This is a genomic window from Herbaspirillum sp. GW821-FHT09A12 (genome assembly GCF_059418325.1).
Map to the genome: position 1 here is coordinate 458,027 of NZ_JBWKPR010000002.1, position 112,753 is coordinate 570,779.

A 112,753-nucleotide genomic window follows, 5' to 3' on the forward strand; every position below is an offset into this window, starting at 1 on the left:
GCGCTGCATGTCGGCTATAACCTGTTCCTCGTCAGGAGCTACCAGGTTGGAGAGCTCGGTCAAACCTATCCGATTTCGCGCGGTTCATCTCCCATCCTGATCACTGTCGCCGCATCGGTTTTCGCCGGGGAGCGGGTAGGGATAGCGGCGCTGCTGGGCATTGTCCTGGTGTCGGGCGGCATTGTTTCCCTGGCCTTCAAGGGGCGCAGGCTTGCGGTCCCGAGCCTGCCATATGCGCTGGGAACCGGATGCTTCATTGCCGCCTACAGCGTGATAGACGGCATCGGCGCGCGCCTGTCCGGCGCCCCGATGGCCTACACGGTATGGATGTGCGCGCTGTGGGGCATCATGATGCCGCCGGTCTACATCGCCCTGCGCGGCGCGGACAGTTTGTTGACCATCCGGCCCGGATTCGGCATGGCCTTCATCGGTGGCCTGGTCTCCCTCCTGGCCTATGGAATCGTCATCTACGCCATGTCCGGCGCGCCCATGGGCGCGGTATCGGCATTGCGCGAAACCAGCGTGCTGTTTGCGGCGCTGATCGGTTATTTTTTCCTGGGCGAGGCGCTGACTGTGCGCAAGATGCTGGCATGCACGGTGATTGCCATCGGCACGCTCGTCATCGGTTGATATCGGTTGATGGTCGCCGCGATCGCCCGGCCGCTGGTCTATTAATTTTTTTATTTCATCATCACATGGAGATTCGCCAATGGATACCGTCTCGCAAGCGCCGCTGATCCTGATCACGGGGGGAGGCCGCGGCATAGGCGCGGCCACTGCGCGGCTTGCCGCCGCACAAGGTTACGATGTGGCGATCAGCTTCGTCGCCAACGAAGCGGCCGCGCTCGCGGTGGCTGCCGATGTCGAGGCCGCCGGGCGCCGGGCCTTGGCCATGCGCGCCGACAGCGCCGATCCGGAGCAGGTCGCCCGGCTATTCGCCGCCATCGACAGCAAGTTCGGCCGGATCGATGTGCTGGTCAACAATGCCTCGATACTGGCGCGGCAGTCCCGCCTGGAGGATCTCGGGTTCGAGCGGATGCAGCGCATCTTCGCGGTCAACGCGCTCGGCCCCATCCTCTGCGCACAGCAGGCGGCCAAGCGCATGTCCCATCGTCACAACGGGCGGGGCGGTGTGGTGATCAACATCTCGTCGGCATCGGCCCGGCTCGGCAGCCCCAACGAATATGTCGACTACGCCGCCTCCAAGGGCGCCGTTGAGACATTCACGACCGGTTTCGCCAAGGAAGTCGCGCGGGAGGGGATACGCGTGAACTGCATCCGCCCCGGGCATATCTACACCGAGATGCACGCCAGCGGCGGCGAGCCGGGACGGGTGGATCGCGTCAAGGACTCGATCCCGATGGGACGGGGCGGCCAGCCGGAAGAGGTCGCGCGGGCGATCCTGTGGCTGGCAAGCGCCGAGGCTTCCTTCATCACCGGCACATTCCTCGATGTCACCGGCGGCAAGTGAATAAGTGAATAACAGGGGGGGCGCCAACGATGCCTTTGCGCTGTTTTCGCCTGAGCATATGCGCCCGCCTCCTTAGGCAAGATGGTAAAAAAGTTATCCGGAAATATTCGGATACATCCCCAGTCCCTTCGCGGTACATTGCCTGATCTCATCACTTGCAATCTACCAAGACAGGCCGCGCCCACGGCGGCGCATGCGATTGTGCGCCTGTCGCCATTCTTATGACTCAGTTATCCGGACGGTTTAACGCCTTGGCGCCGGCAGGCACGGTCGCCTTCCTGAATGCGGCCGATGCGTGTCGCGGCAGAGGCGAGGAAATCATTTCGCTGGCTGCGGCCGAACCCTACACACGCACGGCCGACGCCGTCAACCAGGCGGCAATCGACGTCATCACGCGCCGCGCCACCCGTTATGCGGGCGCAGAAGGTACGCGGGCATTGAAGCAGGCGCTGCGCGACAAATTCTTGCGCGAGAACGGGCTCGATTTCAGCGAAGAGCAGATCATCGTCGCCAACGGCAGCAAGCCGCTGATGACCGCGGCCTTCTTGGCGCTGATTGAGCCGGGCGACGAAGTGGTGGTGCCGGCCCCGTATTACAACGCCCACATCGAACTGGCCAAGTTGGCCGGTGCGGTGGCAGTGACGCCGCAGGCCCGCGCCGAGGAGGGCTTCGTGCTGCAGGCCGAGGCCTTGCGCCAGGCCATCACGCCGAACACGCGTGCGGTGTTCTTCAGCAATCCGAACAACCCGGCCGGAACCGTGTACGGCGAAGCCGAATGGCAGGCGCTGGGATCGGTATTGGAAGCGCATCCCGATATCTGGATCATCATCGACGAGATCTTCGAGAACCTGGCCTACGCGCCGTCGCGCAAGGTTTCGCTGCAACTGGCGGTGCCGTCGCTGGCGCCGCGCACGATCATCGTCAACGGTTTTTCCAAGGGCTATTCGATGAACGGCTGGCGGCTTGGTTTCGCGGCCGGGCCGAGCCTGGCGATCCGCGCCATGTCCGCCGTGAGCACGCACATCAGCGGCCCGCCCAGCCCCATTGCGCAAGCCGGCGCAGTCGCCGCGCTGATCGGTGGCGGGCGCGCCAGCGCCGGGGAAATCGCCGAACTGCGTGTCCTGCGCGACGAATCGGTCGCCGCCATCAACGCCATTCCCGATTTGCATGCGCATACCCCCGAAGCCACCTTCCTGCTGTTTCCGTCCTGTGCCGCGGCGCTGGGCAAGACCAGCGCCGGCGGCGCGCACCTGCACGATGACAACGCTTACGCCTCGGCCCTGCTGGCGGAGGCAGGCGTGGCGGTGGTGCCGGGCAGCGACTTCGGCTATCCCGGACACTTCCGGCTTTCCTTTGCGCCGGGGGCCGAACTCGTCAGGCAAGCCATTGCCAGGATCGCTGCATTCCATGCCACGCTGGCCACGCCGGCGTGATGTCGTGATGGCGCAAGCCGGCTCTCTTCTCCATCTGCACAGGAACCTCGCCACATGATTGACCGTATCTCCCTGCGCATCCCCATGCGCGCCGCACTGTTACTGGCCTTCGCGGCTCTGGTCTGTTCCGCGCCGGCCCGCGCCGACCAGCTTGACAAGATCAAGGCGGCCGGCCGCATCACCTGCGGCACCATCGGCGTGGTGCCCGCATTCAGCTTCCAGGATCCCAAGACCCGGCAAACCGTGGGCTACGATATCGACGTCTGCCGCGCCGTGGCCGAGCAGCTCGGCGTGACGGCCGACTTCAAGCTGGTCTCGGGGCCGGCGCGCATCCCGGAGCTGAACCAGGGCAGTTTCGACATCATCGTTTCCACGCTGGGCTGGTCGGAAGACCGTGCCCGCCAGGTCGACTACAGCTACGCCTACGTCGTCAACAAGATGGTGGTCGGCGTGCGCAAGGACAAGGGCATCGACAAGCTGGCCGAGCTGAAGGGCAAGCGTATCGCCACGCAGTCCGGATCAACCTCGGGCCAGGCCTTGCAGAAGGTGGTACCGGAGGTCGAGCTGCTCAATTTCGAGGACGTGCCGCAATCCTTCCTGGCGGTCAACCAGAACAAGGCCGTGGGCATCGCCATCACCGAATCGATGCTGCGCAAGCTGAGCGCGGCGACGGTCGGCAAGCCGGGCGAGATCAAGATCCTGTCGGACGAGCCGGTGCTGATCGAGTACAACGGCATCGGCGTGCGCAAGGGCGAGACGCGACTGCTCAACGCCGTCAATCAGGCCTTGCTGCAGATCGAGAAGAGCGGCCGGCTGCAGCAAATCTTCGACCGCTGGCTGGGCAAGGACAGCGAGTTCCATCTGCAGCGCAGCTTCAAGGTGGAGCCGATTCCGGTCGAGAAGGCCGGGCGTCCACCGCAGTTGGGTTGACACGGCCGGAGCGATTAGCCTGATGCAAGACCTGCTTGAACTGCTGGCCCCTTATGGGCGCATGATTCTCGGCGGCGCCGGCGTTACGCTGGCGCTGACGGCGAGCTTCATCGTGGCCGGCAGTCTATTGGCGTTGTTGCTGACGGGGCTGCGCCTGCTGCCGTCGGCGCCGTGCCGGCTGGCGGTAGACCTGTTCGTGATGGTTCACCGCAACGTGCCGATGGTGGTGCAACTGCTGTTCTGGTATTTCGGCGCGCCCGAGCTGCTGCCGGCGGCCGTGGCCGACTGGATCAACGGCCGTTCCAGCGAGTTCTTCTTCGCCGCCGCCGCGCTGAGTGCGTGCTTCGGCGCCTATCTCAGCGAAGACTTGCGCGCCGGCGTGCGTTCGGTAGCGCGCGGCCAGCTGGAGGCGGCGCAGGCGCTGGGCCTCGGTTCGCTGGACCGTTTCCGTTTCGTGATCGCCCCGCAGGCGCTGCGCGCCGCCTGGCCGGCGATCTCCAGCCAGGCGGTGCTGTTCTTCAAGGCCACCAGCCTGGCGGCCGCCATTGGCGTCTCGGACCTGGCCAAGGTCGGCCAATACATCAATAACAACAGCTTCCGCACTTTCGAAGTGTTCGGCGCCATCAGCGTCATCTACATCGTGCTGTCGTGGCTGCTGATCCGTTTGTTCGCTTGGCTGGGCGCGCATCTGAACCGGGTGGCGCCGGCATGATCGAGATCGTGCGCGAGCATTGGTTGCTGCTGCTGGTCGGCCAGTATCCGCAAGGGCCGCTGGGCGGGCTGGCGATGACTTTCCTGATGGCGGCGCTGGCCATCGCGCTGACCGTCCCGGCGTCGCTGCTGTTCGCGCTGGCGCTGGTCAGCCGGCGCGCCTGGCTACGCGCTTGGGCGGGCAGGGCCAGCGACCTGATCCGGGGCATTCCGCTGTTGATGTTCGTTTTCTGGATCTACTTCGGGCTGCCGCTGCTGATCAAGCGCCCGGTCAACGGTTTCGCCGTCATGACCGCGGCCCTGGTGATCTACCAGGGCGCCTACGTGGCAGAGATCCTGCGCGGCGGCATCGAGGCCATCCCGCGCGGCCAGCGCGAAGCCGCCCATACCCTGGGGCTGGGCTACTGGACGCTGATGTTCAGCGTGATCTTGCCGCAGGCGGTGTCCATGATGGCGCCCAGCCTGATCCTGAAGGTCAGCTCGATCGTCAAGGACACCTCGGTGGCCTACATCATCAGTACGCCGGAACTGACGTTCGCCGCCGGCCAGCTCAACAGTTTGCTGATCGTCCAGCCGCTGCAGGTGTTCGCCATCCTGGCGCTGGCGTATTTCCTCCTGTGCGCGGCGCTCAATGCGCTGGCCGGCCTGGCCGAGCGCCAGGTGGCGGCATCGGGTATTCGCCAGGCGCAGTCCGCACTTCATTTTTGACTTGATACTTTATTTCACCATGATCAAACCCGCCTTCGCCAACGCCCATATCGTCCGCTCCGACCAGGAGGCTGTCGCGGTTGCCATCGAATTTGCGCGGCAAGCCGACATCGCCGCATCGGAGCGCGATGCCAACCGCCTGTTGCCATGGGATCTGCTGGGCGACTTCTCGGCGCGGGGCCTGGCCAGCCTTACCGTGCCGCGCGACCATGGCGGGCCGGATATCGCGGTGCCGACACTGCTGCAGGTCTTCATCGAACTGGCCGACGCCGATCCGGCGCTGGCGCAGATTCCGCAGAACCATTTCGCGATCCTGGAACGGCTGCGCATCCACGGCACGCCGGCGCAGAAGGATTTCTTCTATCCGTATTTCCTGGCGGGCGACCGCCTGGGCAATGCCACCGCCGAGCCCGGCGACAAGCGTCCCAATGAATACGCGACCTCGATCCGGGCCGAAGACGGCGGCTATCGCATCCATGGCCGCAAGGTGTATTCCACCGGCGCGCTGTTTTCGCAATGGATTCCGGTCTCGGCGGTGGACCAGGACGGGCGCGGCTGGGTCGCCTATGCGCCGCGCCATAGCCAGGGCATCTCGGTCATCGACGACTGGGATGGCTTTGGCCAGCGCACCACGGCCAGCGGCACGGTGGTGTTCGACAACGTGCGGGTGGACGCCATCACGGCCTTTCCCAGTGCGGCGCAGGTGGCCGGGTTGGATACCACCAGTTCGGTTTCCCAGTTGATCCATGTGGCGATCGACCTGGGCATCGCCCGGCGCGCCATCCGCGACACCATCGGCCACCTGAAGACTGGCGCCAACCCGGCACGCGGCAGCGGCGTCAAGAATGCGGTGGAAGACACGCTGACGCTGCGCGAGGTCGGCCTGTTGAACTTGCGTTACAACGCCGCGCTGGCGATCGCCGAGAAGGCCGCCGGCTTGGTCGACATCGCCCGTGCCGAGCAGGACCAGCCGGCCATCGAACGTGGACTGATCGCGGTGATCGACGCCAAGATCCTGTCTACCGAGATCGCGTTATACGCCAGCAACAAGCTGTTCGAACTGGTCGGCACGCACTCCACGCTGGGCAGCCTGAATCTGGATCGCCACTGGCGCAATGCGCGCACCCACACGCTGCATGACGGCGTGCGCTGGAAGTACGTCACGCTGGGCCAGTATTACCTGAACGACCGGATTCCGGATCCCTGGGCGCTGGGCCATCCCTTCCGCCCCAGGGCCGGCGCCGCCGGCCAATGACAGGCGCCGGCATGGTACAGGCTATAACGCAGGCCACAACGCCCGCGGCCGTCGAGATCACGGGGTTGCGCAAGTGGTATGGCGAATTTCTGGCGCTCGACGATATCCATTTCAGCGTCGCCCCGGGTGAGCACGTAACGATCTGCGGCCCCTCGGGTTCGGGGAAGTCCACGCTGATCCGTTGCATCAACCAATTGGAACGCCATCAGCAGGGCGAGATCCGCGTCCATGGCGAAGCGGTAGTCGCGGGGAGTGCCGCACGCGCCGATATCGGCATGGTGTTCCAGAACTTCAACCTGTTTCCGCATCTGACGGTGCTGCGCAATTGCACCCTGGCGCTGCAGCGCACGCGTGGCATGCAGCGCGCCGCTGCGGAAGAGGTGGCTGACCACTTCCTGGCCCAGGTGCGGGTGCTGGAGCAGCGCGGCAAGTATCCGTCCCAGTTGTCGGGCGGACAGCAGCAGCGGGTGGCGATCGCGCGTTCGCTGTGCCTGAATCCGCGCGTGATGCTGTTCGATGAACCGACCTCCGCGCTCGACCCCGAAATGGTCAAGGAAGTACTGGACGCGATGGCCAGGCTGGCCGCCGACGGCATGACCATGCTGTGCGTGACGCACGAGATGGGCTTTGCGCGGGCGGTGGCGGACCGGGTGATATTCATGGATGCCGGCCGCATCGTGGAGCAGGGCACGGCCGAAGCCTTCTTCAGTACGCCGCGCCATGAGCGCAGCAGGCAGTTCCTGCAATTGGTGGCCTGACGGGGACGGCCCCGGGCTTGAGATGAGAGCCATATGGCCTGGGGAATGGCCGGGCTAATGCGGCTTCGTCGCAGATCTTCTGGAAATTATCTTGGCTGGTTCGATGAAATCGTCGGATAGTTTCAGCAAACCAATCCCATCTTTAATAAGCAGCGTGACGATGATTGCAACTTTCGGCTGATGGTCGATGTCCATGCGTACTATTCCCCTCGACATAAAAATCCTTCCATCGAGCCGGCGGCAATGATGCCGCCATGCGCTTGCGGAGGCATTCCCATCACGAAACGCTATGGATCTCGAAAACTACTTCCCCGTATTGATGTTCATTATTGTCGGCCTTCTGGTCGGTGTCGCGCCTCAAGTACTGGGGAAGATGTTGGGGCCGAACAAGCCTGATCCTCAGAAGACCTCTCCTTACGAATGCGGATTCGAGGCGTTTGAAGACGCCCGCATCAAATTCGATGTCCGTTTTTACCTGGTCGCGATTCTTTTCATTCTTTTCGACATCGAGGTTGCGTTCCTTGTGCCCTGGGCCTTGGCGCTGGATGAAATTGGAACCGTTGGTTTTGTCGCGGCAATGATCTTCCTGGGCATCCTGACCATCGGGCTTGCCTTCGAATGGAAAAAGGGCGCATTGGATTGGGAATGATGGGGAATGCTTGCATGGATTGCCATCCAACCGGGATGGCAATCCATGGATGCTGATCATCGAAGCTGATCATCGATGCTGATTCAGGAGTCTGCGCCAGGCGCAAGCTCTGGCCGCCAGCCGCCGCCCAGTGCGCGCACCAATTGCACCGATGCGCGCAACTGGCGTGTTTCCATCTGCAGTTCGCTGCGTCGAGACTGCAGGTGGGCGGTCTGGGCGGTCACCACTTCCAGATAGCTTGCCGCGCCTTGCCGGTAGCGGGTATCGGCATGGCGCAGCGCGTCGCCGGAAGCGGCGGCGGCCAATTTCTCTGCATGCGCAGCTTCGCCATAGCGGGTCAGCAGTGCCAACTGGTCTTCGACCTGCGCGAATGCGCCAAGCACCACCGTACGATATTGCTGGCCCGCTTCATCCAGCGCGCCTTCGGCTTGCGCCACTTGGGCACGGCGCCGTCCGCCATCGAACAGGCTCATGGCCAGGCTGGGACCTATGGCCCAATACAGGTTAGGCATTTGGGCAAAGCGCGCCAGGTCGCTGCTTTGCCAGCCGGCTTGCGCCCCCAGCGCGAGCGAGGGGAAGAATGCCGACTTGGCGGCCCCCACGGTGGCGCCTGCCGCGACGACGCGCATTTGCGCAGCGACGATATCCGGACGGCGCTGCAACAGGGTAGAGGGCACCGAGGCAGGGATGTCGGGCACCGTCACAGGCGAGATCCGCGTTCGCGGAGCGAGCGAAAATGACGAGGCGCTTTCGCCGATCAGCGCCGCCAGGGCGTGTTCCAGCAGGGCGCGTTGCGCCTGGCTCTGCCGCAACTGGGAACGGGTGGATTCCAGCTGCGCCCGGGCGCGCGCCAGGTCCAGGCCGGATGCGATGCCTTCGCCGTGACGGCGCATGATCAGCGCCCAGGCGTCGCGGTAGGCAGATTCGGTCTCGCTAATGAGCTGGAGCTCGTTATCCAGTCCGCGCAAGGCGAATAGGGTGTCGGCAAGCTGGACCTGCAGCGACAACCTGGCCCAGGCCAGGTCTGCCTGCGCGGCCTGTTCGCGCGCAACGCCTGCATCTACCTGGCGGGCGATTCGCCCCCAAAGGTCGACTTCATAGGAAAAATCGACACCCAAAGTGGCGCTGTTGTACTCGTCAGGCGAGCTGGCGCCCCGCAAGGGACGCAGGGCCGATTGTCGGTTGCGCTGGACATTGGCGCCGGCATTGAGTGTCGGGGATTGCGCCGAACGCACGAGGTCAGTGGCTGCCCTGGCCTGGCGATAACGCGCCAGGGCGCTGGCCAGGTCGGGGCTGTTGGCCAGCAATCCGGCTTCAAGCCGGTCGAGTTCGGCGTCGCCGTAGATGGTCCACCAATTCGACATGGACAAGGAAACCGGCATGCTCCCGCCGGCAGCGGTAGGCGTTTCCTTGAATGCCGCCGCGGTCGGTATCTCGGGCAAGCTGGTTGTCGGCACTTGCGCGCAACCGGCCAGGATGAGGCTTGCCAGCAGCGCTGCGCGCGGGGTTGGCGGCCTCATTGGGGAGCCTTTGCCGGACTGTCTTGCGCGGCGATGCGCACGCGGTCGCCATTGGCCAAGCCATCCGGCGGGCTGTTGATGATGCGTTCGTCGCGACCGATGCCGGCCAGCTCGATGGCATTGCCCATGTCGCGCACGATGTTGACCTTCTTGAGCACGACCGTGTCCTGGGGCCCCAGGATGGCGACTTGCGGTCCGCTGCGCCCCAGGATCACGGCCGCCGGCGGCACGCTGAGGGTAGCGCTGTCGCCGGCGGCAGGCAGGCGCAGCGTGGCATAGCCGCCCGGCAGCAACTGGCCATCCGGGTTGTCCACGCTCAGTTGCACCAGCATGGTCCCCGATGCGCTGGCGATGGCCCCGGCGCTTGAGCGCACCACCGCCTCGAACGCTTTGCCCGGCTGCTCAGGCAGCGTCAGCTGCGCCTGCACGCCCGGCTTGAATTGCGCCACCTGCCGTTGCGGCACATTGACATAAACGCGCAGGCGGCGGATGTCCGAAACCACGAACAATTCCGACCCCGGCGCGCCGCCGACATTGATCAGGGCGCCTACATCCGTGTTGCGCGCCGTGACAATGCCATCGAATGGCGCAGTCAGGCGCGTATAGCGCTTGAGGGCCGTGATCCGCTCGACATTGGCTTGCATGGCGTTGACGGCGGATTGCTTGGCGGCGAGGTCGCCGCTCTTTTCGTCAGCCTCCTGGCGCGAAACCGAATCCGACTTGAGCAGCGCTTGCCAGCGCTGCGCCGTACTGGCGGCCAGTTCGACATTGCTGCGCGCGGTCGCCAGCTCGGCTTTGGCTTGCAGCAGTTGCTGGTCGAGGTCCGGCGTTTCGATGTCGGCCAGTAGCTGTCCGGACTTGACCGGGGCGCCGATATCGGCCTTCCAATCCTTCAAATAGCCGGGAACCCGCGCATAGATCGGCGCACGCGCCCATGCTTCGATGCGCGCCGGCAATTCGATGGAGGAACCGGAAATATCGGCCGGAGAGATCAGGGCTACCGTCGGCATGGCCTGTACCGCGGCATTTTCGTTCAACTGCTCCGCCTGCAGGTGACGGCTTACCAGGCCGGCGGCGACTACCATGGCCGCCGCGCACAGCAGCCCGATGCCCAGGATTCGGTTGCCGCGCTTGGATGGGGATTTAACTTGCATGTTGAGGAACTCCGGAAATGGGTTGCAACGGGGTAGGAGAGGTACGGCGGCCATGGTGGCGATGCGCGAGGCTGAACAGCACCGGGACGAAGACCAGCGTGGCAATGGTGGCGAAGATCAAGCCGCCGATCACGGCGCGCCCCAGCGGCGCGTTCTGCTCGCCGCCTTCACCCAGGCCCAGCGCCATGGGCAGCATGCCGATGATCATCGCCAGCGCCGTCATGAGGACCGGGCGGAAGCGCACGAAACCGGCTTCCAGCGCCGCCGCGGTGGCGTCGCCAAGTTCGTCGAGCCGCTCCCGGGCAAAGCTGATCACCAGTACGCTGTTGGCCGTGGCCACGCCCATGCACATGATCGCGCCTGTCAACGCCGGCACCGACAGGGTGGTATTGGTGGCAAACAGCATCCACACGATGCCCGCCAGCGCTGCCGGCAGCGCCGAGACGATGACTGCGGGATCGAGCCACGACTGGAAATTGATCACAATCAGCATGTAGATCAATGCCACCGCGCCCAACAGGCCGAACATGAGCCCCGAGAAGGCGCGCTCCATGGTGCGCACTTGTCCCAGCATCTGCACCGACGATCCCTTGGGCACGTCGGCGCGCGTCTCGTCGATGATCTTGCGGATATCCACCGCCACGGCGCCCAGGTCGCGTCCTTGCGTCGTGGCATGGATTTGCACCATGGGCTGCACGTCGTACTGGCTGATCAGTGCGCTGCCGTTAGTGCGCTCCAGGCTGGCAATGCCCCCTACGGTCGTCAGGCCGGGGGTGCCAGGAGCGCCGATGGGCAGGTTGGACAGCGCGGCCAGCGAATCGAGCTGGTGCTGTGGCGTTTGCATCACAATGGGGTAACTCACGCCATTGGCCGGATTGAGCCAGAAGGTTGGCGCCACCTGGCTGCTGCCCGCGAGGTTGACCACCATGTTGCTGGTGACGTCGCGCGTGGTCATGCCCAGCAGTTGGGCCTGGGTACGATCGAGGTTGACGTTGATCACCGGCGCCTTGTTGGATTGCTGGATACGCGCATCGGCCACACCCGGCACGGCGCGGATGCGCTTAAGGAGTTGCTGGGCGTAGGCGTAGTTGGCTTCGATGGCATTGCCGCGCACCTGCACGTCGATGGGGGCCGGCGCTCCAAAGTTCAGGATCTGGCTGACGATGTCCGCCGGCGGGAACGAGAAGGTGGTGTCGGGGAATTCGCGCGGCAACACCTCGCGCAGCCGGCGTACGTACTCCGCCGTTGGGCGATGCCCTTCGCGCAGGGCAATCTGGAAATCGCCATCCTGTGAACCCATGACGCCGGTGTTGTTGTAGGTCAGATTGATGCTGCTGCCGGGCAGGCCGATGTTGTCGACCATGGTGGTGATTTCTTCGGCCGGGATGACGCGCCGCACGACTTGCTCGATGCGGCTGAAGCGTACCGCAGTCTCTTCCACCCGAGTACCGACGGGGACGCGGGCATGCATCAGGATCTGGCCCGAATCGACCGACGGGAAGAAATTGCTGCCGATGAACGGCACCAGCAAAAACGACGCCGCCACTACCGCCGCGAAGCCGGCGATAAAACGCGGCCGGTTGGACAGGGCGCGCAGCAGCACTCCCCGATAGCCGCTGCGCAGCTGTTCAAAGCGCGCCTCGAAACCGCGCTGGAAGCGCACCAGCGGGTTGCGCGACGGCGCCTGGTGATGGCCATGCCCGGCATGCGCGCGCAACAGATAGTTGGCCATGGTCGGCACCAGCGTGCGCGACAGGATGAAGGAGCAGATCATGGCAAAGATCACCGCTTCGGCCATCGGCACGAACAGGAAGCGCGACACGCCCTCCAGGAAAAACATCGGGATGAAGACGATGCAGATGCACAGCAGCGAGACGAACGCCGGGGTGACGATCTGGCGGGCGCCGTCCATGATCGCAGTCTCGACTTGCTTGCCTTGCTCCAGGTGCCAGTTGATGTTTTCGATGGTCACCGTCGCGTCGTCGACCAGGATGCCCACCGCCAGCGCCAGTCCGCCGAGGGTCATCAGGTTGAGGGTTTCGCCGGTGGCGGCCAGAGCAATGATGGCGCCGAGAATCGACAGCGGAATGGACACCGCGATGATGACGGTCGAGCGCCAGCTGCCAAGGAACAGCAGGATCATGACGCTGGTAAGGGCGGCCGCAATCGCGCCTTCAAAGGCTACGCCCTTGATGGCTGCCCGCACGAACACCGACTGGTCGTTGATCGGAAGCACGTTGAGCGTATCCGGCAAGGCCGATTTCAGTTCCGCCAGCTTGGCGCGCACGCCATCGACGATGGCCACCGTCGATGCGGATCCATTCTTGAGCACCGTCATCAGCACCGAGCGGCCGCCGTCGACGTGCACGATATTGGTCTGCGGGGCATTGCCGTCGTGGACATCGGCGACGTCGCGCAGGTAGATCGTGGTGCCGTTGACCACCCGGATGGGCAGCTTGCCAAGATCGTCGATGGCCGATGGGGCGCTGTTGACCTGGATGGTGTATTCCAGGTTGTCGATCTTTTGGGTGCCCACAGGAATGAGCACGTTTTGCGCCGCCAGCGCATTGGCCACGTCTTGCGAAGACAAGCCGCGCGCCTGCAGGGCCGCCGGATTGACATCCACCTGGACCTGGCGCTGCTTGCCGCCGTAGGGCAGGGGGATGGCGGCGCCGGCCACCGTGGTCAGGGGCGTGCGCACCGTGTTCATGCCCAGGTCGAACAACTGTTGCTCGGAGAGTCCTTTGCCTGACAGCGCCAGTTGCAGGATCGGCACGGTAGCCGCGTTGTAGTTCAGGATCAGCGGCGGCGTGATGCCCGCCGGCATCTGGCGCAACAAGGTCTGCGACACGGCGGTCACCTGGGCATTGGCCACGGCGATATTGACGCCCGGCTGGAAGAAGATCTTGACCACGCTGATGCCGGGATAGGTATTGGCCTCGATATGCTCGATGTCATTGACGGCGGTGGTCAGCACGCGCTGGAACAGGGTCGAGATGCGGCCCGACATCTGGTCTGCCGGCAGTCCCGTGTATTGCCATGCCACCGCGATGACCGGCATGCGTATTTCGGGAAAGATGTCGGTTGGGGTACGCATGGCCACAATCGGGCCGACGATGAGCAACATCAACGCCATGACAACAAAGGTATAGGGGCGACGCAAGGCCACCCGTACAGCACCGATGAGCAAGGTAATCTCCAGTGAGGGTAAATAAGACAGCCTCCGGATACGACCCGGATGACCGTGGTTGCTGATTTTTTTTGGCGATGATGGGAGCGCTGTCCCGCTTATTGGAGTGGCTTGTCAGAAAAGGGCGCCAGGAACCGCATGGATGGACGTTTTTCTTCTGCACTGCACCATGCGCATGGTAATCAGTGTTGTCCACTTTGATTAGCCATTACAATGCGCATGATCTTATGAAGGGAGCTCATGAATGGCGCGGGAGAATTACAATGACTTGCTGGCCTTCGTCGCCGTCGCGAGGGAAGGAAGTTTCACGCGTGCGGCGGCCCAGCTGGGCGTCTCGCAATCGGCGTTGAGCCATACCATTCGCGCGCTCGAGGCCCGCTTGGGCGTACGCCTGCTGACCCGCACCACGCGTAGCGTCTCGGCCACCGAGGCCGGCGAACGCCTGATGGCGACCATCAGTCCCCGCTTCGATGAGATCGAGGCGGAACTGGCCGCCTTGAGCCTGCTCAAGGACAAGCCGGCCGGCACCATCCGCCTGACTGCGGCGGAACATGCGACCAATACGGTACTGTGGCCGGCACTGGCCAGGCTGGCCGTGGAATATCCGGAGATCAACGTGGAAATCACGGTGGACTATGGGCTGGCCGACATTGTCGCCGGCCGCTATGACGCCGGCGTGCGCCTGGGCGACCAGGTGGAAAAGGACATGATCGCGGTACGCATCAGCCCGGACCTGCGCATGGCGGTGGTGGGGAGCCCCGGCTATCTCGACGGCAAGCCGCGCCCGCAGAAGCCGGCCGACCTGGCGCAGCACAATTGCATCAATCTCCGGCTGCCGACGCATGGTGGCCTGATGGCTTGGGAGTTCGAGCGCGACGGGCACATGGTCAAGGCGCGCGTCGAAGGGCAGTGGACCTTCAACAGCAGCACGCCGATTCTGCGGGCGGCATTGGCCGGCTTTGGCCTGGCCTATTTGCCCGAGGACATGGTCGATCCGCACGTGGAGTCCGGCGCACTGAAACGCGTCATGAAAAACTGGACCCCGACCTTCCCCGGCTACCACCTTTACTATGCGAGCCGCCGCCAATCCTCTCCCGCTTTCAACCTGCTGGTGGAAGCGCTGCGGCACAAAGGCGCGGGGCCGCGCTGATGGCGCCGCCGGCCGCAAATTGATGAGTGGCGCTCATAAGTTCATGCGGGTTTAAGTACTTAATCGCGACAAAAAGCTGCTTTAGCATACCCACCGGCAATCGGTCCATTGCCGGCCGGTTCCTGTCCATGCATGGCGCCGGCCAGCGCCGATGGCATTCTCATTTCGGGGCTTGCGGATGGCGCGTGAAAATTTCAATGATCTGCTGATCTTCCTGACCGTCGCCCGCGAGCGCAGCTTCACCCGTGCCGCCGGGCAACTGGGCATTTCGCAGTCGGCGCTCAGCCATACCGTGCGTGCGCTGGAAGAGCGGCTGGGCGTGCGCCTGCTGGCGCGCACCACCCGCAGCGTGGCGCCCACCGAAATCGGCGAACGCCTGTTGAAGACCATCGGCCCGCAGTTCGACCAGATCGACGGCGAGGTGAGCGCCCTGGCCGAATACCGCGACAGGACGGCCGGCAAGTTGCGCATCACTTCCAGCGATCACGCCGCCAGCAGCATCCTGCGGCCCTGCCTGCAGCGCCTTTTGCCGGCCTATCCGGACATCAAGATCGAAATCGTGGTGGACTATGGCCTGGTCGATATCGTCGCCGAGCGCTACGATGCGGGCATCCGGCTGGGCGACCAGGTTGCCAAGGACATGATCGCCGCGCGCATCGGGCCTGACATCCGGATGGCGGTGGTCGGTTCGCCCGCTTATCTGGCCGGCGCCGGCGTTCCAGTGGAACCGCAGGACCTGCTGCGGCACAACTGCATCAACCTGCGGCTGCCCACCTTGGGCGGCTTCTATGCCTGGGAACTCAAGAAGGGCGAGCGCGCCTTGCAAGTGAGAGTGGACGGGCAACTGGCATTCAATAATATCTACCAGGTACAAGAGGCGGCACTGGCCGGGCTTGGCCTGGCCTGCCTGCCGGACGATCTGGCGCTGCCGCACGTCAAGTCGGGCCATCTCCGGTTTGTCCTCGAAGACTGGTTCCAGACCTTCTCCGGGTTTCATCTCTATTACCCCAACCGGCGCCAATCCGGAGCGCTGCGGGTGCTGATCGATGCCTTGCGCTACGAGCAGGAACATACGCCGGTCACGCTGCGCTGAGGCGCGGCGATTGATGATTGCTTCTCATAAAGGCATCCGGTTTTTAGTACTTAATCAACTCGCCGCACCTCGATAGCATGGAGATCCGTTGTCCCTGTGCTTCATTCCGGCGGGCCAATGGGCCTGTCATCTTGCCGGCCGCCTCGGCTAAATTGATCGATCGGCGATTGACACCTGGCATTGGCACAGCCGGACACGGGACATTCATCATCGAAAGGAAAGCATGAAAACTACCGGTTATGCAGCGCAAAGCGCCGACAGCGCGATGGCGCCATTCAGTTTCGAGCGACGTGAGCTGCGCGCCAACGACGTCGCCATGGAAATTTTATATTGCGGTGTATGCCACTCCGACCTGCATACCGCCCGCAACGACTGGGGATGGACAGTTTATCCGGCGGTTCCCGGCCACGAGATCGTCGGCCGGGTGACGGCTGTTGGCAACGACGTGACCAAATATCGGGTGGGCGACGCAGTAGCCGTGGGCTGCCTGGTGGATAGCTGCCAGGAATGCGGGCACTGTCATCATGGCGAAGAGCAGTTCTGCAGCAATGGCCGCACAGACACTTACAACGCTCCTGATCGGGTGACGGGAGAAATGACGATGGGCGGCTATTCAAAGCACCTGGTGGTGCGCGAAGAGTTCGTGTTGCGTATGCCTGACGGCTTGGATCTGTCGCGTGCCGCGCCGTTGCTATGCGCCGGCATCACCACGTACTCGCCGCTGCGCAAATGGAACGTCGGCCCCGGCAGCCGGGTCGGGGTGGTGGGCCTTGGCGGGCTGGGTCATATGGCGGTGAAACTGGCCGTAGGATTGGGCGCCGAGGTGACCGTGATCAGCCGCACGGCAGGCAAGGAAAACGATGCGCTGCAGCTGGGCGCGGACGGCTTGCTGATATCGGGCGACGCCGATGCGATGGCGGCCGCGCAATCGTCATTCGATCTGATCATCGATACGGTGCCGGTCAAGCACGACCTCAATCCCTACCTGCCGCTGCTGGACATCGATGGCACGCTGGTGCTGGTTGGCCAAGTCGGCCCTGTCGCCGAAACCAATACCGTGCCGCTGATCCTGGGGCGTCGCCGTATTGCCGGCTCCTTGATTGGCGGCATCCGCGAAACCCAGGAGATGCTGGACTTCTGTGCCCGCAAGAACATCCTTCCGGAATGCGAGATGATCAAGATGGATGAGATCAACCACGCATTCGAACGTATGGAACGGTCCGACGTTCGCTATCGGTTCGTGATCGACATGGCTACGCTGCAGGCAGTCGGGTAATCGCCTCACGGCCGGCGCCTTGCCGCAGGCAAGACGCCGGCATGCCGGTAATGCCGTTCAGTTAAGCACTGAACGGCATTTTTTTTCGGAACCTGGAAACCCGTTCGGACTGAGCAGCTGCGCCAGCAGCGCATCGAAGACGCGCGCCAGCGATCTTGCCCGGGACGCCGCATGAAAAAATCAGGCGTCAATCAATCAAGCGTCAATCGACCAGGACGGCATCAAGCGCTTTTTTCATTCTGCCGGCAGCGTCGATGCCATTGCTTTGCTCAAGCAGCGACGGCAATTGCCGGAGTTGCGCGGGGCTCAGGCCCACATTGAGGCTGATTTTCAAATGGGACTGCAACTGGGCTTCGGTTCCCGTCAGGGAGGCCAGCGCCCCTACCGTGGCCAGCTCGCGGCTTTGCCAGTCGAGGTTGTCCCTGGCAAAGATATCCCCGAACAGATGCGCCTTCAGGTATTGGTCGATGGCGGGAGCGAAATCGAACAAGGGCCCCTTGACCGGGGCGCCGATCAATTGCGTTTGATTCCTGGCGCCGACCTCCAGCATGTCGGCGGGGGGCGGCAGGGGGCTCGGGTCTTTTCCGGCGATGTCGCGAATGCCGCGCTGGCTGCGCTGGTCGACCACCGTCATCAGCAGGCCGAGCGCATTGAGGCTGCGCGGGAAGCCGGCATACGCATACATTTGCACCAGGATTTCCTTGCATTCGGCGATGCTCAGGCCGGCATCGAGCGCCTTATTCAAGGCCAGGTTCAAATTCTCCATGTCGCCGGTCGCCGCAAACGCGCCGATCGGGGCAACCACTTGCTGAGTGGCGGTGAGCTTGGTGGGTTTTTCCATATTCATTGTTGAATCACTTTCCTTTATTTCCTTGATTTCATTGGCGACACCCGAACACGGGGCCAGCAGGGCAGACATGGCGAGCAGGGCCAGCAGGGATCTCATCATCGCTGCCCCACGGTCTGGACTGCCTGATAGTGCGCGTCGCTGACTTTTTCCAGCCACTGAACGCTCTTGCCATCCCTGGCGCCGGTGACGGCAATGTGCGTCATGGCCGTATTAGGGGCCGCACCGTGCCAATGCTTGACGCCGGGCGGGCACCAGACCACATCCCCGGGCCGGATTTCACGGGCCTCCCGGCCCCATTCCTGGGTAACGCCGACGCCGGCCACGACCACCAGATATTGGCCGGCAGGGTGGGTATGCCAGGCCGAGCGCGCACCCGGCTCGAAGGTGACGTAGGCGCCCGAGGCATTGATCTGGTCATTGGCCTGATACAGCGGATCCACGCGGACTCTGCCGCTGAAGAAATCGGCCGGGCCGGTCATGGAACGCTGGCTGCCGGCCGGATCGATCTTTTGCTCCGACACGCTGCTGGCCAGGGAACATGCCGACCAGGCGGCGAGCAAGACAGCCAGGGGAAACATCACGCACAGCTTGGGTTGCGACATTCATCGTCCTCCTTGAGTTTGAAAAGCGGGATGGCGCACTTCAGTCGGTGACGACCGGGCCTGCCAGATATTGCTCGTCGGTGACGTGTTCCATCCATTCGACATTCTTGCCATCCAGCATCTCGGTGATGGCCACGTGCGACATGGCCGTCTTGTCCGTCGCGCCATGCCAGTGGCGGCGCTGGCACGGGCACCATACGACGTCGCCGGCGCGGATCTCGGTGCGAGGGCCGCCTTCGCACTGGGTCCAGCCGACGCCGTTGGTGACGATGAGCGTTTGTCCCAGCGGATGGGTATGCCAGGCGGTACGGGCTCCGGGTTCGAAGGTCACGATCGCGCCTCCACTGCGGGCCGGCGCTTCGGCGTTGAAGAAGCTGTCGATGCGCACGGCACCGGTAAAGTATTCTGCGGGGCCTTTGGCCGAGGGTTGGGAGCCATTGCGGCTGATTTTCATGACAAACTTTCCTTGGTTGCGGGTAATTCAATTCATCGATAAAGGGTGACGGCGACAGGCGCCTGCCACCGTCTCAGGCCATGTTCAAGGCGCTCTTGGCCACGCCGACTTGCATCCCCGGCGACAGCGCAACGCCATTCTTCGCGGCCAGGATCTCTGCCATCGTGCTGATCGCGATCTCGGGAGGCGTCTTGCTGCCGATGAAGATGCCCACCGGACTGTGCAGCCGATCCAGCACCTCCTGGCTGGCGCCAAAGTGCGTGGCCAGCCGGTCGCGTCGATTGGCGCTGTTGCGCCGGGAGCCGATGGCGCCGATATAGAACGCCGGACTATGAATGGCTTCCAGCAAGGCCAAATCGTCCAGCTTGGGGTCGTGCGACAAGGCGACGATGCAGCTGCGCCGGTCTGGCTGAAAGGCCAGGACCGCATCGTCTGGCATGTCGGTGCTTATCTTCACGCCGGCGACCTCCCAGGCGGCGAGATATTCGCGCCGTGGATCGCACAGGGTGACCTCGAATCCGCTGAATAAGGCCATCGTCGCCAGGTATTGCGAGAGGGCGCCGGCCCCGATCAGCAGCATGCGATAGGCCGGCCCCAGCGTGACGGCCAGCTGCGCGCCGTCGAATCCCAGCGCCGCCGGCGCTGCGGCCGGTTCGATGCGCGCCCGGCCATCCCGCAGATCCACGCTGCGGCGTATCAAGCGGCCATCGTCGAGTTGGCGCACCAGTTGCCGGAGCTGATCGGGATCCGGATTGAATTCGAGGAGCAATTCCAGCGTGCCGCCACAGGGCAGCCCGAAGCGATGGGCTTCATCGGCCGATACGCCGTAGCGCAGGAGTTCCGGTCTGGCATCGGGCAGCGCCATCTCCCCGTCGTCACGGCGATAGCGCTGGATCAAGTCATCTTCGATGCAACCGCCGGACACCGAGCCGACGATCCAGCCATTGTCGCGCAGCGCCATCATCGATCCCGGCGGACGAGGCGATGAGCCCCAGGTGCGCACCACCGTGGCCAGCAAGGCGCCATGCCCGCCTTGGCGCCACGCATGCAATTGCCTGAGTACGCTGATGTCAGTGTTTTCCATGGCTGGCTCCCTGGCTGGCGGCAAGCATTGCCGCCTCGATTCTGGCGAGGTCTTCGATGGTGTCGACATCCATCACGATACCGGCATCGTCGAGCACGACATCGTGTACCGCGCCGAGCAGGCGTTGCCGCCGCACGATCGATCTGGCGCCGTCTTCCCCCTGCAGTTTCAATAAATCGTCCAGGTGTTCGCGGCCAAATCCGACCGGATGGCCTGGCGTGTTGTCGTGATGGGGGACGACCACGGCATGCGCCTGCAACAATGCGGCGACCCGGGACAGGCTTTGCGGCTTGATCAACGGCAGGTCGGCCGGCAGTATCAGCCAGCCGGCGGCGCTTGCGGTGGCCGCGATGCCGGCGGCAATGGACGATCCCATGCCGCCTTCGATGCCGCGCACCACATGCCAGTCCAGGCCGCTGGCGGCGGCCGCGGCAACGACGTGATCCAGGAGCGGCCGCCCCGCCAGCGGCGTGGCCAGCTTGTCGTGCCGCCCGCCCGAGGCCAGGAAGCGCCTGCCGGCGCCGCTGGCGAGGATCAAGACCGTGGGCCGCCGCCCGGACATATCAGGCAACATGGGGCAGATGTTCCAGCAGTTTGTCCAGGGTCAGCGGGTATTGGCGCAGGCGCACCCCGGTGGCGTGATAAACGGCATTGGCGATGGCGGCGCCGACGCCGCACAAACCCAGCTCGCCGACGCCCTTGGCTTTCATCGGCGAGGACATGGGATCGGTTTCCTCGATAAAGATCACATCCTGATGCGGAATGTCGGCATGCACCGGCACCTCATAGCCGGCAAGATCGTGGTTGACGAAGAAGCCCCGGCGTTTGTCCACCACCAGGTCTTCCATCAGCGCGGAGCCGACGCCCATCGTCATGGCGCCAATGACCTGGCTGCGTGCCGATTTCGGGTTGAGGATGCGGCCCGCGGCGCATACCGCCAGCATGCGGCGAATACGTATTTCGCCGGTATGGATGTCGACCCCGACTTCGACGAAATGGGCGCCAAAGGTGGATTGCTGGTAGCGCTTGGTCAGGTCGCCGTATTCCATCGCGTCTTCGACGACCAGTTCGCCCTCCATGGCGGCCTGGCCAAGGGGCACGGCCTTGGCCCCGGCGCGCACCATGCCGTCGCTGAATTCGGCGTTGGCCGCATCCATCCCCAGGCGCTGCGCCACGGCTTCGCGCAGCTTGACGGCGGCCGCGTACACGCCGGCGGTTGAACTGTTGGCGCCCCATTGGCCGCCGGAACCGGCGGAGACGGGAAAGTCGGAGTCGCCCAGTTTGACGACGACCTTGTCCAGCGGCAGCCCCATCATCTCGGCGGCGGTCTGGGCGATGATGGTATAGCTGCCGGTGCCGATATCGGTCATGTCGGTTTCTACCGTGACCACGCCGGCCGGCGAGAGGCGCAAGCGGGCGCCTGAACGCATGACCAGGTTGTTGCGGAAGGCCACGCCCACGCCCATGCCGACCCACCAGCGGCCGTCCCGGGTCGAGGCCGTCTTGGGGTTGCGCTTGTTCCAGCCAAAGCGCTCGGCGCCGGTGCGCAGGCATTCGATGAGCCGGCGCTGCGAGTATGGCCGGTCGGGGTTCTCCGGATCGACCTTGGTTTCGTTTTTGATGCGAAACATGACCGGATCCATTTTCAGCTTTTCGGCCATCTCATCCATGGCGATTTCCAGGGCCATCAGGCCGGGCGCTTCACCCGGCGCGCGCATGGCGTTGCCCTCGGGCAGGTCCAGCACCGCCAGGCGGGTGCCGGTGAGGCGGTTGGGGCCGGCGTAGAGCAGACGGGTCTGTTGGACGGCATTTTCGGGCTTGCCGCCCGCCAGGTCGCCGGACCAGCTCTCATGCGCGATGGCGGTGATTTTGCCGTCGCGGGTGGCGCCCAGGCGGATGCGCTGGATGGTGGCCGGGCGGTGTGTGGTGTTGTTGAAGATGAAGGGACGGGGCAGGCTCACCTTCACCGGGCGCTTGACCAGCCTGGCGCCCAGCGCGGCCAGTATGGCGTCGCTGCGCAAGAACAGCTTGCCGCCGAAACCGCCGCCGATATACGGCGACACCAGCCGCACATTCCGTTTCGGAATGCCCAGGGTCTTGGCCAGGTCGCCGCGTCCCCAGTCCACCATCTGGTTGGAAGTCCATAGCGTGAGCTGGTCACCGCTCCAGGAGGCGATGGAGGCATGCGGCTCCATCATTGCATGCGAGTGGTCGGGCGTCTTGTAGGTCGCATCCAGTTTCACGGGCGCGGCCGAATAGGCGCCGTCAAAGTCGCCCACGCGCCTGTCGCCGGGCTGGGGACCGGACAGTGCGCCGGAGGCCTTGACGGCATCGAGGTCGTAGGCGCCTTTTGCCGTCACGTAATCGACCTCGATCAATTGCGCGGCGGCCCGGGCTTGCTCGAATGTCTCGGCGATCACCAAGGCAATCGCCTGGTGGTAATGCTGGATTTCCGGGCCGCCCAGCAGGCGGGCCGTGTTCCAGGTGCCTTTTCCCAGGGCGCCGGCATTCTCGGCGGTGACGATGTCCAGCACGCCGGGCGCGCGGCGCGCCGGCATGGTGTTCATCGACCGGATGCTGCCTTTGGGGATGGCGGCGCCGACGACGTAGCCATAGACCGCATTGGGCGCCGCCTGATGCTGTTCATACGCATACGGGGCGGCGCCGGTGGTCTTGAGGCGGCCATCGACGCGGTCGACGGCGTGGCCGATGACTTTCTGCTGGTCGATGGGATTGCTGGTGGCGGGCGTATCGAATCGCATGGCATCAACCTTTCTTCACTTCAGACAGCACTGCGGCAAGCGTGCGTTTGGCAAGCGTGATCTTGAACGCGTTTTCCGCGGTAGGCGTGGCGCCGGCCAGCAAGCGCTCCGATACCGCGGCGGCTCCCTGCGGCATGGCGGCTTCAGCCGCCTCTATCCGCCACGGTTTGTGCGCGACGCCGCCCAGGGCGACGCGCCCGCGGCCGTCAGGCTGGATCACCGCGGCCACCGATACCAGCGCAAATGCATAGGAGCTGCGGTCGCGCACTTTGCGGTAGACGTGTGTGCCGCCTATCGGCTGGGGCAGCGTGACGCCGGTGATCAGCTCGCCAGGGACGAGGGCGTTTTCGATATGCGGCGTGTTTCCTGGAAGGGAATGAAAGTCGGCAATGGGAATCGTGCGCGTCTGCCCATCCGGGCGGACGGTTTCGATGCTGGCGTCCAGCAGGCGCATGGCCACGGCCATGTCGCTGGGGAAGGTGGCGATGCACGAGGCGCTGGCGCCGATGACTGCATGCTGGCGCGAGAAACCGCCGGCCGCCGAACATCCGCTGCCGGGCTGGCGCTTGTTGCAGGCCTGGTTGGTGTCATAGAAATAGGGGCAGCGGGTGCGCTGCAGCAGGTTGCCGGCAGTCGTGGCCTTGTTGCGCAATTGGGTCGAGGCGCCGGCCAGCAAGGCCCGCGAGAGAACCGCATAGTCGCGCCGCACGCGCATGTCGGCAGCCAGGTCGGTATTGCGGACCAGGGCGCCGATGCGCAGCCCGCCTTCGGGCGTCGCCTCGATCTGCTCCAGCCCCAGGCCATTGACATCGATCAGGTGCGTCGGCGTTTCGATCTCCAGCTTCATGAGGTCGAGCAGGTTGGTGCCGCCGGCAATGAACTTGGCGCCGGGTATGCGCGCCGCCGCGGCAGCCGCTTCGGCCGGCGAAGCGGCGCGCTGGTAGGTGAAGGCTCTCATGCTGTCCTCCCGGCGACTTCGTTGATCGCATCCACGATGTTGGAATAGGCGCCGCAGCGGCAGATGTTGCCGCTCATGCGTTCGCGAATCTCGGCATCCGTCAGTTGGGGCGCCGCGGCCAGGTCGGGGCTGACCAGGCTGGGAATGCCGGCTTTGATCTCGCGCAAGACGGAGACCGCCGAGCAGATCTGGCCCGGCGTGCAATAGCCGCACTGGTAGCCGTCATGCTTGATGAAGGCGGCTTGCATCGGATGGAGATTGTCCGGGTTCCCCAGGCCTTCGATGGTGGTGATCTCGGCGCCATCGTGCATCACCGTCAAGGTCAGGCATGAATTGATGCGGCGGCCATCGACGATCACCGTGCATGCGCCGCACTGCCCATGGTCGCACCCCTTCTTGGTGCCGCTGAGCTGCAAGTTCTCGCGCAGGGCATCGAGCAGCGTGGTGCGGGTGTCCACATTGAGCTTGTGCGTCGTGCCGTTGATATTGAGCGACACTGCGGCGCTGGAGGGCGGCGGCGTAGAGGATTGCGAGGAGGACGGGGAAGCCGGCTGTGCGCCGGCCGCGGCCGGCAGGCTTGCCGCCGTTGCCGACAAGGCGCCTGCGATGAGCAGGTTGCGCCGGGAAATTGTCACGTCACTGAAATCGTCCATAAGACATCCTGGTGGCTGATTGGCTGGAGAACGGCTCGTTCCTTCTTGGGCTGGGAAACTGGACCGGATTGGCGGCGCGGTGCGTCTGGCTATAGTAGGAGAGCTTGGGACTCCGATTAAGTACCTGAAAGCGCATGGACTTATCGCGCCTGCTCATGAATGAAGGGCGGCCATGTCGCGGGGTGGCCGGCTTTGTCTTGCTTCCGGCTTCAGTTCGCCATCTTCGGCATGATGGCATCCAGATCGTCGAGAACATGCCGGGGTTCCGCCTGGAGCTGCATGTTCCTGCTGTCCAGCACGGCGTCCAGGTGATGCGGCACATCGGGGCTGAGTGCGGCGAACAGGGGAGCCAGGTCTTTTTGCGCCGGACCCTTTTCCGCCACCAGCTCGAACGTCTTGCCAATGGCCGAATCCAGCGCCAGCGATGCGACCAGCAGCTCGGCAATTTGCTGGCGTGAAATGACGCCATCGCTGGGATCGCCCGCATGTCGTTTGTCGCCCTGGAGCAGCTTCAATTTGCGCTGGTCGTCGTCGTTGTAATCGAACCAGCCGGGGCGCACGATCGTGTAGGGCAGGCCGCTGGCCCGCACCAGGCGTTCGCCGCGCCGTTTCCAGTCATGCGCTTCGGTGGCGCGGTTGTATTGGCCGTTGCGGTTGGTGACCCCGATCGCAGTCATCAATGCGATGCGCACCGGCCGCCCGGCAAGAGCCAGCAGGGCATTGCGTACGGCGCCATAGTCCACGCTTCTCGAACCGACTTTCCCGGAACCGTCCGATCCATGGGTGAAGATGATCGCATCGGCATCGGCCACGGCCTCGCGCATTGCCTCGTGGCTGGCGACGTCGCCCTGGACGATCCTGGTTTGCGGCGGCAGTACGCGGCGCGCCTGGGCGGCGCTGCGGGTGAACGCCTTCACGGCGTAGCCCGCATGCAGCGCCTGCGCAACCGCCAGGCGGCCAATGCTCCCGGTGGCGCCGACCACCAGGATGGTCTTGATGGATGTTGTGCGCCACACCATGTCATTGCTCCGGCGCCAGGTCGCCAAACCAGTAGGAGGCGGTGACGCCACCGTCCATCAGGAAATCGCTGCCCGTGATGAATGTCCCATCCGTCCCCATCAGCAGGGCGGCGAGCGATCCCACCTCATCGGGCGTGCCGGCGCGGCCTGCCGGGCTCAACTCGAGCATGCGACGATAGCCTTCGCCGCGCGGGCCGCGCAGCTCATCGTTGGCCAGCGGCGTGATGATTATCCCGGGGCTGATGGTATTGACGCGCGCGCCGCGCTTGCCCCAGCGGACCGCTTCGGCCATCACGCGCAGCGCATTGCCGCGCTTGGATAACTGGTAGGCATGCAGGGAATCCTTGACCGCGGCGGGGGCCAGGAAGGGAAGGGCAAGGAGATCGTCGGTCGGCGTCAGGGCCAGCGCCTTGCTTTGTTCGATGGGCAAGGGCCCCAGCCGGTGGCCGGATTGCGATGCGATCACGACGCCGGAACCGCCCTTGGCGATGACATTGCCGAAGGCCTCGAGAACCAGCGCCGTGCCATACAGGTCGACCGTCAGAATCGTTTGCGCGGCGGCTTGCGATGGGGAAACGCCAGCGGCGTGCACAAGCCCGAAGACTTGGCCCAGGGAGGTCGCTTTTTGCACCAGGGACTGGACCGATTCCCGCGAGGAAATGTCAACCGCGGCCACATCCACGTCGAAACCGGCGTTGGACAGCGTGTCGGCCGCGGCCTGCGCATTGTCAATCCGGATGTCGGCCAGCAGCACTTTCTTTCCGGCGCTTACCCGGCGGGCGATGGCTTGGCCGATGGATCCCGGCCCGATGACTACGATAACGTCTTGCATGTCGATCTCCTGGTTGCATATGGTATGGAGGAGATGCTACGCCCAAGTGATTGCCTTGATTAGTCATATAAAACGGCATGGACTTATGAGGTTGGATCATCAATTGGGTAAGGCGAAACTGGCTGCGGGCGGGATGGAGAGACCGTCTGTCCGGTTCCTTTTGCTACAATCAGCCGGGCTGCCGCATCAGCATGAATACCATTTCCGTCCGGCGGCTGCGCTATGCGGATCAATACACATACAGAATATCAATGGACAATCCAACACGTTCGGAAATAACCCGGAAAAAAGCAATCAAGGCCGCTTTCGCCATTCTCAGCAAGGAAGGCGTCAAAGGTCTCACGTTCGATGCCCTGGCCCTGGAAAGCGGCATCAGCAAGGGCGGGCTCCTGCATCAGTTCAGGACCAAGAACGGCGTCCTGAAGGCCTTGCTCGACTACCAAAGCCAGGAGTTCGATCGTGTCGCGCAAGCTTATTTGGCGGGAGAGGGGGCGCTGAAATCGGAGAAGACGCTGGCAAAACAGATCGCCACTTACAAAGCCGCAACGAACCAGTCGCATTCCGCCGCACGCGCGCTCTTTGCCGTGATTGTCGAAAATCCGGATCTGCTGCATGAGACCAGGGAAGCGTATGGGGTCAATTTAAAGAAGATGCAGGACGAAGCGCAGGATCCTGATTTGGCATTGTTGCGCTATTTCGCCGCCAGCGGCCTGGTGTTCAATATCTTGCTGGGCCTGTCGCCGCTGTCCAAGCCGGCCAGAGAGCGCTTGTTCAACCGGCTGATGGATGACGGGAGCTGGCAGGCGGTAGCGCAGGCGCCGAAACCGAAAAAGCGATTGTCCCGATAAGGCGGGAGGAGTGGCGCGGATGGATAGCCGGCGCCCGGCAACAGACTTAGGGGCGTCCCGGAAAAGTGCCGCGCGTAGCGTGCGAAGCGTTTGCTTTTTTTACTTATACAGGGCTGATGTCGAAGCCTCTTCAGGCGCGGATGGCGCAGCCGCCTTCGGGGCGGCGCCGAACCGGCGGGAGACTTGATTCGCGGCCCAAACAACGGCCGCAAAATACAGGGCGCCACATGCCAGGGCGACGACCAGTTTCGGATATTGGCTGGTGGCGATGACCGATGGAATGGTGGCGACCAGCATGAAGAGCATCGTGGTCATATTGATGGCCATGCTCAGCCATCCCATGATCTGCAGGTAAACCATCGCGATCACGACAGCGATGCAAATTGCGATTGCCGCATTTCCCATGAGCGCCGGAAGTTCGCGCAGCAGGTAGGCATAGGAAAGCCCTACCAACGCGCCCAGGAAGGCGCCGGGCAGTTGCTTGAAATCCCCGCGCAACAAGCCTGCCCAATAGAGCGCGAACAGGAACCCGACCCACATATCCGTAATCCCCAAGGCGCCGCTGAAGGCGACAAACGCCCCGACCACGATCACCGCCGCGACCAGGGTGCCGAGTCCCTTGATGGGGGAGGGTTGTTGCCGGCGCCCGCCAGGAGGCGCCTGGTGTGCCGCATCATGCTGTTGTGTCATTTTCTGTCTCCATTTTTTCCATGCGTTAAGAATGCAAGAATGCCGTCGGTTCGCCGCTACGCCTGAACCAGCCTAGCATCCCGAACCTCAAAGGTAAACCGTCTACCCGGTTTGAAATATTTTATAAAAACAGTCCACATAGACTGTAAACGTGATAGCGTTACACCCATCGCAGCACACTACGAACAATTTGATCCGGGCTTCCAAGAGGGGCTGGTTCAGATGCAGGCGTAATCAGCGCCGGTTTTCGTTTTAAATATGAACAATGAGTCATTATTCATATTTGTGGTGGGCCGTAGTGGACCGATATGCAGCCGTTTGCTTCCCAGAGAAAAAGAAAGCGCCCGTTTCGATGGCGCACGAAATGGAGACACCCGATGGTTCAATTCCTCGAAGCTGTTTTCGCTCGCTCATTGTTGGAGCGATTGCGTCATTTCGCCAGCGCGGAAGAGCTGGTGGACACCCTGATCGGCATCAGTTCCGCGTTTGTCGATCCGGGCATCGACGAGGAGGCGGAGACTCCTCACAGGCCTGACCAGGCTCTGCGGTGAATGGCGTTTCGCGGCGCGGCGGCGTGCGGCCATCCCGGCCCCATGCTCCCGCCCGCGGCGCCCATCCACCGTTGCCGGACATCGCGTTCTTTGTGCCCGTCGAAGCCAAAGGCAGATCGCGATTGCGGGATCCAGATCCGCTCGAGCCCGCATGCACCTCAAGAATCGACACATAAAAATCGATCTAATACAGGAGACAGAGGAAATGAAACATAGCATCCCAAGCGTTGGGCGCGCCCGGCCTTTTTACGCAGGCGCAGGCAAGGCGGCAAGACGGAAAATAACCAGGCACGCGCGCTATCGCGTGTTCGTGCGGGTCGTGATGGCAATGGGCGCCTTGTCATGCGCGATGCAGGCATCGATCGCGGCCGAACAGGCGCCGCCATCCGATCCCCAGGGCATCGCCACGACCGTTGCCGCCGCCGCGGAGGCGCCGCCAGCGGCTGCTGCCGGCGACGCGCCCGAGATGAGCTCTTCCGAGCGCGGCCGTGCCCTCGACGCGAAGTACGGCTACAAGGGCTGGAACATCATGTTCCCGTCGTATGGCGACAGCCTGGTCAATGACGATGGCGGCTGGCGCACCGAGCTGGCCAGTCATGGGTTCGGCTTTTCGATCCAGGGCTCCCTGATCTTCCAGAACAACCTGCTCAATACGCCCACGCAGATTCCCGCCGGCTATGGCGCCTGCACCAAGAACAGCCTCGGCTACGGCTGCTCGGGCGGGCGCTCCTATTTCGGCCAGCGCCCCGGCGCCATGATGGGGAACTCCGCCTATCTGACCTACGACATGAGCCAGCATGGCGTGCCGGATGGCCAGATCGCCATGGGCGCCAACATCACCAACAGCAACGACCAGCAATACAGCGCCTCGACTATCCGCTTCAACAGCCTGTCCTGGTACCAGACCCTGTTCGACAAGAAAGTGGAAGTCAAGGCCGGTTATTTCGCCAATCTGCCGGAATTCGCCGGCACCTTCATCGGCGGCATGGTGGTCAACCCGTTCGGGCCGGCAGCCTCGGTGCCGATCGTGCTGGGGATGTCGCCCAACAGCATCAGCACTCCCAACATCCGCATCAAGTGGAATGCCACCGACACGCTGTATGCGCAGACTTCGGTGCAGCGCAGCCTGCCGGTGCACGGCCCCAGCGGCAATCCGATCTACGACGAAGTGCAATCCAATCCCTCCGGCATGGCCTTCGGTTCCAGCGTCGCCGGGACGCGCCAGCTCTATACCACCGAAGTCGGGTATCGCCGCGCGTCCGCCCCGGACAAGCCATTCGCATGGCTGCGCGCCGGCTACATGTACAACAACTCGACGTTTGCCGACTACAGCCGGCTAGGGGTAAATCCCGGCGCGACCAAGCGCGGCGCCGATGGCGTGTATCTCCTGGCGGACTACCAGTTCAGGCAGTTCGCGCCGGCTTCGCCGCACACCGCCTACCAAGGCATGTATGTCGGCGGCACCTTCATGTATGGCGATCCCAAGTCGGCGGCCTTCACGCAGTACTACGAGGCGCGCGCCTATTTCATCGCGCCCTTTCGCAATCGCCCGAAAGACATGCTGTCCTTCGTCTATAGCCATAACAAGACCAGCAAATACCTGTTCGATGTGCTCCAGCATGCTTCGGCGTTCACCAACTTCTACCCGGCGTCCGAAACCAACAGCCTGACCGCGGCCTACACCTATAACGTCCGCCCGGGACTCTATGCCACCGGCGGGATGGGCTACACCGACCACCCGAGCATGACGTCGTTCAACGGCGAAGGCAGCTCGCTGAACCTGCTCCTGAGCCTGTACTGGATCTTCTGATCCGGGCATCGGAGCGGCCGTCTCCGCTGGCGGGGACGGCCATCGTGGAGGCGGCATGGAGCAGCTTCATCCGTCTCGAGTTTGAATCAAGAGGATTGAACCAAGAGGAGCCTTATGGGCAAGACCATCGAAAACATCTTTAGCCTCGAAGGGAAGACGGCGTTGATCACCGGCGGCGCTTCCGGCATGGGCCGCGCATCGGCGCTGCTGTTCGGGGAGCAGGGCGCCCGCGTGGTGATCGCCGACCGCAACGGCGCGGCCGCCAGGGAAACCGCCGAGGAAATCATCCGCGCCGGCGGCGCGGCCGAATGGCATGCGGTCGACCTGCTCGACCAGGACGCCCTCGAAGCCTTCGTGGCCGGCTTCCTGCAGCACCACGGCGTGCTGGACATCTTGTTCAACCACGCCGGCCTGCCGGCGCCGTCCGGGTTCGATTACGAACTGGACAGTTTCAATGCCTGCATGCGCATCAACGTCTGGGCGCCGATGATCCTCACCAAGCGCCTGCTGCCTTTGCTGCGCAAGTCGAAATCGGCCTCCGTGATTTGCACATCGTCGATAGCGGGACTCAAGGCGGTGTCGATTTTCCCCACCTATTCAGCCAGCAAGGCGGCGCTGATCCAATACGTCCGCTCGGCATCGCATCTGCTGGCGGCGGAAGGCATCCGCATCAATGCGATCTGCCCCGGCGCCACCGATACGCCGGCGCTGCGGCGGGACATGGCGGAGGGGATCGTCATGGCCACGCTCGACCAGATCATCGCCACCGTGCCGCTCAAGCGCATGGGCACGCCCGGCGACATGGCGCACGCGGCGCTGTTCCTGGCCTCCGAGGCTTCCGGCTTCATGACCGGCGTGGCGCTGCCGGTGGATGGCGGCGCCATCGCCTGACGCCAGCGTCGCGGGAATGATTTGGCCCGCATCAAGCAACAGACAAAACCAATGAACCGATAAAGGAGAACATGGTGTCACAGACCCAATTACGCCGTCCAGGCAAGCTGGACAACCCGCAACTCGTGATCCGCGACGATCCGCGCATCGACCGCCGCCTGGCGGCCACGCTGGATGCGTTCCAGATGGGAGGGGAGCCGCAGGTGCATGTCACCGGCGATACGCCATTGGCGGGCATCCTGCAATATCTCCAGGGCGCCGAAGCCGGCTCGGTCGAGTTTCTCGCCTTGTCGGTGGCCGGCATGCCGGAGGTCAGGGATGTCGCCACCACCAGGCTGACGATCGCCGGCGTCGATGGCAATGAAATCGCCTTGTTCATCCATCGTCCGGCGCATGCCCAGGGGCCCTTGCCCGGGGTGCTGCACCTGCATGGCGGCGGCATGTGCATCCTGGATGCGGAAGGGCCGCTGTATAGCCGCTGGCGCGACGACCTCGCGGCCAAGCAACTGGTGGTCATCGGGGTCGAGTTTCGCAACGCCGCCGGCCGCCTGGGGCCGCATCCTTTCCCGGCCGGCCTCAACGATGTGTCCTCCGCGCTCCAGTGGGTCAGCCAGAACAAGGCGGACCTGGGCATCGGCAAATTGATCATTTCCGGCGACTCGGGCGGCGCCAACCTGTCGCTGGCGGCCACCCTCAAGGCCAAGCGCGAAGACCGGCTGCATCAGGTCGATGGCGTCTACGCCTTGTGCCCGTACATCTCCAATGCCTACGTCGACAAAGGCACGGAACTGCAGTCCCTGCATGAGAACGATGGCCTGTACACGCCGGTAGCCGTGTGTGCCGCGACGGCACTGGCGTACGACCCGGACAAGGCGAACGCCGGCAACCCCCTGGCGTGGCCCTATCACGCCAGCCAGCCCGACTTGCAAGGCTTGCCGCCGCATGTGCTCTCGGTCAATGAGCTCGACCCGTTCCGCGACGAGGGGCTGGCCTACTACCGCAAGCTCCAGGCCGCCGGCGTGCAGGCCCGGGCGCGCACGGTGAACGGAACCTGCCATGCGGCGGAAATCAACTTCATGAAGGCGATTCCCGACATCTACGACGCGACGCTGAGCGACATCGCCGTCTTTGCGCATTCACTTTGAATTTGATTTGAAAGGACATCCCATGGTCTCCAAGACTTCCTCCCATCCGGCCGGATCGCCCGAGGTGGACATGCTCATCGTCGGCGCCGGCATCACCGGCCTGTACCAGCTCTATGTCGCCTTGCAGGCCGGCATGAAAGCCATTTTGCTGGAGGCCGGCGACGGCATCGGCGGCACCTGGTACTGGAACCGCTATCCGGAAGCGCGTTTCGACTCGGAGAGCTATACCTACGCCTACCTGTTTTCCAAGGAACTGTTCGATGAATGGCGCTGGTCGGAGCATTTCGCCGCCCAGCCGGAGATCGAGCGCTATCTCAACCATGTGGCCGACCGCTTCGACCTGCGGCGCCATATCCGCCTGGGCCAGCGGGTCATCGCCGCCGAGTTCGACGAGGGCAGCGGCGCCTATGGCGTGCGCACCGAGTCAGGCGCGCAATACCGGGCGCGCTATATGGTCGCGGCGACCGGGGTGCTGTCCGTTCCCTACTACGCGCCGATCCCGGGACGGGAGGATTTCAAGGGCGAGTCTTACCACACCGGCCTGTGGCCGTCCCAGCCGGTCGACTTCAAGGGCAAGCGGGTGGCCGTGATCGGCACCGGTTCAAGCGGCGCGCAGATCGTGCCCGCGATTGCCGATGAAGTGGCGTCGGTGACCGTCTATCAACGCGATCCCAACTGGATCACGCCGGTCAACAACCGTCCGATCACGGAGGAAGAGCAGCGCGAGCTGCGCGCCAACTTCGCCTCGATCAAGAAGACCCTCGACACCAGCCTGAGTGGTTTCCTGCACCAGCCCTATGAACGGGCATCGACCGAGGATTCCGCGCAAGAGCGCCGTCGCTTCTTTGAAAAGCTGTGGGACAGCCCCGGCTTTTCGAAGATGACCGCCAACTACAGCGATTTCTTCATGAATGCCGAACTGCGCAAGGAGTTTTCGGCGTTCATCGCCGACAAGATCCGCGAGATCGTCAAGGACCCGTCCACCGCCGACAAGCTGATCCCCAAGGACCACTACTACGCGCAAAAACGTCCCCCTTACGCGACCGGCTTTTACGAGGCATTCAACAAGCCCGGCGTCAAGCTGGTGTCGTTGCGGGAAGTCTCGATTGAACGGGTGACCGGGACCGGGCTCCAGACCAGCCAGGGGTTCGAGGAATTCGACATCATCGTCTGGGCCACCGGATTCGATTTCGCCCGCGCCTTGCAACGCATGGGCATCAAGGGCCGCAATGGCGTGGCGCTGGAAGACGCCTGGAAAGACGGGCCGAATACCTTCCTGGGATTGCAGGCGGCGGGCTTCCCGAACCTGTTCTTCCCCGGTGGCCCGCATGGTGCGGCGGCCAACAATCCCCGCTACAACGGCGACCAGATCGATTTCACCATGGAGCTGCTGGCCTACGCGCAAGGGCATGGCTTCAATGTCATCGAGGCCAGCCAGGCGGCCGAGGAAGAATGGAGCGCCATGGTCAACACCATGGCCGCCTATTCGCCGTTCAGCCCCGAGCACAGCTATTACTTTGGCGCCAACATCCCCGGCAAGCCCAGGAAGTTCCTGATCAATCCGGCCGGGCGCGGCGTGCTTTTCGATGTCATGGGAAAAAGCCGGGAACGCCAGTTCGGCGATTTCGCCATGTCGCGCGCCGGGGAGGGCGCCGACGGCGCCGAAGTCGCCCGGCGTGACGGGGAGTACTCCGTATGAGCGCGCCGGATGACAAGGCGGCGCCGGGCTATCGCGCCGTCAGGGTCTTCCATCCGACGATCCAGGTGCCCGACCTGGCGGCCGCCGTGCAATGGTTCGAGCAGGTGTTCGGGCGGCCCAGCACGCCCTTGAGCGCAATGGTGCCAAGCCGGCCGGAGTACCCGACCGAATACTCGACCTTCACGACGATCCGCGACGTGTTCATCGACAGCATCGATCCGAAGCTGCACTTCGTCAATGGCTACCAGCGCTATCCGGCGGTGCAGGAACCCGTGCTCAAGAGCATCGGCTGGTATGTGCAGGACATGGAAGGCCTTTACCACGGCTTGCGCCAGCATGGCATCCGCAGCATCGACCTGTCCGACCGGATCGCCGACGGGGACTTGCCGCCGCAGTCGCCGGGCGGCGGCGTCATCACCTATTTCACGGTTCCCGCGGACACCGGATTGCAATATCAATTCATGCGCGAAGGGCCGTTCCCGCTGGACCCGCGCACCAGCCCGGGATGGGCGCTGGGCCCGGTAGCGGCGGCCGACCCGCTGGGCATCGACTGCTGCTCCCACCACACCATCCTGACCAGCCAGACGCCGCGCGCGCTCAGGTTTGCCGTCGATGCGCTCGGGGGCGTGGTGGTCGGCGAGGGCCGCAATGACTTGCTGCAGGCGGCGAGCACCTTCGTCTTCGTCGGCGATGCCCTGCTGGAATACGCGCAGCCGGACGCCGGCACGGCAGCCCATGCGAGCCTGCAGGAAGCGCTGCCCAACGACAGGTATTACGGCATGACCTGGAAAGTGGCGGATCTCAGCCGGGCCGAGCGCCACCTGGACAGCCTTGGCCTCAGGATCGGGGCGCGCGGCGCGGCGGGTTTCGTCACTGAGCCGGGCAGCGGGCTTGGCGTCGCCTGGGGATTCGCCACGCGGTTTCAGCCCGGCGACCCGCGCGCCGCGGCAGCCAGGGAGGCGGCATGAGCCAGCCCAAGAGCGTCCTGATCGTCGGCGCCTCCGCCGCCGGGCTCTCCACGGCCGAGGCGCTGCGGCGCAAAGGCTACCAGGGCCGGATCACCCTGATCGGTGACGAAACCCATCTGCCCTACGACCGGCCGCCGCTGTCCAAGCAGGTCTTGCAAGGCGCCTGGGACGGCGAGCGCACCGCGCTGCGTCCGGCCGAGATGCTGGCCGCCTTGCAGGCGGAGTTCATCCTGGGCGAGACGGCGACAGGGCTGGATGCGGCCAATCGCACGGTGCGCACCGCGTCCGGCCGCCAGCTCGAAGCCGATGCCATCGTCATCGCCACCGGCGCGCGCGCGCGTCAGCTTCCCGGCCAGGAAGGCCTGGCCGGCGTCCATGTATTGCGTTCCCTGGAGCACACCCTGGCGCTACGCCGCGACTTGCTGTCGGCGCTGCGGGTGGTGGTCGTGGGGGAGGGGGTGCTCGGCTCCGAAATCGCCGCCACGTCCCGCCTGATGGGGCTGGATGTGACGCTGGTCGGCCCGCTCGCCGCACCGATGGCGGTCCAGCTCGGCCCGCTGGCGGCGGGCCTGCTGGCCGAGCTGCACCAGGCCAACGGCGTGCGCCTGCGGCTGGGATCGGGCATCACCGGCCTGCTCTCCCAGGGCGCGCGCGCGACGGGCGTGCGCCTGGCCGGCGGCGAGGAATTGCCGGCCGACGTGGTGGTGGTGGCGATCGGCGCGCAGCCGGCCACCGCCTGGCTGGAAGGCAGCGGCCTGCGGCTGGATAACGGCGTGGTGTGCGACGCCAGGTGCCGGGCCGCCGAGGGCATTTATGCCGTGGGCGATGTGGCGCGCTGGCATCACGAACAGCTGGGGCGCCTGGTGCGCCTGGAAAACCGCACCAATGCCACCGAGCAGGCCGACGCCGTCGCGGCCGGGATCCTCGGCCAGGACGCCGCCTATGCGCCTGTGCCGTATTTCTGGACCGACCAGTTCGACGTGAAGATCCAGGTGTTCGGCGCGATTGCCGCCGAGGCTGAAGTCGAGATCGTCGAAGGCGCGCTGCCGGAGCGCAGGTTTGTCGCCAGGTATCGCCTGGGCGGCGCCGTGACGGGAGTGCTGGGATGGAACATGCCCAAGCAGGTGCGGCAGCATCGGCAGGATGTGGTCGCAGGGATGGGAACCCGGCTGGAAACGCATTGACGGGATGCACTGCCAATTCAATACAACGCCACTTCAATACAACGCAAGGAGATGTGAAATGAAAATCTATATCGACCAGGAAAAATGTGTCGCCGCCGGACAGTGCGTCCTGTATGCGCCCAACGTATTCGACCAGCGCGAGGAGGACGGGATCGTCTTCTTCGTCAATGAGAACCCCGGGCCTGAAGAGGCAGCAAACGTGCGGCAAGCCGCAGCCGTATGCCCGGCGCTGGCCATCCGTATCGAAGAGTGATGCGAACAGTGATAAGCGGGACAACCGTCCTGCACAGAAAAGACAGGAGAACAACATGAATGCCGTCGTAGTGGGAAACTTGAACCAAATCGAGGACTATCCGACGCCAAGGGCCGCGGATGCCCCGTTTTTGCCGTCGCCCGAACTCAGGGCCTTGCAGGATCAAGGCGTGGACATCACGCGCGTACGCATCTGGGACGGCAGCACGCCCTGGATCATCCTGTCGCATGCGCTGCAGCGCAAGCTCATGTCCGATCCGCGCTTGAGCGCCAACGACCACCTGCCCAACTTCCCTTTCATGAACCGCTCGATCGCGGAGACCATCCACGACCGTCCCCGGACCATCTTCGATACCGACGGCGAAGAGCATTCGCGCCTGCGCCGGCTGTTGACCAATTCCTTCACGCGGCACCGCATGGAAAAGATCCGTCCGCAAATCCAGCAGGCCACCGACGAACTGATCGACAAGATGCTGGCGGGCCCCAATCCGGTGGACCTGGTGCAGGCGTTCTCGCTGCCGCTGCCGTCGCTGATGATCTGCGATCTGCTGGGCGTTCCCTATGAAGACCATGACTTCTTCGAAGAACACTCCAAGGTGGCCAACGCCCGCGACAAATCGCCGGAAGAAAACCGCGCGTCGGTCGGCGCATTGAGCCAGTACATCGGCGAGCTGACCGAAAAGAAAATGCGGGAGCCTGGCGAGGATGTGCTCTCCGACCTCGGCCAGCGCATCAAGGAAGGCGAGATCGACATGGCCGGCGCGATCCAGCTCGGCGTCATACTGCTCATCGCGGGGCACGAGACCAGCGCCAACATGATCACCTTGGGGACGGCGCTGCTGCTGCAGAATCCGGGCCAGATGCAAATGCTGCGCGAAACCACGGATCCGAAACTGGTGGCCGGCGCGGTCGAGGAACTGCTGCGCTACCTGACGATTCCGCACCTGCTGCAGCGTCGCATCGTGCTCGAAGATGTCGACCTGGGCGACGGCACCATCATCCGGGCCGGCGATGGCGTGGTCTCGTCGCTGCCGGCCGCCAACTTCGATCCGGTCGCCTTCCCCGATCCGGCGAAGGTCGACATCACGCGCGATGCGCGCCATCACCATGCCTTTGGCTGGGGCCCGCACCAATGCATTGGCCAGCAACTGGCGCGCATCGAACTGCAAGTGGCCTATCCCACCCTGTTGCGCCGTATCCCAACGCTCAGGATGGCGGTTCCGTTCTCCGAACTGCGTTTCAAGCACGACTCCCTGGCCTACGGCATCGAAGAGCTGCCGGTGGCCTGGTAATGCCAGCACATGAGGCCAAGCAGATGAGCATCGACAATCAACAAGCACCCGATTCCGGCGCCGGCCAGGATCTGCGCAGTGCCGGGATGGCCGCCTTGCGCGCGGCCTTGCCCGGCGTTTTTCCGGAAGGCGAGGTCAACCTGCGCGATGGGGGATTCGCCGACGAACTCGTGGACATCGGCCTGCTGAGCGTATGGGGCGCGTTGTGGGCACGGCCGGGACTGAGCCCGCGCGACCGCAGCCTGGTAACCCTGGCGTTGCTGATCGCCACGCATGCCGATGCGGAGCTGAAAACGCATGTCAGGGTCGGCATCACCAATGGCCTCAGCAAGGAAGAGATCGCCGAGCTGATCTATCACGCCGCCGGCTACGTCGGCTTTCCTGCGGCGGTGGCGGCGCGTGCGGCCGCGCGCGAAGCCTTCGGCGCATGACGGCCGCGCCAGGCGCGGCCAACTCAAGACAAGGAAAATGAAAATGTCATTGCAAGGAAAAAATGCCGTCGTGACCGGCGGCGGCCGAGGCATCGGCCAGGCGATCGCCATTGTGCTGGCGCAGCAGGGCGCGGCCGTTGCGGTCTGGGATTTGAACCGGGAAGGCGCGCAACATACCGCCGAGACGATCCGCCAGGCCGGAGGGCGGGCGATTGCCGTAGTCGGCGACGCGGCGACCGCCGATGGCGTCGCCGCCGGCGCGGCGGCCGCGCGCGATGCGCTCGGGCCGATCTCGATCCTGGTCAACAATGCCGGCATCAGCGGCTACGTTCCCTTTACCAGCATGACCGAGGAAGTGTGGGACCGCATCATCGGCGTCAACCTGAAAGGGCCGTTCCTGGTGACCAGGGAATTGGTCCCCGACATGCTGGCGGCGGGGTGGGGGCGCATCATCAATATCTCGTCGTCGTCGGCCCAGACCGGGGCGCCGGCGATGTCGCACTATGCCGCCTCCAAGGGCGGCGTGATCGGGCTGACCAAGGCGCTGGCGGTGGAGTTCGCCGACAAGGGAATCACGGTGAACCACGTTCCGCCCGGATTTGTCGATACCCCGCTGGTGCGCGAAGGCCCGATCGATGTCGACGCCGTCGCCAGGATGATGCCGATGAAGCGCGCCGGCCATCCGAACGACATCGCCTACGCGGTGGCATACCTGGCCTCGGAAGAGGCTGGCTATGTCACCGGGCAGACCTTGAGCGTGAACGGCGGGCGTTACCTGTTTTGAATGAAAACGGCGCCGGGCGGACGTTTCCGGCCTGCCTGGCAGCCTGGCCGAATGGATTTTGCTGGTTGTCCCGGCCTTTGCGAGAAAGGGATTGGCGTAGCGATTGACAGCCCTGAAAAACGAAAATATACTGAATTATGACTCATGAGTCATAATTCATAAAAACAAGGTCATCGGGGCGCCACGGCATCCCGGTGCGACGAAAGGAGACAGGGTGCGCCGGCGGTTCGGCGGCCCAAGGGGCGCGTTGCGCCCGCGCGCGGCGAATCCTCGCCGTGCCATTCCTTTCTTTTCTGTGACATTGGAGCGGTCGCGATTGCGCCGCCGTTTCAACGCGCAGCAAGCCTTGCGTATTTGCGTATTTGCAGATAGCCGATGAAAAAGCGGCGCATCAGGGGTGTTATCTGGCAACGCATGACCGGCGGGCCGCCAGCAACGGGGCCGTAGAGGATGGGTTGCGCCTCGCGAAGTGAAGACACAGTCCAATCCAAGGAGACAGGGATATGAAAAAAGAAATGCAGCAATCCGGTATCGAGAGCGCCGCGCGGCGCACCCTCATCAAGGCCGGCGCCGTCGGCGCGGCCTCCGCCATCGCCGGTTTCCCGGCGCTGGTGCGCGCCCAAAGCAAGCAAGCCATCAAGATCGGCGTGCCGACCATCCTGTCGGGCCGGGTCGCCCAGCTGGGCGTGACCTCGCGCAATGCGGCGATGATGGAGTTCGACGCCTTCAACGCCGCCGGCGGTTTCGATGGCCGCAAGGTCGAACTGGTGGTGCGCGACACCAAGGGCAAGCCGGAAGAGGCGGCGCGCCTGGTGCGCGACATGATCAACAGCGACAAGTGCGATTTCATTCTCGACTGCGAAGCCTCCACGGGCGCCTTCGCGGTGCACGAGGTGGTGCGCGACCTCGGCGCCTTCTGCATCCACGCCATCAGCGAGACCTCTTCGCTCACGGCCGATCCCAAGCTGAAGATTCCCAACGCCTTCCGCACCAACCGGCAGGGCGCCCACGATGCGGTCGCCGGCGGCTACTACGCGGCCCAGGTGGCCAGGCAGAAGGGCTTGAAGAAATGGATGACGGTGTCGCCGGACTACTCCTACGGCCATGACACGGCAGACCAGTTCCTCAAGTACCTGAAGCATTTCGACAGCTCGGCCGAGGTCATCGGCGCGGCCTGGCCGAAGATCTTCCAGCCGGACTATACCGAAGTCATCACCAAGATCCTGCAGCAAAAGCCGCAAGCGCTGTTCGTCGGCATGTGGGGCGGCGACCTGGTGTCGTTCATCGACCAGGGCAACTTGTATGGCCTGTTCAACAGCATCGAAGTGTTCGCCATCAACCTGGGCGACTACACCACGCTGAGCGCGATCAAGACCCTGCCCAAGGGGATCCACTCGGGCAACCGCTACCTGAAGAACTTCCCCAATTCGCCCGAGAACGCCGCCTGGTGCGACGCCTACCAGAAGCGCTTTAACGACCTGCCGACCAACTGGTCCTGGGGCGCCGCCACCGGCGCGGCCTTCATGATCGAGGCGATCCGCAAGACCAAGTCGCTGGACGGCAAGAAGATGGCCGAGGCCATGCGCGGCCTGACCATCAATTCGCCCTTTGGCGTGGGCGGCAAGGTCACCATGCGCGCCGACGACAGCACCCTCGTCAACTATGCCATCGGCTGGGGCCCGATCGTGCCCAAGGCGCCCTACATCGAAAAGATGTCGGCCATCGACTGGAGCACCATCGTCGAGCTCGAAGGCAAGTGGAAGAAAGAAGCGGGCTACGCCTGATGGCTTGACCGTGGCATCCGCCGGGCCTTGCGGCGGGCGGATGCGCAACTCTACCGATTTGGGGGTGTTTGTGGATTTTTCGGCACTGTTTTCCTGCCTGGCCTCGTCCACCTGTGCGGTGGCACAGGGGACCAATGGATTGATCATCGGGATGTTGCTGTTCCTGGTGGCGTCCGGGCTTTCTCTGATTTTCGGCGTGCTCAAGGTGGTCAATTTCACCCATGGCTCGCTGTACATGCTGGGCGCGTATGTGGCCCTGTTCGCCTATCGTCTCTCGGACAACTACCTGGTGGCCATCGTCGCCGCCGCCGTGGGCGTGGCCATCTTCGGCGCGCTGTTCGAGCGGCTGTTCGTGGCGCGCATCCAGAAAGGGGATTTCCTGCTGCAGCTGCTGGTCTGCTACGGCTGGATACTGATCCTGGACGACTTGATCGGCATCGCCTTCGGCACCGAGTTCCAGTCGCTGCCGATGCCCGACAGCTTCGCCGTGGCGCCCTTCATGCTGGCCGGCACGCCGGTGCCGCCGTTCTACCTGTTCCTGATTGCGGTGAGCTGCGTGATCGCCTTCGCCACCTGGTGGCTGATCGACAAGACCGCCTTCGGCAAGAAAATCCGCGCCGCCGCCGCCAATGCCGGCATGACCGCGGCGCTGGGCATCAACACCAGCCTGATGTATGCCGCCGTGTTCGCCATCGGCGCCGGGCTGGCCGGCTTTGCCGGGGCGCTGGCCGCGCCGGTGCGCTCGCTGACGCCGGGCATGGGGTTTTCGGTCTTGATCGAATCCTTCATCGTCACCGTCATCGGCGGCATGGGCTCGATCGCCGGCGCCCTGGTGGCGGCGATCCTGATCGGCCTTTGCCGCGCCTTCGGCAGCGTGGGCTTCCCGGTCTTCGTGGATGGCCTGGTGTTCCTGCTGATGGCGGTGGTGCTGGTGGTCCGGCCCAACGGCCTGATGGGGAAGGGAGCATGAACATGCGCAACCGACATCCCGCCATCGCCTCCCTGCTGTGGGTGGTGATCAGTTTTATCGTGGTAACGGCCGTGGTGATGCTGACCGGCTCGCGCATGATCGCCGACATGGTCATCCATATCGGCATCCTGGGCCTGTTTGCGGTGTCGCTGAACCTGCTCATCGGCTACGCCGGGCTGATCGCCTTCGGCCACGCCATGTTCTATGCCAGCGGCGCCTACGGCTTCGGCCTGCTGATGCAGACCGGGCAATTCAGCATCCCGGCCGCCATGCTGCTCTCGGTGCTGGCCTCGACCGCCATCGCGGCCGTGGTCGGGCTGGTGTGCATGAAGACCCGCGAGATCTATTTCGCGTTCCTCACGCTGGCCATCCAGATGATGTTCTACAGCACCATCCTGAGCTGGGCTTCGCTGACCGGCGGCGACCAGGGCCTGACCGGCGGTTTCGCCAAGCCGCCGGTGCTGGGGCTGCAGATGAACAATCCCGACCACCTGTTCATGTTCATCACGGCGGTGGTGCTGGTGACCCTGGGCATTCTCTGGCACATCACCCGCACCCCCTTCGGCTATGCCCTGCGGATGATCCGCGACAACGCCGCGCGGGTGGAATTCCTCGGCATGAACCTGCTGGCCTACCGGCTGTCGGCCTTCGTCATCGCGGCGGCCGCCGCCAGCGTGGCCGGCGCCTTGATGAGCCTGTATGTGTCGGCGGCCTATCCCAACTTCGGCTACTGGACCATGTCGGGCGAGGCCATCTTCATGATCATGCTCGGCGGCCTGGGCACCTTCCTCGGGCCGTTGGCGGGCGCGGCCATCCTGACCGTGCTCAACCATGCCGTGACGGCCTATACCGAGCACTACGGCCTGGTGCTGGGCAGCATCATCCTGCTCTACGCGATGGGCCTGCGGCGCGGCCTGCTCGACCTGGCGGTGGAGCGCTGGACGCAATGGCGTGGCCGCGACCGTCAATCAACAACCCGTGAGGACAGGTAAGGCGATCATGGCAAACCGAGACAAGACAATCGTGGTAACCGGCGCGGCCAGCGGCATCGGCCAGGCCTGCGCGCGTGAACTGCGCGCGCAGGGATTCAATGTGGTGCTGGCCGACATCCAACTGGCGGCGGCCCAGGCCGCGGCGGCCGAACTGGGGGCCCACGCCATCGCCCTGGACGTGACCGACGACGCCCAGGTGCAGCAGGCGGCCGACCAGGTCGAGCGCCAGTTCGGGCCGGTGGCCGGGCTGGTCAACTCGGCCGGCATCATCCAGAAACCGGTGTCGCCCTATGCGCTGGACATGGCCACCTGGGACCGCATCCAGCGCGTCAATTTCCGCGGCAGCTACATCGCCAGCCTGGCCTTTGCCCGGCCGATGCTGGCGCGCCGCGCGGGCGCCATCGTCAACATTTCTTCCATTACCGGCACCCGTTCCACGCCACTGCACGCCTACGGCCCGTCCAAGGCCGCCATCATCAGCATGACCGAGTCGCTGGCGGCCGAATGGGGGCCGTACCAGGTGCGGGTCAACGCGGTGGCGCCGGGCTACACGCTCACGCCGGCCCTGCAAGGCGCCATTGATCGCGGCGAGCGCGATATCGCCGCGCTGCAGGCCAACGCCGCCTTGCAGCGCCCGGTATTGCCGTCGCAAGTGGCCGATGCGGTGGCCTTCCTGATCTCGGACAAGGCCGCCGCCATTACCGGCGTGAACCTGCCGGTGGACTGCGGCTGGCTGGCGGCCAACGGCTGGGCGACATACGGCGGACTGCGCGAAGGAGCCATCTGATGCTGACACTCAAGAACCTCAAGAAGTCCTTCGGCGGGGTGCTGGCCACCAATGACCTGTCGATCGATTTCAGCGCCGGCAGCCTGTCGGCCATCATCGGCCCCAATGGCGCCGGCAAGACTACCTTGTTCAACCTGATCACCGGCAAGTTCCGCCCCGACAGCGGCAGCATCGTCTTCGACGGCGAGGAAATCGCCGGCAAGTCGCCCACCGAGATCGTGCGCCGCGGCATGGGGCGCGCCTTCCAGGTGTCGAGCATCTTCCCCAGCCTGACCGTGCTGCAATCGATGGAAGCGGCGGTGCTGTCGCACCGGCGCCGGATGAGCAGCCTCTGGCAGGGTTTCTCGCAAGCGGCTTCGCGCGCCCGTGCCGAAGAATTGGTGGCGGCCATCGGCCTGGAGCGGCGCGCCGGCGTATTGGCGCGCCATCTTTCGCACGGCGAACAGAAACTGCTCGACATCGGCCTGGCCTTGGCGCTGGAGCCGCGCATGCTGCTGCTGGACGAGCCCACCGCCGGCATGGGGCCGGAAGAACGGATCCAGATGATCGAGCGGGTGCATGAATTATGGGCGCGCGAAGGCATCACCATCGCCTTCATCGAACACGACATGGACATCGTCTTCGAGCATGCCCAGGTCATCCGGGTGCTGTATTACGGCACCTTGCTGGCCGAAGGCACGCCGGCGCAGATCCGCAGCAACCAGCAAGTCATCGACGCCTATCTCGGCGCCGGTTTCGAGGAGCAAGCCGCATGAGCGCCGTCGCCCACATGGAAGAAGCTGCCAACGTCACGCAGCAATCGATGCTGGCCGTGACGGGCTTGCAGGTGCGCTACGGCGCCAGCCAGGTGCTGTTCGGCGTCGACCTCGATGTACGCGCCGGCCAGTGCGTGGCCTTGCTGGGGCGCAATGGCGCCGGCAAGTCGACCACCATGAAGGCCATCGCCGGCGTCCATCCCGCCGCCGGCGGCAAGGTCGTGTTCGACGGCGTCGATGTCAGCGGCGAGAAAGCCTACCGTATCGCCCGCCAGGGGCTGGCCTTCGTGCCGGAAGACCGCCAGGCGTTTCCGGAACACAGCGTCGAGGACAACCTGCTGGTGGCCGCCAAGCCCGGGCCGGCCGGCAATGTCGACTGGACGCTGGAGCGGGTCTATTCGACCTTCCCCATGCTGGAGCCACTGAAGCATCGCCAGGGCGGCCAGTTGTCGGGCGGCGAACAACAAATGATGGTGATCGCACGGGCACTCATGGGCAACCCCCGGGTGCTGCTGCTGGACGAACCCAGCGAAGGGCTGGCGCCGGTGATCGTGCAACAGATCGCGCGTTGCATCCACGCGTTGAGAAAGGCCGGCACCACCATCCTGCTGGCCGAACAGAACATGCATTTCTGCCTGAACATCGCCACCCACGTGGCGGTGATCGACCGCGGCCGCATCGTGTATGCGGATACCACGGAAGGACTGAGGCGCAACGAAGACATCAAAACGCGCTACCTCTCGGTCTGATTTCCCATTCATCTCACATGGACCACGCATGAAAAAGAATATCGATACGGAGGGCATGATCAGGCGCTACCAGAGCATGCGCCTGATCCGCACCGTCGAGCAGCAGCTTTCGCGCCTGTTCGCCGACAGCGAAGTGCCCGGCTTCATCCACCTGAGCATCGGCCAGGAAGCCATCGCCGCCGGCGTGATGTCGGCCCTCGACGAGCGCGACTCGATGGCCACCAACCACCGCGGCCACGGCCATGTGCTGGCGCGCGGCCTGGACCTGGACATGTTCTTCATGGAAATCATGGGCAAGGCCGGCGGCATCTGCGGCGGGCGCAGCGGTTCCATGCACGTGGCCGACATGTCGCTGGGCATCATCGGCGCCAACGGCATCGTCGGCGCCGGCATCCCGATTGCGCTGGGCAGCGCGCTGGCGCATTCGGTGCGCAAGACCGGCGGCGTGGCCGTGGCCTTCTTCGGCGACGGCGCGATGGCCGAAGGCGTGCTGCATGAAAGCCTGAACATGGCTTCGCTGTGGCGCTTGCCGATGGTGTTTGTCTGCGAGAACAACGGCTGGTCGGAATTTTCCCCGACCAAGGACCAGTTCGCGGCGCCGCTGGCCAAGCTGGCCGACGCTTTCTCGCTGCATCACACCCTGGTCGACGGCAACGACATCGAGGCCGTGGCCGATGCCGCCCAGCGCGCGGTGTCAGCGGCCCGCCAGGGCAAGCCCCAGGTGCTCGAATGCAAGACCCACCGGGTGCGCGGCCATTACGAGGGCGACCCGCAAAAGTATCGGGAAAAAGAGGAGATGGCGTCCGGGGGCGGCATGGACCCGATCGAGCGCGCCGAGAACCTGTTGAAAAAATGCGGCGTGTCCGAGGCGCGCCTGAAGGAGGTGGCCGAGCAGGCGGAGCAGCGCGTGGCGGCGGCAGTGGAAACAGCCCGCGCCAGCGCGGAACCGGAATTCGAGGCGGCTTTCGATGACGTCTACACCAGGCGCGTTGCCGGGGAGGCCAGCCATGTCTGAATTGCGTTATGCACAGGCGATCAACCTGGCGCTGGTCAAGGCCATGGGCGACGACGCCAGCGTGGTGGTGTTCGGTGAAGACGTGGCCGCCGCCGGCGGCTCGTTCAAGGCCACCAAGGGCTTGCTGGAACAATACGGCCGCGAGCGCGTGCGCGACACGCCCATTTCCGAATCCAGCATCGTCTCGGCGGCGGTGGGCGCGGCCATGGGCGGCTTGCGTCCGGTGGTGGAAATCATGTTCATGGATTTCATCACCCTGTCGATGGATGCGCTGGTGAACCAGGCCGCCAAGGCGCGCTTCATGTTCGGCGGGCGCAGCCATGTGCCGATGGTCTTGCGTACGCCGCACGGCGGCGGCCTCAATGCCGGGCCGCAGCACTCGCAATGCCTGGAGGCATGGCTGGCCCATGTGCCGGGCCTGAAGGTGGTGTGCCCGTCGACGCCGCAAGATGCCTACTCGCTGCTGCGCGCCTCGATCGAGGATCCCGATCCGGTCATCTTCGTCGAGCACAAGGGCATGTACGGCAAGAAGGGCGAAGTGGACGAGACCCTGGCGCTGCCGCTGGGACGCGCCCGCCTGGCGCGCGAAGGTACTGACGCCACCATCGTCACCTATGGCGCGACGGTCGACCACGCGCTGGCCGCGGCGCAGTCGCTGGAGAAGGAAGGCATCAGCGCCGAGGTCGTCGACCTGCGCTCCATCCAGCCCTGGGACCGCGATGCGGTGCTGGCCTCGGTGGCCAAGACCCATCGGGTGGTGATCGCCCACGAGGCGGTGCAAGCCTTTGGCGTGGGCGCCGAGATCGCCGCCACCATCGCCGACGAAGCCTTCGACGAACTCGACGCGCCGGTATTGCGGGTGGGGGCGCCGTTCATGCCGATCCCGTTCGCCCGCAGCCTGGAAAAACATTACATGGTCAATGCCGAGCGCATTGCCGGGGCGGTCAGGAAGACGCTTGCCTGAACTTGCCATCGCCAATCTATAAGGGAATCCCATGAGCAACGAAAACATCCTCACGCAATTGCAGGGGCCGGTGGGCATCATCACCATCAACCGGCCCAAGCAGTTGAACGCGCTCGACATCGACACCCTGCTGGCCATGGAGGCGGCATTGGGCGCGCTGGAGCAGGATCCCGCGGTGCGCGTGATCGTGGTCACCGGGGCCGGCGAAAAGGCCTTCGTGGCGGGCGGCGACATCGCCGACCTCAACAGCCGCCAGGGGCTGGCGCACTACAACGAATTCGCCGAAGTCATCCATCGCGTGTTCCGCCGCTTCGAGGACAGCGACAAGCCCACCATCGGCGCCATCAACGGCTGGGCGCTGGGCGGCGGCACCGAATTGCTGCTGACCCTGGACATCCGCCTGGTGGCAGAAGAAGCCAGGCTGGGCCTGCCCGAGATTGCGCTGGGCCTGTTTCCCGGCGCCGGCGGTTCGCAGCGCATCATCCGCCAGATTCCGCTGTGCCGCGCCAAGGAACTGATGTTTACCGGCGACCAGATCAGCGCCCAACAGGCCGTGGACTACGGCCTGTGCAACCGCGCCGTGCCGCGCGCAGAGTTGATGCCGCAGGCGCTGGCGCTGGCCGGGCGCATCGCCGAGAAGTCGCCGCTGGTGCTCAAGCTGCTCAAGCGCAACCTGCGCCACGGCAGCGAGATGCCGCTGGGCGCCGCGCTGGCGCATGAGCAGGCCATCATCGGCCTGGTGCTCGACACCCGGGATGCGCATGAAGGGTGCTCGGCTTTCCTCGAGAAGAGGAAGGCTGACTTCCAAGGGGCATAAGCGATGAAACAAGCATTGCTGATGCCCAAGCTGGGGCTGACGATGGTGGAAGGCTTTGTAGCCGAATGGTCGGTCAAGCCCGGCCAGGCGTTCAAGGCCGGCGACTGCCTGTTCGTGGTCGAGACCGACAAGGTGGCCACCGAGATCCCCGCCGACGCCGACGGCGTCTTGCTGGAGATTCTGGTCGAAGCGGGCAATACCGTGGCGGTGGGGGAGTTGCTGGGGCATTGGGAAGGTGAAGGCGCGGCCAATGCAGCGCCAGTGCCGCCGGCAGCGGCAGAAACGCCGCTGCCGGTGCCTGTTGCCATTCCGGCGCCGCCAATACCTCCAACACCGCCAGCACCTCCAGCAGTGGCCGGCGCGGGTACGCCAGCCAAGGGCCGTGTCTATGCCACACCGCTGGCGCGGCGCCTGGCCGCGCAGCTGCAGGTCGATCTGGCCCGGTTGAGCGGTTCCGGGCCGCGCGGGCGCATCAAGGCCGGCGACGTGCAGCAGGCCGCTGCCAAGCCTGGGCTTGGGGCTGCACCTACGCCGCTGCCGTCGTTAGCCACTACAGTCATTGCCGCCACATCGGCGCCGGCGCGCAGCAAGCCCGGTTCGGTCCAGGCCGCCATGGCCCGGCGCCTGACCGAGGCCAAGCAACAGGTGCCGCATTTCTACCTGGCGCTGGATGTGCGGGCCGATGCCTTGCTCGACTTGCGCAGCCAGCTCAATGCCTTGGCGCAGGAGCGCGGCGGCGTGCGCTTCACGCTCAATCATTTTGTGCTGGCGGCGGTGGGACGCGCGCTGGTCGACTTGCCCGCCTTCAACCGGGTCTGGTCCGACGGCGAGATCGTCAGCTTCGATCGCGCCGACGTGGGCGTGGCGGTCAATACCGACAAGGGCTTGTTCGTTCCCGTCGTGCGCGGCGCCGGCAATGTGCCGCTGGAGAGCCTGGCGCGGGATGCCTCGCGCCTGGTCGAGGCCGCGCGCGGCGGCAGCCTGACAGTGCCCGACATGCAGGGCGGCGCCGTCACGGTGTCCAATGCCGGCATGTTCCAGGTGCGCTACATGACGCCGATCATCAACCCCGGCCAGGCCATGATCCTGGGCGTGGGCGCCATCAACGAGACCTTCCGCCCCGGCGCCGACGGCGCGCCGCAACTGGTGCGCGAGATGGGGCTGGTGCTGGCGGCGGACCACCGCATCCTGGACGGGGTATCGGGACTGACTTTCCTCAACCAGGTGGCCGGCTATCTCAGCCAACCGCTCAAGCTGCTGGTCGGCGCTCAATAAAATCAACGGAGGATCAAATGGAATTCGCATTGTCGGAAGAGCAGGAAATGATGGTCGAGACCGCGCGTCGCATCGGCCGCGAATACGGCGTGGAATACTGGCGCGAACTGGACGCCCACAAGAAATTCCCGCATGAGATCTGGCAAGCCATCTGCGACGCCGGCCTGGTCGGCGTGGCCTTGCCGGAAGAGCACGGCGGCAGCGGCCTGGGCATGTTCGAGATGGCGCTCATCGTCGAGGCGCTGGCCGAGCAGGGCGGCGGCTCCACCCTGGGCCAGCTGTTCATGATCAACCCCATTTTCGGCGGCGTCTCGGTCTCGAAGTTCGGCACCGACAAGCAGCGCCGCGAATGGCTGCCGCAGCTGATCACCGGCAAGATGCATTTCTGCATGGCCCTGACCGAGCCCGACGCCGGCAGCAACACCCTGGAGATCCGCAGCTTCGCCGCCGCCGATGGCGACGGCTGGCGCCTCAACGGCCAGAAGATCTGGATCACCGCCGTGCCCACCTCGCACAAGATGCTGGTGGTGGCGCGCACGCAAAAGCCGGAAGAGATCAAGCGCCGCACCGATGGCATCAGCCTGTTCATGATCGATACCGACAGGCTGGGCATCTCCCATACCGCCATCGACAAGCTCGGCACCCACACGCTGCCGTCCAGCTCGGTGTTCTTTGACAATGTGCGCATCGAGCCCGATGAATTGCTGGGCACGCTGCATCATGGCTTCAACGAGTTGCTCGATGTGCTCAACACCGAGCGCATCGTCACCACCGCAGGGCTGGTGGGCGCCGGACGCCTGGCGATCAACCTGGCGGTGGAATACGCCAACCAGCGCAAGGTGTTCGGCGGCAAGAGCATCAGCAGCTACCAGGGCATTCAGTTCCCGCTGGCCCAGGCCTATGCCGAACTCGAGTCCGCGCGCCTGATGAACCGCCGCGCCGCCACCTTCTGCGACCAGGGCAAGCCCTATGGCAGCGACGCCAATATTGCCAAGCTGCTATCGGCCCAGGCTGCGTCCGACGCCACCGAGCGCTCGATGCAGACCATGGGCGGGATGGGGTATTCGAAGGAATTCCACGTCGAGCGGCTGTGGCGCGACGCGCGGCTGTTCCGTTTTGCGCCGGTGGCCGAGGAAATGGTGCTCAATTTCATCGCCATTCACGACCTGGGTATGCCAAAGTCCTACTAATTAAAAAAAACGGCGGCAAGTCCGTAATGCCGTTCAGTTAAGCCGAAATATCTCCGTCGCCCTGACGAAGGTCAGGGTCCAGCGTCGTTCAACGGCCATTGAGGCACAACGAAAGACACTGGATCCCGGCCTTCGCCGGGATGACGAGTTGCAGATGGAAGGCTTAACTGAACAGCATTAGCGGCAAGTCCGCCCAATAACAATCTACGGAGACGAGATTCGCATCATGGTCAATCTCAGTGCACAAGTCATCTACCATGCCCGCCGCACGCCGGCGCAACTGGCGATCGTCTATGAGCGCCAGCGCATCGGCTATGCCGAGCTGGCCGAACGCAGCGCCAGTCTGGCCGGTTACCTGCAGGCGCGCGGCGTGGTGCCGGGCCAGGTGGTGGCGGTGGTGATGAAGAACAGCGCGGCCTTTGTCGAGATCGCGCTGGCGGTCAGCCACATCGGCGCCGTCTTCCTGCCGGTCAACTTCCGGCTTTCGCGCGACGAGGTGGCCTACATCGCCGGCAATGCCCAGGCCACCCTGGTGTTTGCCGACCAGGAACTGGCCGAGCTGGTGCAGGGCCTGCCGGCCACGGTGCTGCTGGATGAAGCGATGCAGGGCGACACCCGCATCCTGTCGCGCCATGCGGCGCCGGCGGCGTTGGTGTCGCGCCGGCCGGACGACCTGTTCCGGCTGATGTACACCTCCGGCACCACCGACCGGCCCAAGGGGGTGATGCACACCTATGACAATTTCTACTGGAAATGCCTGGACCATATCGCCGCGCTGTCGCTGAGCGCGGCCGACCGCCTGCTGGTGGTGGGGCCGCTGTATCACGTAGGGGCCTTCGACTTGCCCGGCATGGCGCTGTTGCAGCAGGGCGGCGCGCTGGTGATCCAGCGCAATTTCGATGAAGCCGCCGTGTTCGCCGCCATCGCGCAGGAAAAGATCACCGGGGCCTGGCTGGCGCCGGTGATGGTGGGGCGCCTGTTGTCGAGCGAACACCACCGCCAGCATGACCTGGGCAGCTTCCGCTGGGTCGTCGGCGGCGGCGAGAAGACCCCCGAGAAGCGCATCCGCGCCTTCACCGAAATCTTCCCCCAGGCGCGCTACATCGACGCCTATGGGCTCACCGAGACCTGCAGTGGCGACACCATGATGGAAGCCGGGCGCGAGATCGAGAAGATCGGTTCCACCGGGCGCGCCATGGCGCATGTGGAAATTTGCATCTGCGACGATGAAGGCCGGCAGCTCGGCGCCGGCGTGGATGGCGAGATCTGCCTGCGCGGCCCCAAGGTCAGCCCGGGCTATTGGCAAGAGCCGGAAAAGACCGCCAGGAGCTTCTTCGGCAACTGGTTTCGCACCGGCGACGTCGGCTATCTCGATGCCGAGGGTTTCCTCTACCTGACCGACCGCAAGAAAGACATGATCATCAGCGGCGGCGAAAACGTCGCCTCCTCCGAGGTCGAGCGGGTGCTGTTCATGATGCCGGCGGTGGCCGATGTGGCCGTCATCGGCCTGCCCGACGCCAAGTGGGGCGAGAGCGTCGCCGCGGTCGTGGTGCTGCAGCCCGGCCATGCCCTGGATCTGGCCGCGGTGGCCGGCTTCTGCCGCCAGCACATGGCCGGCTTCAAGGTGCCCAAGGCACTGGTGATTCGCGACGCGCTGCCGCGCAACCCCAGCGGCAAGGTGCTCAAACGGGTCTTGCGCGACCAGTTGAGCGGCCAGTTGAACGAGCAGTCCAGCAATGTCGCCTGAGGAGAGCGCATGAGCCTGTCAGCCGCCCTGGCCGCGTTCGTCACCGAACTTCGGCAAGACGCCATTCCCGCCCACATCCTGGAGAAGGCGCGCACTTGCCTGCTCAACAGCTACGGCATTGCGCTGGGCAGCCTGGCCACGCCCTATGCACCGGTGGCGCGGCAAACGGCATTGGCCATCTATGGCAGCGATCCCGGCGGCGCCACCTTGCTGGGCGACGGCCGCAAGACCCGCGCAGCGGGGGCGGCGCTGGCCAATGCCGCGCTGTTCCACGGGCGCGCCCAGGAAGACACCTGCGGCGCCGCCCATTTCGGCACCATCCTGGTGCCCTTGCTCAGCGCCATGATCGAGGCCGACGGCTATCCCGAATCCGGCCTGTTGACGGCGCTGGTGGCCGGTTATGAAATCGGCGGCGTGCTGGAACAAGCCTTCGCCGGCAGCACCACGCCTGCCGGTTTTCGCTCCTCGCCACTGTATGGCGGCATTGCCGCCGCCGCAGCGGCGGCCAGCCTGATGCAGCTGTCGCGCCGGCAGGCCGCGGCGGCGCTGGCCAATGCTGCGTCCCTGTCGGGCGGCATCCTGCAGTCGTTTTCAGACGGCACCGACGAATGGCGCTACCAGGTTGGCGTGGCCGCGCAAAACGGGCTGGTGGCCGCGCAACTGGCCAAGGCCGGCTCGGTGTCGGCCGCGCATGCCTTCGAGGGGCGCGCCGGTTTCATCCGCAGCTTCGCGCGCCAGAACTGCGACGCCGGCAAGCTGGCGCAACTGGCCGGCAAGCTGGGACGCGAATGGTCGGTGAGCCGCGTCACCTTCAAGCCGTATCCGGTGTGCGCCTTCAACCAGACGCCGGTGACCGCCGCGCTGCAAGTACGCGCGCGCCTGGGCGCGGCCGGCACGCGCGGCATCCGGCAAGTGCGGGTGCGCATGAACCCCTATGAAACCGGTTATGCGGGCATGGATGCGACTGGTCCCTTCCACAGCATTTCGGGCACCTTGATGAGCATCCCGTTCTGCATCGCAACGACCCTGATCCACGGTCAGCCCGGCATGGCCGCCATGACCGATTTCGATGATGCCGCCGTGCGTGAACTGATTCCGCGCATCGCGCTGGTGCCGGATGAGGCGGTGGCGCGGTTGTGCTGCACCATCGAGCTGGCCTGCGAGGATGGCCGCGAGTGGCGCCATGAACAGCTGATGACGACCGACGACTTTGCCTACGACCGCGACACCGCGCGCGCCCTGGTGCTGCGGGTGGGGGCCGAGTCGGCGATCCCGAGCGGCATCTATACCCGCCTGGAACGCTTCATCGACAATCCGGCCGGCTGCGGCATCGCCAGCGTGACGGCCTGCTTCGCCGATGCGGCGCGCCACCTGCAACATACACAAGAGGATTTCGCACAATGAATGCACAGCAATTCGACCTGGTCGTCATCGGCGGCGGTCCCGCCGGTTACGTGGGGGCCATCCGCGCCGCACAGCTGGGCCTGAAGACCGCCGTGGTCGAGCGCGAGCACCTGGGCGGCATTTGCCTGAACTGGGGCTGCATCCCCACCAAGGCGCTGTTGCATACGGCCAATGTCTATCGCCAGATGCAGCATTTGCCGCAACTGGGCTTGTCGGCGCAGTCGGTGGGCATCGATTTTGACCGGGTGATCCAGCGTTCACGCGAGGTCGCCGGGCAGTTGAGCAATGGGGTGGCGCATTTGCTGCGCAAAAACAAGGTCACGGTCTTCACCGGCAGCGCCCGTTTCGGCGCCGCCGATACCGTGGACGTGGAGCGTGAGGGCAAGTTGTCGGCCAGGCTCACGGCCAGGCATGTCATGATCGCTACCGGCGCGCGGGCCCGCAACTTGCCGGGCGTCAGCGCCGACGGCGAACATGTCTGGAACTATAAGCATGCCTTGGCCGCCAAGGCCTTGCCGTCCTCGCTGCTGGTGATCGGCGGCGGCGCCATTGGCATGGAGTTCGCCAGTTTCTTTGGCGCGCTGGGCGCCAAGGTCACGCTGGTCGAGGCGCTGGAGCGCGTGCTGCCGGCCGAGGATGATGAGGTCTCGGCGTTTGTGGCCAAGGAATTCGGGCGCCAGGGCATTGCCATCAAGACGTCGACCAGCGTGAAGTCGTTGACGCTGGCGGGCGGGGCGGTGGATGCGGTACTGGCCAGGGGCGGCGAGCAAACGCGCCAGTCCTTCGAGCGCGTGCTGGTGTCCATCGGCGTGGTGGGCAATACCGAGGGCCTGGGCCTGGACAGCATCGGGGTCGAGGTCAAGGGCGGCCACATCGTCACCGATGAATGGGGGCAGACCCGCGTGGCGGGCGTATATGCCGTGGGCGACGTGGCCGGCGGGCCGTGCCTGGCGCACAAGGCCAGCCATGAAGCCGTGCTGTGCGTGGAAAAGATCGCCGGCGCCGGCAACCCCCATCCGCTGCGGCGCGACCAGATCCCGGCTTGCACTTATGCGCACCCGCAAGTGGCCAGCATCGGCCTGACCGAAAAACAGGCCCTGGCCACCGGCAAGAAGGTCAAAGTGGGGCGCTTTCCCTTTATCGCCAATGGCAAGGCGCTGGCCATCGGCGAGGCGGCCGGATTTGTCAAAACCCTGTTCGATGGCGATACTGGCGAACTTCTCGGGGCGCACCTGTGCGGGCCGGAGGTGACCGAGCTGATCCAGGGCTTCGGCATCGCCCGCGCGCTGGAAGCGACCGAGGCCGAGTTGACCGAGGTCATCTTCGCCCATCCGACCCTGTCGGAGGCGATGCATGAAGCGGTGCTTTCGGCTTATGCTAGACCTTTGCATTTTTGACCTGAAATTTCTATGCCAGCACCTAAAAAAGATAACGCCAACATGAGCAATGAAACAGAGCTGCAGGCGCCGGGCGACTGGCGTAACGGCCGCAACCGCAGCGAGAAATCCGAGCTCATCCGCAACGCCCTGCTCAAGGCGGCGGCCGAGGTGGTCGGGGAGGTGGGTTATGCCGAAGCCTCCGTGGCGCGCATTACGCAGAAGGCCGGCGTGGCGCAGGGGACTTTCTATAACTACTTCGAGACGCGCCAGGACATCCTGGACGCCTTGCTGCCGGCGCTGGGCGCCAACATGCAGCGCCATATCAAGAGTGCGGCGGTGGGCGGCCACAGCTTTGCCGAGCTGGAAAAGATGGGCTTCCTGGGCTTCTTTTCCTTTCTTGAGCAGGAGCCGCATTTTTTTCGCATCCTCAACGAGGCGGAAAGTTTCGCCCCCAAGGGGCACAAGGCCCACTTCGATGCCGTCGTCAAACAGTACATGCACTTCCTGGAGCATTCGCACCGCCAGGGAGAGTTTCCCAATTTCACCCTGGGCGAGCTGGAACCCATCGTGCTGATCCTGATGGCCGCGCGCAGCTACCTGGCCATGCGCTACGCCTATAGCGACGACCAGCAAAAGGAGTTGCCGCCAAAGATCGCCGAGAGCTACATGAAGTTCGTGCGCTACGGCCTGGAAGGCGTGCCTCCGGGTTCGGAAAAAGCCAGGAAAAAATAATCCCTCGATTACATCTAAGGAAATCCCATGAAGGTATTGGTAGCAGTCAAGCGCGTAGTGGATTACAACGTGAAAGTGCGCGTCAAGAGCGACGGCACGGGCGTGGATATTGCGAACGTCAAGATGTCGATGAACCCGTTTGACGAAATCGCGGTGGAAGAAGCGGTGCGCCTCAAGGAAGGCGGCAAGATCACCGAGGTGATCGCGGTGTCGGCCGGTGTCACGCAATGCCAGGAAACCCTGCGCACCGCGATGGCCATCGGCGCCGACCGCGGCATCCTGGCCGAAGTCGGCGCCGAGGTGGAACTGCAGCCGTTGGCCGTGGCCAAGATCCTCAAGGCGCTGGCCGAGAAGGAGCAGCCGCAACTGATCATCCTGGGCAAGCAGGCCATCGACGACGACTGCAACCAGACCGGCCAGATGCTGGCCGCCTTGCTGGGCTGGCCGCAAGCCACCTTCGCTTCCAAGGTGGTGCTGGAAGAGGGCAAGGTGACGGTTACCCGCGAAGTGGACGGCGGCCTGGAAACCCTGTCCCTGGCCTTGCCGGCCATCATCACCACCGACTTGCGCCTGAACGAGCCGCGTTACGTGACGCTGCCCAATATCATGAAGGCCAAGAAGAAACAGCTGGATATCGTCAAGCCCGATGAACTGGGCGTGGATGTGGCGCCGCGCGTGAAGACGCTGAAGGTCGCCGAGCCGCCCAAGCGCAGCGCCGGCGTGAAGGTGCCGGACGTGGCCACGCTGGTATCGAAACTGAAAAATGAAGCAAAGGTGATCTGATCATGACCGCACTCGTTATTGCCGAACACGACAACGCCAGCCTGAAAGGCAGCACCCTCAACACCATCACCGCCGCCGTGCAGGCCGGCGGCGATGTCCACGTCCTGGTCGCAGGATCGAATGCCAAGGCAGTGGCCGATGCCGCCGCGCAAGTGGCGGGCGTAGCCAAGGTGCTGCTGGCCGATGCCGCGCAATTCGCCGACGGCCTGGCCGAGAACGTGGCGGAACAAGTCCTGGCGATCGCAAAGGACTACAGCCACATCCTGGCGCCGGCCACCGCCTACGGCAAGAACATCCTGCCGCGCGTGGCCGCCAGGCTGGATGTGGGCCAGGTCTCCGACATCACCAAGGTCGATTCGCCCGACACCTTCGAGCGTCCGATCTATGCCGGCAATGCGATTGCCACCGTGCAGTCGCTTGACCCGATCAAGGTGATCACCGTGCGCACCACCGGTTTCGACCAGGCTGCGCAAGGCGGTTCGGCGGTGGTGGAAAGCATTCCGGCGGTGGCCGATTCGGGCAAGTCCAGCTTCGTCGGCCGCGAGGTGGCCAAGTCGGATCGTCCGGAACTGACCGCGGCCAAGATCATCGTCTCGGGCGGGCGCGGCATGGGCTCGTCGGAAAGCTTCAAGATCCTGGAGCCGCTGGCCGACAAGTTGAACGCGGCCATGGGGGCTTCGCGCGCGGCAGTGGACGCGGGCTACGTGCCCAACGACTGGCAGGTTGGCCAGACCGGCAAGATCGTGGCGCCCAACCTGTACATCGCGGTCGGCATCTCGGGCGCGATCCAGCATTTGGCGGGCATGAAGGATTCGAAGGTGATCGTGGCGATCAACAAGGATGAAGAGGCGCCGATCTTCTCGGTGGCCGACTACGGCATCGTGGGCGACCTGTTCGAGATCGTGCCGGAGCTGGTAACGGCCCTGGAATGAACGCAGTGACCGCTTGCGTTTGAGCGTCATGGCAAGGCGGCGGGGGAGTGCGCAAGGGCGACTTGCGCTATGTCCCCGCCCGAGTTGCGAATCCGCGAATCCCCATACAAGGCCTCGGTGCGTTCGAGAATGAACCCCTTGTTCTGCGCCAGAAGACCGGCCGCCCCCGTCTGCTCCTCATCCAGCAAGACTCCATCCAGTAAAAATCCACTGAAATAAAACTTTGCCACGTCATGGCGATGCACCATTAACTGGCGGCATGCGTTCCATATTGGAGAATTTTTTCTTGCGCCGCACAAATTCGGCGCAGGGATCATCGCTCGCAATCGCTTGTCTGGAGTGGATTTGCGGGGAGTTGGCGCCTTTCTGAAAATTATTTTCGTCGACAATCCATGACTGGCTTGCGCTTGTCGCACGCCCCGATTTAAATAATCGACATGCAATTACTAATATTTACATGCGATTTTTGATCTTCTATTCTAGATTCAAGAATCTGCAGTAGCGGCACACGTATGGGTACATGCATGAGGGAGAAGGTGTATGGTCGCAGGTCAGGATTTGGTGGCGAAGTTGCAGTCGGCATTAGGCGCTAATGCCGTGCTGGCGTCGGACGCCGATACGGAAAGTTATATCGAGGATTGGCGTGCGCGCTTCAAGGCGCCGGCGTTGTGCGTGGTGTTGCCGTCGACCGCCGAGCAGGTGGCGCAGGTGGTCAAGATCTGTGCGGCGGCCGCCGTGCCGCTGCTGCCGCAGGGCGGCAATACGAGCCTGTGCGGCGGCGCCGTGCCGCAGAAGAACGGCGTGCGTCCGGTGCTCATCAATCTGGCGCGCATGCGCAAGATCCGCGAGATCAATCCTTCCAACAATTCCATGGTGGTGGAGGCCGGCTGTATCCTGAAAGCGGTGCAGGACGCGGCGGCCGAAGCCAACCGCCTGTACCCGATCAGCCTGGGCGCCGAGGGGTCTTGCCAGATCGGCGGAACCTTGAGCACCAATGCCGGCGGCACCAGCGTGCTGCGCTATGGGAATACCCGTGACAACGTGCTGGGCCTGGAAGTGGTGCTGCCCGATGGCACGATCTGGAATGGCCTGCGCGCGCTGCGCAAGGACAACACCGGCCTGGACCTGAAACACCTGTTCATCGGCGCCGAAGGCGCGCTGGGCATCATTACCGCCGCCACCCTCAAGTTGCATCCGCTGCCGGCTCACCAGGCCATGGCGTGGTTCGCGCCGGCCAGCACGCAAGCCGCGCTGGAAGTGCTGGGCCTGTTCCAGCAGGCTTGCGACTCCCGTCTCTCGGCCTTTGAAATGATGAACGATCGCCAGTTGGAACTGGTGATCAAGAATGTGCCGGATCGCCGCAATCCGCTGGAGCAGATGCACCCCTGGCATGTACTGGTCGAACTGGCCGACACCCAGGGCGAGGAAGAAATGCACCAGACCCTGTTGCGCGTGCTGGAACAAGGCATGGAGCAAGGCTTGGTGAACGATGCCGTGATCGCTTCCAGCCATGCGCAACGCGCGGCCTTGTGGGAGCTGCGCCATAGCGTCAGCGAAGCCAACAAGAAAGAAGGCATGGGGCTGACCACCGACTGCGCGGTGCCGGTGTCGGCGGTGCCGGCCTTTATCAATGCCGCGACGGCGGCGGTGCACGCCGAAGTGCCCGGCCTGGACATCATCATCGTCGGCCATGTGGGCGATGGCAACATCCACTTCATCCCGATGTTCGATTTCGCCGCCTGGCGCGCGCTGCCGGACCCGGATGCCATGGCCAAACGCATGCGCCATTGCGTCAATGACGCTGCCCATGCGCTGGGCGGCACCTTCAGCGCGGAACATGGCGTCGGCGAAACCGGGTTGCCGGAAATGGCGCACTACAAGTCGCCGGTGGAATTGGCGCTGATGCGCACCGTGAAAGCGGCGCTGGATCCCGCCAACCTGATGAACCCCGGGCGTCTGTTGCCCTAAGCATTCCCGCTTTATCGCCTCACCTGTCCGTACCGCGCCTTCGTGTTACCCGGCCCGCGCCGCGCGTGCGGCTGCCGGCTCCCTCATTGTGTCCGTTCCTTTTTGGAGAAGCAGATGAAAAAGAAGCAAACCGCAAGTGAAATCGTAGAAAACCCGAGCCGCCGCAGCGCCATCAAGACGGCGGCGGCAGGCGCTGTCGCCGCCTCGTTCCCGTTCATCTGGACGCCTTCGCGCGCGGCCACCAAGCGCATCGTGGTGCGCGATGACGGCGGCATCTACACCAAGGCCTATACCGAAGTCTTCTTCAAGCCGTTCCGCGAAAAGACCGGTATCGAAGTGGTTGCCGCGCAAGCCACCGCGGAACCGACCGCGCAGATCAAGAGCATGGTCGATGCCGGCACCTATACCTGGGACATGGCCAAGGTCAGCCAGCCGGCGGTGCTGACCCTGACTTCCGGCGGCAAGGAATACCTGGAACGCCACGGCCTGGAAAACGACCCGGTGATCGCCAAGATCCCCAAGCAATACATGACCCCGTTCGGCGTTGGCCACAACGTCTATACCACGGTGCTGGCTTACCGCAAGGATGCCTTCAAGGGCCGCAAGGAGCCGAAATCCTGGGCCGACTTCTGGAACGTCAAGGACTTCCCCGGCCGCCGCGCCATGCGCAAACACCCCTTCGACACCATCGAGCAAGCGCTGATGGCCGATGGCGTGCCGACCAACCAGGTCTATCCCTGCAATCTCGACCGCGCCTTCAACAGCCTGAGCAAGATCGCCAAGAATGTCGACGTCTGGTGGACCACCGGCGCCCAGGTCGAGCAGATGCTGACCTCGGGGGAAGTGGATATGGTGTGCACCTGGGTGTCGCGCGCGCAGGGCGCCATCGCCAACGGGGCGCCGGTGGGCATCGTCTGGAACCAGAATATCTGGGGTTGCGACAGCTGGGCGATTCTCAAGGGCGGTCCGAATGTCCAGGCTTGCCGCGAATTCATCCGGTTCGCCAGCGATCCCAAGCGCATGGCCGGCCTGGTCGACTTCTTCCCGGCCGGGATCCCGCAACCGGAAGCGTTCAACTACATCAAGCCGGAAGTGGCCAACAATTCGCCAACCTTCCCGGTCTACATCAACGCCGGCGTGCAGATCGACGCCAAGTACTGGCAGCAGCACCAGGGCGAGGCGCTGGAGCGTTTCAATCGCTGGATCCTGGGGTAAGCCCCAAGTCCTCGTCATCAATCCTTGGCAAGATCATTACATCATGGCAGCTTCCAACCTCTGCATCTCGGGCCTGAGCAAGCGTTATGGGGATTTCGTGGCGCTCGCGCCGACCCATCTCGATGTCGCCCAGGGTGAATTCCTGACCCTCCTGGGCCCCAGCGGCTCGGGCAAGACCACGCTGCTCAGCCTGATTGCAGGGTTGGCCCAGCCGGATGAAGGCAGCATGACCATCAATGGCGCCGACGTCACTTACGGCGCGCCCCATGAGCGCGATATCGGCATGGTGTTCCAGAACTATGCCCTGTTCCCGCACATGACGGTGGCTGAAAACATCGCCTTCCCGCTGCAGATGCGCAAGGTCGATGCCGCCACGGCGCGCAAGAAGGTCATGGAGGCGCTGGAGATGGTGCACCTGCCGCACGTGGCCGGGCGCTATCCGCGCGAGCTCTCCGGCGGCCAGCAGCAGCGCATCGCGCTGGCGCGCTGCATGGTGTACCGGCCCTCCATCATTCTGATGGATGAACCGCTGGGGGCGCTGGACAAGAAGCTGCGCGACCACATGCAGCTGGAAATCAAGCGCATCCACCGCGAACTGGGCACCACCATCGTCTACGTCACGCACGATCAGGAAGAGGCGATGACGATGTCGGACCGCATCTGCCTGATGAATGCCGGCGAGATTGCCCAGCTGGGCACGCCCGACGATCTGTATTTTCGTCCCGGCAGCGTCTTCGTGGCCGATTTCCTGGGAGAGTCCAATCTGCTCGAGGCCAGCGTCATCGCCCGCGACGGCGAGCGCGTGCAGGTTGCCATCGCCGGCCAGGACAAGGGCTGGGCCATGGCGTATGACAGCCGGATCAAGGCGGGCGACCAGGTCAAGGTGATGATCCGTCCGCAGAACATGATCGTGCATGAGGTGCATGAAGTGCATGAAGCCGTCGACCCCGCCCTGCTGCAGGGCAAGCTGATGGACGTCATGGTGACCGGCGGCATGACCAAGCTCTATCTGCAGGACAGCGGCGCCGATACGGCTGTGGTGGTGGCGTCCTATCCCACTCGCCGCATGGGCGGCCGCTACCAGATGGGCCAGCCGCTGGGCCTGTCGTGGAAGGCCGAAGACGCCGTCGCCATTCCGGGATAAGCCATGAAGCCAACCGCACTCTCGTCCCATTCCACGGCGCGCCCCGCGCCCTGGCGCCGTTGCTTGCGTCCGGTGCTGATGTCGGCGCCGTTGCTGATTCTGTTGCTGGTGCTGCTGGTCTACCCGGTGGGCCAGCTGCTGATGCTCAGCATCAAGAATGACGCCGGTTTCACCCTCAACGAATACCGCAAGCTGTTTGCTTCATCGGTCTATCTCGAGGTGCTCGGGATCACCCTGAAGGTGTCGCTGCTGACCACCTTGTTTTCGGTGCTGTTCGGCTATCCGGTCGCCTATCTGATTTCCAGCGCCACCGGCAAGAGCAAGAACCGCCTGCTGTACTGGGTCCTGCTGTCTTTCTGGACCAGCTTCCTGGTGCGCACTTTCGGCTGGGTGGTCTTGCTGGGGCGCAATGGCGTGATCAACTGGATCCTGAAGTCCCTGGGCATCATCGACACGCCGCTCAATCTGCTCTACAACCTGCCGGCGGTGGTAGTGGGCATGGTGCATGCGTTGATGCCGCTGGCCATTCTGACCATGTTGTCGGTGATGGAAAACATCGACCGCCGCCTGCCCAGCGCCGCATCCACCCTGGGCGCGCCTCCGGGCACGGCGTTCTGGCGCATCTATTTCCCGCTGTCGCTGCCGGGCGTGGCGTCGGGCGCACTGATGGTGTTCGTCACCGCCATCGGCTTCTTCATTACCCCGGCGCTGTTGGGCGGGCGCCATGAAACCATGATCACCCAACTCATCATCGACCAGGTAATGCAGGCGCTGAACTGGGGCTTTGCCGGGGCGATTTCGGTGTTGCTGCTGGTGGTGGTGCTGATCGTCTTCGTGATCTACGACCGCCTGGTGGGCTTGTCGACCATGGCCGGCAGCAATGCCGCCGCCGCGCGCCAATCGGGCGGCAACGGCGTGCTGCGCCGGATCGGCAATGCCATCCTCGGCGGCCTGGGCCATGCCACCGATGCCTTGCTGTCGCCATTCTCGGGCCGGGCGCAACGCCAGGCGCCCAAACGCCGCTGGCTGAACTGGTCAGCGCTGATCCTGCTGGCCTTTTTGAGCGCGCCCGCGTTCATGATGATTCCGCTCTCGGTCGATTCGGCCTCGGGCCTGGCGTGGCCGCCGCGTGGCTTCTCGCTGCAGTGGTATCGGCAGGTTTTCGATTCGTCGGTGTGGATGGATGCGATTGGCCGTTCCATGTTGGTCGGCCTGGGCACGGGCCTGCTGTCGATGCTCATCGGCACCCCGATGGCCTTCCTGCTGGTGCGCGGCAACGGCCGTGGCAATGCCGGGCTGCTGGCGCTGGTGCTGGCGCCGATGATCGTGCCGCGCATGATCCTGGCCGTGGGCGTGTTCTATTTCTTCGCCAAGGTCGGCCTGGTGGGTTCGGCGTTCGGCCTGATGCTGGCGCACACCGTGGTGGCGGTGCCGTATGTGGTCATCACCATGATGGCGGTGCTGCGCAACTACGACACCCGCCTGGACCACGCCGCCCATAGCCTGGGCGCCGGGCCGCTGGCCACCTTGCGCCGGGTGACCTTGCCGATCCTGAGCGCGGGCATGCTGTCCTCGTTCCTGTTCGCCTTCGCTACCTCGTTCGACGAGCTGACCATCGCGCTCTTTACCACGGGTGGCCTCAGCACCACCTTGCCCAAGCAGTTCTGGGATGAAACCACGATGCAGGTTTCGCCGGTCATCGCGGCCGTGTCAACCTGCCTGTTCGCCTTCATCACCGTTCTCATTTCCGTGGCCGACCGCCTGCGTCGCCGCAATCTGGCTTCCTGAGTTTTTACAGAAAGGTAACACTATGCTTTCCGCCGCATCCCTGAAGGGCGTCATGCCCGCCATCCCGACGCCGGTCAATGCCGACGACACCATCAATGTCGCGGCCACCCAGGCGCTGGTGCGCTTCCTGCTCAAGCAGGGCATCGACGGTATCCTGCCGCTGGGCGGCACCGGTGAATATGGCGCCCTGGCGCGCGCCGAGCGCGTGCGCATGACGGAAGTCGTGAGCGCGGAGGTCAAGGGCGGCATTCCGGTGATCGCCGGCGTGCTGGACCCGGGATATCACGACGCCATGGCCGCCGCGCGCGACCTGTCCGCGGCAGGTGCCGACGCTTTGCTGGTGCTTACGCCGTACTACACCAATCCGACGCAGGCCGGCATCCGCGACTATTTCATGCGCTATGCCGACGAATCGCCGGTGCCCATCCTGCTCTATGAGATTCCCTACCGTACCCGTATCGCCATCGCGCCGGAAGTGATCCATGAGCTGTCCCGCCACGAGCGCATCATCGGCATGAAGGCGTGCAATACCGACATGTGGCATTTCCTGCGCACGGTCGCCGGCGTGGATGACTCATTTGCGGTGCTCAGCGGCGAAGACCATCTTTTCCCGATGCACCTGGCTGCCGGCGCGCGCGGCGGCATCATTGTGACGGCATCGCTGTTGCCCACCGCATGGCAGAAGATCTATCAGTTGGGGCGTGCCGACAAGATCCGCGAGGCGGTCGAGCTGCACCGCAGCCTGATTCCGCTGCTCAATCTGGCATTCGCCGAAACCAATCCGGGGCCGATGAAGGCGGTCATGGATCTCATCGGCGTGCATGCCTCCGAGATGCTGGCGCCGCTGGTGCCGCCGGCGACCGATCTGGTGGCGCGCATGCGCGAAGAGCTCAAGAAGCAACTGGCGATCTTCGAGTCGTTGCCGGCAGCTTGAATGGACGATGGCGCAGGCGGCATTGGCCTGCGCCATCGGTATCGGCGGCATTAGCGGTAGCAGCGGTATCAGCGGCGAAAGCCTTGCAGACGCGATTTGGACACTGACGTGGCGGCGACCTGGACATGCTGCGCCAGTTCGTTCTCGACCCGTTCGCGCGTCCAGCGCGAGGTCGGCACGGCAATGCTGATCGCCGCCACCGGGATACCGCCGTGGTCGGTGATTGGCGCGGCCACCGAGATGTCGCCCAGCACGGTCTCGTTTTCGATGACGGCATATCCCCGGCGCGCGACTTGGCGAATGCGCTCCATCAGCTTGGCCGGGTTGGTCTGCGTAAATGGGGTCATGGCTTCCAGCTTGGTCTGCGCCAGGATTTCCTTGACCCGGCTTTCCGGCAGGCGCGACATGATGGCGGTGCCGGCGGCGGTGAAAGCCGCGGGCAGGCGGGCGCCGACCACGATGTCTATGTTGACCAGGTGTTTCCCGGGAAAGCGCGCGGCGAACACGATTTCATGGCCATCGAGCTCCAGCAGGTTGGCGGTTTCGCCGATATGGCGGCTGATATCCAGCAGGTACGGCGACGCCTTGTCGACCAGTTCGTTGGCGCTGATGTAGTTGTAGGCGAATTGCAGCACCTTGCTGGTCAGGCCGTAATTGCGCGTGTCCGGCACGCGATACAGATAGCCCAGTTCTTCCAGCGTATGCACGACACGTTGCGTGGCGCTGCGGTCCAGCCCGGAGGCGCGCGCGATATCGCCAAGCGTCATATGGCGGTTGGGGCCGGCGAAGGTATGCAATACCTGAAAGGTCTTCTCGGTGGAGCCGATGAAGAGGGAGGATCGTCCCGCCTTCCGGTCTGGCTTCGGCTTGGTGGCGGTGGACGCAGTGGAACGTGTAGGCATGGCAAATTGCTATTGTTATGCGACGGTTTTGATCGAAGTGCAATTGTAGCGTGTTTCACTTTCGAACCGTTTGCTTCGCTACGCATTCCGTGCGACATCAAGGATCCGTCCCGCAACATCGTGTGGGCGACGCCGGAGAGTGGCGGCGGGCCGCATGATTCGGGGATGCGATCGAGGAGGGCGTTGGCGACGCCCGAGGCCTGAGCCCTGAGGCCGGCTACGATTTCGAGATCTGCTGCAATGACCGGATGGCCAGCGTGATGTCGCCGGCGGCGCTTTGCAGCAGCCGGCGATAGGCGGCGATTTGGCTATCGAGCCCGCTGGCAATCGGCAGGTCGAGGACGGTCTTGCCCATGAGGGCCTTGCCGTCAGGCAGGCTGCGCACGTTCCATTGGATGACGCCATAGAACCGCCGCGCATTGCCAATATCGACCTGTACGAGTGCCGCGCTGACGAGAAACCTGGGGGCATCCGCGGGCAGTGAAAGCTTATATGCGTCCCGGGCCGCGAGCCGATCCTGCAAGTTGACGGAGAGGGCCGACCTCAGCTCGTCGGAGAAGGAGGAGGCCCACCTGTCATGTTCCAGGACGCGCAGAGTGCCGTCGGCATTGGCATACATCAGCTGTGGCGTATCCAGGCCTGCGGGGACGCCGATTTTCTCGACTTCGATGAGCATCGCCGCGCTTGATGTGCTTGATGTGCCCGACGTGTTTGAGGCGGCAGCCGAGGCGCGCCCGGTTGCCGAATCCTGAACGATGGGCGTGAGCAGGCTGTGATAACGCATCGGCGGCGAGCCGCACCCGGCGGATAAAAGCAGGCCGGCCAAGAGGATGGCGCACAGAGAAGTGTGGCGGATGCGGCGCATGGATTTATCTTCATCGGCGCTCATCATGGGGCGGGCCGTGCCGGTTCTATTCATAGGCATCCACTGCATCCCAAATCAGCCTTGGGTCGAAGTTCGATGACGCCAGCATCGTGAAAATGACCATCGCCCCAAAGGCTAAAATCCCCGGGCCGGCGGTCATGCTCAGCAGGGCGCCGGCGCGCACCAGGGATGCCAGGAGGACGACGACGAATACGGCGAGCATGGGCCATCGGCCAATCAGTTCGAGCAGTTGGAAGAACCGCGTTTTCTGCCGGAGCCGGTCAATGGATTTGCGCTGCGTCGAGAGCAGCAAGGCCGCCAGTCCAAGGATCTTGGCCAACGGGATGACGACGCTGATCAACAAGATGAGAATGGCCAGCCCATGCGCGCCCGAGAACCAGAAAAACGCCGCTGCGGACAACATGGTGTGGCTCGAGGAGCCCAGCATCGAATGCGTATAGGTAATCGGGAGCAAGTTGGCCGGCACATAGGCCACCAGGGCCAGAAACAACAGTATCCAGCTGCGGGTGAGGCTGTTATGGATGCGGTCGCGCAGAACGGTTCCGCAACGGGTGCAGCGGCGTTCGATCATGAACCGGTTGTGCAGCCGCTGGCAGGTGGGGCAGGACACCAGCCCCATGGATCTGGCCGATTGCACATTCGGATAAAGATCGTTTTGGGCGCGTTCTACTGCCACTTTTCTCTCGAATCGAAAGTCAGGATCGCGGCCAGGATAACCACCAGCAGTCCCGTCGATATCAGGGATATCCCGGGGATGACCGTTGCCATGGTGGTCAGCTGGCAAATGGTGACCAGCATCCCCAGCATGTAGACCTCGATCATGCTCCATGGCCGCACATGCTTTAACAGGCGGAAGATTTTGCTGTTGAGCCGCGGCCGGGCCTGGGCCGGTCGCGCATGCAGGAAAATCATGAGAACCAGTTCAAGCGCCGGGAACAGGATGGTCGTCACGACCATGAATATCGACAACGGCGTCATGCGATCCGCATTCATGCGCAATATGCATTCCCACAGCGTGGCCTGGACGGCGATGCCCTGGATATTGATCCTGGCGATTGGGTAGACATTGCCGATGATGAAAAAAAACAGCGCGGCAATCGCCAGCGGCAGCATCCAATGGCTCTGGACCGGCCCGCGGGCATAAAGCGAACTGCCGCATCGCTGGCAATGCGCGGACTGGACGGCGCCTGGCGCCGTGAATGCGTGGATCGCATCGCAATATTTGCATGCGACCAGGTCATTGCGCCGCGCTTCCGCAATCCAGTCGCGCGGTTCAGGATCATTTCGGCCGAGCTTGTCCATGGCGCCGCACTTGTCGCCGTTAGCGCAGTCGGGCCATCAAGGCATCCGCGCCTTTTTCGATGCCGGCCGTGGCGGCGCTGAGCGCGCCCTCGCGGTCCGGGGGATAAGTGGTACGCATTTTATGTTCCTCAACAATCAGTTTTTCGGCGCAGGCCGGGTTGGCCTGGCGGGCCGCTATCGCGGATGGTGGGCGCGATAGCGGAACAACAACTACGCGGCTGACGCCGGTCCCGACAAGCCGCTGTGCACTGCAGCAAATTGCACGGAACTATAGCAGTTCCGGCGTACTTACAAAACCATCTGGACGGTTTGTTTATGGATTCAGACCAGCGCCGATTCCTGGAATGCAGCCTGCGCAGCCTTGATCATTGGCTATTCACCGGTTATTTCATTTGCGCCAGCAAATTCTCGGCGCCCTTGTCGATCCCGGTCTTGGCGGCACTCAGCGAACCGAAGGTGGCGGCAATATTCATCGCGTTGGGATATTGCTTTGTCACGAATGCTTTCAGAAGGCGATTGCTGGAGGCGTCGTAGATTTCGACCGCATAGCTGACCGATCCCATCAGAATGCCTTCTTTTCCGCGGATCGATTGCACAACGTTGTAAGGCATGCCGGCCAGGTCGAAACGGGTAACGGTGGACGCTACGGCCGTGTTGGTGCCGGCGCCTGTCAACGTCAGCTTGAGCCTGAGCGTCTCGGGGCCGGTCTTGTTATCGATCCGGAAGCGTTGGCTCAGCACTTTTCTGAATTCCGCATCCATGTATGTTGAAAGTTCTTGCTTGTCGCCCTCGGCCAAATCGCCAAACTGATTGTCTGTCCCGGTGTAAATGGCGACAGGCTCAATCACCAGGGCGGAATAGTTATTCCAGTTCACATTGGAAGAGTAGAGGTAAGGGATCTTGTCGGCGTCCTGTTGCGCGTTTTTCTGCAGCTGAACCGAGGAGCTGAGGCCGGTGTAAGGCACAGGCTTGGTGCTGCTGCAGCCGGCGAGCGACACCAACGAGATGCAAATCAGGGCAAAGATTGTTTTCGAAAGTTTGGGCATGGGGTTTCCTTGGCAAGTCAATGTGTGGCTGGGCAAATTTCAAGATATGGAAATGAGGATCGGCAATACGGAACTTATAATGACCGATCGATCACTAATCAGTGTATCATTGCTAATGACCGATCGATCATTAATGTTTGAAAATATTTTTAGCCCCAAGGAGCCCCTGTGAATTTGATGAGAAACCTTCGCCTCGCCTGTTTCATTGCCATGGCAGGCGCCGCCTTTCATGCCGATGCGGAGAGTTTTGCGTCGTCCGCCTCCAGCGCCGGCTCCGCTTCCAGCGGCAGCATCTCGGATTCGCTGAGCGATTCGAGCAATAGTTCCACGGATGGAGACAAGGTCGCCAACGGCGATTACCGCATTATCGATATTGCGCAAACGCCGGATCGGGCGGCGTTCATGCGGGTAACCATGCAGACCGAGGATTTGAAGCAGCGCGTGGTATTGGACTTGCCGGCGCAAGTCCTGGACAAGCAGGCCATGAAAGAAGGAGATTTCATCCATGCCCAGCGTCGCGCATATGGCTTTGAGTTTTCCAGGGGCGATACCAAAGACCCGTTCTACCTGGTGCTTGCCGATAACTGGCACGATGAACTTGCGGCACGACGCGTGGTAGGCATGTGATTAAACGCTATCTGCTCAAATCCGCGGCAATCTTCATCTTCATTTGCATTGCGTTCACAGGAACGGCACAGGCCGGATCCGGCGCTTCGGCCGCATCCGACTTTTGCGACAGAACGAAACCACTGAGCGCGCGCCAGCAAGATCGCGTGCTGCAGTTTGCGGCGGTGGTGCGCAGCGAGCTGGCCGCCATGAATAGCAATGCCATATTGATCAGCCGCTCCGGCCTGGACCTGTCACGCTTTCATATCCGCTACTCTCATGCCGCCATCGCCCGGCGTTCGGAAAACGAAACATGGACCGCCCGGCAGCTTTACTATGCCTGCGATGAATCGCGCCCACGCATCTACGACCAGGGGCTGGCCGGATTTGCGATGGGAATCGATAACGCCGCGCTTGGATATATCTCCGCCGTGAAGCTGCCGGCCGATTCGGAGTGGATCCTGCAACAGGCGGCGAACGATACAGGGGCGGCGCTGCGCCTGCTCGCGCCCAACTACAGCGCCAACGCCTATGCGTACGGACTGCAGTACCAGAATTGCAATCAGTGGCTGATGGAGTTGCTTGCCGCCGCCTGGGGCGGGCTCCCGGATGGGGATGACCTGCGCCAGCGCGCCCAGAATTGGCTGCGCGAGGAGGGCTATATGCCGCAACCGGTGGCGGTCGATTCGCGCTGGTTGATGTTCGCCGCGGGATTCGTTCCGCTCATCCATCTTGACGATCATCCCGAAGAAGATCTCTTTGCCATGAAATTGAAGATCAGCCTGCCGGCGTCCATCGAAGAGTTTGTCCGAGCGCACGTTGCCGGCAGCGAGCGTGTCGAGATATGCCATGACAGCAAGCGCGTGATCGTGCATCGCGGCTGGTCTTCCATCGCTGACGGATGCATTCCCGGCGAAGGCGATCGCATCGTGTATCTCGACGACTGATGCCGATCGGCGCCCAAGCCGGCGCCGGCCAGGCCGGGGGCGGGGAGGGCGACCGCTGGCGGCGGGATGGGCGCCGCCGCAAGGATCATCTGATGAAAGAAAGAAAGGGCTCAGGCCCCTTCAAGATGCGGCTTGAGCAGCATGTGCAGCACCTTGCGGTGCGTTTCCTTGATTTTGTTACTTTCACTGTCCCCCATCTCTTCGCCAAAAACCATTTTAACGACGGCGGCGTATAGCACCGGCACCATGACAAAGCTGAAGTGCTCGGTGAGCGGGCTGGGCAGTATCTGCCCCTTGGCCACATATTGGTCGATCTGCCGTTGCTGCCTGGCCCGCGCCGGGATGACATTGTTTTCGTACCAGCGCCGAATGATGGCCGGGACACGATGACCCTCTGAAATGACGAGCCGTATGATCGCGATAGCCTGCGGCGTGAGGCCGCCGTAGGTTTTTTCGATGAAGCTGTCGATCAGATCGTCCAGGTCCGGCTCCGATTGGGCTTGCTGCCGGAGCTCAATGGGCGGCGCCAGCAGATCCGTCAGCAAGGTCTCGAAAATTTCATCCTTGTTGGCGAAGTGCACATAGAGATTGGCTTTGGAGGTGCCGGCGCGCTGGGCGATCTTGGAGATGCTGGCGGCGGTAAACCCCAGGGCGCTGAATTCAACCAGTGCGGCATCGAGGATTTGCCGGCGCCGCACTTCCGGCGAAAGCCGCACGCGTGTTTTTGTTTCCTTGAGTGTTGCGGTTCCGGGCTTTTTCTGTGGCGTCGCCACTGGCGCTTCCTTGGCGCCGGCAACGGCCTTGTTCTTGATCTTCATGTGGTAGCGAGGGGGATGCTGGCGAATAGATTCAAATGTATCGTTGATACGATACGTAGTCTAACTTACCACAGGATAAACCGGTTTTCCCCGTCACTTGGCCATGGATGAAGAGGGCATTAGCCGGGTCATCCCTGAACCCGGTTTCAGTCGCATGGAGCAGGGCATCCATGTCGTGCGGCGAATAAGCCGCTTATTCACCGCATTTTATGCAAAGAATAATTTGCCCATGCGGAGAATCCGGCCCATAATGACCGCATGAAAAGCGGAGATTACACCTATATCTGGCAATCCGGCGACTGGCCGCGCTGGCAATTCGACCTCGCGGCGCTCGCCGGGCCGATGGCCGAGGTCAGCCGCGCGCAGGGCATCCTGCTGGGACGCCTGGCTGATGTGGGCCTGGCCTTGCGCGACCAGGCCAGCCTGGCCGCGTTGACCGAGGATGTCATCAAGACCAGCGAAATCGAAGGCGAAACCCTCAACGTCGAATCCGTGCGCTCCAGCATCGCCCGCCGTATGGGCGTGGAGATCGGCGCATTGGCGCCGGTCGATCGGCACGTCGAAGGCGTGGTCGAAATGATCCTCGACGCCACCGGCAATGCCGCCGCAGCGGTTGACCGGGAGCGCCTGTTCGGCTGGCATGCGGCGTTGTTCCCGAGCGCCTATTCAGGCCTGTCCAGGATCAATGTCGGCGCATGGCGAGACGACGCCGGCGGCCCCATGCAAGTGGTATCCGGCCCGATCGGCCGCCAGCGCGTGCATTACGAAGCGCCGCCGGCACACAGCCTGGAGCGGGAAACCGGCCGCTTCCTGGATTGGCTCAACGGCCCGGTGAACGAACCGCCCTTGATCAAGGCCGGCCTGGGCCACCTGTGGTTCGTGACGCTGCACCCATTCGACGACGGCAACGGCCGCATCGCGCGCGCCATCGGCGATCTGCTCCTGGCACGGGCCGACGGCAGCCCGCAGCGCTTCTACAGTCTTTCCGCCCAGATCCAGCGGGACCGGAAAACCTATTACGAGATGCTGGAGCGCACGCAAAAGCGATCGATGGACGTCACCGAGTGGCTGCTATGGTTCCTGGACAGCCTGCACCGCGCCGTCGACCAGGCGCAGCTCACGCTCGACGCCGTCCTGGCCAAGGCGCGTTTCTGGCAGCGCTGGGGGCCGCTGTCGCTGAACCAGCGGCAAGCGAAGTTGCTGAACAAACTGCTGGATGACTTTGAGGGCAAGCTCACCACCAGCAAATGGGCGGCCATCGCCAAATGTTCACCGGATACAGCACTACGCGACATCACTGACCTGCTGGAAAAAGGCGTGCTGAAAAAGACCGTCGCTGGTGGGCGCAGTACCAGCTATGAATTAGCAGACGGCAATTTCGCCGACTGACCATGATGGATAGGGCTGATATAGCGATGCGGCCCCGCCAATGGTCGCTGCAAAAAAGAAGAGAATGCAGGCAGAGCAGGGGAACGCGGTTGATGATTTCGCATGCGAAATTCGGCACGATAATGCAGCTCCAGCCATCTAATTTTTATTTAAAGCCATCCGTGATACGCCCACTCATCACCCATCTGCACGCAACGGCAAAAAAACTCAAACGAGATGTCGTGACGCTGATGTTCATCGCCAAAGACTCTTCGGCGCCGTTGCTGCCCAAAATCCTGGCAATGGCCGTTGCGGCCTATGCGCTGAGTCCAATAGATTTGATTCCAGACTTCATTCCCATCATTGGCTATCTCGATGATTTGATTATTGTTCCGCTGGGAATCTGGCTCTGCTTACGATTGACGCCAGCAGACGCCATCGAACGCAACAGGATTCGGGCTGAAGCGTGGCTGACGGAGAAGAACCAGAAACCCCGGAGCTATGTCGGCCTTGGGATCGTCATCCTGATCTGGAGCGCCATGCTGTGGTGGCTGTATCCAGTCATGGCGGCCTGGTTAAAAAGCATTAACGGATCATAGGCAGACGTTGGCGCGGCGGGTTAAATCCCATCTCGACAGGCGTGAAGGTCGTGGTTCGCTACCGATGCTCTTATTCAGTTGGGAAACGGTCAAGACGCGGTAACGGTGCCTGACGGTATATCCCAATTCGGAGAAACAGACATAGTGAACCATGGTGTCAAAAACTGACACCATGCTGATCTAGACTGCATTCTCCGACACTACAAAAGACAAGCATATGATGACTACGCGTGTTACAGATTCTGCCAAGCGAACCACCCGGCTATGCTGCTCTGAAGTGGGAAGAGAGAGGCTGCCATGAAACGCATCCAATATCACAAGTACGGCGGTCCCGAGCTTATGCAACTCGACGACTTCGAGCTGGCCGCGCCCGGCAAAGGCGAGGTGGCAGTGCAGGTCAAATTCGCAGCCATAAACCCCATCGATTGGAAGCTGCGCAACGGCCTGATGAAAATCGTGACCGGAAATGCCTTCCCTCGTGCGATGGGCATGGATTTTTCGGGGGTCGTGACTGCGATCGGTCCAGGCGTAACGCGCTTTCGTCCGGGGGAGGCTGTCTTCGGTCTGGCCCGTTTCAAGGAGAGTGGAGCTTTAGGCCAGGCGGTTGTGACCAAAGAAACCTTCTTGGCAAAGAAACCCGACGAAGTGTCTTTCAAGGATGCTGCTTGCATTGGAACGCCGGGAATCACCGCCTGGAACGGTTTGGTAGACAAGGCGAAACTGAAGGCCGGCCAGCGCGTCTTCGTCAACGGCTGCGCCGGTGCAGTGGGCGAAGCGGCTGTGCAGATAGCGCTCATGCTCGGCGCTTCGGTTACGGGTAGTTGCAGCTCCGGTTCGAGGGAGCGAGCCGCCTCTCTCGGCGTTCAAACCGTCTTTGACTATCGGACTACTGATTTGGGGACGCTCGCGGAGCGTTTCGATGTGGTCTACGACACGGCCGCCACGATGACCACTGCGATGGGGCTCAGTCTACTGCAAAAGGACGGTGTGTTTCTTGACCTCAACCCAACCCCTGGCAAGCTCATCCGCGCTATCTTCAACCGCAAATTGAAGCCGATTGTCGGTGCACCGAGGCCAGACATTCTCGACAATCTTGCCAGTGCTGCCAGAAATGGAAAATTTCGACTGCCGATCGGAAAAATCGTACCGCTAAATGACGCAATCCAACTTATCACTGAGCTTGAAGCTGGTCTTAAACTCGGTGGAAAGTGCCTCGTCACAATGGACTAAGCATGTCGAGAAGCCATCGTTTATTTGATCTCATGCAAGTCCTTCGCCGGCACCGTGGAACGGTGTCCGGCGAGACGCTTGCACGCGAGGTTGGCGTATCGCTACGCACTATCCGTCGCGACATTGCGACACTGCAAACATTAGGTGCTGATATCAATGGAGAGCCAGGTATCGGCTACATACTCCGACCAGGTTTTCTTCTACCGCCGCTGTCTTTTACGGCAGAAGAAATTCATGCACTTGCGGCTGGCGCCCAATGGGTCAGCCGCCAAACGGACGATGGCCTAGCTCATGCGATGCAGAACGCGATTGCAAAAATCGATGCAGTGCTTCCGTTAGAGATGCGGCGAGCGTTGGATGACAATGCGCTGTATATCAGCCCGCAAAGCGAAGATACAGGCCTCGATTTGGGACGAGTTCGACAGGCGCTGCGCGAACAGCGCAAAATGCACATTGTGTATAGGGAAGAGAACGGAACCGTGTTGGAACAAACGATCTGGCCGATCATGCTCGGTTTCGTTGAGTCGCGTTGGTTCGTTGCGGCTTGGTGTGAGTCGTTTGGCGATTTTCACCGTTTTCGTGCCGACTGGGTTGTGAAGGCTGATTTCTTGGACGAGTACTACCTCGGTAACCGACGGCAGCTTGTCAAGGAATGGCACACACGGGAAACGCATCCATGTAACAGACGAAACCAGAGCTAGAACGCATCGTGCCGACAAGGAGCCGTTTGGTCACTGAGGAAACCGCCAAAATGTTTCCTTTTGGAAAAAATATCTGTTGTGCTGATTTGCCGTCGATTTCGCATAATTTGTAGAAGCTTTGATGGGCAAATTAGTTACTGCGCCACCCGCTGAATTTGCATCCAGCAAGCGTTTGCCATACGCAGTAACGCATCAAAAGATGGTGAGAGCTTGTCGGCAATTACCGTCATATCTCTTTTGGTGAGCTTTCTGCTCGCCTCATGGTCAGCCAGTACTTTCAGCACTCGCTCTGCGCTATATCCGGATTCTTTTATCAAAATGATGGTGGTGTGAAAGTCCGGTGTTCTCGTTCCCTTCGCGTAGTTGTCTAGCGTCTTCTGTGGAATTCCCCATTCCTTCGCCAAGCTATTGACACTTCTGCCTTTGAGCGCCTTCGCTATTAATTCTTCGTAAGTCATTTGAAACTCCAATCACCAAGTTTGTACGTTTGGGCTAACATGCATCTCGAATTAGCTCATTTGTACTTAGTTCATTTGAGCTATTTTCATAAGATATCACAAGCGCGAAAAAGTGCCGTTTTTGGGCGTTCGACTCCCTTAGCGGCATCCCTTCAAATTCAGTCTAGAGGCTCGAAAAATGGCTAAATCGATTATCGAAATCCTGCACGTTGTCCCCCTGTCCGGTATCGCAAAGAAGTCGGGCAATGCATATGACATGCGCTTTGCTCAGTGCATCGTCCATAACATCAACAAGCAGTCCGGCGAAGTAGAGCCGCTGGTCGGTGAGCTGCTTCTGCCCAAGGAATACAACAATATTCCGCGCGGCATGTATGAGGTGGATTTCCGCATCTCCGTCGCATCTGACAAGCGCATTCAATCTGTGGTGGACAGCATCACGCCCTACACCGCACCGAAAGCGACTCCCAAGGAACCTGCCAAGGTAGCGGCCTGATGAAGCAATCGGCGGACAAATACACGGTAGACCTGTTCGGTGAATCGCGCCGTGGTCGTCCGCCGAAACTGGCTCCAAAAACCAATGCGCAGCGGCAGCGTGAGTTTCGTCAGCGCCGCCAATTCAATTTCCTGACCTCCGTTCCGCGTAACGAAAAATCCGATGCCTAAGTACGTTCTTTACTGCTCGCAAGAGGCTGCGCCCACTGTGTCTGTGGACGGCCAGTTGGCATGCGACGGTGGTACAGCAACCTTACAAGTCGGGTTGCTCGAAACGACATTGGACGCGCCTGAGGCATCGAGTGTAGCGACAGTGTGGACGGCAGGCTTTTCACTGGTGTTGGTGTGTTATTTCGTCGGCAAAGGCGTTGGTGCCTTGCTCGACATGATCAGGGAGGGATGAGAGATGGGATTGCATCGTTTGACTGGATTGCTGGCCGCTGGTGTGGCTGCATTGTGGGTCATGGCGTTCGTGATGCTGTATCACGCCATCGCCTAAAAGAATTGCTCATATCGGGCAAACGTTGCCGGACGATTTCCGGCGTTACAAGGGGTAGAACCATGAAAGTCTGGAACAAGGCAAAGAAAGTGGTCGGCGCTGGCGCAACTGGCGTTGCATTGGCAGTGGGTGCACCGGCTGCACATGCGGCCGTCGACCTGACGGGTATCACGGGTGCGGTGTCCGCGACCGACATCGTTACCGGTGTGTTGGCGATCGGCGCGGTCATTGCGGTTGTGCACGTCACCGTCAAGGCCGCAAAGATGGTGATGGCGTTCCTCAAGACGGCCTAAGCATCGCCAGTCGCAAGTAGGGACGATGTAGCGCTGCATCGTCCTTTTTTTTCGTCTGCGCATAGGGGGTGTGCGATGGTCTATTCGAACCTTTGGTACTTGTTTGTCTTTGCCTGGGGCATCGTGTGTGCCTGGGCTACTGTGGCCGGCCTGGAGGGCGCATGATGCGGCGAATGATCCTCACGTTGCTGTGTCTCCTGGTGTTGACCATCAATGCCTATAGCGCCGATTTGCCGGTGTCGAAGATGCAAAACGCAATCTCCGGCGTTGCGCAGAGCAAAATGTTGAGTAATGGATTTTTGGCGGCTGATCCCCGTTATAGCTCTACGATTAGGGCTATTGGCGGGGCTGCTATTGGTTATACAGCAGAGGCTGTTGCCGTTACTGCGCTGGGCATTACCGCGCCTGCATGGGTGAGTGTTGCAGCCATTGTTTTGGTTGGATCTGCGGGGATACTTGCTCTCGACGCCGGTGTTAAATGGCTGTTCAAAGACCGGAATAGCGTGCAGGTTGGCGACAATCCTCAATCAGTGAATACACCTGCCGGGATGCCGATCCCGTCGGCAATCTGGTGCTGGCAAAGCTACGTTTGCTCGGCGTCAAAAGCGGGGGCGTGTACTGGCATACCGGGTAGCACTGGGGAATCTCAAGGCCGTATTTTTCAGCGGGCGTACGATATGGTTGGCGACGAATGCCATTCATTTTGGACGTTTTCCGACACTGGCCAGGTGTATGATGTTGGAGTGGCAGGCGCGATCATCCAGTACACGAGTAACAGAACAGCTTGTCCAGGTATAAGCTTGTCGGGCACTAATGGCATATGCCCGGCATCAAACTTCCCTGAACCTGCTGGCGCTCCTGTAAAGACAATTTCAGACGCGGCAGCAGCACTTACTGACGCTCAAAAAGCTGCTGCACTCAATCCTCAGATCGTCGCAGATCTTGCCAATGATTTTTGGCGTGAGGCTGCGGCAGCGCCGGGCTACGATGGTCTGCCATACGATGCCACGCAACCCATTACTGCCGTCCAGGCACAAGCATGGCAGCAGGCGCATACAGATTATTGGCCGTCTGTAGGTGATTTTGTCGCGCCACAAGCTGCGCCCTCTGGTGGCACCGCGTCGTCGCCATTCACTATGCCGACCGCGACCACTCCTGCATCGTCAGTAGACCCAGCCACGCAACCCAGCACCGGCACCAATCCCTCGACCGAACCGCTCTCAAACCTTGGCACTGATCCTGGTATCGGCGCGCCTGGCCTGGAGCCGATTCCGACCGCCCAGCAAATCATCGCGCCGCTGACCAATGCCTTCCCCTCGGTGAAGTCGTTTGTCGTTCCCGGCGTCGACGCGCAATGCCCGACCTGGCAAGTGCCGGTCTTTGGCAAGGACATCGGCTTTACGAATCACTGCGCGCTCCTGGAGCAAGCAAGGCCGACTTTGTTTGCGGTCATGGCGGTGGTCTACGCGCTCATGGCGCTGTTTATTGTGCTTCGGGCATAGGAGGGGCTAGCTCATGTTCGGAATCGTCCTATCGGCCCTGAATGTCGTCTTGGCATTCGTGGTGCGTTCCATCATTGTGAAGTTCGTTGTCTTCTTCGGGCTCTTTTTCGTTACCACCGAATTCATGGCCGTGATTACGTCCATGCTGCCAAACGCGGATCAGCTGGGCGCTGCCTTCGGTGGATTGCCAGCTGGTGTTTGGTATCTCCTGAACCTGTTCAACATCAAAGCAGGTGTGCCGCTGCTGCTATCGGCCTATGTGACGCGCTTCACCATTCGGCGGCTGCCGGTGATCGGCTGACATGGGGATCAACGTCTATACCGGCCTGATGGGTTCCGGTAAGAGCTATGAGGTCGTGTCAGAGGTCATTGTGCCGGCGATCGCGCAAGGTCGGCGGGTGGTGACGAACGTCGATGGGATCGATGGCGACAAAATCCGTGAATTCATCGAGAAGACTCACAAGGTTGTTCCTGGTACGTTGGGCGAGGTAGTCCATGTCAGTAACGGCGACGTGGCGCTGCCCAAGTTCTTCCCGTATTACGACGCGCAAAAGGGCGCTCACACTGATACGACCGTGCAACCGGGTGACCTGGTGTGTATCGATGAGGCCTGGCGCTTCTGGCCGGCGACCGGGGCCACGCTCCTGGAGGAACATAAAAGCTTCTTCCTGGAACACCGCCACTTCACCAATGCCGATACCGGTATTGCGTGTGACCTGGTGCTGATGATTCAGGACATGTCGACACTGCACCGCTTCGTCAAAAACGTGGTGGCCTTCCACATTCGCACGCATAAAAAAATCTCCCTTGGTCTTTCCAACACCTACAGCGTGTCGATTTTCGAAGGAAACAAGCAGACTAAAGCGGTGCGGATCAGCGTCACGTTGCGCAAGTATCGCAAGGACATATTTCCGCTCTATTCCTCGTTCAAGGGTGGTGCCGCAGGGAAGATTGTCAACGTCGACAAGCGGCAAAACATGCTGGCCCGTCGCAAGGTATGGGTGATGGCTGCGGTGATGCTGGTGGCGCTGGCCATCGGCGGATACAGCATTAAGCGCTTCTTCACGCCCAAGAAAACTGAGCCCGTGGCACAGGATGCCAAGCAGGGTGGGGCGGTTGCTCCTGGTGCGAACGGGAAGGGTGCCGCGCCCTCGCCCAAGCCTGGGTTTTCAGACACCTGGCGTATCGCTGGAACAGCCAAGATAGGGAATGCCAGCTATATCGTGATCGCTGATCCGAGCGGCCGTTTGCGTTACGAATCGCCCTCGATGTTCGTCCAGATGGGGCCGCAGACCATTGGCGATATCGACGGTGCCAAGGTCACCCGGTACTCGGGCGCTGTCGTCCAGGCCGGACATGTAGAGGGGAAGAAATGAAACGCCTAATCACGTTGCTCCTGGTAGTCGTTACCTCAGTCAGTAACGCCGCGCCGATCCTGCCGTTGCCTTTATCGTTACCTCCTGGTGCGCCCGGTATTCCAGATAGCGCATTCGAGCTGTCGCGGGTGCGAATCGCTGATGCGGTCGAGGTGATGTACACCCAGGTCCTTAAGACGCCCTACCTGATCCAGCCGGACGTTGTGGCCGATGAACGCCTGGTGTCGTTCCGGTTCGCTACAGGAGCGTCGCCGCGATCGGAAGTGTCGCGCTTTATGTCGCTGCTCGGCCTGGCCGTCCGTTCCGTGAACGGGGTCGACCTGGTCAGCACCGCAAAGGAGCCGGAACCCGATAAAGAGGCGTTCATCTATCGGCCAAAATTCAGAGATGTGACTTACCTGGTCGAACTGCTGCGCGCTCTTTTTCCAAAGGGTGAGTTCACCTCGACGCGCACTATTCATGGCGCACCGCAAGTTGTTTCCGGGGACGCTCCTGGAGGCCAGGCTAAAGCGCCTGCGCCCTCTGGCTCTGCGGCATCGCTGGTCGATACCGTGACGGATGCCCTGGTGTTCAACGGCACCGCGGCTGATATCAAAAAGCTGTCCGGCCTGTTGGCGCAGCTGGATACACGGCTGGGTGAGGTCATGGTGCGCGGCCAGGTGTTTGAGGTGGCGTCCAACGGTGCGGAAGGCTCGGCGTTCTCGCTAGCCTTGAGTCTGCTGGGTGGCACGGTGACAGCTGGATTATCGACGCCGTCAACCCTGGACGGCTTCGTGCGGATCAAGAACACCTCCATCGATGCGGTGTTTTCGGCGCTATCGAGTGACAGCCGCTTTAAGACGATATCCGCGCCGTCTCTGCGTGTCCGGTCGGGGGCTTCCGGTCGTTTTTCAGTCGGTCAGGATGTGCCGGTTCTTGGTGCGGTTAGTTATCCCGGTAACGGAAATGCGCCGGTTCAATCGGTCGAGTATCGCAGTTCCGGTGTCATCTTTGACCTGGCGCCAGTCGTCCGCGATTCGGTGGTCGACCTGACCGTGGGCCAGCAGCTATCCAACTTCGTCACGACGCAAACCGGCGTCAACAATTCGCCCACGCTGACTAAGCGCGAAGTGCGCACGTCGCTATCGGTCGCTGACGGCGATATCGTCATCATCGGCGGCCTGGCCGAGAACCGTGAAAGCTCGGGCCGCGTTGGCTTCTCGTTCCTGCCTGACTGGATGCGCTCGGACACCGGCCAGACCAGCAAAAGCGAGATTCTTCTTGTACTCCAGGTGACGCGACTCTAGTTCATAGCAATGAGCCTGCCCTTACCTTTGAAAATGCTATGCAGGATATAGCCGTCGTAGTCCATGATGCGCGCCACCAGTTGACGCATGGTCTTGCAAAAGAATTGGCGGCCATCGGGGCGAGTCCAGATGAATGCAGCGCCCTTGCGAATGAGGTTACGAACGAACAGCTTCAAGCGGAGTTGCTTCCAGGGCGCGACAAAGTTTGCAGGGGCCAGCGGCTTACGCGTGCGCTTGAAATGGGCGAAGTAAGGTTGATAGGGAAAGTGCAGCAGTGGCAGTTCTGGTTGTTCCATGATGTTCGCCTTTACGCTGATCGGGTTCCTAGATTCCGAGCCCCTCGTTGGGGTGGTTAGAGCGGCCATGTTTGAGCTATGCCGCCGTCGTTTTCCTGAGTTCTTCGCCCGGTCATCGAATAGGTGGCGCAATAGGCTTTTGCCGCAAGGGGGAAGGTTTGTAAAAGCGCGGTGGTATGCGCTTTTATGAATACCCCCTTGCGGCAAAAGACGCGCCGCCTATCGTTGACCGATAAGGCGAGGAACTCTGGAAAACGACGGTGTTTGTTCGGAGAAAGGGCCGGGCTAACCGGATCGGCACTTGTGCCGACTAATTAGGGTGTGCGGGGTTGTTGGTGATGTTGCTGTTAGTCGGTGCAGGCGCTCGATTGATCGCGCCGCCCGCAGCTTGCGAGGACGGCGCGAGCGAAGCGAGCGCTAGACTTGTATTAAGCATACTTAACGAACAGCACCAGAAACCGCAGGGCTAAAGCAGAGATAAAGGAAGTAGGGAAGGGAAGTCCAGAAAAGAAAATGCCCCAACAGGAGTCGCAATCCGGTTGGGGCGTTCATCCAACTAGCTGAAATAGGTGAATGAATGACTGCAAGTTATATCGTTGCTGACGATATGTCAAACCTCGTATTTGAGTCTGTGGCACCGGAGCAAAACAATCCTGACTGGTGGAACGATGATGGAGTCAAAAACACTTGGAATGACCGCTATATGGCCCGCAAGGTCATTTTCCCTGATGGGCAGCAGGAAATAACGGTAGCTCGAGAAAAACACTTTGTAGGCCCGGCTAGAACCCCCACGGTACGGAAAAAGCGTGGCGAGTCAGAGAACCGAGAGCGCAATGAAGAAACGGCAGGGCGCGAGGCAAAGAAGCGCGTTCGCAAGGCTTGCAAAGCGATTAGTGCTGATCGCTTGATCACGCTGACCTATCGAGACAATATGACCGACCGCGAATTAGCGTTGAAACATTGGGACAGGTTTCGCCGCCGCATGAGCAAGCATAAGCAATTCTTGTATGTGGCGGTGATCGAGGAGCAGGAGAGGGGCGCGATTCATTTCCATGTTGCTGTGCATGGTCGCCAGTGCTATCAACTGCTCCGGGCCATTTGGGCGCAGATTGTGGGGACGGATGACGCCGGCCGGGCAATGTCAAACATCGATGTTCGTAATCCGCACAAATTTGGCTTTGGTAAAGATGGTGTGCATAAGCTGGCCGCGTATCTCGCCAAATACTGCGCAAAAGATATGTCGTGCCGCACGCTCGACCAAAAGCGCTATTTTTGTTCTCGCGGCATTCCCAAGCCGGAAGTCACTTCTTGGCCGCTGGCATGTACTCAGGCTGTCGATGCTGTGCGTACTGCATTTTTGATTGCCGAATCTGGGCGCCTGGATGGTGCTCAGTACTGGTACAACAAAGGACTGGATATCATGTGGATTGCCACCGCTCCGAGTGCGTTGGATTCGTCTGTATGTCCGTTTTAGGCAAAAAGAAAGGCCCTGAACATGCAGGGCCTTAGGTTTGACGGGGCGGCTAAGTTAGTGGAATATTTTGAATAGAATTCCGACCGTACCAGCCAGCACAAAACCTAGCATCCATTTCAATAGCTCAAACTGGCCCTTAACCTCGGCCCGGAATTCATTCAAGTCTGTTTTTCTGACTAGTTCGTTATTCATAGCTTCTGAAAGTGCCTTGGCGTGAGCTTCGGCTTGATCCGTTGGGATTCCAGCGGCTTCAAGTCTTTTGACGTATTCGTGAGTATCAAACAATGTGGTTGCCATTGGGCGTCCTTGTAGAAAGTATAGCACCGCCTTAACGGGCGCTGGTTCGGATAGATTGAATGTGGAAATTGATCGGTGCGTCGGATTCAGGGGGCATGACGGCGGCGGGCTGGGGGAATGCCAGCACATCGGCGGTAGCAACGGCCAGTCGGCGGCGCGGCGGGCTAAATCCCATCTGGCGCAGTCGGTCGTAGTATTCGTAGTGCTGGAGCCGCAAGATTTCCGGCACCCACCATGGAATCTTGCGGTTGCCGTGCAGCCAGTCGTACACGGATCGTTCGGAACGCTTGAGGCGTTTGGCAATCTCCTTGATCGAGTGGCCTTGCATCCAGAACTCAAATTCGCCTTGGTGGCCGTAACGGGTAGTCGGGTATCTCATTTTGCGCATCGGGATTTTCTCGTTGTTGTTCGTAGGAAAGATGAGTGTCTGGAAGGTGATTCCAGTTCATTTCAGTCACCAACACTCGCTTTTCTCTGCCCATCAAACTTCGCATAATTTGTATTATGTAAAATTATGAATCGCAGCAATGACAGAGATTCCATCATTACTCACGTTCGGCGAAGTAACAGTCTGCTGCGCTCCGGCAGCACACCGGCGGCTAGCGCCACAAACACGAAACGATGATCACCCTGTCCCTACGGGGCAAGATCACAGCCGCGATATCGCACCTTGGATGCCACCGTGCGCGGCGATGAACATGGCGACGGCCGACTGGCAATAGGATTCGATTTCCTTATCGTCCTCTGCCCTCGCCTCATCGAAGCGAGCGATCATTAGAAGATCGGAGCCTTTGAAAAGCGCTGCAAACAAGCGGGCGGATCGCAGAGGATCGGGCACATTTAGAAGTGCCTTCGCGTGCAGCTGACGCAACAGGGCCTCGATTTGGGCGATGACATGGGCGGGGCCTGCTTCGTAATGGAGCTTGCTTAACGACTTTTGATTCGTCTTGTCGGCCATTACCATGGCTTCAACACTGCGGACGTCTGATCTCAACAGCGTGCGAAGCAGTAATGATCCCACCGCCATCAGTTGATCTTCGGCAGAACCGTTGGCGCCTTCAAGAAGGGCCTGTGGTGCAAACAACTGCTGGCAGCCGGCCACCATGGCTGCGCTGAACAGTGCCTCCTTGTTCTCGAAGTGCCGATAAATGCTGAGTTTGGATATCTTCGCTCGCTGGGCGACCTTGTCCAATGTCGTGGCTTGAAATCCCAATTCCACAAAGAGTTCGGACGCAGCGTCGACGATTGTTTGACCAAGCGCCTCGTTGGCGGGACGGCCCCGCCGGGTCTGGCTGTTGTTTTGGGTCACGAAATATAGTCCTTGACAGTATCTTAAATGCATAATTAAGATACCAAATAGTTTCATAAATGTGCAAGGTGCGCCAGGCCAAGCCGAGCTCATCTCCCTCTATCCGCAACACGGAGCCCATCACAATGAATCACGTCATCATCATCGGCGGCAGCTTTGCTGGCCTCGCCGCCGCTCTGCAGCTTGGTCGTGCCCGCCGCAACGTCATCGTTCTCGATACCGGCCTTCAGCGCAACCGCTTCGCTGGCCGCTCGCACGGTGTGCTCGGCCACGATGACAAGCCACCGTCCGAGATCCTGGCCGCTGCGCGGCAGCAACTCGCGCGCTACCCTGCCATCAGGATGGTCAATGCCCGCGCCGACAGCATCTCCGGCACTATCGACAATTTCTCCGTCCTCACTGGCGATGGCGAAACCCTGAGCGCGCGCCGCCTGATCCTGAGCTATGGCGTTGTTGACCAAATGCCTGATGTTCCGGGCTTTGTCGAGAACTGGGGCACATCCGTCATCCCATGCCCCTATTGCGACGGCTTCGAAGTTGCTGACCAGCATTGGGGCCTCGTCTGGTCTGGCCCGCAGTCGATGAATCAGGTCAGGTTGTTTCACGATTGGACCGACAGGTTGACTGTCTTCGGCAATGGTCACGACATCACTCACGACATACGAGCCGACCTGGCGGGCCGCCAGGTAGCTCTCGTTGATGGCCGGATCACTGAAATCGCACGTCACGGGAATCATGGTGCCACCATCAAGCTCGATAACGGCCCCGATGTCACAATCGACATCCTGTTCGCGCATCCGCGCAATAAGCCGTCCGCAAGCCTTCATGACGCACTGGGTCTCACCACGGTCAATACGCCAACCGGCGTCGCCCTCAAGACCGACGAGCGCCGTGAAACCAGCATGCCCGGCATCTACGCCGCCGGTGACCTTGCCAACCCAGGCATCCCCTCGGTCACCACGGCAACATGGCAAGGCGCGATGGCGGGTATCTTCGCTCAGCAGTCGATGCTGGTTTGAGAGTACAGATTGGAGATGCGCATGGCCGTCGAACCCGACCGCAACAGTTCATTGATTCGATCTGCAACGAGTCGACGTTTACACCATTCAGGCCCCCTGCCATCCAGGATGTCATAAAACAAATCCCAGTCGGTCTGATAGTCGTAGCAGATGCCTTGGACTCATCACACAATATCAAGACAACGAAATGGCAGCCATCTTGGTCGCAATCAAGTCGACAAATCGCCGAACATTAATTGGCAGGGTTCGTCCTGCCATGGTTAACACCTGCACATTCCGTTGATGTAATTCCGTATTCATAAGAGGAATGCTAATTAAGCCTCCTTTTTGCAATTCATGTTGTTCCGATACTTTGCTTGTCAGCGCGATGGCGCCTGAATGAAAGGCAAATTGCAGCAATGATGCCGAGTCGTTGCTTGTCAATACAAGATTCAACGCCAATCCTTCCAATTGGCAACAAAGGTCCACCAACTGCCTTTGTGTACTCCCCTCTTCTTTGAGCGCCATGGGATACCCCTGCAAATCCGCCAGCATCAAAGATTTGTGCTTGCTGAGAGGATGTCGGCGATGCATAAGTGCATGAATTTTCGACCTCGCAGAGTATTCAACATGCACGCCCTCGCTCGGCTTCGTGCTGAACGTAATCCCCAGATCCACGTCTCCATCCTTGATCATGCCAATCACAATCTTGGGGATGGCGACATTCAATGCGAAGCGTGTCTTGGGATAAACCTCTCTGAACGTGCTCATTACATGCGGCAGAAAATTACGCGCCACTCCTTCCGTTGACGCGACGGAAATCAAGCTACCGCCATCGGATGCCAATTCCTGGATTTCAGCCAGTATCCGCTCCTCCTCGAGGTGGGCGCGCCTTGCATGGGTGGCGAACACCTCTCCTGCCGCGCTTAATACCATGCCGGTAGGCAGGCGTTCAAATAATTGCGCGCCCACGTCTTCTTCCAAATTCGCGATTTGCCTGCTGATGGCAGACGGTGCGATGTGCAGCTTCTCGGAGGCTCGGCTCAAAGAGCCTGAGCGGGCGACTTCCAGAAAATAACGTACGGCAGTGTTGGACATGGACGACTCCGATGGTCTTCTAATATTTAGAAGGGGTATCTCTCAATATAGCAATTTTAAAGAATGCCCACCAGCACTAGACTTGCTGCCATAAACATCAATCCGACGATCAAGGGCTTATGAATAAAGCATCAGCGATGAAAAGCGCCAAAACCCACTACGCCGAGGGGCATCTGCAAGCTGCTATCGAGAAACGGGTTTCATTTAAAACAGAAAGTCAGGCTCCAGAACAGGCCGCGGTTTTACGCGCCTATCTGAAAGACGAACTGGAGGCGGTGCTCACTCGCCTGGGATTTACCTGTCACATCGTCGAGAACCCGATTCAAGGAAAACCGCCTCTCCTCTTCGCAGAACGCCACGAGGGGGACGAGCTGCTCACCGTCCTGACATACGGACACGGCGATGTCGTACGCGGTTACGACGATCAATGGAGCGATAACGTCGATCCATGGAAACTCACTGTCAAAGGCGACAAATGGTATGGACGAGGCACGGCCGACAACAAGGGGCAGCACTCAATCAATCTCGCTGCGCTGGAGATGGTCATCAACGCGCGCAACGGACGCCTTGGTTATAACGTCAAATGCCTGTTCGAAACCGGGGAAGAAATCGGTTCGCCGGGATTGAGGAAATACTGCGAGTTGAATGCGTATCAACTCAACTCCGACGTCTTCATTGCGTCGGACGGACCGCGACTGAGCGCCGGTCAGCCAACAATTTTCCTGGGCTCGCGCGGCTCAGTCTTGTTCGAACTCTCAGTCAATCTCAGAAGTGGCGGTCTGCATTCGGGAAACTGGGGCGGACTGATGCGCAATCCCGCAACGATACTGGCAAATGCGTTGGCAAGCATGGTCGACAAAAACGGACGCATTCAAGTCGCAGATTTACTCCCTCCGCCGATATCGCCATCGCTTAGGCAGGCGCTTGGCAAGCTCCCAATCAACGACGAATTGATGGGACGCCCGATCGATCACGAGTGGGGAGAGCCATCCTTGTCTTCGGCAGAAAAACTGTTGGGCTGGAATACGCTTGAAATCCTGGCGTTTACCTCCGGCAACCCCAGCAATCCCGTCAACGCGATTCCGCCACATGCGAAGGCCTTTTGCCAGCTTCGCTTTGTGGTCGACACACGCTGGCGAGAACTGGAAACGATCCTGAGAGCACATCTGGATCAACACGGTTTCGCTTCTGTCGACATTCAGATTCAACGAGGCACCGCGGCTACGCGACTTGACCCGGACAACGCCTGGGTGAAATGGGCTGAGCAATCCATGAAATCGGCCGTCAACAAGGAGATAGCGATATTGCCCAATCTGGGCGGCACCTTGCCTAACGATGTCTTCGCGGATGTATTGGGACTGCCCACTTTGTGGGTACCGCACTCTTACCCCGGTTGTGCGCAACATGCGGCAAACGAACACATGCTCGGCTCGATTGCTGGCGAAGGAATGCAAATCATGACCAGCTTGTTCTGGGATCTGGGCGAACTTCACAAAGATCAGTTCAAGTCCTGATCAAGTCCTGAAAAAGATGCCATGAGCAATGCATTCTGTCATCAGTTGCGGGGACAGAGACGCCCCATGGTTCGACTATCGCAATAATTCTTCGAAAGAAACGGAGTCATCATCATGCCAGCACAAGCGAGCCAATTTCCCTCTGAGGCGGCCATAGAAAAAAAGGGAACGTTGTTAACGAGAGCTGTTGGAGCCTCTCTGATCGGCAATACCTTGGAATGGTTCGACTTGTCTGTGTATGCGTATTTTGCCGTCACCATCGGCAAGGTATTTTTCCCCTTAAACGATTCCTCCCTGTCATTGCTGATGGCATTCGGTACGTTCGGTCTTTCATTTCTTATCCGGCCGGTAGGGGCAATGGTATTGGGCGCCTATGCGGACCGGGCCGGCAGAAAGAAATCCTTGAGTATCTCCCTCAGCCTGATGTTACTCGGCACATTGATGATTGCAGTCATGCCGTCTTATGCCGCCATCGGTGTATTAGCGCCTGCCGGCATGATGTTGGCGCGTCTACTGCAAGGCTTCTCCGCCGGCGGTGAATTTGGCAGTTCCACTGCTTTCATGATGGAGCACGCACAGCAAAGAAGCCGAGTTTTTGTCGCCAGTTTGCAATTTGCAAGCCAGGGATTCGGCGTAGTGATTGCATCGCTGTTCGGTTATTTTCTGACCAAGAATTTGTCTGCCGCTGCGATGCAAGATTGGGGATGGCGCGTTCCTTTTTTCTTCGGTTTGTCGATTGCGCCCGTCGGTTTGTACCTGCGGAGCAAGGTCGAAGAAAGCCCCGAGTTCACCAACCAGGCCAAAAATAAGGATGCGCATACGGTCAACAAGCCGATATCCAATCTCTTTCGTTCTCAGAAATTATTGATGCTGGTCGCAGTAGGCGTGTTGATCATTTCCACAGCCTCGACATTCTTGATCAAGTACATGCCGACCTATGCGGTAGAAAACCTGAAACTATCGCAATCCGCTGGCTTTTTGGCGACCTTGCTCGCCGGTCTCATACTGACATTTGTGACGCCTGTTGTCGGTTTGATGGCAGACAGAATCGGGCGAGTCAGGATCATGTTGGGGGCCGCAATCGTCTACATCGTGTTGGCGTACCCGTTCTTTCTCTGGTTGAACGCCAATCCCACCGATACGTCGTTGCTGCTTGTGGTAGGCATGATCGGATTGATCAAGGCCATCTATTTCGCGCCGCTGGCATCGATCATGTCTGACATTTTTCCTGTTGAAACTCGTGTCACTGGCATGTCTCTCAGTTACAGCATCGGTGTAAGCGTATTCGGCGGATTTGCGCCTGCCATATCGATTTTCCTGATCAAGATAACGGGAACTCCCATTGCGACCAGTTACTACCTGATCGCGGCTTCCGGCCTAAGTATTTTTTCTTTGGCTGTAGCGGCAATCAAACTAAGAGTTAGATAAACATCACTCTTCGAAATCGTGGGGCATCCCGGACCTGTCGCATCCCACTCAGGGCAAACTCGGGAGGTTTTCGGGCCCAAGTTCCCGCGTGATCAGATCGACAAAGCTGCGTAGTTTGCTCGTCATTCGCCTGTCGGCATGGAACAGGAGGTGCATCGGTCGCGACGGGGCATCAAAGTCCGGCAGGATGCGCACGAGCTTCCCGCTGGCGATGGACGATCGCGCCAGATCTTCCGCAATGAAGACGATCCCAAAACCTTCCAGGGCGCCGGAGAGCAAGGCGGCGGCGTTGTTCACCTTTAGCTGGCTGTGGACGCTGACGTCGATTTTGCGACCATCACGCACGAATCGCCAATCGGCCGACAAGCCTCGTGTACCGGCATAACCAAGGCATTCGTGTTCCTGCAGGTCCTTCGGACTGGAAGGGAGTCCCCGTTCCTGAAGGTAAGCCGGTGATGCGCAGGCGAGCAAGCGAAATGGGCGCAGCGCACGCGCCGTCAACGACGAGTCTGCCAGCCGGCCGATTCGGAAGACGGCCTCAAAGCCTTCCTCGATCAGATCCACGTAGCGGTCATTAAGGATCAATTCGATCTCGACTTCGGGATGCTCGCGCAGGTAGCGGGTCACGAGAGGCATCAGCGTTTGCGAGCCGAACGACACAGGGGCATTGATGCGCAGGCGCCCGCGCGGAATGCCGGTGGCGTTGTCACCTGCCGCATCTGCCCATTCGGCCTCTGCCAGCACCAGCTTGCAGCGCTCGTAGTAGGTCTTCCCGATCTCTGTTAGGCTCTGGCGCCGGGTCGTGCGGTTGAGAAGACGCGTTCCGAGACGCGATTCCAGGTAGCCGATATGTTTGGCGACCATTTGCGGCGACATTGCCAAGGATACGGCGGCGGCGGCGAATGAGCCCATATCGACGACCTTGACGAATGTTGCCATGCTAGCGAGTCGATCCATTAACCACCCTGAGTTGTTAGAGTAATGCCATATTGGCTGTTTATTATATAGTTGGTGGTTAATATACTTCATTCCATCGGTTGTCCTGTGTCGACACCGGCAAAAGGAATGAATATGAAAATTGGAATCATCGGCTCAGGCCAAATTGGCGGCACTCTTACACGTCGGTTCCGCTCCGTCGGCCACGATGTCACCGTAGCCAACTCGCGCGGCCCGGCTTCCTTGGCCGGCTTGGCGCACGAGACCGGCGCGCGCGCCGCGTCAGTTCACGAGGTTGTACGCACCTCCGAACTCGTGGTCCTGGCCATACCGCTCAAGAACGTTGAGTCCCTGCCCCTTGGCCTGTTTGCCGACGCCCCGCCCGGTTTAATCGTCATCGACACCAGCAACTACTATCCGCGCCAACGCGACGGTCGCATTGCCGATATCGAAGCCGGCACCACCGAAAGCGGCTGGGTGCAGCGACAGATAGGGTGCCGCGTCGTCAAGGCGTTCAACTCGATTTTTGCGCAAAGTCTCCTTGAAAACGGCCGGCCTGCCGGCACGCCGGGACGAATTGCGCTGGCGATCGCCGGCGACGAAGCGGACGAGAAAGCCATCGTCGTGAAGCTGCTGGATCAAATCGGTTTCGACACCGTGGATACCGGAACGATCGCCGAATCCTGGCGCCAGCAACCTGGCACACCCGGCTACTGCCAGGACTTTGATTCCGCGGGAGTGCACGCAGCGTTGCAACAGGCTCAGCAAGAGCGTACCGCCGAGTGGGCCGGGACTGCGAGCAGCCCCGGCACGTTTGAGTCGCCCCTTTGATGCCCGACATCCCCCATTCGATTTCACCCCCTGGATCGTCCATGAAATCCAATCGTTTTCTCCGTACCTTGATGGCCACGCTGATCATGACGTCAACTTTCGTCGGCGTGCGGGCACATGCCGCAGATTCATCATCAGTGATGGACAAGCTCAACGAATTCGGTCCCGAAGCCCAGGCCCTGGTTCGACGTACCGGAACCTGGGACGTCACCATCACAAACTGGGCTGCGCCGGACGCGGCGCCTGTCATCCTCAGCGGGCTCGTGGCCGAACGCCGAATGATCGGGCCGATGCTCGAAGAGGTCCTGCATCCGATTGCTGGCGCAACTGGAGCGTCCTTCAGCCGTGCAGATTTTTTGACGTTCAATCGACTTGAAGGGCGGTGGCAATATATGTCCATGGACAGCCGTGTCCCGGACGGACTGATGTCTGCCTTCAGTCTCGATGCGGACCCGGAACAGCGCATATTCATGACCTTCCTGCCCTTCGCCACACCAAACATCAATGGGGCAAGCGCGATCGGGCAAATGTTCCGCATGGAGCAGGTGATCGTGCGGCAGGACGCAGACCATGAAGAAAAAGATCAATACTTCACTGCCGCCGGGAGTGCCCCTGTCAAGTGGCTAGGAAATCGCTACAGCTACACGCGTCGTAAATGAACTCGACTTGCGAGTTCTCGGGCGAGCTGGACGCTCGCCCGAGAACCAGTTGGAAAACATCAGGAAGATGGCGCGGCTATGTTGCCTTTTCGTTGGAACAGCATATTGATGTGAGCATGAGTAATGTGACGGATCAAATTTGGATCGGCACGGTGATCCAAATTTAGGTCGGCGCCAACAACATCACCACGGAAGCGTCTCGCTCATATGCGAAAAAGTGCCTGAAGGGCCCGAATCATCAAGCAACGCCATCTCGACGCTGGACTTCGCCCCCGCTTCGACATTGAGTTCACCCTGGCCGCCGTTCATGTCCGTCATCACGTAGCCCGGATGCACCGCGTTCACCTTGATCGAAGACCCTCTCAGCTCGTAAGCCAAATGGACGGTCCACGCGTTGACGACGCTCTTGGAGGCGTTGTAAGCAGGCAACTTGAAGTCGTAGATGGGCGACGCGGGGTCTGTGTGCAAACCGAAGGAACCGAGCTGACTGGAAAGATTGACGATGCGTCCTGAGGCTGAAACCTTGAGCAGCGGCAGGAAGGCCTTGGTCACCTCCACTACGGCAAATACATTGGTGTCGAAGGTCTCGCGCCAGACTTTCAGCGACTGCTCCGACGGCTTGCGATCCATCGCGTCCAGCAGCACGCCGGCGTTGTTGATCAAGATGTCGAGGCGGCCAAACGTGGCTTGAACATGCGCGGCCGCGGCAGCGATACTGTCTGAATCAGTGACGTCCAGCGCCACGGGATCAACGCGCAGCCCTTCCAATTGAAGGACTTCAGCGGCCTTGGTGGCGGTGGTCAAGTTGCGCCCTGCAAGTAGTACATGGATACCCACTTGAGCGAGTTGACGGGTGGTCTCAAGCCCAATGCCACGAGTGGCGCCTGTAACGAGAGCAATTTTTTGATAAATAGTCATGATGAAGTTGAATGATTTAAAAAGGGCCTCGCTGCTTTGTAGTCCGGACGGAAACTCTCTAGCTTGTTGAGGTGTTAGATCTATGTCTGCAAGTGATGAATTGCTAGCTTAATTTGAGCTGGCGACGCAATAAAGCTACCGATAGACCATAGTCTCTCAACCCGCAGTGTTAAATGCGGCAGCTGTTCCTTCAACGGTATGAATTCGCAATCCAAAGATGTCTGCCGCTGGTGAAAGCAGTCGTAGTTAACCGATTCATTATCCACTGTCAGTGGGGAGACTCAACTAAAAAGACTCATTTATCCCCCGAGACATAAGAGGTTAAATAGAACTCATCTCACTCCTATTTATGAGATGAGTTCTAGCCTCACCACACAATCTGAGGATTCAGCTATGTTTCTATCTAACGCCTATCGGGATGAAAAATGATTAGTCGACGTAGATTTTCGGGAATCGGATTGGCCGGCCTGGCAATGTCTTTGCCTGCTCATCATGCTATCGCGAAAATTGTCTCGCCGTCCGATCCGCAACGGCTAAAACCTCTTACGGTTGAGCGACTGGATCGCATTGTAATGGTGGCTGGCGATCTCGACCTTCTTGCGCGGTTCTATACGGCAATTGGGTTCACCGTCGATGACGCTCGGCCCGCGCCGGTCCACGCGCAACTGGCGCATGCCAGATCCGCCACTTCACGAATGATGACGGTTGGCAATGACAAGATCGAGCTGGTTGCCTTCGACCCGCCTGGTGCGGCCTACCCGCAATTGGTCAGGTCTACCGATCCTTGGTTTCAACACATCGCCCTCGTCACACCCGATATGGAGGTAGCGATGGCGCAGTTGCACGGAACGGAAGGTTGGACACCAATCAGTCGCGACGGCGCTATTGAACTGCCGAGAGAACTATTAACTCGGCTAGGTCGCAAGACCGGTGGCCTCAGCGTATTCAAGTTTCGTGATCCCGAGGGGCATGCGCTGGAATTCACATCCTTTCTCGGAGCGCCTCCCCCGCAATGGGTGGGTTCTGGTCCTGGGTTGCTCGGCTACGACCACTCTGTCATCGGGGTAGCGGATGCGGCACGCAGCACGGCCTTCTATCGCAAATTCTTCGGTATGACTCTTGGCGGCCGTGCCCAGTCGCGTGCTCACGAGCAAGAGGTGGCCGATGACGTCAACGATGTCGTCGTAGACATTGTCGAGATGCTGCCCGCGCGTGCCGCCACGCCGCATGTGGAATTCCTTGCTTATCACGGCTACCACGCCCACCCGCCAGTTCTTATCGGTCCTCGTGATCGCGCCGCAACCCGCCTGGTTCTGGCAACAACCGGTGTTGTCACACCCAGGCTGCTGCAAGATCCAGATGGGCACTGGATCGAGCTGGTTCCAGCATAGACGCGAAGCGGCGTCCGACCAAAACAGATGTACAACTTAGATTACGACATCACCTTTCGCGATTTTCTTCGCCATTGACCCGGCCCCGTTTTGATATAGCGCTAACGTTGCGCCCAAACCGAGCAATGCGGCGCCACTCAGCCAGATGCCAGGAGCCGCACGGTTGTCGAGTACATGGATCAGGTAAGTGCATGCCACGGGGGTAAAGCCGCCGAAGGTCGCCGTCGCCAGACTATAGGCAAGCGAAAAACCTGTGGTGCGCACGGCGACCGGCATGACCTCGGTTAATGCCACCACCATCGCGCCGTTGTAGGTGCCGTACAGGAACGACAGCCACAACTCAACTGCAAGCAAGCGCTCGAAACTTGGATGGGACACCAGCCATGCCAGTGCCGGATAAGCCGTCGCGATCGCCAGAATCGTGGAGAAAACCAGTAACGGCTTGCGCCCGAAGCGATCGGACAGGGCCCCCATGACTGGCAGCCAGATGAAGTTTGAAACACCCACTAACATGGTGACCAGGAAGCTGTCGACGTTGGAAAAATGCAGTTCGTTCTTCGCAAACGTCGGCGTGTACGCCGTGATGAGATAAAACGATACCGTCGTCATGACGACCAGGCCGGCGCCCGCGATCACCACGCGCCTGTTCTCCACAATCGAGCGCATGATTTCGGCCAGATCCGGCCGATGCTTGCGCGCCGCAAACTCAGGGGTTTCTGCCAGGGAGCGGCGAATGAAAAAGATGGCCGGCACGATCAGGCAGCCGAACAGGAACGGAACACGCCATCCCCACTGGGACAACTCGGGCGGACTCAGCAGTGCCGACAGCGCGATGCCGATCGCTCCCGCGACGACTACCGCAACCTGTTGGCTGGCAGATTGCCAACTGACGAAGAAGCCTTTGCGATGGGGCGGTGCAATTTCGGACAGATAGACGGATACACCGCCAAGTTCGACGCCGGCGGAAAAGCCCTGCAACAGGCGCCCGACAAGCACCAGCAACGGCGCCGTGACACCGATGGCAGCGTAACCCGGCATGAACGCGATGAGCACTGTGCCCAGGGCCATGAAGACCAGCGTCACGATCAAGCCTTTACGCCGCCCATGCTGATCGATGTACGCGCCGAGCACAATGGCGCCGATCGGCCGCATCAGAAAACCGGCGCCAAAGGTGGCCAGCGACAGCATCAGCGAAGCGAATGCATTGGTATTCGGGAAAAATGTCTGGGCAATCGACGTGGCATAAAAGCCATAAATCATGAAGTCGAACATTTCCAGAAAGTTGCCGCTCACTACCCGGAACACCATTGCGCCCCGGCCTTGATTTGATGCCATATCTGTCTCCTGATTGATGCATTGTGATGGCCGGTATGCGGCCTTTTTTATCTAAAGTTGCAGGATCGGCTTGCCGACTTGTTGCCGGCTTTCGATGCGGGCGTGCGCCTGCTCCACGGTGTCAAACGAGTAGGAAGCCGCAATGTCCACCTGCAGCGAACCGTCGAGCAAAGCGGAGAAAATCGCATCGGCTCTGCGCTGCACTGTCTCCCGGTTCATCATGTGGTCGGCCAGGCGCGGGCGGGTGAGGAACAATGAGCCGGCTTCGCCCAGCTCTATCGGATCGAGATCGGTGAGAGAGCCGGACACATTGCCATAATTGACGATCAACCCATGCCTTTTGCAGGCACGGAAACTATCTCGCAGGGTCGCTTTGCCGACCGGATCGAACACCACATCCACGCCATCGCCACGGGTGGCTTCGCGAACCTGGTCGGCGATACCACCGCCTGAATAGTCGAACGCATGATCGGCGCCGCACCGGATTGCCGTGGCGCGTTTTTCCGCCGAGCCTGCCGTGACAAATACCGTTGCCCCGCGGAGTTTGGCCATTTGCACCAGCAACTGGCCGATGCTGCCGGCGGCGGCATGAATCAGGCAGCTGCTGCCGGGCGCCAGGCGCGCGACATCTTCGATCAGATAGTGTGCCGTGGCGCCTTGAAAGATCGATGCGGCGGCCAATTGATGGGTAATGCCGTCGGGCAGTTTGGCGACCAGCGCCGCCGGTACCGAGGCGTAGTCAGCATAACTGCCCCAAGCGATGCACCAGGCCACGCGGTCGCCGACGGCGATATCCTGGACATCTTCGCCGCACGCGACCACTTCGCCGCTGCCTTCCATGCCGAGCGTGCAAGGTAAGCGCACGTTGTAGGTCTTCGAGTTCGCGTATTTCCCCTGGCGCGTGTGAACGTCCATGAAATTGATGCCGGCATACACCAGCTTGACCAGTACGTGACCGGCCTGGACTTGCGGTATGGGTACGTCTTTGCGTTTTTGCAGCACTTCCGGCCCACCGTATTGCTCTATGGTGATCGCTCTCATTGCCCTCTCCTCATCAGCTCAGAATTTTCTATTTCGTTCCTTCGGCAGGCATGGTAAAACAGCGATATACGTTAGAAAATTCCCTTTTTTCTCACCTTTACCGTTAAATTATTTACCGATGTTTGATTGGCAAGATCTTTATGTCTTCAGCGTGCTGGCACGCACGGAATCGCTTTCCGGCGCGGCCCGGGAGCTGGGCATTGAACATGCGACGGTGGGCAGGCGGCTGGAGTCTCTGGAGCGGGCATTAGGTTTGCGGCTGGTCGACAAACTCCCGCGCAGCCGCCCGTTGACTGCTGACGGGCGGGCCATTGCCGCTTTGGCGCAGAACATGGAGCAGATTGCCGGCTTGATAGAACAGCGCGCGCGTCCGGCGCTGATCGGATTGGCCGGTTCGGTCAGGGTGAGCGCCCCTCCCTCGCTGTCACGTGCGTGCATCGTGCCCCGTATCGCCGCGTTGAGAGCCAGCCATCCCCAACTGCGGCTGATTTTGCAGCCGTCCACAGCGGTAGACAACATGGGGAAAGGCGAAGCCGACATCGCTATTCGCACCGTCCGTCCGGAAGACGACGACCTGATCCAGAAAAAGGTCGGCGAGGTGCGATTCGGCCTCTACGGCACGCGCGAATTCAGCCGACGTCCGGTCGAGCAATGGACTTTCATTTCTTACGATGAATCGCTCGACCATCTGCCGCAGCAAGTATGGCTGCATCAGCTAAGAGGCGAACGCCCGATTGCGTTCTTCGCCAGCGATCTCATGTCGCAGCAAATGGCCGCGCGCGATCATGTCGGCGCCGTGGTGCTGCCGACCATGGTCGGCGATGCCGACGCCGAGCTGGTGCCGTTGCCGACGTCGTCAGCCGCGCCATCGCGCGATATCTGGATCATTGTTTATCCCGATATCCGGCGCAGTCCTCTGGTGGAAGTGGTGATGAATTTTCTGGTGGATTGTATTGCGCGTGAAACAAGGCTTGCCTCTCAGGAATTGCCAAAGTGACGCCGCCCCTGGCCTCCAGGCCTGCCTTGGGAAGGCCGTGGACGGCGGGGCAATTGGAGAGCGTCAAGCATCAACGCAACCATCAACGCAACAAAAGCCGCTACTTGTCCAATCCCCCCATGAGGACATACTTCACTTCAACATATTCCTCGATGCCATAGTAGCTCCCCTCACGTCCGAACCCCGAGTGCTTGACTCCACCAAACGGAATGGACGCGGTTCCGACGGAGCCCGAATTAAGGATCACCATCCCCGATTCGATGCCGCGCGACAGCCGGAAAGAACGAGCCAAGTCACGTGTAAATGCATACGCGACCAAACCATATTCGGTGTTATTCGCACGTTCAATGACTTCTTCTTCGGTCTCGAATTTGTAAATCGGGAAAACAGGGCCAAAGATTTCCGTCCTGGCGATTTTCATGCCGTCGTTGAGGTCGACCATGATGGTGGGGGAATAAAAGAGGCCCCCTTTTTGGTTCGCTGCGCCCCCCGATACCACCGTCGCGCCGGCTTGCCTGGTGTCTTCGACCAGGGACGCGACTTTGTCAAAGCCAATCTGGTTAACCAACGGGCCAACGACAAACTCTTCCTGCAGACCTTGGTCCACGCGGATCTTGGCCACCTTCTCAGCAACGGCTTGGACGAATCGATCGTGGATGCCGGCTTGCACATAGATACGATTGGGCGAAATGCAAACCTGGCCGGAGTTTCTCAGCTTCGCCGATATCAATCCATCCACCGCATCGTCGAAATTTGCATCGTCGAAAACGATAAACGGCGCGTTTCCACCAAGCTCAAGCGTCATTTTCTTCAAGGCCTTGCCGCTCGCCGCGGCGAGAACCTTCCCCACAGCCGTCGACCCGGTGAAGGAAATCTTGCGGATGCGGTCATCTCCCGTAAAGAATTCGCCAATTTCCTTGGGGTTGCCTGTCACCATCTCGAAAACGCCTTCTGGAATACCCGCTTTGCGCGCATATTCAAGCAGCTTATAGGCAGTCAGCGGAGTTTCTTCGGACGGCTTGATGACCATGGTGCAGCCGGCCGCCAGCGCGGTCGCGACTTTTCGCGTGATCATCATGAAAGGGAAGTTCCAAGGAGTAATGGCAGCGGTAGGACCGGCGGGCTCCTTAACAACCATGACTGAGGCGTTGGCGGCGTGCGAGGGGATCGTATCGCCATAGACACGCTTGGCCTCCTCTGCGTACCATTCTATGAAGCCCAGGCCATAGTCGATTTCCCCCATCGCTTCCAACAGGCATTTTCCATTTTCCTTCACGATGATCTCGGCGAAGATATTCTTGTCAGCACGAACGAGCTCGAACCAACGACGGAGGATATCGCCCCGCTCCTTGGCAAGCTTCCTGGACCAAGCAGGAAATGCCGCACAGGTCCTGTCAATGGCGGCCTTTATCTCGTCCTGCGACAGGTGGGGCACTTCTCCGACGACGTCCCCGGTGGCGGGATTGAACACTTTAATCATGGCATCAACTCCTTAAGCTAGATTGAAAAAGGGAGCGGCCGATAACACAAAATCGCAACGAACGATGGATTCCCGGCGGGAAATCTTCATCATCGCGCTCGCGCCTGATCAGGCGGCGTGGGGCTTACCGGCTACGTGATGCATGATAGATATGGATGGCGGGAGCATCTATGGCATCCAGTGTTTACGTCTTGCCTAATCCTTCAAATAACCGGATTTTCAGTTTTCGTGGTGGCAGAATATGCCTCGTGAGAGACGAAGAGTCAGAGGACATCAGCATGCATAAGAGACAAGCCATATCCGCAGCAGCGGATAGTAAAGCGGATAGTAGCGCGGATAGTGAAAGGGTCCGGCTACGAATGGTCGAGTTGCTGAAAATGCTGGCGCCCGACGAAGGTTATAACCTCTGCGCACTTCCGAATGTGCGCTTCTTGCGCTCCAATCGCCCTTTGCAGGCGACGCCGGTCCTTTACGATCCAGGTATCGTGATTGTTTGCCAAGGACGAAAACAGGGTTATTTCGGCGAGCAGACCTACATCTATGATGCCCAGCATTATTTGGCTGTGGCCGTTCCGGTTCCATTCACAATGGAGACACAGGCCTCTGAAAAAAAACCGTTACTGGCGATCTATATGCATCTGGATTTCAAGCTGGCGGCGGACCTGATCCTTTCCATCGATCAGTTCGGCGGCAACGGTCCATCACGGCCACGAGGAATGTTTTCAACGCCAATGGACGGACGGCTGCGTGATGCGGTGCTGCGCTTTTTGGAGGCCATGAGCACGCCACTGGAAGCAGAAATCCTCGGCCCCGCTTTAGTTCGCGAGATTTATTTTCACATTCTCTCCGGTGAGCAGGGCCCGTCAATACGCGCTGCCTTGTCTTCACAAGGACAGTTTGGGAAAATCGCCCGTGCCTTACGACGCATCCATTCCTCCTTCCAAACTGAATTGGACGTCGTCAATCTGGCCGCAGAAGCGGGTATGAGCCTGGGGACATTTCACGCCCACTTCAAGGCAGTGACCAATACCTCGCCTATCCAATACGTCAAATCAACCAGGCTGCATCAAGCCCGCCTGCTCATGGTTCGCAATGACATGACGGCTGCCGCCGCCAGCTATGAAGTTGGATATGACAGCCCGTCTCAGTTCAGCCGGGAATTTAAGCGCCTGTTTGGCAGAAGTCCGGTGGACGAAGTCCGCCGCATGAAAGCGGATTTTGCGATTCCACCTGCACAAGCGTCCTCCGCCTTCGTGTCGTCACACTAAAACCGGTTCGGGCGACGTTGTCTTCAGGGAGGCTTAACCTGCCCGCGACAATTCCCAAGCCGCGGCAAATTGTCGCATCGGGCGCCCCTCCTCAGAACTTGTAGATCCTTGTAAAACCTTCAGCAGCAAGGGTTTCAGCTCGAATCCCATCGATTTTCCAGTCAAACCGGATTCCTCAGCTCCGCCGCCGTCGGCATTAGAATCTGCGGCCATGCAAATGTCCTTGCCGAAGCTGCGCCTTATCGCCTGGATCACCATTGCCTCCATCCTGGCAATGCTGTGGTCCGGGACGATGCATGCGCGCGCCGGCGCCACGACGGTGCCGGCGTGGAACGACATCTGCTCGGTCTCCGGTGCGCCGGCTGCCGACCAAGGCTCGCCCGGAAAGAACGATGCGAACGCCCATGTCACCCACTGCGCCTTCTGCAGCAAGCAGGACATCGCTCATGCAATACCCGCGCGCTTCGACCTGCCGCAGCCATTTGCACGCCCATTGCGCGCGCAGCCACCCAGCAGCTTCACTCATCGCTCGTCGCCACCCTGGCTGAGCCGACACGCCCGCGGACCGCCGGCCAGCATGTCCTGAGCATGCGCTCCCGGCGTGCCATTTCCATGGCCACGCCGCCATGCGCCATACGAACACCATACGAACGCCGATGCCGATACCGCACATCGCGTCCGGCCTCCGTGCCGTCCATCGGCTTGCCCGACGACGGCCTACCCTGCTTTGACATCGACATGAACGCCATACAAAAACAACGAACCCTCGCCCTCCTCCATCTTCAGTTGCGCCGCACCCTGGCCTGCGCTCCCTGCGCGCTGCCTTTGCTCTGCCTGGCAGGCACCGTCCAGGCACAGGATTCCGGCGCCGCATTGCCGGAAATCACGGTATCCGCCCAAAGCCCGGCGCAATTGCAGAACCCGGTCGCAGTCGGTTCCAACCTGGATCTGACGCCCATGCAAACGCCGGCCAGCGTCAGCGTCATCACGCGCAAACAGCTGGAAGAACGCGGCGACGCCAGCATCACCGATGCCATCACCCGCGCGCCCGGCTACAGCAGCATGGGACATCCCGGCAACAGCGGCAGCGCACTGTCGGCGCGCGGCTTTACCGACGCCACATCGGTCATGCGCCTGTATGACGGCGTGCGTCAGTACGGCGGCGTGGGCGTCACCTATCCGTTCGACACCTGGAGCATCGATCGCATCGAAGTCCTGCGCGGCCCGGCCTCGGTGATCTACGGCGATGGCGCCATCGGCGGCGTGGTCAACGTGGTGCCGAAAAAGCCCACGCGCGGCAAGATCGAAAACGAGGTGGAAGCCACCGTCGGCACCCACAATACGCAGCGGCTGGGATTTGGCAGCGGCGGCGCAATCAACGACATGCTCTCCTATCGCTTCGACATCAGCGGCGACCGCTCGGACGGCTGGGTGGACCGCGGCAATTCCAACAACCTGAGCTTCTCCGGCGCGCTGCGCCTGGACGTCAATCCGGATTTCTTCGTACAGTTCAGCTATGCCCAGGGGCATCAGCGGCCCATGGCCTACTTCGGCACGCCGCTGGTCAACGGCCAACAGCTCGATGCCATGCGTGAGCGCAACTACAACGTCGGCGACGGCACCATCGACTACAAGGACCGCTGGGCCCAGCTGGAAGCGCAATGGACGCCGAACTCGGACACCACCATCCGCACCCGGCTGTACCAGATCAACAGCAACCGCTACTGGCGCAATGCCGAGCGCTATGTCTACAACGCATCGACCGGCCTCGTCGACCGCGGCGATGCGACCGAAATCCGCCATGACCAGTCGCAGACCGGCAATACCACCGATGCCACATTCAAAGGCCATCTGTTCGGCCTGAAGAACCAGGTGTCGGTCGGCTTCGACATCAACTCCGCTTCGTTCACGCATACCAACAACACCTATGCCGGCAGCTTCAGCTCGGTCAATCCCTACAGCTTCGACCCCGGCGCCTATGCCAGCGGCGTCGGCGTCCCCGCGTTCCTGCCGCGTTTTCGCACCCGGGCTTCCCAGTACTCGGTGTTTTCCGAAGACAAGCTGGACCTGACCGACAAGCTGACCGTGCTGGCCGGTCTGCGCTATGACCATTCCGATATCACGCGCACCGATCTGGTTAACGGCACCGGCGGCTTCGACCAGAGTTTTTCCAATCTCGGCTGGCGCCTGGGCTCGGTTTACGCCATTACGCCTGAGCTGAGTATTTATGGGCAGTATTCGAAGGCGGCCGCCCCTGTGAGCAGCATGTTGTTCATGACCCAGGCCAACAGCAAATTCAGTTTATCCACCGGCCGGCAGATCGAAGCCGGCGTCAAACAGGTGTTCTGGGACAAGCGCGGCGAATGGACGCTGGCGGTCTACGACATCCGCAAGAACAATTTGCTGACCCGCGATCCGTCCAATCCCAGCCTGAGCGTACAAGTCGGCCAGCAATCCTCACGCGGCATCGAGGCCAGCCTGGCGCTGGCGTTCGCGGAAAACTGGAAGCTGGATGCCAACGCCACCCTGCTGCGGGCGCGCTTCGACGACTTCGCCGAGTCGGTGGGCGGCGTCGCGGTCTCGCGCAGCGGCAACGTGCCGACCAATGTGCCCGAGCGCCTGGCCAATGTCTGGCTCAGCTGGAACTTCATTCCCGCCTGGACCGCCAGCGGTGGCTTGCAATACGTGGGGCAGCGCTATGCCGACAATGCCAACACGTTGAAGCTGCCTGCCTACACGACCACCGACCTGGCCCTGCAGTGGCAGGCCACCCAAGCCACCACGCTCACGCTGCGCGCCAACAACGTGTTCGACAAGCACTACTTCACCACCGCGTACTACACGAATACCCAGTGGTTGTACGGTCCCGGGCGTGAAGTGCAGTTGACGGTGAATCATCGCTTCTGAATGCGATGAGCGCGATCTCGTCACGCCTGCGACGCTGGACCTATCTGACGCACCGCTGGTGCGGCGTCGCGGGCTGGCTGCGGAACGTGACGCTGATCGTCCTGAGCCTTGGCGGCTTCTGCTTGTCGCTGACCGGGATCGTCATTGGAATTAATTATTAATTATTAATTATTAATTATTAATTATTAATTATTAATTATTTACAATAAACGCCTGGCCGACTATCTTTTAACGCAAGCATCAGACGATCTGAGATTTACGCTAGAGCATTCCATCATGCAACTAGCGCACCAACACCTTCCTCGCCAGCCTCCTGCTCATCAGATACGATGCGTCCATTCTCCATCCGTACTATGCGGTCGGCCAGGTGGAAGTACTGGTCGTCATGGGAGATCACAAGCACCGTCTTACCCGCCGAGCGCAACTGGCCTAGTACCTCGTTGTAGAAAACCCTCTTGAAGACCGGATCCTGATCCGCGGCCCATTCGTCGAAGATGAAGAAAGGCCGTTCTTCCAGCACCGCCACCACCAGCGCCAGTCGCTTACGCTGGCCCAGCGACAGCGAACGCGTCGTGAATGCGCCTTCCCTGATCTGCACCTTGTGGTGCAGGTAAAGCTTTTCCAGCAGTTGGTTGCCGCGCGCGTCCAGCGCGGCACCGCCGGTCTCCAGCAGGCTTTCGAACAGGTGGAAATCCGAGAATACGGTAGCGAACAGCTGCCGGTATTGCTCGGCCGGCACCGCCCCCTTCCCGCCGGCGCCCTCCTGCCACGACACCGGCAGCCCGTTGAGCAGGATGTCGCCTTCGCCTGGGCGATAAAGACCGGCCAGCAACTTGGCCAGCGTGGTCTTGCCGCTGCCGTTGCCGCCAACCAGGAACACTACCTCGCCCGGCGCGAACGTCAGGTCGATTGGCCCCATGGTGAAGAATTCGTCGTGCCGCTCGTGGTAATAGCGATGCAGCACGCCCGACAGCTGCAGGCGCAGCAGATCGGGCCCCGCCGTCGGCAGCGGCGTCCTGGCAGTTTCCGGCCGGCCGTTGTCCAATGCCTGCACCACCTCGTCGATGCGGCGCGCCGAGACCTTGGCCAGGTTGGCTCGCGGCACGTTCATCAGCAGGATTTCCAGCGGTGTGATCATGTAGATGAACAGCACCGCGTAGCCGGTCAGGATGCGCCCACGGTCCGGCACGTCGCCCACCAGCACGAACAGCACAAGGCCGATGAAGGCGTAGATCAGGAAGTTGCCCCAGCTCGACGCCGCCACGAAGATCGCCATGCCCAGCGAACGCTCGCGGCGCACCAGGTCAATCGACTGGCCCAGCACGTCCTGGCCGAACAGGCGGCGCTTCTTGCCGTTCAGGCGCAACTCCTTCGCGCCATCCAGCATCGAGCGGAAATGGCCGAACAGGCGATCCTGCTCGTTCGAGGCCTGGCGCAAGTGCCTGATGGCGCGCAGGTGGGCCAGGTGGTAACCCATCGCACCCAGCCCGATCACCAGCAGCGCGCAGGCGAACACTTGCCACGACAGCGTGGCCATATAGACCATGCAGCCTCCGACCACGATGGTATTGGTAAGAATGGCCGGGAAGCTGACGAAAAACGATGCCACGTTGGCGCCATGTTCGGTCAGCGCGGCCTGGATGGCCGGCGCGCCTACCTGCTCCAGGCGCGCGTAGTCCGCATGCAGCACGCGGTCGCAGATGAAGCTGCGCGACTGCGCGTGCGCGCCGTGCGCCAACCGTTCGAACAGGATGTTGCAGCTCATGTGCGCCAGCCACAGGCCCAGCACGGTCAGCGCGAAATGCAGCGCCGTCACGGAATGCCAGCCCGGCGCCTGCCTGGCCGCCAGCACGGCCGTGATCTGCGACACCATCAATACGCTGCACACTCCGCGCGCCACGCTGGCGGCGGTGGCGGCAGCCAGCAAGCCGCGCGATTGCCTGATCAGTTCTTTGAACACCGTCACTCCAGGGAACGGCCGCCAAGGGCCGGTATCAATGTGACGAACCGCGCGGGCAAATATTTAGGCGCTGCGGCAGGCCTGAACAAAATCCCTCGCCATTCGTCAGCATTGATGAGCACGATCGGCGATCGCGCCGCCCTACTTTGCTCCCGTCTTCCGTGCTGCCCATCCTTGCATCCCTGTTCGACCGGCGTACCGCCGCCTACGCCGCCCGCTTGTGCTGCGACGCGCACCATTACCGGCAAGCCCTGCCGCTGATGGAGTTGCTGGATGGCGCTCGCCTGGACCAGACCATGCGCCGTTACGCCGCCCACCGGCGCAGCGACGACCTGCGCGCTGTCGCCTCCGCCTGGAGCCTGGACTACTTCGCCGCGATGCTGGTGCCGGCCATCGCGGCCATGGCCGCTCTGCGCCACCGCCTGCCGCTGGCGGCCGCGCAGGTGCGGGTCATGCCGGCCGAGAACGGCGGCGTGGCGCGCATCTGCCTGCCCGGCGCCGGCCACGCCTGGCCTGACGCCGCGCCGCCAGAACGCTACGAAGAGCTGGTCTGGCAGCATCTGATGCCGCTGGTCGTGGCGCTCAACAGGCGCTTCAAGACCCCGTCGGCCATCCTCTGGGGCAATGCCTTGCGCCGCATCCACGCGGTCCTGCAGCGCGGCGCCCTGCTGGCGCTGCCCGCGCACGAGGCGCTGGCGGCCGACCGCCGGCTGTTGCTGGACAGCCCCCTTTGGCCCGACGGCCGCGTCAACCCCCTTTACCACCGTCGGGCCGACCCGCCGCCGGGCGCGACTTACCTGCACCGCAATTGCTGCCTGTATTACCGCCTGCCGGACGAAGGCTATTGCAACGCCTGTCCGTTGCGCGCCAAACACGGCAAAGCCGGACTCGATTAGGCAAGCGACAACCATCGGCTAAACAAAAGTGATTTCCATTCGTCTTTCTGATGACGGCCTGCGCATCACCTTGCAACGGCGCGGCCGACCAGGAGCTGACGACCGATGGAACAAGCAGGCTTTACCGATACCGCGCCAGGCGCCCCCTATCTTGCCCATGTCGATGGACATCCGTACGCAGTGGACGTCGACGGCGACGTGGTGCGCGTGCGCCTGCCGTCCGGGCAATTCCATTCCTGGCGACTGCGGCGCCGCACCGTCCCAAGCGCCGCGCAAGCGGTTCCGGCGCCGCGCTACGACGCGCATCCCGCCGAACTGGCGGCGCTGGAGATGCTGTGGTCGGACGAGCGGACGCTCGACCTGCAACCGCTCATGCCTGACGGCGGCGCATCCGCCTGGAGCTGCCCCGGCATGTTCTGGCAGCAGACCCGCAACTGGCTGGCCCGGCCGCAACCGCCCCTGCCATTGCGCCATTGCATCAGCGAAGGCCGGCGTCATCCGCAGCGCCCGCCCAAGCCCGCCGGCACCGTCTATCGCCGCCACATCCCCTGGCTGGGCCAGAGCCTGTCGCTGCGCGCCTTCAACATGGATGGCGACCTGCCGCACCTGAACCGCTGGATGAACGATCCGGACGTCGCCCATTTCTGGCAGGAACAGGGCGACCTCGAACACCACCGCAACTACCTGGCCAGGCTGGCCGCCGATCCGCACGTCTACCCGTTGATCGCCTGCCTGGACGAGACGCCCTTCGCCTATGTCGAGATCTATTGGGCGCGCGAAGACCGCATTGCCCCCTTCTCCGACGCCGGCGAATACGACCGCGGCTGGCATGTGCTGGTCGGGGAGCCGGCCTTTCGCGGCAAAGCCTTCGTCAGCGCCTGGATGCCCTCGGTATCGCACTACCTGCTGCTGGACGATGCCCGCACCCAGCGCATCTGGATCGAGCCGCGCGCCGACAACCACAAGATGTTGCGCAGCCTGCAGCGCAGCGGCTACGCGCTGCTCAAGGAATTCGACTTCCCCCACAAGCGAGCCATGCTCGGCATGCTTTCGCGCGAGCGTTTCTTCGGCGAACGGCTCTGGATGCCGGGCGCCGCCAGCGCCAACTGACCAGGACCACGACATGCAAACACATGAGCTGATCGGGATCGGCTTCGGCCCCTCCAACATCGCACTTGCCATCGCCTTGCAGGAACAGCAGCGCCACGCCGGCGCCGCCGACATGTTCTTCATCGAACGGCAGGATAGCTTCGCCTGGCACGGCGACATGCTGCTGGACAACTCGCACATGCAGATCTCCTTCCTCAAGGATCTGGCGACGTTGCGCAACCCGGCCAGCCGCTTCACCTTCCTCAACTACCTGCACCAGAAAGAACGTCTGAGCGACTTCATCAATCTCAAGACCTTCTACCCCAGCCGCCACGAGTTCAGCGACTACCTGCGCTGGGCGGCCGACCAGTTCAGCGCCTGCTGCGGTTACGGCGAGGAAGTATTCGAGGTGCAGCCGCAGCTTCAGGAGGGCAAGGTGCGTCTTCTGCGCGTGCGTTCGCGTACCCGCGATGGCCGCGTCATCGAGCGCCTGGCGCGCAACCTGGTGATCGGCGTGGGCGGCTCCGCCAACATTCCCGAGACCTTCCGCGGCCTGCGCGGCGACGCCCGCGTGTTCCACTCCAGCGCTTACCTGCGGCATATCTCGGCACTGGACAAGCCGGCCCGCATCGCCGTCATCGGCGCCGGGCAGAGCGCAACCGAGATATTCCTCGACCTGCATGCGCGCAACGCCGGCCATCAGGTCGACTTCATCATGCGCAGCCGCAACATCAGGCCGTCCGACGACAGCCCCTTCGTCAACGAAGTCTTCAATCCTGAATACACCGACTACGTCTACCGCCAGGACGAGCAGACCCGCAGCGCCCTGATGGAAGAATTCATGCAGACCAACTACGCCGCTCCCGACCTGGCGCTGATCGAGGAGGTCTACCAGGTCTTCTACAAGCAGAAGGTCACCGGCCATGAGCGGCACCGCCTGCTGCGCTGCCACGACGTCGAGCGCGCCCGCGCCGACGCCGACGGCATCTGGCTGAACCTGCGCGACCTCGACGGCGGCGGCGCCCACACGCGCCGCTACGACGCCGTGGTGCTGGGCACCGGCTATACCCGCGAGCTGCACAAGGAGCTGCTGGCGCCGTTGGCGCCCTACCTGCCGCAATTCAGTGTCGGCCGCGACTACCGCCTGCAAAGCACCGCCGAATTCGAACCCGCGGTGTTCCTGCAAGGCAGTTGCGAACCCTCGCACGGCATCAGCGACACGTTGCTCTCGGTGATCGCCATTCGCACCGCCGAGATCGGCCAGGCCCTGCATGACCGCGACGAAACCGGGCCCTTCGCGGCGCGGCGGGCCATGGTCGCCGGCATCGCCGCCATCAGCCGCGGCAGCCCCCAGTTTTCGCTCTAAGCGAATTACCTGCCGGCAGCGCCGGTTCTTTTTCAACCCGATCACAACCAACACCATGACACAACAATATAGGGGGAAGCCCGTCAACCAGCGCACGCTCGCGTTTCTGGCCGTGCAGTGCGCACTGCTGGGCCTGGCCGCGCCGGCCTGGGCGCAACAGCAATCGCTACCGGAAGTGAAGGTCAGCGCCGACGCCGAGACCGCCACCGGCCCGGTCAGCGGCTACGTCGCCAAGCGCACCGCCACCGGCACCAAGACCGACACGCCAGTGCTGGAACTGCCGCAATCGATATCGGTGGTCACCCGCGACGAGATGGAAGCGCGCGGCGTCACCTCGCTGCTGGAGGTGCTGCGCTACATGCCCGGCGCCAATACCGAGACCCACGGCGTCGACCCGCGCGGCTATGAATACTTCAACCTGCGCGGCTTCATCAACGCCCAGGTCACCAGCAACTTCCTCAACGGCCTGCGCCAGATCCCCGGCGGCTTCGGCCAGTTCCGCACCGAGACCTATGGCATGGAGCGCATCGAAGTGCTGCGCGGCCCCGGCTCGGTGACCTTCGGCCAGGCCGACCCCGGCGGCGTGATCAACCGCGTCAGCAAGCTGCCCGGCGCCGGCACCCCCAACGAGCTGGGCGTGGACGTCGGCTCCTTCAACCGCAAGCAGGTCGTGGCTGACCTCAACGGCCAGACGCAGGACGGCCAGTACCTGTGGCGCGTGGTGGGCCTGGGCCTGGACAGCGACAACCAGTTCAAGTACGGAAATGGCCAGTCCGGCAGCAATAACCGCTTCTACCTGGCGCCCTCGTTCACATGGCGCCCCTCCGCCAGCACCTCGCTGACCCTGATGGCAGACTACATCAACGACCGCAACGGCAGCGGCCGCTGGACCGTGGTGCGCCCGGGCAATGTATTGACCCACACCATGATCGGCGCCCCCAACTTCGACCGCCAGAGCAATGACCAGTGGTCCTTCGGCTACCAGTTTGAGCACAAATTCGACGGCGCCTGGACCTTCCGCCAGCATTTCCGCCAGGCCAACCTGAAATCAGTCTACGCCGCCCTCAATCCGGGCGTGCTGACCGGCGCCCTGCTCACCCGCGGCACCACCGTCTACAACAGCCAGGTCGACAACACCCTGGTCGACAACCAGCTTGAAGGGCGCATCAAATGGGGCGACACCGAGCACACCGTACTGTTCGGCCTGGACTGGTCGCGCATGTACGACAGAGAAGTGCGCTACCGCGGCGCCGCGCCCAGCCTGAACATCAACAACCCGGACTACGGCGTCGCCATCCCGGCCGCGACCACGCTGTTCGGCAACCTTGAAGAAAACATGAACCAGACCGGCTTGTACGCGCAAGATCAGATCAAGTTCAACCAGCGTTTGATCCTGACCCTGGGCGCGCGCTGGGACAAGGTCAAGGACGAGACCCGCAACTACCTGACCAACACCACTTCGCGCAGCGACGACAACGCCCTTAGCGGCCGCATCGGGCTGTCCTACCTGGTCACCCGCGACATCGCCCCCTACGTCAGCTTTGCCACCTCCTTCCTGCCGCAGACCGGCTCGGACTTCAGCGGCAAGCCCTTCGACCCGACCAAGGCGCGCCAGGCCGAGGTCGGTGTGAAATACCAGCCGGCCGACGGCAAAACCCTGTTCACCGCCGCGCTGTTCGAGCTGACCAAGACCAATGTGCAAACGCCCGACCCGGCGCACCTCAACTTCAACGTGCTGAGCGGCGAAATCAAGTCGCGCGGCCTGGAGCTGGAAGCCAAGGGCGAGATCGTCAAGGGCCTGAACCTGCTGGCCTCCTATACCTATACCGACGTCAAGAACACCAAGAACAACAGCGCGAGCCTGCTCGGCAAGCAGCCCATCCTGGTGCCGCGCCAGGCGGCTTCGATCTGGGCCGACTACACCGTGCAAGACGGCCCGCTGGCCGGCGCCGGCATCGGCGGCGGCGCGCGCTACACCGGCAGCAACTACGCCGACACCGCCAACACCCTGAAGAACGGCGGGGTGACCGTGTTCGACGCCGTGTTCCACTACAACCTGAACCGCTGGCGCTATGCGCTCAACATCAGCAACATCGCCAACAAGGAGTACACCTCCTGCCTGGCCGAGCCGACCACGACCTGCTTCTGGGCGCCGGAACGCACCGCCATCCTGAGCGCGCGCTATCGCTGGTAAGAACCTGTTGATGATCTCGCCGGGAGTTGATCGAATGCCATATCAGGATGGGCTGCAAGGCGCAAAACGTAGCCGGGCCGTGGCCCGGCGAGGCTTTGCAACGCCGCAGAGCGCCTGAAAGGGTATGTGAGCAAGCCCGGACGGGATCGCAAACAGGTTCTAAGGCGTACCGATGACGAAGAAGCGGGACAAGCTTCCAGCTCCACGACCTGACAGCCGGCCTCGCGCCGGCTTTTTTCCTGAGGAACCCCATGCAACTGCACCCCGAGCTCGAAGCCTTCCTGGCACTGGTGGACGCCGGCATCCAGAGCGGCCGCCAGCAGCCCATGCACCGCAAGACCGTGCAACAGGCGCGCGCCGACTACGAAGCCGCCGCTCCCATGCTGGACCTGCCGCCCGACGGCCTGGCCGAACGGCGCGAACTGGAACTGGCCATGCGCGACGGCGCGCGCATCGGCGCCCGCCTGTACGCCCCGGCGCCGCTGGATACGGCCGCGCCGCAGCCGGTGCTGCTGTACTTCCACGGCGGCGGCTACTGCGTGGGCAGCCTGGACTCGCACGACACCCTGTGCAGCGCGCTGGCCGCGCGCGCGCCGTGCTGCGTGCTGGCGGTGGACTACCGGCTGGCGCCGGAATACCGTTTTCCGACCGCCTTCGAGGATGCCGCCGACGCCTACGACTGGCTGCTGCAACACGGCCCGGCGCTGGGACTGGACACCGCGCGCCTGGCGGTGGGCGGCGACAGCGCCGGCGGCACCCTGGCCGCCACGCTGGCGCTGCAGGCGCGCCGGGCAGCCCGCGCGCCCTGCCTGCAATTGCTGCTCTACCCGTGCGCCAGCGCCCGCCAGGACGGCGATTCGCACCGCCGCTTCCGCACCGGCTACCTGCTGGAGGGAGCGACCTTGCAATGGATGTTCGGCCACACCCTGAACGGCGAACACGAACGGGATGACTGGCGCTTTGCGCCGTTGCAGGCGGCCGACGTCGCCGGCGCGGCGCCGGCGCTGGTGGTCATCGGCGACCACGATCCGCTGCTCGACGAAGGCATGGCCTATGCCGACAAGCTGCGCCAGGCGGGCGTGCCGGTGCAACTCGACATCCATCGCGGCATGGTGCATGACTTCCTGCGGCTGGCAATGGTGGTCGCCGAGGCCGACCAGGCGCGCACCGACATCGCCGCCAAGCTCGCCGCGGCGATGCGCTGAAGGGGGCGGCGCCGGCCGCCCCCTGCCCGCCTTCTTCCCTCCTAGGCCTGGCCTATCCTGGCCAGCGCATCCAGTGCATCCAGCGCCTGCCCTACCTCTGCCAGCAGGCGCGCTTCCTTCATGATGCTGAAATGGTCGGTGTCCAGTTCGACCTCGGCCCGGCCGTCCTGCCCCAGCTGGCGCTTGAGCTCGGCCCGGTGTGCCGGCTTGCGGCGTGCGATCCACCAGTAATGCGGCCTGGCCGCGATCGTCTCCAGCGCCGGCGCTTGCGCCGAGATGTGCTTGAGATGGCGTGCCACCACGAAGATACGGGCCAGTTCCCCGGCCGGCGGCAACGATGCCGGCAAGGCGCCCGCATCTTCCAGCATGGCGGCCAGCAGCGCCTGCGCCGCCGGTTCGGACGGCAAGGCGCCCGACTGGCGCGCCTGCACCGCATGCAAGGCCAGGCGGCGCTTGCATTCGGCCGCGCCGTCCCAAGCCGCCGGCAGCATCACCCCGGCGAAGTCCTGCAGGTCGTCCAGCCAGTCGCGGCCGTCAGTGTCCTCGGTCAGCGGGACGAAGCCGTCGACCAGGCCCAGGAACGCCACTTGCGCGCCCTGCCCCTCCAGCCGTTGCGCCACCTGCGCGGCCAAGGTCGCCCCCAGCGACCAGCCCAGCAGGTGGTACGGCCCCTGCGGCTGCACCGCCCGCACCTGCGCCGTGTATCGGTCGGCCAGCTGCGCCAGCGAAGGCGCGGCCTGCGCGGTGTCCTGCAACATCGCGCAGGGCAGCCCGTAGACGCTGCGCCGTCCCTGCAGGCCCTGGGCCAGTGGCCGGTAGTCGAACACCGTGCCCATGCCCGCATGCAGGCAGAACAGCGGCGCCACCCCGGCCGGGCCGGCATTCATGGCCACCAGGCCGGGCGCGGCGTCCGCCTGCTCCCGGTCCAGGCCCAGCAAGGCGGCGATGGTCGGGCGCTGCATCAGGTCGGCCAGCTTGAGGTTGAAGTTCCACTGGCGCTGCCCGCGCGCGCGGGCGATCACCTGCAGGCACAGCAGCGAGTCGCCGCCGAGTTCGAAGAAGTTGTCTTCCTGCCCGACGCGCTCCACCTTCAGCACCGCCTGCCAGATCTCGGCCAACGCCTGTGCCTGCGGCGTCGATGGCACCACGTAGGCGCGCGTCGGGACGGCCTGCG

At 62.0% G+C, this 112,753-nt stretch carries 112 protein-coding genes and 1 pseudogene (2 of these 113 cut by a window edge); 77 read left to right on the plus strand and 36 right to left on the minus strand.

Annotation, left to right across the window (positions count from 1 at the left end; translation table 11 throughout):
• The 8 genes from AC07N6_RS07185 to AC07N6_RS07220 all read left to right on the plus strand — a co-directional run.
• A protein-coding gene (locus tag AC07N6_RS07185) for an EamA family transporter (protein ID WP_494779621.1) crosses the window boundary here: on the plus strand, window positions 1-630 show its 3' portion. It extends 198 nt beyond the left edge of the window; the window shows 630 of its 828 coding nt (coding positions 199-828); its start codon lies beyond the left edge, outside the window; its stop codon occupies window positions 628-630.
• 79 nt (window positions 631-709) lie between these two features.
• Window positions 710-1,471, plus strand: coding sequence for an SDR family oxidoreductase (locus AC07N6_RS07190; protein WP_494779622.1), 762 nt, complete (start codon window positions 710-712; stop codon window positions 1,469-1,471).
• Between the two features lie 221 nt (window positions 1,472-1,692).
• Window positions 1,693-2,904, plus strand: a complete 1,212-nt coding sequence (locus AC07N6_RS07195) for an aminotransferase class I/II-fold pyridoxal phosphate-dependent enzyme (RefSeq protein WP_494779623.1) — start codon at window positions 1,693-1,695, stop codon at window positions 2,902-2,904.
• A gap of 54 nt (window positions 2,905-2,958) precedes the next feature.
• Window positions 2,959-3,834 (plus strand): transporter substrate-binding domain-containing protein, encoded by an 876-nt coding sequence (locus AC07N6_RS07200; RefSeq protein ID WP_494779624.1) that lies wholly within the window; start codon window positions 2,959-2,961, stop codon window positions 3,832-3,834.
• A gap of 22 nt (window positions 3,835-3,856) precedes the next feature.
• Window positions 3,857-4,546: an amino acid ABC transporter permease gene (locus AC07N6_RS07205; protein WP_494779625.1), complete on the plus strand. Its 690-nt coding sequence runs from the start codon at window positions 3,857-3,859 to the stop codon at window positions 4,544-4,546.
• Window positions 4,543-5,253, plus strand: coding sequence for an amino acid ABC transporter permease (locus AC07N6_RS07210; protein ID WP_494779626.1), 711 nt, complete (start codon window positions 4,543-4,545; stop codon window positions 5,251-5,253). Before AC07N6_RS07205 ends, AC07N6_RS07210 begins: the two co-directional genes overlap by 4 nt.
• Window positions 5,254-5,272: 19 nt before the next feature.
• Window positions 5,273-6,508: an SfnB family sulfur acquisition oxidoreductase gene (locus tag AC07N6_RS07215; protein ID WP_494779627.1), complete on the plus strand. Its 1,236-nt coding sequence runs from the start codon at window positions 5,273-5,275 to the stop codon at window positions 6,506-6,508.
• Window positions 6,509-6,519: 11 nt separating this feature from the next.
• A complete protein-coding gene (locus AC07N6_RS07220; protein WP_494779628.1) occupies window positions 6,520-7,266 on the plus strand; it encodes an amino acid ABC transporter ATP-binding protein in 747 nt (248 codons plus the stop codon).
• A gap of 54 nt (window positions 7,267-7,320) precedes the next feature.
• Here the strand turns inward: AC07N6_RS07220 and AC07N6_RS07225 are convergent, their stop codons facing one another.
• Window positions 7,321-7,461, minus strand: coding sequence for a hypothetical protein (locus AC07N6_RS07225; RefSeq protein WP_494779629.1), 141 nt, complete (start codon window positions 7,459-7,461; stop codon window positions 7,321-7,323).
• Between the two features lie 94 nt (window positions 7,462-7,555).
• On the opposite strand from AC07N6_RS07225, the gene AC07N6_RS07230 reads away from it, so the two are divergent.
• On the plus strand, window positions 7,556-7,915 hold the full coding sequence (locus AC07N6_RS07230) for an NADH-quinone oxidoreductase subunit A (protein WP_494779630.1): 360 nt from the start codon (window positions 7,556-7,558) through the stop codon (window positions 7,913-7,915).
• 83 nt (window positions 7,916-7,998) lie between these two features.
• On the opposite strand, the gene AC07N6_RS07235 is transcribed toward AC07N6_RS07230, so the two are convergent.
• From AC07N6_RS07235 to AC07N6_RS07245, 3 genes are read right to left on the minus strand one after another with little or no spacing between them, the layout of a single operon-like run.
• Window positions 7,999-9,435, minus strand: coding sequence for an efflux transporter outer membrane subunit (locus tag AC07N6_RS07235; protein WP_494779631.1), 1,437 nt, complete (start codon window positions 9,433-9,435; stop codon window positions 7,999-8,001).
• A complete protein-coding gene (locus AC07N6_RS07240) occupies window positions 9,432-10,589 on the minus strand; it encodes an efflux RND transporter periplasmic adaptor subunit (protein ID WP_494779632.1) in 1,158 nt (385 codons plus the stop codon). Before AC07N6_RS07240 ends, AC07N6_RS07235 begins: the two co-directional genes overlap by 4 nt.
• Complete coding sequence (locus AC07N6_RS07245) at window positions 10,579-13,779, minus strand: efflux RND transporter permease subunit (RefSeq protein WP_494779633.1); 3,201 nt, start codon at window positions 13,777-13,779, stop codon at window positions 10,579-10,581. Before AC07N6_RS07245 ends, AC07N6_RS07240 begins: the two co-directional genes overlap by 11 nt.
• 244 nt (window positions 13,780-14,023) lie before the next feature.
• Here AC07N6_RS07245 and AC07N6_RS07250 point away from each other — a divergent pair, with 244 nt between their 5' ends.
• From AC07N6_RS07250 to AC07N6_RS07260, 3 genes are all read left to right on the plus strand, one after another.
• The gene (locus tag AC07N6_RS07250) at window positions 14,024-14,929 is read left to right on the plus strand and encodes a LysR family transcriptional regulator (protein ID WP_494779634.1); all 906 of its coding nucleotides are present in this window, start codon (window positions 14,024-14,026) and stop codon (window positions 14,927-14,929) included.
• Between the two features lie 178 nt (window positions 14,930-15,107).
• Window positions 15,108-16,022, plus strand: coding sequence for a LysR family transcriptional regulator (locus AC07N6_RS07255; protein WP_494779635.1), 915 nt, complete (start codon window positions 15,108-15,110; stop codon window positions 16,020-16,022).
• 223 nt (window positions 16,023-16,245) lie between these two features.
• Entirely contained in the window at window positions 16,246-17,298 is a 1,053-nt protein-coding gene (locus AC07N6_RS07260) for an NAD(P)-dependent alcohol dehydrogenase (protein WP_494779636.1), read from the plus strand.
• 202 nt (window positions 17,299-17,500) lie between these two features.
• On the opposite strand, the gene AC07N6_RS07265 is transcribed toward AC07N6_RS07260, so the two are convergent.
• The 10 genes from AC07N6_RS07265 to AC07N6_RS07310 all read right to left on the minus strand — a co-directional run bounded on the left by AC07N6_RS07265 (window position 17,501) and on the right by AC07N6_RS07310 (window position 26,512).
• Window positions 17,501-18,244, minus strand: a complete 744-nt coding sequence (locus AC07N6_RS07265; protein ID WP_494779637.1) for a carboxymuconolactone decarboxylase family protein — start codon at window positions 18,242-18,244, stop codon at window positions 17,501-17,503.
• Entirely contained in the window at window positions 18,244-18,750 is a 507-nt protein-coding gene (locus AC07N6_RS07270) for a (R)-mandelonitrile lyase (protein ID WP_494779638.1), read from the minus strand. The genes AC07N6_RS07265 and AC07N6_RS07270 overlap by 1 nt, the downstream gene beginning before the upstream one ends.
• A 40-nt stretch (window positions 18,751-18,790) precedes the next feature.
• Window positions 18,791-19,204: a (R)-mandelonitrile lyase gene (locus AC07N6_RS07275; RefSeq protein ID WP_494779639.1), complete on the minus strand. Its 414-nt coding sequence runs from the start codon at window positions 19,202-19,204 to the stop codon at window positions 18,791-18,793.
• Between the two features lie 73 nt (window positions 19,205-19,277).
• Window positions 19,278-20,288, minus strand: coding sequence for an XdhC family protein (locus AC07N6_RS07280; protein WP_494779640.1), 1,011 nt, complete (start codon window positions 20,286-20,288; stop codon window positions 19,278-19,280).
• Entirely contained in the window at window positions 20,275-20,862 is a 588-nt protein-coding gene (locus tag AC07N6_RS07285; protein WP_494779641.1) for a nucleotidyltransferase family protein, read from the minus strand. Before AC07N6_RS07285 ends, AC07N6_RS07280 begins: the two co-directional genes overlap by 14 nt.
• Window positions 20,852-23,050 (minus strand): aldehyde oxidoreductase molybdenum-binding subunit PaoC, encoded by a 2,199-nt coding sequence (gene paoC / locus AC07N6_RS07290; RefSeq protein ID WP_494779642.1) that lies wholly within the window; start codon window positions 23,048-23,050, stop codon window positions 20,852-20,854. The genes AC07N6_RS07285 and paoC overlap by 11 nt, the downstream gene beginning before the upstream one ends.
• Before the next feature lie 4 nt (window positions 23,051-23,054).
• Window positions 23,055-24,008: an FAD binding domain-containing protein gene (locus AC07N6_RS07295; protein ID WP_494779643.1), complete on the minus strand. Its 954-nt coding sequence runs from the start codon at window positions 24,006-24,008 to the stop codon at window positions 23,055-23,057.
• Window positions 24,005-24,661 (minus strand): aldehyde dehydrogenase iron-sulfur subunit PaoA, encoded by a 657-nt coding sequence (gene paoA, locus AC07N6_RS07300; protein ID WP_494779644.1) that lies wholly within the window; start codon window positions 24,659-24,661, stop codon window positions 24,005-24,007. The genes AC07N6_RS07295 and paoA overlap by 4 nt, the downstream gene beginning before the upstream one ends.
• A gap of 209 nt (window positions 24,662-24,870) precedes the next feature.
• A complete protein-coding gene (locus tag AC07N6_RS07305) occupies window positions 24,871-25,680 on the minus strand; it encodes an SDR family oxidoreductase (protein ID WP_494779645.1) in 810 nt (269 codons plus the stop codon).
• A 1-nt stretch (window position 25,681) separates the two neighbouring features.
• Window positions 25,682-26,512: an SDR family oxidoreductase gene (locus tag AC07N6_RS07310; protein ID WP_494779646.1), complete on the minus strand. Its 831-nt coding sequence runs from the start codon at window positions 26,510-26,512 to the stop codon at window positions 25,682-25,684.
• A gap of 191 nt (window positions 26,513-26,703) precedes the next feature.
• Here AC07N6_RS07310 and AC07N6_RS07315 point away from each other — a divergent pair, with 191 nt between their 5' ends.
• Window positions 26,704-27,360 (plus strand): TetR/AcrR family transcriptional regulator, encoded by a 657-nt coding sequence (locus AC07N6_RS07315; RefSeq protein ID WP_494779647.1) that lies wholly within the window; start codon window positions 26,704-26,706, stop codon window positions 27,358-27,360.
• Window positions 27,361-27,459: 99 nt separating this feature from the next.
• Here the strand turns inward: AC07N6_RS07315 and AC07N6_RS07320 are convergent, their stop codons facing one another.
• Entirely contained in the window at window positions 27,460-28,050 is a 591-nt protein-coding gene (locus AC07N6_RS07320) for a hypothetical protein (protein WP_494779648.1), read from the minus strand.
• Between the two features lie 377 nt (window positions 28,051-28,427).
• Here AC07N6_RS07320 and AC07N6_RS07325 point away from each other — a divergent pair, with 377 nt between their 5' ends.
• From AC07N6_RS07325 to AC07N6_RS07460, 28 genes are all read left to right on the plus strand, one after another.
• Window positions 28,428-28,601, plus strand: a complete 174-nt coding sequence (locus tag AC07N6_RS07325; protein WP_494779649.1) for a hypothetical protein — start codon at window positions 28,428-28,430, stop codon at window positions 28,599-28,601.
• 205 nt (window positions 28,602-28,806) lie between these two features.
• A complete protein-coding gene (locus AC07N6_RS07330) occupies window positions 28,807-30,411 on the plus strand; it encodes a carbohydrate porin (protein ID WP_494779650.1) in 1,605 nt (534 codons plus the stop codon).
• A gap of 114 nt (window positions 30,412-30,525) precedes the next feature.
• Entirely contained in the window at window positions 30,526-31,302 is a 777-nt protein-coding gene (locus AC07N6_RS07335; RefSeq protein WP_494779651.1) for an SDR family NAD(P)-dependent oxidoreductase, read from the plus strand.
• Between the two features lie 71 nt (window positions 31,303-31,373).
• On the plus strand, window positions 31,374-32,447 hold the full coding sequence (locus AC07N6_RS07340; RefSeq protein ID WP_494779652.1) for an alpha/beta hydrolase fold domain-containing protein: 1,074 nt from the start codon (window positions 31,374-31,376) through the stop codon (window positions 32,445-32,447).
• Between the two features lie 22 nt (window positions 32,448-32,469).
• Window positions 32,470-34,146: a flavin-containing monooxygenase gene (locus AC07N6_RS07345; protein ID WP_494779653.1), complete on the plus strand. Its 1,677-nt coding sequence runs from the start codon at window positions 32,470-32,472 to the stop codon at window positions 34,144-34,146.
• A complete protein-coding gene (locus tag AC07N6_RS07350; RefSeq protein WP_494779654.1) occupies window positions 34,143-35,114 on the plus strand; it encodes a VOC family protein in 972 nt (323 codons plus the stop codon). The genes AC07N6_RS07345 and AC07N6_RS07350 overlap by 4 nt, the downstream gene beginning before the upstream one ends.
• Window positions 35,111-36,298 carry an NAD(P)/FAD-dependent oxidoreductase gene (locus tag AC07N6_RS07355; RefSeq protein ID WP_494779655.1) on the plus strand — a complete coding sequence of 396 codons (1,188 nt, stop codon included), beginning with the start codon at window positions 35,111-35,113 and terminating at the stop codon, window positions 36,296-36,298. The genes AC07N6_RS07350 and AC07N6_RS07355 overlap by 4 nt, the downstream gene beginning before the upstream one ends.
• A gap of 58 nt (window positions 36,299-36,356) precedes the next feature.
• Entirely contained in the window at window positions 36,357-36,551 is a 195-nt protein-coding gene (locus AC07N6_RS07360; protein WP_494779656.1) for a ferredoxin, read from the plus strand.
• Window positions 36,552-36,606: 55 nt separating this feature from the next.
• Window positions 36,607-37,842: a cytochrome P450 gene (locus AC07N6_RS07365; RefSeq protein WP_494779657.1), complete on the plus strand. Its 1,236-nt coding sequence runs from the start codon at window positions 36,607-36,609 to the stop codon at window positions 37,840-37,842.
• 23 nt (window positions 37,843-37,865) lie between these two features.
• Complete coding sequence (locus tag AC07N6_RS07370) at window positions 37,866-38,273, plus strand: carboxymuconolactone decarboxylase family protein (protein WP_494779658.1); 408 nt, start codon at window positions 37,866-37,868, stop codon at window positions 38,271-38,273.
• Between the two features lie 43 nt (window positions 38,274-38,316).
• Complete coding sequence (locus AC07N6_RS07375) at window positions 38,317-39,057, plus strand: SDR family oxidoreductase (protein WP_494779659.1); 741 nt, start codon at window positions 38,317-38,319, stop codon at window positions 39,055-39,057.
• A 503-nt stretch (window positions 39,058-39,560) separates the two neighbouring features.
• Window positions 39,561-40,841 (plus strand): ABC transporter substrate-binding protein, encoded by a 1,281-nt coding sequence (locus AC07N6_RS07380; protein ID WP_494779660.1) that lies wholly within the window; start codon window positions 39,561-39,563, stop codon window positions 40,839-40,841.
• A gap of 40 nt (window positions 40,842-40,881) precedes the next feature.
• Entirely contained in the window at window positions 40,882-41,811 is a 930-nt protein-coding gene (locus AC07N6_RS07385; RefSeq protein WP_494779661.1) for a branched-chain amino acid ABC transporter permease, read from the plus strand.
• 2 nt (window positions 41,812-41,813) lie between these two features.
• Window positions 41,814-42,803: a branched-chain amino acid ABC transporter permease gene (locus tag AC07N6_RS07390; protein ID WP_494779662.1), complete on the plus strand. Its 990-nt coding sequence runs from the start codon at window positions 41,814-41,816 to the stop codon at window positions 42,801-42,803.
• Window positions 42,804-42,810: 7 nt separating this feature from the next.
• Window positions 42,811-43,590 carry an SDR family NAD(P)-dependent oxidoreductase gene (locus tag AC07N6_RS07395; protein WP_494779663.1) on the plus strand — a complete coding sequence of 260 codons (780 nt, stop codon included), beginning with the start codon at window positions 42,811-42,813 and terminating at the stop codon, window positions 43,588-43,590.
• Entirely contained in the window at window positions 43,590-44,345 is a 756-nt protein-coding gene (locus AC07N6_RS07400) for an ABC transporter ATP-binding protein (RefSeq protein WP_494779664.1), read from the plus strand. The genes AC07N6_RS07395 and AC07N6_RS07400 overlap by 1 nt, the downstream gene beginning before the upstream one ends.
• A complete protein-coding gene (locus AC07N6_RS07405) occupies window positions 44,342-45,094 on the plus strand; it encodes an ABC transporter ATP-binding protein (RefSeq protein WP_494779665.1) in 753 nt (250 codons plus the stop codon). The genes AC07N6_RS07400 and AC07N6_RS07405 overlap by 4 nt, the downstream gene beginning before the upstream one ends.
• Before the next feature lie 28 nt (window positions 45,095-45,122).
• The gene (locus AC07N6_RS07410; RefSeq protein WP_494779666.1) at window positions 45,123-46,109 is read left to right on the plus strand and encodes a thiamine pyrophosphate-dependent dehydrogenase E1 component subunit alpha; all 987 of its coding nucleotides are present in this window, start codon (window positions 45,123-45,125) and stop codon (window positions 46,107-46,109) included.
• The gene (locus AC07N6_RS07415; protein ID WP_494779667.1) at window positions 46,102-47,073 is read left to right on the plus strand and encodes an alpha-ketoacid dehydrogenase subunit beta; all 972 of its coding nucleotides are present in this window, start codon (window positions 46,102-46,104) and stop codon (window positions 47,071-47,073) included. The genes AC07N6_RS07410 and AC07N6_RS07415 overlap by 8 nt, the downstream gene beginning before the upstream one ends.
• Before the next feature lie 31 nt (window positions 47,074-47,104).
• Window positions 47,105-47,890: an enoyl-CoA hydratase/isomerase family protein gene (locus tag AC07N6_RS07420; protein WP_494779668.1), complete on the plus strand. Its 786-nt coding sequence runs from the start codon at window positions 47,105-47,107 to the stop codon at window positions 47,888-47,890.
• A 3-nt stretch (window positions 47,891-47,893) separates the two neighbouring features.
• On the plus strand, window positions 47,894-49,165 hold the full coding sequence (locus tag AC07N6_RS07425; RefSeq protein WP_494779669.1) for a dihydrolipoamide acetyltransferase family protein: 1,272 nt from the start codon (window positions 47,894-47,896) through the stop codon (window positions 49,163-49,165).
• Between the two features lie 17 nt (window positions 49,166-49,182).
• Complete coding sequence (locus tag AC07N6_RS07430) at window positions 49,183-50,355, plus strand: acyl-CoA dehydrogenase family protein (protein WP_494779670.1); 1,173 nt, start codon at window positions 49,183-49,185, stop codon at window positions 50,353-50,355.
• Window positions 50,356-50,581: 226 nt separating this feature from the next.
• Window positions 50,582-52,102, plus strand: a complete 1,521-nt coding sequence (locus AC07N6_RS07435) for an AMP-binding protein (RefSeq protein ID WP_494779671.1) — start codon at window positions 50,582-50,584, stop codon at window positions 52,100-52,102.
• A gap of 9 nt (window positions 52,103-52,111) precedes the next feature.
• A complete protein-coding gene (locus AC07N6_RS07440) occupies window positions 52,112-53,506 on the plus strand; it encodes an MmgE/PrpD family protein (RefSeq protein ID WP_494779672.1) in 1,395 nt (464 codons plus the stop codon).
• Entirely contained in the window at window positions 53,503-54,903 is a 1,401-nt protein-coding gene (lpdA, locus tag AC07N6_RS07445) for a dihydrolipoyl dehydrogenase (protein WP_494779673.1), read from the plus strand. Before AC07N6_RS07440 ends, lpdA begins: the two co-directional genes overlap by 4 nt.
• A gap of 42 nt (window positions 54,904-54,945) precedes the next feature.
• Window positions 54,946-55,617, plus strand: a complete 672-nt coding sequence (locus AC07N6_RS07450) for a TetR/AcrR family transcriptional regulator (protein WP_494779674.1) — start codon at window positions 54,946-54,948, stop codon at window positions 55,615-55,617.
• A gap of 27 nt (window positions 55,618-55,644) precedes the next feature.
• On the plus strand, window positions 55,645-56,400 hold the full coding sequence (locus AC07N6_RS07455; RefSeq protein WP_494779675.1) for an electron transfer flavoprotein subunit beta/FixA family protein: 756 nt from the start codon (window positions 55,645-55,647) through the stop codon (window positions 56,398-56,400).
• A 2-nt stretch (window positions 56,401-56,402) separates the two neighbouring features.
• Window positions 56,403-57,332, plus strand: coding sequence for an electron transfer flavoprotein subunit alpha/FixB family protein (locus tag AC07N6_RS07460; protein ID WP_494779676.1), 930 nt, complete (start codon window positions 56,403-56,405; stop codon window positions 57,330-57,332).
• Window positions 57,333-57,358: 26 nt separating this feature from the next.
• Here the strand turns inward: AC07N6_RS07460 and AC07N6_RS07465 are convergent, their stop codons facing one another.
• The gene (locus tag AC07N6_RS07465; RefSeq protein WP_494779677.1) at window positions 57,359-57,775 is read right to left on the minus strand and encodes a hypothetical protein; all 417 of its coding nucleotides are present in this window, start codon (window positions 57,773-57,775) and stop codon (window positions 57,359-57,361) included.
• A 97-nt stretch (window positions 57,776-57,872) separates the two neighbouring features.
• Here AC07N6_RS07465 and AC07N6_RS07470 point away from each other — a divergent pair, with 97 nt between their 5' ends.
• The 5 genes from AC07N6_RS07470 (at window position 57,873) to dapA (ending at window position 64,381) form a co-directional block, all read left to right on the plus strand.
• On the plus strand, window positions 57,873-59,300 hold the full coding sequence (locus AC07N6_RS07470; RefSeq protein ID WP_494779678.1) for an FAD-binding oxidoreductase: 1,428 nt from the start codon (window positions 57,873-57,875) through the stop codon (window positions 59,298-59,300).
• A 114-nt stretch (window positions 59,301-59,414) separates the two neighbouring features.
• Window positions 59,415-60,515 carry an ABC transporter substrate-binding protein gene (locus tag AC07N6_RS07475; RefSeq protein ID WP_494779679.1) on the plus strand — a complete coding sequence of 367 codons (1,101 nt, stop codon included), beginning with the start codon at window positions 59,415-59,417 and terminating at the stop codon, window positions 60,513-60,515.
• A 43-nt stretch (window positions 60,516-60,558) separates the two neighbouring features.
• Window positions 60,559-61,659, plus strand: a complete 1,101-nt coding sequence (locus AC07N6_RS07480; protein WP_494779680.1) for an ABC transporter ATP-binding protein — start codon at window positions 60,559-60,561, stop codon at window positions 61,657-61,659.
• A gap of 3 nt (window positions 61,660-61,662) precedes the next feature.
• Window positions 61,663-63,447: an ABC transporter permease subunit gene (locus AC07N6_RS07485; RefSeq protein WP_494779681.1), complete on the plus strand. Its 1,785-nt coding sequence runs from the start codon at window positions 61,663-61,665 to the stop codon at window positions 63,445-63,447.
• Between the two features lie 22 nt (window positions 63,448-63,469).
• Window positions 63,470-64,381: a 4-hydroxy-tetrahydrodipicolinate synthase gene (dapA, locus tag AC07N6_RS07490; protein WP_494779682.1), complete on the plus strand. Its 912-nt coding sequence runs from the start codon at window positions 63,470-63,472 to the stop codon at window positions 64,379-64,381.
• Window positions 64,382-64,449: 68 nt separating this feature from the next.
• Here dapA and AC07N6_RS07495 read toward each other — a convergent pair whose 3' ends face one another.
• Window positions 64,450-65,283 (minus strand): IclR family transcriptional regulator, encoded by an 834-nt coding sequence (locus tag AC07N6_RS07495; RefSeq protein ID WP_494779683.1) that lies wholly within the window; start codon window positions 65,281-65,283, stop codon window positions 64,450-64,452.
• Window positions 65,284-65,373: 90 nt separating this feature from the next.
• On the opposite strand from AC07N6_RS07495, the pseudogene AC07N6_RS07500 reads away from it, so the two are divergent.
• Window positions 65,374-65,487, plus strand: a pseudogene (locus AC07N6_RS07500) (4Fe-4S dicluster domain-containing protein); the annotation flags it as partial.
• Between the two features lie 13 nt (window positions 65,488-65,500).
• Here AC07N6_RS07500 and AC07N6_RS07505 read toward each other — a convergent pair.
• From AC07N6_RS07505 to AC07N6_RS07520, 4 genes are all read right to left on the minus strand, one after another.
• Complete coding sequence (locus AC07N6_RS07505) at window positions 65,501-66,175, minus strand: PqiC family protein (protein ID WP_494779684.1); 675 nt, start codon at window positions 66,173-66,175, stop codon at window positions 65,501-65,503.
• Between the two features lie 19 nt (window positions 66,176-66,194).
• Window positions 66,195-66,845 carry a paraquat-inducible protein A gene (locus AC07N6_RS07510; protein ID WP_494779685.1) on the minus strand — a complete coding sequence of 217 codons (651 nt, stop codon included), beginning with the start codon at window positions 66,843-66,845 and terminating at the stop codon, window positions 66,195-66,197.
• Window positions 66,836-67,471 carry a paraquat-inducible protein A gene (locus AC07N6_RS07515; protein ID WP_494779686.1) on the minus strand — a complete coding sequence of 212 codons (636 nt, stop codon included), beginning with the start codon at window positions 67,469-67,471 and terminating at the stop codon, window positions 66,836-66,838. The genes AC07N6_RS07510 and AC07N6_RS07515 overlap by 10 nt, the downstream gene beginning before the upstream one ends.
• 383 nt (window positions 67,472-67,854) lie before the next feature.
• Window positions 67,855-68,517, minus strand: a complete 663-nt coding sequence (locus AC07N6_RS07520; protein ID WP_494779687.1) for a DUF3313 domain-containing protein — start codon at window positions 68,515-68,517, stop codon at window positions 67,855-67,857.
• Window positions 68,518-68,685: 168 nt separating this feature from the next.
• On the opposite strand from AC07N6_RS07520, the gene AC07N6_RS07525 reads away from it, so the two are divergent.
• Complete coding sequence (locus AC07N6_RS07525; protein ID WP_494779688.1) at window positions 68,686-69,144, plus strand: hypothetical protein; 459 nt, start codon at window positions 68,686-68,688, stop codon at window positions 69,142-69,144.
• On the plus strand, window positions 69,141-70,070 hold the full coding sequence (locus tag AC07N6_RS07530) for a DUF2145 domain-containing protein (RefSeq protein ID WP_494779689.1): 930 nt from the start codon (window positions 69,141-69,143) through the stop codon (window positions 70,068-70,070). Before AC07N6_RS07525 ends, AC07N6_RS07530 begins: the two co-directional genes overlap by 4 nt.
• Before the next feature lie 110 nt (window positions 70,071-70,180).
• Here AC07N6_RS07530 and AC07N6_RS07535 read toward each other — a convergent pair whose 3' ends face one another.
• The gene (locus AC07N6_RS07535) at window positions 70,181-70,888 is read right to left on the minus strand and encodes a TetR/AcrR family transcriptional regulator (protein ID WP_494779690.1); all 708 of its coding nucleotides are present in this window, start codon (window positions 70,886-70,888) and stop codon (window positions 70,181-70,183) included.
• 258 nt (window positions 70,889-71,146) lie between these two features.
• Between AC07N6_RS07535 and AC07N6_RS07540 the strand changes: the two genes are divergently transcribed.
• From AC07N6_RS07540 to AC07N6_RS07555, 4 genes are all read left to right on the plus strand, one after another.
• Window positions 71,147-72,277: a Fic family protein gene (locus AC07N6_RS07540; protein WP_494779691.1), complete on the plus strand. Its 1,131-nt coding sequence runs from the start codon at window positions 71,147-71,149 to the stop codon at window positions 72,275-72,277.
• Between the two features lie 92 nt (window positions 72,278-72,369).
• Window positions 72,370-72,855, plus strand: coding sequence for a YkvA family protein (locus tag AC07N6_RS07545; RefSeq protein ID WP_494779692.1), 486 nt, complete (start codon window positions 72,370-72,372; stop codon window positions 72,853-72,855).
• A 297-nt stretch (window positions 72,856-73,152) separates the two neighbouring features.
• Window positions 73,153-74,085, plus strand: a complete 933-nt coding sequence (locus AC07N6_RS07550; protein WP_494779693.1) for an NAD(P)-dependent alcohol dehydrogenase — start codon at window positions 73,153-73,155, stop codon at window positions 74,083-74,085.
• Between the two features lie 2 nt (window positions 74,086-74,087).
• Window positions 74,088-74,786 (plus strand): helix-turn-helix transcriptional regulator, encoded by a 699-nt coding sequence (locus AC07N6_RS07555; protein ID WP_494779694.1) that lies wholly within the window; start codon window positions 74,088-74,090, stop codon window positions 74,784-74,786.
• A gap of 134 nt (window positions 74,787-74,920) precedes the next feature.
• Here AC07N6_RS07555 and AC07N6_RS07560 read toward each other — a convergent pair whose 3' ends face one another.
• Entirely contained in the window at window positions 74,921-75,244 is a 324-nt protein-coding gene (locus AC07N6_RS07560; protein ID WP_494779695.1) for a hypothetical protein, read from the minus strand.
• Window positions 75,245-75,422: 178 nt separating this feature from the next.
• Between AC07N6_RS07560 and AC07N6_RS07565 the strand changes: the two genes are divergently transcribed.
• From AC07N6_RS07565 to AC07N6_RS07595, 7 genes are all read left to right on the plus strand, one after another.
• Window positions 75,423-75,737 carry a hypothetical protein gene (locus tag AC07N6_RS07565; RefSeq protein ID WP_494779696.1) on the plus strand — a complete coding sequence of 105 codons (315 nt, stop codon included), beginning with the start codon at window positions 75,423-75,425 and terminating at the stop codon, window positions 75,735-75,737.
• The gene (locus AC07N6_RS07570) at window positions 75,737-75,907 is read left to right on the plus strand and encodes a hypothetical protein (RefSeq protein ID WP_494779697.1); all 171 of its coding nucleotides are present in this window, start codon (window positions 75,737-75,739) and stop codon (window positions 75,905-75,907) included. The genes AC07N6_RS07565 and AC07N6_RS07570 overlap by 1 nt, the downstream gene beginning before the upstream one ends.
• A gap of 390 nt (window positions 75,908-76,297) precedes the next feature.
• Window positions 76,298-76,528, plus strand: coding sequence for a hypothetical protein (locus tag AC07N6_RS07575; protein ID WP_494779698.1), 231 nt, complete (start codon window positions 76,298-76,300; stop codon window positions 76,526-76,528).
• Between the two features lie 173 nt (window positions 76,529-76,701).
• Entirely contained in the window at window positions 76,702-78,030 is a 1,329-nt protein-coding gene (locus tag AC07N6_RS07580) for a hypothetical protein (RefSeq protein ID WP_494779699.1), read from the plus strand.
• A 13-nt stretch (window positions 78,031-78,043) separates the two neighbouring features.
• The gene (locus tag AC07N6_RS07585; RefSeq protein WP_144768305.1) at window positions 78,044-78,331 is read left to right on the plus strand and encodes a DUF2523 family protein; all 288 of its coding nucleotides are present in this window, start codon (window positions 78,044-78,046) and stop codon (window positions 78,329-78,331) included.
• A 1-nt stretch (window position 78,332) separates the two neighbouring features.
• The gene (locus AC07N6_RS07590) at window positions 78,333-79,406 is read left to right on the plus strand and encodes a zonular occludens toxin family protein (RefSeq protein ID WP_494779700.1); all 1,074 of its coding nucleotides are present in this window, start codon (window positions 78,333-78,335) and stop codon (window positions 79,404-79,406) included.
• Window positions 79,403-80,692 carry a type II secretion system protein GspD gene (locus AC07N6_RS07595; protein ID WP_494779701.1) on the plus strand — a complete coding sequence of 430 codons (1,290 nt, stop codon included), beginning with the start codon at window positions 79,403-79,405 and terminating at the stop codon, window positions 80,690-80,692. Before AC07N6_RS07590 ends, AC07N6_RS07595 begins: the two co-directional genes overlap by 4 nt.
• On the opposite strand, the gene AC07N6_RS07600 is transcribed toward AC07N6_RS07595, so the two are convergent.
• On the minus strand, window positions 80,689-80,988 hold the full coding sequence (locus AC07N6_RS07600; RefSeq protein ID WP_494779702.1) for a hypothetical protein: 300 nt from the start codon (window positions 80,986-80,988) through the stop codon (window positions 80,689-80,691). The genes AC07N6_RS07595 and AC07N6_RS07600 overlap by 4 nt on opposite strands.
• Before the next feature lie 577 nt (window positions 80,989-81,565).
• Between AC07N6_RS07600 and AC07N6_RS07605 the strand changes: the two genes are divergently transcribed.
• Window positions 81,566-82,462 (plus strand): rolling circle replication-associated protein, encoded by an 897-nt coding sequence (locus tag AC07N6_RS07605; RefSeq protein ID WP_494779703.1) that lies wholly within the window; start codon window positions 81,566-81,568, stop codon window positions 82,460-82,462.
• Between the two features lie 54 nt (window positions 82,463-82,516).
• Here the strand turns inward: AC07N6_RS07605 and AC07N6_RS07610 are convergent, their stop codons facing one another.
• The 3 genes from AC07N6_RS07610 to AC07N6_RS07620 all read right to left on the minus strand — a co-directional run bounded on the left by AC07N6_RS07610 (window position 82,517) and on the right by AC07N6_RS07620 (window position 84,068).
• The gene (locus AC07N6_RS07610; protein ID WP_494779704.1) at window positions 82,517-82,759 is read right to left on the minus strand and encodes a hypothetical protein; all 243 of its coding nucleotides are present in this window, start codon (window positions 82,757-82,759) and stop codon (window positions 82,517-82,519) included.
• A 31-nt stretch (window positions 82,760-82,790) separates the two neighbouring features.
• Entirely contained in the window at window positions 82,791-83,147 is a 357-nt protein-coding gene (locus AC07N6_RS07615) for a helix-turn-helix domain-containing protein (RefSeq protein ID WP_494779705.1), read from the minus strand.
• A 261-nt stretch (window positions 83,148-83,408) separates the two neighbouring features.
• On the minus strand, window positions 83,409-84,068 hold the full coding sequence (locus tag AC07N6_RS07620; RefSeq protein ID WP_494779706.1) for a TetR/AcrR family transcriptional regulator: 660 nt from the start codon (window positions 84,066-84,068) through the stop codon (window positions 83,409-83,411).
• 125 nt (window positions 84,069-84,193) lie between these two features.
• Here AC07N6_RS07620 and AC07N6_RS07625 point away from each other — a divergent pair, with 125 nt between their 5' ends.
• Window positions 84,194-85,087: an NAD(P)/FAD-dependent oxidoreductase gene (locus AC07N6_RS07625; RefSeq protein ID WP_494779707.1), complete on the plus strand. Its 894-nt coding sequence runs from the start codon at window positions 84,194-84,196 to the stop codon at window positions 85,085-85,087.
• Between the two features lie 174 nt (window positions 85,088-85,261).
• Here the strand turns inward: AC07N6_RS07625 and AC07N6_RS07630 are convergent, their stop codons facing one another.
• The gene (locus AC07N6_RS07630) at window positions 85,262-86,164 is read right to left on the minus strand and encodes a LysR family transcriptional regulator (protein WP_494779708.1); all 903 of its coding nucleotides are present in this window, start codon (window positions 86,162-86,164) and stop codon (window positions 85,262-85,264) included.
• Between the two features lie 119 nt (window positions 86,165-86,283).
• Here AC07N6_RS07630 and AC07N6_RS07635 point away from each other — a divergent pair, with 119 nt between their 5' ends.
• Both AC07N6_RS07635 and AC07N6_RS07640 read left to right on the plus strand, forming a co-directional pair.
• Window positions 86,284-87,678: a M20 family metallopeptidase gene (locus AC07N6_RS07635; RefSeq protein WP_494779709.1), complete on the plus strand. Its 1,395-nt coding sequence runs from the start codon at window positions 86,284-86,286 to the stop codon at window positions 87,676-87,678.
• Window positions 87,679-87,792: 114 nt separating this feature from the next.
• On the plus strand, window positions 87,793-89,106 hold the full coding sequence (locus AC07N6_RS07640) for an MFS transporter (RefSeq protein ID WP_494779710.1): 1,314 nt from the start codon (window positions 87,793-87,795) through the stop codon (window positions 89,104-89,106).
• 48 nt (window positions 89,107-89,154) lie between these two features.
• On the opposite strand, the gene AC07N6_RS07645 is transcribed toward AC07N6_RS07640, so the two are convergent.
• On the minus strand, window positions 89,155-90,045 hold the full coding sequence (locus AC07N6_RS07645; RefSeq protein WP_494779711.1) for a LysR family transcriptional regulator: 891 nt from the start codon (window positions 90,043-90,045) through the stop codon (window positions 89,155-89,157).
• A 132-nt stretch (window positions 90,046-90,177) separates the two neighbouring features.
• Here AC07N6_RS07645 and AC07N6_RS07650 point away from each other — a divergent pair, with 132 nt between their 5' ends.
• Both AC07N6_RS07650 and AC07N6_RS07655 read left to right on the plus strand, forming a co-directional pair.
• Window positions 90,178-90,873: an NADPH-dependent F420 reductase gene (locus tag AC07N6_RS07650; RefSeq protein ID WP_494779712.1), complete on the plus strand. Its 696-nt coding sequence runs from the start codon at window positions 90,178-90,180 to the stop codon at window positions 90,871-90,873.
• Between the two features lie 41 nt (window positions 90,874-90,914).
• A complete protein-coding gene (locus tag AC07N6_RS07655) occupies window positions 90,915-91,532 on the plus strand; it encodes a hypothetical protein (protein WP_494779713.1) in 618 nt (205 codons plus the stop codon).
• 183 nt (window positions 91,533-91,715) lie between these two features.
• Here the strand turns inward: AC07N6_RS07655 and AC07N6_RS07660 are convergent, their stop codons facing one another.
• Window positions 91,716-92,450, minus strand: coding sequence for an SDR family oxidoreductase (locus tag AC07N6_RS07660; protein WP_494779714.1), 735 nt, complete (start codon window positions 92,448-92,450; stop codon window positions 91,716-91,718).
• 458 nt (window positions 92,451-92,908) lie between these two features.
• Here AC07N6_RS07660 and AC07N6_RS07665 point away from each other — a divergent pair, with 458 nt between their 5' ends.
• Window positions 92,909-93,841 carry a VOC family protein gene (locus tag AC07N6_RS07665; protein WP_494779715.1) on the plus strand — a complete coding sequence of 311 codons (933 nt, stop codon included), beginning with the start codon at window positions 92,909-92,911 and terminating at the stop codon, window positions 93,839-93,841.
• A gap of 36 nt (window positions 93,842-93,877) precedes the next feature.
• On the opposite strand, the gene AC07N6_RS07670 is transcribed toward AC07N6_RS07665, so the two are convergent.
• Both AC07N6_RS07670 and AC07N6_RS07675 read right to left on the minus strand, forming a co-directional pair.
• Window positions 93,878-95,176, minus strand: coding sequence for an MFS transporter (locus tag AC07N6_RS07670; RefSeq protein WP_494779716.1), 1,299 nt, complete (start codon window positions 95,174-95,176; stop codon window positions 93,878-93,880).
• A gap of 51 nt (window positions 95,177-95,227) precedes the next feature.
• The gene (locus AC07N6_RS07675; RefSeq protein ID WP_494779717.1) at window positions 95,228-96,217 is read right to left on the minus strand and encodes a quinone oxidoreductase family protein; all 990 of its coding nucleotides are present in this window, start codon (window positions 96,215-96,217) and stop codon (window positions 95,228-95,230) included.
• Between AC07N6_RS07675 and AC07N6_RS07680 the strand changes: the two genes are divergently transcribed.
• Window positions 96,201-97,214, plus strand: a complete 1,014-nt coding sequence (locus AC07N6_RS07680; protein WP_494779718.1) for a LysR family transcriptional regulator — start codon at window positions 96,201-96,203, stop codon at window positions 97,212-97,214. The genes AC07N6_RS07675 and AC07N6_RS07680 overlap by 17 nt on opposite strands.
• 100 nt (window positions 97,215-97,314) lie before the next feature.
• On the opposite strand, the gene AC07N6_RS07685 is transcribed toward AC07N6_RS07680, so the two are convergent.
• Window positions 97,315-98,694 carry an NAD-dependent succinate-semialdehyde dehydrogenase gene (locus AC07N6_RS07685; protein ID WP_494779719.1) on the minus strand — a complete coding sequence of 460 codons (1,380 nt, stop codon included), beginning with the start codon at window positions 98,692-98,694 and terminating at the stop codon, window positions 97,315-97,317.
• A gap of 296 nt (window positions 98,695-98,990) precedes the next feature.
• Here AC07N6_RS07685 and AC07N6_RS07690 point away from each other — a divergent pair, with 296 nt between their 5' ends.
• Window positions 98,991-99,962, plus strand: a complete 972-nt coding sequence (locus AC07N6_RS07690; RefSeq protein ID WP_494780258.1) for an AraC family transcriptional regulator — start codon at window positions 98,991-98,993, stop codon at window positions 99,960-99,962.
• Between the two features lie 33 nt (window positions 99,963-99,995).
• On the opposite strand, the gene AC07N6_RS07695 is transcribed toward AC07N6_RS07690, so the two are convergent.
• Entirely contained in the window at window positions 99,996-100,175 is a 180-nt protein-coding gene (locus AC07N6_RS07695) for a hypothetical protein (protein WP_494779720.1), read from the minus strand.
• A gap of 10 nt (window positions 100,176-100,185) precedes the next feature.
• Between AC07N6_RS07695 and AC07N6_RS07700 the strand changes: the two genes are divergently transcribed.
• From AC07N6_RS07700 to AC07N6_RS07710, 3 genes are all read left to right on the plus strand, one after another.
• A complete protein-coding gene (locus AC07N6_RS07700; protein ID WP_494786248.1) occupies window positions 100,186-100,548 on the plus strand; it encodes a DUF2946 family protein in 363 nt (120 codons plus the stop codon).
• Between the two features lie 152 nt (window positions 100,549-100,700).
• Window positions 100,701-102,869 (plus strand): TonB-dependent receptor, encoded by a 2,169-nt coding sequence (locus AC07N6_RS07705; RefSeq protein ID WP_494779722.1) that lies wholly within the window; start codon window positions 100,701-100,703, stop codon window positions 102,867-102,869.
• Window positions 102,870-102,874: 5 nt separating this feature from the next.
• Complete coding sequence (locus AC07N6_RS07710) at window positions 102,875-103,030, plus strand: hypothetical protein (protein ID WP_494779723.1); 156 nt, start codon at window positions 102,875-102,877, stop codon at window positions 103,028-103,030.
• A 113-nt stretch (window positions 103,031-103,143) separates the two neighbouring features.
• Here AC07N6_RS07710 and AC07N6_RS07715 read toward each other — a convergent pair whose 3' ends face one another.
• Entirely contained in the window at window positions 103,144-104,829 is a 1,686-nt protein-coding gene (locus AC07N6_RS07715; RefSeq protein ID WP_494779724.1) for a cyclic peptide export ABC transporter, read from the minus strand.
• A gap of 161 nt (window positions 104,830-104,990) precedes the next feature.
• On the opposite strand from AC07N6_RS07715, the gene fhuF reads away from it, so the two are divergent.
• From fhuF to AC07N6_RS07740, 5 genes are all read left to right on the plus strand, one after another.
• Window positions 104,991-105,725 (plus strand): siderophore-iron reductase FhuF, encoded by a 735-nt coding sequence (gene fhuF / locus AC07N6_RS07720; RefSeq protein ID WP_494779725.1) that lies wholly within the window; start codon window positions 104,991-104,993, stop codon window positions 105,723-105,725.
• A 105-nt stretch (window positions 105,726-105,830) separates the two neighbouring features.
• Window positions 105,831-106,835: a GNAT family N-acetyltransferase gene (locus tag AC07N6_RS07725; protein WP_494779726.1), complete on the plus strand. Its 1,005-nt coding sequence runs from the start codon at window positions 105,831-105,833 to the stop codon at window positions 106,833-106,835.
• 13 nt (window positions 106,836-106,848) lie between these two features.
• Window positions 106,849-108,180 (plus strand): lysine N(6)-hydroxylase/L-ornithine N(5)-oxygenase family protein, encoded by a 1,332-nt coding sequence (locus tag AC07N6_RS07730; protein WP_494779727.1) that lies wholly within the window; start codon window positions 106,849-106,851, stop codon window positions 108,178-108,180.
• Between the two features lie 55 nt (window positions 108,181-108,235).
• Window positions 108,236-110,374, plus strand: a complete 2,139-nt coding sequence (locus AC07N6_RS07735; protein ID WP_494779728.1) for a TonB-dependent siderophore receptor — start codon at window positions 108,236-108,238, stop codon at window positions 110,372-110,374.
• 251 nt (window positions 110,375-110,625) lie between these two features.
• Window positions 110,626-111,579, plus strand: a complete 954-nt coding sequence (locus tag AC07N6_RS07740; RefSeq protein WP_494779729.1) for an alpha/beta hydrolase — start codon at window positions 110,626-110,628, stop codon at window positions 111,577-111,579.
• Window positions 111,580-111,620: 41 nt separating this feature from the next.
• Here AC07N6_RS07740 and AC07N6_RS07745 read toward each other — a convergent pair whose 3' ends face one another.
• Window positions 111,621-112,753, minus strand: the 3' end of a protein-coding gene (locus AC07N6_RS07745) for an amino acid adenylation domain-containing protein (protein ID WP_494779730.1). 10,783 nt of this gene lie beyond the right edge of the window; only the last 1,133 of its 11,916 coding nucleotides appear in the window; its start codon lies off the right edge, out of view; its stop codon occupies window positions 111,621-111,623.

Coding starts and splice junctions, on each gene's coding strand:
- AC07N6_RS07190 (WP_494779622.1), top strand. CDS start 710: ATGGATACCGTCTCGCAAGCGCCGCTGATCCTGATCACGGGGGGAGGC.
- AC07N6_RS07195 (WP_494779623.1), top strand. CDS start 1,693: ATGACTCAGTTATCCGGACGGTTTAACGCCTTGGCGCCGGCAGGCACG.
- AC07N6_RS07200 (WP_494779624.1), top strand. CDS start 2,959: ATGATTGACCGTATCTCCCTGCGCATCCCCATGCGCGCCGCACTGTTA.
- AC07N6_RS07205 (WP_494779625.1), top strand. CDS start 3,857: ATGCAAGACCTGCTTGAACTGCTGGCCCCTTATGGGCGCATGATTCTC.
- AC07N6_RS07210 (WP_494779626.1), top strand. CDS start 4,543: ATGATCGAGATCGTGCGCGAGCATTGGTTGCTGCTGCTGGTCGGCCAG.
- AC07N6_RS07215 (WP_494779627.1), top strand. CDS start 5,273: ATGATCAAACCCGCCTTCGCCAACGCCCATATCGTCCGCTCCGACCAG.
- AC07N6_RS07220 (WP_494779628.1), top strand. CDS start 6,520: ATGGTACAGGCTATAACGCAGGCCACAACGCCCGCGGCCGTCGAGATC.
- AC07N6_RS07225 (WP_494779629.1), bottom strand. CDS start 7,461: ATGGACATCGACCATCAGCCGAAAGTTGCAATCATCGTCACGCTGCTT.
- AC07N6_RS07230 (WP_494779630.1), top strand. CDS start 7,556: ATGGATCTCGAAAACTACTTCCCCGTATTGATGTTCATTATTGTCGGC.
- AC07N6_RS07235 (WP_494779631.1), bottom strand. CDS start 9,435: ATGAGGCCGCCAACCCCGCGCGCAGCGCTGCTGGCAAGCCTCATCCTG.
- AC07N6_RS07240 (WP_494779632.1), bottom strand. CDS start 10,589: ATGCAAGTTAAATCCCCATCCAAGCGCGGCAACCGAATCCTGGGCATC.
- AC07N6_RS07250 (WP_494779634.1), top strand. CDS start 14,024: ATGGCGCGGGAGAATTACAATGACTTGCTGGCCTTCGTCGCCGTCGCG.
- AC07N6_RS07255 (WP_494779635.1), top strand. CDS start 15,108: ATGGCGCGTGAAAATTTCAATGATCTGCTGATCTTCCTGACCGTCGCC.
- AC07N6_RS07260 (WP_494779636.1), top strand. CDS start 16,246: ATGAAAACTACCGGTTATGCAGCGCAAAGCGCCGACAGCGCGATGGCG.
- AC07N6_RS07265 (WP_494779637.1), bottom strand. CDS start 18,244: ATGAGATCCCTGCTGGCCCTGCTCGCCATGTCTGCCCTGCTGGCCCCG.
- AC07N6_RS07270 (WP_494779638.1), bottom strand. CDS start 18,750: ATGTCGCAACCCAAGCTGTGCGTGATGTTTCCCCTGGCTGTCTTGCTC.
- AC07N6_RS07275 (WP_494779639.1), bottom strand. CDS start 19,204: ATGAAAATCAGCCGCAATGGCTCCCAACCCTCGGCCAAAGGCCCCGCA.
- AC07N6_RS07280 (WP_494779640.1), bottom strand. CDS start 20,288: ATGGAAAACACTGACATCAGCGTACTCAGGCAATTGCATGCGTGGCGC.
- AC07N6_RS07285 (WP_494779641.1), bottom strand. CDS start 20,862: ATGTTGCCTGATATGTCCGGGCGGCGGCCCACGGTCTTGATCCTCGCC.
- paoC (WP_494779642.1), bottom strand. CDS start 23,050: ATGCGATTCGATACGCCCGCCACCAGCAATCCCATCGACCAGCAGAAA.
- AC07N6_RS07295 (WP_494779643.1), bottom strand. CDS start 24,008: ATGAGAGCCTTCACCTACCAGCGCGCCGCTTCGCCGGCCGAAGCGGCT.
- paoA (WP_494779644.1), bottom strand. CDS start 24,661: ATGGACGATTTCAGTGACGTGACAATTTCCCGGCGCAACCTGCTCATC.
- AC07N6_RS07305 (WP_494779645.1), bottom strand. CDS start 25,680: ATGGTGTGGCGCACAACATCCATCAAGACCATCCTGGTGGTCGGCGCC.
- AC07N6_RS07310 (WP_494779646.1), bottom strand. CDS start 26,512: ATGCAAGACGTTATCGTAGTCATCGGGCCGGGATCCATCGGCCAAGCC.
- AC07N6_RS07315 (WP_494779647.1), top strand. CDS start 26,704: ATGAATACCATTTCCGTCCGGCGGCTGCGCTATGCGGATCAATACACA.
- AC07N6_RS07320 (WP_494779648.1), bottom strand. CDS start 28,050: ATGACACAACAGCATGATGCGGCACACCAGGCGCCTCCTGGCGGGCGC.
- AC07N6_RS07325 (WP_494779649.1), top strand. CDS start 28,428: ATGGTTCAATTCCTCGAAGCTGTTTTCGCTCGCTCATTGTTGGAGCGA.
- AC07N6_RS07330 (WP_494779650.1), top strand. CDS start 28,807: ATGAAACATAGCATCCCAAGCGTTGGGCGCGCCCGGCCTTTTTACGCA.
- AC07N6_RS07335 (WP_494779651.1), top strand. CDS start 30,526: ATGGGCAAGACCATCGAAAACATCTTTAGCCTCGAAGGGAAGACGGCG.
- AC07N6_RS07340 (WP_494779652.1), top strand. CDS start 31,374: ATGGTGTCACAGACCCAATTACGCCGTCCAGGCAAGCTGGACAACCCG.
- AC07N6_RS07345 (WP_494779653.1), top strand. CDS start 32,470: ATGGTCTCCAAGACTTCCTCCCATCCGGCCGGATCGCCCGAGGTGGAC.
- AC07N6_RS07350 (WP_494779654.1), top strand. CDS start 34,143: ATGAGCGCGCCGGATGACAAGGCGGCGCCGGGCTATCGCGCCGTCAGG.
- AC07N6_RS07355 (WP_494779655.1), top strand. CDS start 35,111: ATGAGCCAGCCCAAGAGCGTCCTGATCGTCGGCGCCTCCGCCGCCGGG.
- AC07N6_RS07360 (WP_494779656.1), top strand. CDS start 36,357: ATGAAAATCTATATCGACCAGGAAAAATGTGTCGCCGCCGGACAGTGC.
- AC07N6_RS07365 (WP_494779657.1), top strand. CDS start 36,607: ATGAATGCCGTCGTAGTGGGAAACTTGAACCAAATCGAGGACTATCCG.
- AC07N6_RS07370 (WP_494779658.1), top strand. CDS start 37,866: ATGAGCATCGACAATCAACAAGCACCCGATTCCGGCGCCGGCCAGGAT.
- AC07N6_RS07375 (WP_494779659.1), top strand. CDS start 38,317: ATGTCATTGCAAGGAAAAAATGCCGTCGTGACCGGCGGCGGCCGAGGC.
- AC07N6_RS07380 (WP_494779660.1), top strand. CDS start 39,561: ATGAAAAAAGAAATGCAGCAATCCGGTATCGAGAGCGCCGCGCGGCGC.
- AC07N6_RS07385 (WP_494779661.1), top strand. CDS start 40,882: ATGCGCAACTCTACCGATTTGGGGGTGTTTGTGGATTTTTCGGCACTG.
- AC07N6_RS07390 (WP_494779662.1), top strand. CDS start 41,814: ATGCGCAACCGACATCCCGCCATCGCCTCCCTGCTGTGGGTGGTGATC.
- AC07N6_RS07395 (WP_494779663.1), top strand. CDS start 42,811: ATGGCAAACCGAGACAAGACAATCGTGGTAACCGGCGCGGCCAGCGGC.
- AC07N6_RS07400 (WP_494779664.1), top strand. CDS start 43,590: ATGCTGACACTCAAGAACCTCAAGAAGTCCTTCGGCGGGGTGCTGGCC.
- AC07N6_RS07405 (WP_494779665.1), top strand. CDS start 44,342: ATGAGCGCCGTCGCCCACATGGAAGAAGCTGCCAACGTCACGCAGCAA.
- AC07N6_RS07410 (WP_494779666.1), top strand. CDS start 45,123: ATGAAAAAGAATATCGATACGGAGGGCATGATCAGGCGCTACCAGAGC.
- AC07N6_RS07415 (WP_494779667.1), top strand. CDS start 46,102: ATGTCTGAATTGCGTTATGCACAGGCGATCAACCTGGCGCTGGTCAAG.
- AC07N6_RS07420 (WP_494779668.1), top strand. CDS start 47,105: ATGAGCAACGAAAACATCCTCACGCAATTGCAGGGGCCGGTGGGCATC.
- AC07N6_RS07425 (WP_494779669.1), top strand. CDS start 47,894: ATGAAACAAGCATTGCTGATGCCCAAGCTGGGGCTGACGATGGTGGAA.
- AC07N6_RS07430 (WP_494779670.1), top strand. CDS start 49,183: ATGGAATTCGCATTGTCGGAAGAGCAGGAAATGATGGTCGAGACCGCG.
- AC07N6_RS07435 (WP_494779671.1), top strand. CDS start 50,582: ATGGTCAATCTCAGTGCACAAGTCATCTACCATGCCCGCCGCACGCCG.
- AC07N6_RS07440 (WP_494779672.1), top strand. CDS start 52,112: ATGAGCCTGTCAGCCGCCCTGGCCGCGTTCGTCACCGAACTTCGGCAA.
- lpdA (WP_494779673.1), top strand. CDS start 53,503: ATGAATGCACAGCAATTCGACCTGGTCGTCATCGGCGGCGGTCCCGCC.
- AC07N6_RS07450 (WP_494779674.1), top strand. CDS start 54,946: ATGAGCAATGAAACAGAGCTGCAGGCGCCGGGCGACTGGCGTAACGGC.
- AC07N6_RS07455 (WP_494779675.1), top strand. CDS start 55,645: ATGAAGGTATTGGTAGCAGTCAAGCGCGTAGTGGATTACAACGTGAAA.
- AC07N6_RS07460 (WP_494779676.1), top strand. CDS start 56,403: ATGACCGCACTCGTTATTGCCGAACACGACAACGCCAGCCTGAAAGGC.
- AC07N6_RS07470 (WP_494779678.1), top strand. CDS start 57,873: ATGGTCGCAGGTCAGGATTTGGTGGCGAAGTTGCAGTCGGCATTAGGC.
- AC07N6_RS07475 (WP_494779679.1), top strand. CDS start 59,415: ATGAAAAAGAAGCAAACCGCAAGTGAAATCGTAGAAAACCCGAGCCGC.
- AC07N6_RS07480 (WP_494779680.1), top strand. CDS start 60,559: ATGGCAGCTTCCAACCTCTGCATCTCGGGCCTGAGCAAGCGTTATGGG.
- AC07N6_RS07485 (WP_494779681.1), top strand. CDS start 61,663: ATGAAGCCAACCGCACTCTCGTCCCATTCCACGGCGCGCCCCGCGCCC.
- dapA (WP_494779682.1), top strand. CDS start 63,470: ATGCTTTCCGCCGCATCCCTGAAGGGCGTCATGCCCGCCATCCCGACG.
- AC07N6_RS07495 (WP_494779683.1), bottom strand. CDS start 65,283: ATGCCTACACGTTCCACTGCGTCCACCGCCACCAAGCCGAAGCCAGAC.
- AC07N6_RS07505 (WP_494779684.1), bottom strand. CDS start 66,175: ATGATGAGCGCCGATGAAGATAAATCCATGCGCCGCATCCGCCACACT.
- AC07N6_RS07515 (WP_494779686.1), bottom strand. CDS start 67,471: ATGGACAAGCTCGGCCGAAATGATCCTGAACCGCGCGACTGGATTGCG.
- AC07N6_RS07520 (WP_494779687.1), bottom strand. CDS start 68,517: ATGCCCAAACTTTCGAAAACAATCTTTGCCCTGATTTGCATCTCGTTG.
- AC07N6_RS07535 (WP_494779690.1), bottom strand. CDS start 70,888: ATGAAGATCAAGAACAAGGCCGTTGCCGGCGCCAAGGAAGCGCCAGTG.
- AC07N6_RS07540 (WP_494779691.1), top strand. CDS start 71,147: ATGAAAAGCGGAGATTACACCTATATCTGGCAATCCGGCGACTGGCCG.
- AC07N6_RS07545 (WP_494779692.1), top strand. CDS start 72,370: ATGATTTCGCATGCGAAATTCGGCACGATAATGCAGCTCCAGCCATCT.
- AC07N6_RS07550 (WP_494779693.1), top strand. CDS start 73,153: ATGAAACGCATCCAATATCACAAGTACGGCGGTCCCGAGCTTATGCAA.
- AC07N6_RS07555 (WP_494779694.1), top strand. CDS start 74,088: ATGTCGAGAAGCCATCGTTTATTTGATCTCATGCAAGTCCTTCGCCGG.
- AC07N6_RS07560 (WP_494779695.1), bottom strand. CDS start 75,244: ATGACTTACGAAGAATTAATAGCGAAGGCGCTCAAAGGCAGAAGTGTC.
- AC07N6_RS07565 (WP_494779696.1), top strand. CDS start 75,423: ATGGCTAAATCGATTATCGAAATCCTGCACGTTGTCCCCCTGTCCGGT.
- AC07N6_RS07570 (WP_494779697.1), top strand. CDS start 75,737: ATGAAGCAATCGGCGGACAAATACACGGTAGACCTGTTCGGTGAATCG.
- AC07N6_RS07575 (WP_494779698.1), top strand. CDS start 76,298: ATGAAAGTCTGGAACAAGGCAAAGAAAGTGGTCGGCGCTGGCGCAACT.
- AC07N6_RS07580 (WP_494779699.1), top strand. CDS start 76,702: ATGATCCTCACGTTGCTGTGTCTCCTGGTGTTGACCATCAATGCCTAT.
- AC07N6_RS07585 (WP_144768305.1), top strand. CDS start 78,044: ATGTTCGGAATCGTCCTATCGGCCCTGAATGTCGTCTTGGCATTCGTG.
- AC07N6_RS07590 (WP_494779700.1), top strand. CDS start 78,333: ATGGGGATCAACGTCTATACCGGCCTGATGGGTTCCGGTAAGAGCTAT.
- AC07N6_RS07595 (WP_494779701.1), top strand. CDS start 79,403: ATGAAACGCCTAATCACGTTGCTCCTGGTAGTCGTTACCTCAGTCAGT.
- AC07N6_RS07600 (WP_494779702.1), bottom strand. CDS start 80,988: ATGGAACAACCAGAACTGCCACTGCTGCACTTTCCCTATCAACCTTAC.
- AC07N6_RS07605 (WP_494779703.1), top strand. CDS start 81,566: ATGACTGCAAGTTATATCGTTGCTGACGATATGTCAAACCTCGTATTT.
- AC07N6_RS07610 (WP_494779704.1), bottom strand. CDS start 82,759: ATGGCAACCACATTGTTTGATACTCACGAATACGTCAAAAGACTTGAA.
- AC07N6_RS07615 (WP_494779705.1), bottom strand. CDS start 83,147: ATGCGCAAAATGAGATACCCGACTACCCGTTACGGCCACCAAGGCGAA.
- AC07N6_RS07625 (WP_494779707.1), top strand. CDS start 84,194: ATGAATCACGTCATCATCATCGGCGGCAGCTTTGCTGGCCTCGCCGCC.
- AC07N6_RS07630 (WP_494779708.1), bottom strand. CDS start 86,164: ATGTCCAACACTGCCGTACGTTATTTTCTGGAAGTCGCCCGCTCAGGC.
- AC07N6_RS07635 (WP_494779709.1), top strand. CDS start 86,284: ATGAATAAAGCATCAGCGATGAAAAGCGCCAAAACCCACTACGCCGAG.
- AC07N6_RS07640 (WP_494779710.1), top strand. CDS start 87,793: ATGCCAGCACAAGCGAGCCAATTTCCCTCTGAGGCGGCCATAGAAAAA.
- AC07N6_RS07645 (WP_494779711.1), bottom strand. CDS start 90,045: ATGGCAACATTCGTCAAGGTCGTCGATATGGGCTCATTCGCCGCCGCC.
- AC07N6_RS07650 (WP_494779712.1), top strand. CDS start 90,178: ATGAAAATTGGAATCATCGGCTCAGGCCAAATTGGCGGCACTCTTACA.
- AC07N6_RS07655 (WP_494779713.1), top strand. CDS start 90,915: ATGAAATCCAATCGTTTTCTCCGTACCTTGATGGCCACGCTGATCATG.
- AC07N6_RS07660 (WP_494779714.1), bottom strand. CDS start 92,450: ATGACTATTTATCAAAAAATTGCTCTCGTTACAGGCGCCACTCGTGGC.
- AC07N6_RS07670 (WP_494779716.1), bottom strand. CDS start 95,176: ATGGCATCAAATCAAGGCCGGGGCGCAATGGTGTTCCGGGTAGTGAGC.
- AC07N6_RS07680 (WP_494779718.1), top strand. CDS start 96,201: ATGGTGATCGCTCTCATTGCCCTCTCCTCATCAGCTCAGAATTTTCTA.
- AC07N6_RS07675 (WP_494779717.1), bottom strand. CDS start 96,217: ATGAGAGCGATCACCATAGAGCAATACGGTGGGCCGGAAGTGCTGCAA.
- AC07N6_RS07685 (WP_494779719.1), bottom strand. CDS start 98,694: ATGATTAAAGTGTTCAATCCCGCCACCGGGGACGTCGTCGGAGAAGTG.
- AC07N6_RS07695 (WP_494779720.1), bottom strand. CDS start 100,175: ATGGCCGCAGATTCTAATGCCGACGGCGGCGGAGCTGAGGAATCCGGT.
- AC07N6_RS07705 (WP_494779722.1), top strand. CDS start 100,701: ATGAACGCCATACAAAAACAACGAACCCTCGCCCTCCTCCATCTTCAG.
- AC07N6_RS07710 (WP_494779723.1), top strand. CDS start 102,875: ATGAGCGCGATCTCGTCACGCCTGCGACGCTGGACCTATCTGACGCAC.
- AC07N6_RS07725 (WP_494779726.1), top strand. CDS start 105,831: ATGGAACAAGCAGGCTTTACCGATACCGCGCCAGGCGCCCCCTATCTT.
- AC07N6_RS07730 (WP_494779727.1), top strand. CDS start 106,849: ATGCAAACACATGAGCTGATCGGGATCGGCTTCGGCCCCTCCAACATC.
- AC07N6_RS07735 (WP_494779728.1), top strand. CDS start 108,236: ATGACACAACAATATAGGGGGAAGCCCGTCAACCAGCGCACGCTCGCG.
- AC07N6_RS07740 (WP_494779729.1), top strand. CDS start 110,626: ATGCAACTGCACCCCGAGCTCGAAGCCTTCCTGGCACTGGTGGACGCC.